Annotated in this window: 106 protein-coding genes and 2 pseudogenes; 84 read left to right on the top strand and 24 right to left on the bottom strand. The window is 59.4% G+C overall.

Annotation, left to right across the window (positions count from 1 at the left end; translation table 11 throughout):
* Positions 1-246 (top strand): hypothetical protein (locus tag FPT12_RS27835; RefSeq protein WP_371922569.1); only part of this gene is annotated, 246 nt, incomplete at its 5' end.
* Between the two features lie 79 nt (positions 247-325).
* Here FPT12_RS27835 and FPT12_RS16745 read toward each other — a convergent pair.
* The 3 genes and pseudogenes from FPT12_RS16745 to FPT12_RS16735 all read right to left on the bottom strand — a co-directional run bounded on the left by FPT12_RS16745 (position 326) and on the right by FPT12_RS16735 (position 2,284).
* Positions 326-517 (bottom strand): type II toxin-antitoxin system RelE/ParE family toxin, encoded by a 192-nt coding sequence (locus FPT12_RS16745; protein WP_371922567.1) that lies wholly within the window; start codon positions 515-517, stop codon positions 326-328.
* Positions 518-546: 29 nt separating this feature from the next.
* Positions 547-714: pseudogene (locus FPT12_RS16740) on the bottom strand (LysR family transcriptional regulator); the annotation flags it as partial.
* A gap of 286 nt (positions 715-1,000) precedes the next feature.
* Entirely contained in the window at positions 1,001-2,284 is a 1,284-nt protein-coding gene (locus FPT12_RS16735) for a glycoside hydrolase family 68 protein (protein WP_145017590.1), read from the bottom strand.
* Positions 2,285-2,675: 391 nt separating this feature from the next.
* On the opposite strand from FPT12_RS16735, the gene FPT12_RS16730 reads away from it, so the two are divergent.
* The 13 genes from FPT12_RS16730 (at position 2,676) to FPT12_RS16665 (ending at position 17,484) form a co-directional block, all read left to right on the top strand.
* Positions 2,676-4,298, top strand: a complete 1,623-nt coding sequence (locus FPT12_RS16730; RefSeq protein WP_145017588.1) for a methyl-accepting chemotaxis protein — start codon at positions 2,676-2,678, stop codon at positions 4,296-4,298.
* Positions 4,298-4,834 (top strand): chemotaxis protein CheW, encoded by a 537-nt coding sequence (locus tag FPT12_RS16725; protein ID WP_145017586.1) that lies wholly within the window; start codon positions 4,298-4,300, stop codon positions 4,832-4,834. Before FPT12_RS16730 ends, FPT12_RS16725 begins: the two co-directional genes overlap by 1 nt.
* Positions 4,831-6,108 carry a protein-glutamate O-methyltransferase CheR gene (locus FPT12_RS16720; RefSeq protein ID WP_145017585.1) on the top strand — a complete coding sequence of 426 codons (1,278 nt, stop codon included), beginning with the start codon at positions 4,831-4,833 and terminating at the stop codon, positions 6,106-6,108. The genes FPT12_RS16725 and FPT12_RS16720 overlap by 4 nt, the downstream gene beginning before the upstream one ends.
* Positions 6,105-6,788, top strand: coding sequence for a chemotaxis protein CheW (locus FPT12_RS16715; RefSeq protein WP_145017583.1), 684 nt, complete (start codon positions 6,105-6,107; stop codon positions 6,786-6,788). Before FPT12_RS16720 ends, FPT12_RS16715 begins: the two co-directional genes overlap by 4 nt.
* Complete coding sequence (locus tag FPT12_RS16710) at positions 6,785-9,076, top strand: hybrid sensor histidine kinase/response regulator (RefSeq protein WP_145017581.1); 2,292 nt, start codon at positions 6,785-6,787, stop codon at positions 9,074-9,076. Before FPT12_RS16715 ends, FPT12_RS16710 begins: the two co-directional genes overlap by 4 nt.
* Positions 9,073-10,083: a chemotaxis response regulator protein-glutamate methylesterase gene (locus tag FPT12_RS16705; RefSeq protein ID WP_145017578.1), complete on the top strand. Its 1,011-nt coding sequence runs from the start codon at positions 9,073-9,075 to the stop codon at positions 10,081-10,083. The genes FPT12_RS16710 and FPT12_RS16705 overlap by 4 nt, the downstream gene beginning before the upstream one ends.
* 42 nt (positions 10,084-10,125) lie before the next feature.
* Positions 10,126-11,127 carry a PleD family two-component system response regulator gene (locus FPT12_RS16700; protein WP_145017576.1) on the top strand — a complete coding sequence of 334 codons (1,002 nt, stop codon included), beginning with the start codon at positions 10,126-10,128 and terminating at the stop codon, positions 11,125-11,127.
* Positions 11,128-11,233: 106 nt separating this feature from the next.
* Positions 11,234-12,329 (top strand): peptide chain release factor 2 gene (prfB, locus tag FPT12_RS16695; protein WP_102667242.1). Its coding sequence is split into 2 segments (ribosomal slippage): positions 11,234-11,305 and positions 11,307-12,329, totalling 1,095 coding nucleotides; the frame shifts between segments, so codons are not numbered across the junction.
* 71 nt (positions 12,330-12,400) lie between these two features.
* Positions 12,401-13,903 carry a lysine--tRNA ligase gene (lysS, locus tag FPT12_RS16690; RefSeq protein ID WP_103319564.1) on the top strand — a complete coding sequence of 501 codons (1,503 nt, stop codon included), beginning with the start codon at positions 12,401-12,403 and terminating at the stop codon, positions 13,901-13,903.
* A gap of 114 nt (positions 13,904-14,017) precedes the next feature.
* Positions 14,018-14,722: a TetR/AcrR family transcriptional regulator gene (locus FPT12_RS16685; protein ID WP_103319614.1), complete on the top strand. Its 705-nt coding sequence runs from the start codon at positions 14,018-14,020 to the stop codon at positions 14,720-14,722.
* Positions 14,723-14,895: 173 nt separating this feature from the next.
* Positions 14,896-16,173: a flavohemoglobin expression-modulating QEGLA motif protein gene (locus tag FPT12_RS16675; protein WP_071551673.1), complete on the top strand. Its 1,278-nt coding sequence runs from the start codon at positions 14,896-14,898 to the stop codon at positions 16,171-16,173.
* Between the two features lie 73 nt (positions 16,174-16,246).
* Positions 16,247-17,161 (top strand): alpha/beta hydrolase, encoded by a 915-nt coding sequence (locus FPT12_RS16670; RefSeq protein ID WP_145017602.1) that lies wholly within the window; start codon positions 16,247-16,249, stop codon positions 17,159-17,161.
* Positions 17,158-17,484, top strand: coding sequence for a hypothetical protein (locus FPT12_RS16665; RefSeq protein WP_145017574.1), 327 nt, complete (start codon positions 17,158-17,160; stop codon positions 17,482-17,484). The genes FPT12_RS16670 and FPT12_RS16665 overlap by 4 nt, the downstream gene beginning before the upstream one ends.
* 89 nt (positions 17,485-17,573) lie before the next feature.
* Here FPT12_RS16665 and FPT12_RS16660 read toward each other — a convergent pair whose 3' ends face one another.
* Positions 17,574-17,918, bottom strand: coding sequence for a pilin assembly protein (locus FPT12_RS16660; protein ID WP_145017572.1), 345 nt, complete (start codon positions 17,916-17,918; stop codon positions 17,574-17,576).
* Positions 17,919-18,098: 180 nt separating this feature from the next.
* Between FPT12_RS16660 and ppc the strand changes: the two genes are divergently transcribed.
* From ppc to FPT12_RS16625, 7 genes are all read left to right on the top strand, one after another.
* On the top strand, positions 18,099-20,729 hold the full coding sequence (gene ppc, locus FPT12_RS16655; protein ID WP_145017570.1) for a phosphoenolpyruvate carboxylase: 2,631 nt from the start codon (positions 18,099-18,101) through the stop codon (positions 20,727-20,729).
* A gap of 290 nt (positions 20,730-21,019) precedes the next feature.
* The gene (gene adk, locus FPT12_RS16650) at positions 21,020-21,667 is read left to right on the top strand and encodes an adenylate kinase (protein WP_145017568.1); all 648 of its coding nucleotides are present in this window, start codon (positions 21,020-21,022) and stop codon (positions 21,665-21,667) included.
* Positions 21,668-21,760: 93 nt separating this feature from the next.
* Entirely contained in the window at positions 21,761-22,435 is a 675-nt protein-coding gene (gene tsaB, locus FPT12_RS16645) for a tRNA (adenosine(37)-N6)-threonylcarbamoyltransferase complex dimerization subunit type 1 TsaB (protein WP_145017566.1), read from the top strand.
* A gap of 262 nt (positions 22,436-22,697) precedes the next feature.
* Positions 22,698-23,006 carry a hypothetical protein gene (locus FPT12_RS16640; protein ID WP_145017564.1) on the top strand — a complete coding sequence of 103 codons (309 nt, stop codon included), beginning with the start codon at positions 22,698-22,700 and terminating at the stop codon, positions 23,004-23,006.
* The gene (locus FPT12_RS16635) at positions 23,006-23,866 is read left to right on the top strand and encodes a DUF72 domain-containing protein (protein WP_145017562.1); all 861 of its coding nucleotides are present in this window, start codon (positions 23,006-23,008) and stop codon (positions 23,864-23,866) included. Before FPT12_RS16640 ends, FPT12_RS16635 begins: the two co-directional genes overlap by 1 nt.
* A gap of 32 nt (positions 23,867-23,898) precedes the next feature.
* Entirely contained in the window at positions 23,899-24,720 is an 822-nt protein-coding gene (locus tag FPT12_RS16630; RefSeq protein WP_145017560.1) for an oxaloacetate decarboxylase, read from the top strand.
* 16 nt (positions 24,721-24,736) lie between these two features.
* On the top strand, positions 24,737-25,435 hold the full coding sequence (locus FPT12_RS16625; RefSeq protein ID WP_145017558.1) for an extensin family protein: 699 nt from the start codon (positions 24,737-24,739) through the stop codon (positions 25,433-25,435).
* A gap of 15 nt (positions 25,436-25,450) precedes the next feature.
* Here the strand turns inward: FPT12_RS16625 and FPT12_RS16620 are convergent, their stop codons facing one another.
* Positions 25,451-26,071 (bottom strand): energy transducer TonB, encoded by a 621-nt coding sequence (locus FPT12_RS16620; protein WP_145017556.1) that lies wholly within the window; start codon positions 26,069-26,071, stop codon positions 25,451-25,453.
* A gap of 93 nt (positions 26,072-26,164) precedes the next feature.
* Here FPT12_RS16620 and FPT12_RS16615 point away from each other — a divergent pair, with 93 nt between their 5' ends.
* Positions 26,165-26,947, top strand: coding sequence for a class I SAM-dependent methyltransferase (locus FPT12_RS16615; RefSeq protein ID WP_054595890.1), 783 nt, complete (start codon positions 26,165-26,167; stop codon positions 26,945-26,947).
* A 42-nt stretch (positions 26,948-26,989) separates the two neighbouring features.
* Here the strand turns inward: FPT12_RS16615 and FPT12_RS16610 are convergent, their stop codons facing one another.
* Positions 26,990-27,634 carry a TetR/AcrR family transcriptional regulator gene (locus tag FPT12_RS16610; protein WP_145017554.1) on the bottom strand — a complete coding sequence of 215 codons (645 nt, stop codon included), beginning with the start codon at positions 27,632-27,634 and terminating at the stop codon, positions 26,990-26,992.
* A gap of 93 nt (positions 27,635-27,727) precedes the next feature.
* On the opposite strand from FPT12_RS16610, the gene FPT12_RS16605 reads away from it, so the two are divergent.
* Both FPT12_RS16605 and FPT12_RS16600 read left to right on the top strand, forming a co-directional pair.
* The gene (locus FPT12_RS16605; RefSeq protein WP_145017552.1) at positions 27,728-28,828 is read left to right on the top strand and encodes an efflux RND transporter periplasmic adaptor subunit; all 1,101 of its coding nucleotides are present in this window, start codon (positions 27,728-27,730) and stop codon (positions 28,826-28,828) included.
* Between the two features lie 6 nt (positions 28,829-28,834).
* Positions 28,835-31,900 carry an efflux RND transporter permease subunit gene (locus FPT12_RS16600; RefSeq protein WP_145017549.1) on the top strand — a complete coding sequence of 1,022 codons (3,066 nt, stop codon included), beginning with the start codon at positions 28,835-28,837 and terminating at the stop codon, positions 31,898-31,900.
* Positions 31,901-32,013: 113 nt separating this feature from the next.
* Here FPT12_RS16600 and FPT12_RS16595 read toward each other — a convergent pair whose 3' ends face one another.
* From FPT12_RS16595 to plsB, 3 genes are all read right to left on the bottom strand, one after another.
* Positions 32,014-32,385: a DUF6124 family protein gene (locus tag FPT12_RS16595; RefSeq protein ID WP_145017547.1), complete on the bottom strand. Its 372-nt coding sequence runs from the start codon at positions 32,383-32,385 to the stop codon at positions 32,014-32,016.
* 537 nt (positions 32,386-32,922) lie between these two features.
* Positions 32,923-33,612: a DUF4197 domain-containing protein gene (locus FPT12_RS16590; protein ID WP_145017546.1), complete on the bottom strand. Its 690-nt coding sequence runs from the start codon at positions 33,610-33,612 to the stop codon at positions 32,923-32,925.
* A 56-nt stretch (positions 33,613-33,668) separates the two neighbouring features.
* Positions 33,669-36,173: a glycerol-3-phosphate 1-O-acyltransferase PlsB gene (plsB, locus tag FPT12_RS16585; RefSeq protein WP_145017544.1), complete on the bottom strand. Its 2,505-nt coding sequence runs from the start codon at positions 36,171-36,173 to the stop codon at positions 33,669-33,671.
* 245 nt (positions 36,174-36,418) lie between these two features.
* On the opposite strand from plsB, the gene FPT12_RS16580 reads away from it, so the two are divergent.
* Positions 36,419-36,628: a cold shock domain-containing protein gene (locus FPT12_RS16580; protein ID WP_054595898.1), complete on the top strand. Its 210-nt coding sequence runs from the start codon at positions 36,419-36,421 to the stop codon at positions 36,626-36,628.
* 167 nt (positions 36,629-36,795) lie between these two features.
* On the opposite strand, the gene FPT12_RS16575 is transcribed toward FPT12_RS16580, so the two are convergent.
* The 4 genes from FPT12_RS16575 to FPT12_RS16560 form a co-directional block, all read right to left on the bottom strand.
* Positions 36,796-37,173: a hypothetical protein gene (locus tag FPT12_RS16575; protein WP_145017542.1), complete on the bottom strand. Its 378-nt coding sequence runs from the start codon at positions 37,171-37,173 to the stop codon at positions 36,796-36,798.
* 99 nt (positions 37,174-37,272) lie between these two features.
* Positions 37,273-38,082, bottom strand: a complete 810-nt coding sequence (locus FPT12_RS16570; protein WP_145017540.1) for a putative RNA methyltransferase — start codon at positions 38,080-38,082, stop codon at positions 37,273-37,275.
* Positions 38,082-39,233 carry a succinyl-diaminopimelate desuccinylase gene (gene dapE, locus FPT12_RS16565; protein ID WP_145017538.1) on the bottom strand — a complete coding sequence of 384 codons (1,152 nt, stop codon included), beginning with the start codon at positions 39,231-39,233 and terminating at the stop codon, positions 38,082-38,084. The genes FPT12_RS16570 and dapE overlap by 1 nt, the downstream gene beginning before the upstream one ends.
* Positions 39,234-39,432: 199 nt before the next feature.
* The gene (locus FPT12_RS16560; RefSeq protein WP_145017536.1) at positions 39,433-42,024 is read right to left on the bottom strand and encodes a glycosyltransferase; all 2,592 of its coding nucleotides are present in this window, start codon (positions 42,022-42,024) and stop codon (positions 39,433-39,435) included.
* A 218-nt stretch (positions 42,025-42,242) separates the two neighbouring features.
* Between FPT12_RS16560 and tcdA the strand changes: the two genes are divergently transcribed.
* Positions 42,243-43,055, top strand: coding sequence for a tRNA cyclic N6-threonylcarbamoyladenosine(37) synthase TcdA (gene tcdA / locus FPT12_RS16555; protein WP_178098782.1), 813 nt, complete (start codon positions 42,243-42,245; stop codon positions 43,053-43,055).
* Positions 43,056-43,143: 88 nt separating this feature from the next.
* On the opposite strand, the gene FPT12_RS16550 is transcribed toward tcdA, so the two are convergent.
* From FPT12_RS16550 to FPT12_RS16525, 5 genes are all read right to left on the bottom strand, one after another.
* Positions 43,144-43,548: a SufE family protein gene (locus FPT12_RS16550; protein ID WP_145017532.1), complete on the bottom strand. Its 405-nt coding sequence runs from the start codon at positions 43,546-43,548 to the stop codon at positions 43,144-43,146.
* Complete coding sequence (locus FPT12_RS16545; protein ID WP_145017530.1) at positions 43,545-44,750, bottom strand: aminotransferase class V-fold PLP-dependent enzyme; 1,206 nt, start codon at positions 44,748-44,750, stop codon at positions 43,545-43,547. Before FPT12_RS16545 ends, FPT12_RS16550 begins: the two co-directional genes overlap by 4 nt.
* A 117-nt stretch (positions 44,751-44,867) precedes the next feature.
* The gene (dapD, locus tag FPT12_RS16540) at positions 44,868-45,902 is read right to left on the bottom strand and encodes a 2,3,4,5-tetrahydropyridine-2,6-dicarboxylate N-succinyltransferase (protein ID WP_145017528.1); all 1,035 of its coding nucleotides are present in this window, start codon (positions 45,900-45,902) and stop codon (positions 44,868-44,870) included.
* Positions 45,903-45,935: 33 nt separating this feature from the next.
* A complete protein-coding gene (locus FPT12_RS16535) occupies positions 45,936-46,298 on the bottom strand; it encodes an ArsC family reductase (protein WP_256676783.1) in 363 nt (120 codons plus the stop codon).
* A gap of 447 nt (positions 46,299-46,745) precedes the next feature.
* Positions 46,746-47,258, bottom strand: a complete 513-nt coding sequence (locus tag FPT12_RS16525; RefSeq protein ID WP_145017522.1) for a MarR family winged helix-turn-helix transcriptional regulator — start codon at positions 47,256-47,258, stop codon at positions 46,746-46,748.
* Between the two features lie 80 nt (positions 47,259-47,338).
* On the opposite strand from FPT12_RS16525, the gene FPT12_RS16520 reads away from it, so the two are divergent.
* A complete protein-coding gene (locus FPT12_RS16520) occupies positions 47,339-48,274 on the top strand; it encodes an EamA family transporter (protein WP_145017520.1) in 936 nt (311 codons plus the stop codon).
* Entirely contained in the window at positions 48,271-48,888 is a 618-nt protein-coding gene (locus FPT12_RS16515) for a nitroreductase family protein (RefSeq protein WP_145017518.1), read from the top strand. The genes FPT12_RS16520 and FPT12_RS16515 overlap by 4 nt, the downstream gene beginning before the upstream one ends.
* 310 nt (positions 48,889-49,198) lie before the next feature.
* Here the strand turns inward: FPT12_RS16515 and dapC are convergent, their stop codons facing one another.
* Genes dapC through map form a run of 3 tightly spaced genes read right to left on the bottom strand, consistent with a single transcriptional unit; the run spans position 49,199 to position 53,971 of the window.
* Positions 49,199-50,398 (bottom strand): succinyldiaminopimelate transaminase, encoded by a 1,200-nt coding sequence (dapC, locus tag FPT12_RS16510; RefSeq protein ID WP_145017516.1) that lies wholly within the window; start codon positions 50,396-50,398, stop codon positions 49,199-49,201.
* 44 nt (positions 50,399-50,442) lie between these two features.
* A complete protein-coding gene (locus tag FPT12_RS16505; RefSeq protein ID WP_145017514.1) occupies positions 50,443-53,145 on the bottom strand; it encodes a [protein-PII] uridylyltransferase in 2,703 nt (900 codons plus the stop codon).
* 43 nt (positions 53,146-53,188) lie between these two features.
* A complete protein-coding gene (map, locus tag FPT12_RS16500; RefSeq protein ID WP_145017512.1) occupies positions 53,189-53,971 on the bottom strand; it encodes a type I methionyl aminopeptidase in 783 nt (260 codons plus the stop codon).
* Positions 53,972-54,342: 371 nt separating this feature from the next.
* On the opposite strand from map, the gene rpsB reads away from it, so the two are divergent.
* The 23 genes from rpsB to ispD all read left to right on the top strand — a co-directional run bounded on the left by rpsB (position 54,343) and on the right by ispD (position 80,482).
* Positions 54,343-55,080 (top strand): 30S ribosomal protein S2, encoded by a 738-nt coding sequence (gene rpsB, locus FPT12_RS16495; RefSeq protein WP_003219330.1) that lies wholly within the window; start codon positions 54,343-54,345, stop codon positions 55,078-55,080.
* A 204-nt stretch (positions 55,081-55,284) separates the two neighbouring features.
* The gene (tsf, locus tag FPT12_RS16490; RefSeq protein ID WP_054595910.1) at positions 55,285-56,148 is read left to right on the top strand and encodes a translation elongation factor Ts; all 864 of its coding nucleotides are present in this window, start codon (positions 55,285-55,287) and stop codon (positions 56,146-56,148) included.
* Between the two features lie 210 nt (positions 56,149-56,358).
* Positions 56,359-57,102, top strand: coding sequence for a UMP kinase (gene pyrH, locus FPT12_RS16485; RefSeq protein WP_003172271.1), 744 nt, complete (start codon positions 56,359-56,361; stop codon positions 57,100-57,102).
* Positions 57,099-57,656, top strand: coding sequence for a ribosome recycling factor (gene frr, locus FPT12_RS16480; protein ID WP_019692087.1), 558 nt, complete (start codon positions 57,099-57,101; stop codon positions 57,654-57,656). The genes pyrH and frr overlap by 4 nt, the downstream gene beginning before the upstream one ends.
* 17 nt (positions 57,657-57,673) lie before the next feature.
* A complete protein-coding gene (gene uppS, locus FPT12_RS16475) occupies positions 57,674-58,429 on the top strand; it encodes a polyprenyl diphosphate synthase (protein ID WP_145017510.1) in 756 nt (251 codons plus the stop codon).
* Complete coding sequence (locus tag FPT12_RS16470; protein ID WP_145017508.1) at positions 58,429-59,235, top strand: phosphatidate cytidylyltransferase; 807 nt, start codon at positions 58,429-58,431, stop codon at positions 59,233-59,235. The genes uppS and FPT12_RS16470 overlap by 1 nt, the downstream gene beginning before the upstream one ends.
* On the top strand, positions 59,232-60,422 hold the full coding sequence (gene ispC, locus FPT12_RS16465) for a 1-deoxy-D-xylulose-5-phosphate reductoisomerase (protein WP_145017506.1): 1,191 nt from the start codon (positions 59,232-59,234) through the stop codon (positions 60,420-60,422). The genes FPT12_RS16470 and ispC overlap by 4 nt, the downstream gene beginning before the upstream one ends.
* Before the next feature lie 55 nt (positions 60,423-60,477).
* Positions 60,478-61,830 carry a sigma E protease regulator RseP gene (gene rseP / locus FPT12_RS16460; RefSeq protein ID WP_145017504.1) on the top strand — a complete coding sequence of 451 codons (1,353 nt, stop codon included), beginning with the start codon at positions 60,478-60,480 and terminating at the stop codon, positions 61,828-61,830.
* A 74-nt stretch (positions 61,831-61,904) separates the two neighbouring features.
* Positions 61,905-64,283: an outer membrane protein assembly factor BamA gene (bamA, locus tag FPT12_RS16455; protein WP_145017502.1), complete on the top strand. Its 2,379-nt coding sequence runs from the start codon at positions 61,905-61,907 to the stop codon at positions 64,281-64,283.
* A 45-nt stretch (positions 64,284-64,328) separates the two neighbouring features.
* Positions 64,329-64,832 (top strand): OmpH family outer membrane protein, encoded by a 504-nt coding sequence (locus tag FPT12_RS16450; RefSeq protein WP_019692093.1) that lies wholly within the window; start codon positions 64,329-64,331, stop codon positions 64,830-64,832.
* A 3-nt stretch (positions 64,833-64,835) separates the two neighbouring features.
* Positions 64,836-65,891, top strand: coding sequence for a UDP-3-O-(3-hydroxymyristoyl)glucosamine N-acyltransferase (gene lpxD, locus FPT12_RS16445; RefSeq protein WP_019692094.1), 1,056 nt, complete (start codon positions 64,836-64,838; stop codon positions 65,889-65,891).
* Between the two features lie 109 nt (positions 65,892-66,000).
* Positions 66,001-66,441, top strand: coding sequence for a 3-hydroxyacyl-ACP dehydratase FabZ (gene fabZ, locus FPT12_RS16440; RefSeq protein ID WP_007978374.1), 441 nt, complete (start codon positions 66,001-66,003; stop codon positions 66,439-66,441).
* The gene (lpxA, locus tag FPT12_RS16435; protein WP_123582399.1) at positions 66,438-67,214 is read left to right on the top strand and encodes an acyl-ACP--UDP-N-acetylglucosamine O-acyltransferase; all 777 of its coding nucleotides are present in this window, start codon (positions 66,438-66,440) and stop codon (positions 67,212-67,214) included. Before fabZ ends, lpxA begins: the two co-directional genes overlap by 4 nt.
* Before the next feature lie 2 nt (positions 67,215-67,216).
* On the top strand, positions 67,217-68,350 hold the full coding sequence (gene lpxB / locus FPT12_RS16430) for a lipid-A-disaccharide synthase (RefSeq protein WP_145017500.1): 1,134 nt from the start codon (positions 67,217-67,219) through the stop codon (positions 68,348-68,350).
* Between the two features lie 11 nt (positions 68,351-68,361).
* Positions 68,362-68,988, top strand: a complete 627-nt coding sequence (gene rnhB / locus FPT12_RS16425) for a ribonuclease HII (protein ID WP_256676787.1) — start codon at positions 68,362-68,364, stop codon at positions 68,986-68,988.
* A gap of 76 nt (positions 68,989-69,064) precedes the next feature.
* The gene (gene dnaE / locus FPT12_RS16420) at positions 69,065-72,586 is read left to right on the top strand and encodes a DNA polymerase III subunit alpha (protein WP_145017496.1); all 3,522 of its coding nucleotides are present in this window, start codon (positions 69,065-69,067) and stop codon (positions 72,584-72,586) included.
* Between the two features lie 153 nt (positions 72,587-72,739).
* Positions 72,740-73,687 (top strand): acetyl-CoA carboxylase carboxyltransferase subunit alpha, encoded by a 948-nt coding sequence (locus FPT12_RS16415; RefSeq protein WP_019692099.1) that lies wholly within the window; start codon positions 72,740-72,742, stop codon positions 73,685-73,687.
* Positions 73,688-73,813: 126 nt separating this feature from the next.
* A complete protein-coding gene (tilS, locus tag FPT12_RS16410) occupies positions 73,814-75,127 on the top strand; it encodes a tRNA lysidine(34) synthetase TilS (RefSeq protein ID WP_145017494.1) in 1,314 nt (437 codons plus the stop codon).
* 274 nt (positions 75,128-75,401) lie between these two features.
* Complete coding sequence (locus tag FPT12_RS16405) at positions 75,402-77,033, top strand: CTP synthase (RefSeq protein ID WP_145017491.1); 1,632 nt, start codon at positions 75,402-75,404, stop codon at positions 77,031-77,033.
* Positions 77,034-77,038: 5 nt separating this feature from the next.
* The gene (gene kdsA / locus FPT12_RS16400) at positions 77,039-77,884 is read left to right on the top strand and encodes a 3-deoxy-8-phosphooctulonate synthase (protein WP_145017489.1); all 846 of its coding nucleotides are present in this window, start codon (positions 77,039-77,041) and stop codon (positions 77,882-77,884) included.
* Between the two features lie 156 nt (positions 77,885-78,040).
* Positions 78,041-79,330 (top strand): phosphopyruvate hydratase, encoded by a 1,290-nt coding sequence (gene eno, locus FPT12_RS16395; RefSeq protein WP_123428478.1) that lies wholly within the window; start codon positions 78,041-78,043, stop codon positions 79,328-79,330.
* Positions 79,331-79,499: 169 nt separating this feature from the next.
* Complete coding sequence (ftsB, locus tag FPT12_RS16390) at positions 79,500-79,778, top strand: cell division protein FtsB (protein WP_019692104.1); 279 nt, start codon at positions 79,500-79,502, stop codon at positions 79,776-79,778.
* Positions 79,775-80,482, top strand: coding sequence for a 2-C-methyl-D-erythritol 4-phosphate cytidylyltransferase (ispD, locus tag FPT12_RS16385; protein ID WP_145017487.1), 708 nt, complete (start codon positions 79,775-79,777; stop codon positions 80,480-80,482). Before ftsB ends, ispD begins: the two co-directional genes overlap by 4 nt.
* A 597-nt stretch (positions 80,483-81,079) precedes the next feature.
* Here the strand turns inward: ispD and FPT12_RS16375 are convergent.
* The gene (locus tag FPT12_RS16375) at positions 81,080-81,976 is read right to left on the bottom strand and encodes a LysR substrate-binding domain-containing protein (protein ID WP_145017484.1); all 897 of its coding nucleotides are present in this window, start codon (positions 81,974-81,976) and stop codon (positions 81,080-81,082) included.
* 106 nt (positions 81,977-82,082) lie between these two features.
* Here FPT12_RS16375 and FPT12_RS16370 point away from each other — a divergent pair, with 106 nt between their 5' ends.
* The 8 genes from FPT12_RS16370 (at position 82,083) to rpoS (ending at position 89,213) form a co-directional block, all read left to right on the top strand.
* Positions 82,083-83,195, top strand: coding sequence for an S-(hydroxymethyl)glutathione dehydrogenase/class III alcohol dehydrogenase (locus FPT12_RS16370; protein WP_019692107.1), 1,113 nt, complete (start codon positions 82,083-82,085; stop codon positions 83,193-83,195).
* A gap of 8 nt (positions 83,196-83,203) precedes the next feature.
* Positions 83,204-84,049 (top strand): S-formylglutathione hydrolase, encoded by an 846-nt coding sequence (fghA, locus tag FPT12_RS16365; RefSeq protein WP_145017482.1) that lies wholly within the window; start codon positions 83,204-83,206, stop codon positions 84,047-84,049.
* Between the two features lie 42 nt (positions 84,050-84,091).
* Entirely contained in the window at positions 84,092-84,565 is a 474-nt protein-coding gene (gene ispF / locus FPT12_RS16360) for a 2-C-methyl-D-erythritol 2,4-cyclodiphosphate synthase (RefSeq protein ID WP_145017480.1), read from the top strand.
* Positions 84,562-85,620: a tRNA pseudouridine(13) synthase TruD gene (gene truD / locus FPT12_RS16355; protein WP_145017477.1), complete on the top strand. Its 1,059-nt coding sequence runs from the start codon at positions 84,562-84,564 to the stop codon at positions 85,618-85,620. Before ispF ends, truD begins: the two co-directional genes overlap by 4 nt.
* Entirely contained in the window at positions 85,608-86,357 is a 750-nt protein-coding gene (gene surE, locus FPT12_RS16350) for a 5'/3'-nucleotidase SurE (RefSeq protein ID WP_145017475.1), read from the top strand. The genes truD and surE overlap by 13 nt, the downstream gene beginning before the upstream one ends.
* A gap of 41 nt (positions 86,358-86,398) precedes the next feature.
* Complete coding sequence (locus tag FPT12_RS16345; protein ID WP_178098784.1) at positions 86,399-87,034, top strand: protein-L-isoaspartate(D-aspartate) O-methyltransferase; 636 nt, start codon at positions 86,399-86,401, stop codon at positions 87,032-87,034.
* 211 nt (positions 87,035-87,245) lie between these two features.
* A complete protein-coding gene (locus FPT12_RS16340) occupies positions 87,246-88,103 on the top strand; it encodes a peptidoglycan DD-metalloendopeptidase family protein (protein ID WP_145017600.1) in 858 nt (285 codons plus the stop codon).
* Positions 88,104-88,208: 105 nt separating this feature from the next.
* Positions 88,209-89,213, top strand: a complete 1,005-nt coding sequence (gene rpoS / locus FPT12_RS16335) for an RNA polymerase sigma factor RpoS (protein WP_054595931.1) — start codon at positions 88,209-88,211, stop codon at positions 89,211-89,213.
* A gap of 514 nt (positions 89,214-89,727) precedes the next feature.
* On the opposite strand, the gene fdxA is transcribed toward rpoS, so the two are convergent.
* The gene (gene fdxA / locus FPT12_RS16330; RefSeq protein WP_145017471.1) at positions 89,728-90,051 is read right to left on the bottom strand and encodes a ferredoxin FdxA; all 324 of its coding nucleotides are present in this window, start codon (positions 90,049-90,051) and stop codon (positions 89,728-89,730) included.
* 141 nt (positions 90,052-90,192) lie between these two features.
* Positions 90,193-92,772: a DNA mismatch repair protein MutS gene (mutS, locus tag FPT12_RS16325; RefSeq protein WP_145017455.1), complete on the bottom strand. Its 2,580-nt coding sequence runs from the start codon at positions 92,770-92,772 to the stop codon at positions 90,193-90,195.
* Between the two features lie 198 nt (positions 92,773-92,970).
* Between mutS and FPT12_RS16320 the strand changes: the two genes are divergently transcribed.
* The 25 genes and pseudogenes from FPT12_RS16320 to FPT12_RS28010 form a co-directional block, all read left to right on the top strand.
* Positions 92,971-93,705, top strand: coding sequence for an XRE family transcriptional regulator (locus tag FPT12_RS16320; RefSeq protein ID WP_145017598.1), 735 nt, complete (start codon positions 92,971-92,973; stop codon positions 93,703-93,705).
* Positions 93,706-94,172: 467 nt separating this feature from the next.
* Complete coding sequence (locus tag FPT12_RS16315) at positions 94,173-94,586, top strand: tail fiber assembly protein (protein ID WP_145017453.1); 414 nt, start codon at positions 94,173-94,175, stop codon at positions 94,584-94,586.
* 165 nt (positions 94,587-94,751) lie between these two features.
* Complete coding sequence (locus FPT12_RS16310; RefSeq protein WP_145017451.1) at positions 94,752-95,099, top strand: phage holin family protein; 348 nt, start codon at positions 94,752-94,754, stop codon at positions 95,097-95,099.
* Positions 95,100-95,275: 176 nt separating this feature from the next.
* Entirely contained in the window at positions 95,276-95,857 is a 582-nt protein-coding gene (locus tag FPT12_RS16305) for a DUF642 domain-containing protein (RefSeq protein WP_145017596.1), read from the top strand.
* Positions 95,858-95,993: 136 nt separating this feature from the next.
* A complete protein-coding gene (locus FPT12_RS16300; RefSeq protein ID WP_145017449.1) occupies positions 95,994-96,518 on the top strand; it encodes a hypothetical protein in 525 nt (174 codons plus the stop codon).
* Between the two features lie 20 nt (positions 96,519-96,538).
* Positions 96,539-97,150 (top strand): phage baseplate assembly protein V, encoded by a 612-nt coding sequence (locus FPT12_RS16295; protein ID WP_054595936.1) that lies wholly within the window; start codon positions 96,539-96,541, stop codon positions 97,148-97,150.
* A 9-nt stretch (positions 97,151-97,159) separates the two neighbouring features.
* Positions 97,160-97,492 (top strand): phage baseplate protein, encoded by a 333-nt coding sequence (locus FPT12_RS16290; protein WP_145017447.1) that lies wholly within the window; start codon positions 97,160-97,162, stop codon positions 97,490-97,492.
* Positions 97,489-98,484 (top strand): baseplate J/gp47 family protein, encoded by a 996-nt coding sequence (locus FPT12_RS16285; protein WP_145017445.1) that lies wholly within the window; start codon positions 97,489-97,491, stop codon positions 98,482-98,484. Before FPT12_RS16290 ends, FPT12_RS16285 begins: the two co-directional genes overlap by 4 nt.
* Complete coding sequence (locus tag FPT12_RS16280; RefSeq protein ID WP_145017443.1) at positions 98,481-99,116, top strand: phage tail protein I; 636 nt, start codon at positions 98,481-98,483, stop codon at positions 99,114-99,116. The genes FPT12_RS16285 and FPT12_RS16280 overlap by 4 nt, the downstream gene beginning before the upstream one ends.
* Positions 99,117-101,015 carry a phage tail protein gene (locus tag FPT12_RS16275; protein ID WP_145017441.1) on the top strand — a complete coding sequence of 633 codons (1,899 nt, stop codon included), beginning with the start codon at positions 99,117-99,119 and terminating at the stop codon, positions 101,013-101,015.
* 2 nt (positions 101,016-101,017) lie between these two features.
* The gene (locus FPT12_RS16270) at positions 101,018-101,458 is read left to right on the top strand and encodes a phage tail assembly chaperone (RefSeq protein ID WP_145017439.1); all 441 of its coding nucleotides are present in this window, start codon (positions 101,018-101,020) and stop codon (positions 101,456-101,458) included.
* Between the two features lie 102 nt (positions 101,459-101,560).
* Complete coding sequence (locus tag FPT12_RS16265) at positions 101,561-101,767, top strand: hypothetical protein (RefSeq protein ID WP_145017437.1); 207 nt, start codon at positions 101,561-101,563, stop codon at positions 101,765-101,767.
* A gap of 2 nt (positions 101,768-101,769) precedes the next feature.
* On the top strand, positions 101,770-102,936 hold the full coding sequence (locus FPT12_RS16260) for a phage tail protein (protein WP_145017435.1): 1,167 nt from the start codon (positions 101,770-101,772) through the stop codon (positions 102,934-102,936).
* Entirely contained in the window at positions 102,936-103,442 is a 507-nt protein-coding gene (locus tag FPT12_RS16255; protein ID WP_145017433.1) for a phage major tail tube protein, read from the top strand. The genes FPT12_RS16260 and FPT12_RS16255 overlap by 1 nt, the downstream gene beginning before the upstream one ends.
* Positions 103,443-103,535: 93 nt before the next feature.
* Positions 103,536-104,123 carry a phage tail assembly protein gene (locus FPT12_RS16250; RefSeq protein ID WP_145017431.1) on the top strand — a complete coding sequence of 196 codons (588 nt, stop codon included), beginning with the start codon at positions 103,536-103,538 and terminating at the stop codon, positions 104,121-104,123.
* Between the two features lie 128 nt (positions 104,124-104,251).
* Positions 104,252-106,453, top strand: coding sequence for a phage tail tape measure protein (locus tag FPT12_RS16245; protein ID WP_145017429.1), 2,202 nt, complete (start codon positions 104,252-104,254; stop codon positions 106,451-106,453).
* Positions 106,453-106,836 carry a phage tail protein gene (locus FPT12_RS16240; RefSeq protein WP_054595947.1) on the top strand — a complete coding sequence of 128 codons (384 nt, stop codon included), beginning with the start codon at positions 106,453-106,455 and terminating at the stop codon, positions 106,834-106,836. The genes FPT12_RS16245 and FPT12_RS16240 overlap by 1 nt, the downstream gene beginning before the upstream one ends.
* Complete coding sequence (locus FPT12_RS16235; protein ID WP_054595948.1) at positions 106,829-107,041, top strand: tail protein X; 213 nt, start codon at positions 106,829-106,831, stop codon at positions 107,039-107,041. The genes FPT12_RS16240 and FPT12_RS16235 overlap by 8 nt, the downstream gene beginning before the upstream one ends.
* 9 nt (positions 107,042-107,050) lie before the next feature.
* Complete coding sequence (locus FPT12_RS16230) at positions 107,051-108,079, top strand: phage late control D family protein (RefSeq protein ID WP_145017427.1); 1,029 nt, start codon at positions 107,051-107,053, stop codon at positions 108,077-108,079.
* A gap of 156 nt (positions 108,080-108,235) precedes the next feature.
* Positions 108,236-108,820 (top strand): hypothetical protein, encoded by a 585-nt coding sequence (locus FPT12_RS16225; RefSeq protein WP_145017425.1) that lies wholly within the window; start codon positions 108,236-108,238, stop codon positions 108,818-108,820.
* Positions 108,817-108,999, top strand: coding sequence for a DUF2635 domain-containing protein (locus tag FPT12_RS16220; protein ID WP_145017423.1), 183 nt, complete (start codon positions 108,817-108,819; stop codon positions 108,997-108,999). The genes FPT12_RS16225 and FPT12_RS16220 overlap by 4 nt, the downstream gene beginning before the upstream one ends.
* Positions 108,999-110,495: a phage tail sheath subtilisin-like domain-containing protein gene (locus FPT12_RS16215; protein WP_145017421.1), complete on the top strand. Its 1,497-nt coding sequence runs from the start codon at positions 108,999-109,001 to the stop codon at positions 110,493-110,495. The genes FPT12_RS16220 and FPT12_RS16215 overlap by 1 nt, the downstream gene beginning before the upstream one ends.
* Before the next feature lie 66 nt (positions 110,496-110,561).
* Positions 110,562-110,909, top strand: coding sequence for a phage tail tube protein (locus FPT12_RS16210; RefSeq protein WP_123428419.1), 348 nt, complete (start codon positions 110,562-110,564; stop codon positions 110,907-110,909).
* Positions 110,906-111,202, top strand: a complete 297-nt coding sequence (locus FPT12_RS16205) for a phage tail assembly protein (protein ID WP_054595954.1) — start codon at positions 110,906-110,908, stop codon at positions 111,200-111,202. The genes FPT12_RS16210 and FPT12_RS16205 overlap by 4 nt, the downstream gene beginning before the upstream one ends.
* A gap of 130 nt (positions 111,203-111,332) precedes the next feature.
* Positions 111,333-112,747, top strand: a pseudogene (locus FPT12_RS28010) (phage tail protein); the annotation flags it as partial.

Raw genomic sequence — 112,747 nt, 5'->3', positions numbered from 1 at the left:
CTATCCCTTATCGTAAGGGGGAAACGGTGTCCTGTCTTTCATGGGGCTCGTTCATCGTCCATGGCAAAAGCGCAAGGCATCATCGGGTTGCTAGGGGTTTTCTCAGGCTTGAGCATCTCGCGAAGGTCGCGCCGACTCAGCTCGGAGGAGGTGAAACTCGTCGAGCAGTATCGAGCGTTATCGGAGAACGACCGCATTGCAATGCGCTATCTGGCGGATGCGATGCACCGTGTTTCGCAGTTTTGAGGCGGCTTGACGGTCTCTCCCATGTTCGCTTATGGGAGGGGCTGTTTGTTTTATGCATCAGCCCGGATCGCATTGAGTGTTAGCACTCCTGATTACGTTCGGTTCGTTGATGCAATATTCGCAATATCTGCACTTGGCCAAGTACTAGCCGATAAGGCGCAATAAATGGAAGCTGATTCAGGACAAACTCACGTAAATCGGGTACCAGTGACGGAAGCCCTGAGCCGGGGAACAGTTCAAGCTGGCTAAAAGTATTGAGGATGCTTGTCACAATATCGTTGGCAGCGGATGCGCCAATCAGCCCGCAATAGTGTTATTGAACAGGCTGACGCCAATTTCCTGCTCAAGCTGCTGGATGGCCAGGGTCAAGGTGGACTGGGAAATGTACACCGCTTGCGCGGCAGACGAGATCGAACCGGTCTCGGCCACGGCGATGAAGTGATGACGGATCTGACGCAAGGTCATCATGGGGGAATTACCCGGTGGGCGGTTTTTATGGATTTGCCCGAGTGTCTATCTTTTTAATCGATGCCCAGGCATGAGCTTAGTTGGGGAGAGGGAGATAGGAGGAGGGGGGGAGCCCCGTTACTGGCTGCATCCTTGCAGCCAGTTCCGAAGGGTCGATGTTACGCATTGTTCAATGCGGCTCCCGATCAAGTCGCAATGAGTCAGGCGCGGATATCTCGATCATATCCACAACGAGTTTGTTATCGAGTTCAAACCCGGTGCCTGAAGGCCCTATATTGCTTCGATACTATTTCTTCAGCGTTACATCAATCATCGGGGGAATGTAACCATAGTCATATTCGGCCACCACGAAAGTCTGCTGCCCTTTCACCTTGATGCCCACTGTCGGCGCTTCAGTGCCGCCGACCCGGAACTTCATTCCGGTGTCGCTTTCCTTTGTGGGTATGGTGTCGATGAACGAAGTCACCAGGCCGTTAGGCATCACGTAATGTGAATAGGTTTGAAATGGCTGGGAAGAGGGGTTGCCCAGCACCAGACCGGAACCGTTCAGTGGCACGTAAGGGCCGAAGAGCGAATCCGCCACGAAACCGTACACCCCGTCCGGACCGGTCACACCGTCGGCATAAGTGAATTTATGGCTGATGGTGAACAAATAGTATTTACCGTCCTGAAACAGGAAGTGTGGACGTTCGGTCTGGTCATTGACGCCTACTGCAGTCAGCAGTGGCGGCAACATTTCCCAGTCGTCGCCATCTTCGTCATGCGCTACGGCGATACCGACACAGGCGGTTTGGAAGCGCGAGTTACCGACATCTTCATAGCCCGGCGGTACGTCGCCGATTTCAGCTTCGCCGACCTTGTGCGAACCACGCTCACCGGCCACGTTGCCCTCAAACAGCATGTACAACTTGCCGTCTTTCGGATCGCGGAACGGCCATGGATCACGGAAGCCCCAGTACGGATTCTGCGCTTCGGTCTGATACATCTCGCCGTCAGCTTCAAACAGCGACGTAACCTTTTTGAAGCCCACCATGCTGACGCCATGTTCAGTCGTCACCACGCGGCCACGCACCTTGACGATCGTGGCGCCCGGCGTGACGGCGGTGTAATACAAATCCACATCGCCCTGGTCGTTCAACAGAATTGGGGAGCCGGCCCATTCACGGGCGGTTGGCGAAACCCCTTGCGCCATCACGCGACCACCAAACTGCCAGTCTTTACCGGTGCGGGAAAACCAGTAGTACATCTTTGCCCGACCGTGGCGATCGTTCCAGTCGCGGTCGATGTCGTAGTTACCGTTTTTATCGATGTATTGCGGGTCGTTCGGATGACGATCTGCGGTCAAGGTGAAAATGACCGACCAGCCGTCAACAGAAGCCACGTTACCGTCCATATCGCGCAGCGGCATGGTGTCCCAGATGAACACCTCGTTGCTCAATACCGGGAAATCCGCACTGACCAGCGGCTGGGTAGTGGTCGGATCATCCGCATGAACTTTCAGCGCGTCAGCGCGGGTCCACAGGCTGGGTTGACGGGGAAGCTGACCAAGTTTTTCAGTGTTGCTTTTCATAGGGAGTACCTCATCCATGAATGTATTTAAATGAATCTTCGTTAGTGACTGTATATCCATACAGTGATTTCACTGTAAGTCAGTGAATTTTCAAGATCAAGGAAAAATTCCATTTTTTTTGATTTATGGGTTTTTTGTTGCTAGCTGATACGTTTCATCAGGTGTTTTTTTGCACAAAAAAGGCCTACCTCTCGGTAAGCCTCTGGTCGTCCGCTGTGGGGCATGATGTGATTTTGAAGTGGAAAGTTCTTTTTTGACCGTTACGCAGCCCAATGGAGGGCAAGCTCCTCTCGCCACAGTTGTTTCGTTGCTACTTGCGATGCAGCGCTGATAGAACGCAACGAGCCCTCGGCTATACTCCCCTCCATTTGAACCGCCCCGAGGACTGACTGTGAAGAACTGGACGTTGCGCCAACGCATTTTGGCGAGCTTTGCGGTAATTATCGCCATCATGCTGCTGATGGTCATGGTCTCGTTCTCCAATCTGCTGAAGATTGAGTCCAGCGAGGAAACGGTCCAGTCGGATGCCGTCCCGGGGCTGTATTACAGCTCGATGATTCGCGGTGCCTGGGTTGACAGCTATCTCTTGACCCAACGGATCGTGGGCCTCTCGGAGCATCGCGACATGAGTGCCGCTGACCTGGAGTTGTACAAGGGCGCCGAGGCGCACCTGAAAGACGAGATGGCCAACTATCGGAAAACGATCTTCACCACTGACGACCGGGTCGATTTCGAAGCATTCGAGGCTCGTTATCAAACGTACAACCAAGCGTTGGCTAAAGTCGTCGGTCTGTATCAGCAAAAACAATACGAACAGGCTCGTCTGGCGCTGGAGCAGGAGTTGACGCCCGCGTGGGTCGATGGCCGCAAGCAGTTGAATGTGGTGATTGACAGCAATCGTGATCAGGCCGCTAACGCCACCGAGGCCATCCGCCAGGCGGTCACCGCGGCAAAAGTCAGCATGGGTGTGTCTTTGCTGGTGGCGGTTATCGCTGCCGGTCTCTGCGGCTTGTTGTTGATGCGCGCGATCATGGCGCCGATGAACCGCATCGTGCAGATCCTCGACATCATGCGCACCGGCGATCTCAGCAGCCGTCTGAACCTCGATCGCAAGGATGAGTTCGGCGCGGTGGAAACCGGCTTCAACGACATGATGACCGAGTTGACCTCGCTGGTGTCCCAGGCGCAACGCTCCTCGGTACAGGTCACCACCTCGGTGACCGAAATCGCTGCCACCTCCAAACAGCAGCAGGCGACCGCCACTGAAACGGCGGCCACCACCACTGAAATCGGCGCCACCTCGCGCGAAATCGCCGCCACCTCGCGGGACCTGGTGCGGACCATGACCGAAGTCTCCACCGCCGCCGATCAGGCCTCGGTGCTGGCCGGTTCCGGTCAGCAGGGCCTGGCGCGGATGGAAGAGACCATGCACTCGGTAATGGGCGCGGCTGACCTGGTCAATGCCAAACTGGCGATCCTCAACGAGAAGGCAGGCAACATCAATCAGGTGGTGGTGACCATCGTCAAGGTTGCAGACCAGACCAACCTGCTGTCGCTGAACGCCGCCATCGAAGCGGAAAAGGCCGGGGAGTACGGTCGCGGTTTTGCCGTGGTCGCCACCGAAGTTCGACGTCTGGCAGACCAGACGGCCGTCGCTACCTACGACATCGAGCAGATGGTTCGCGAGATCCAGTCGGCGGTGTCGGCCGGCGTCATGGGCATGGACAAATTCTCTGAAGAAGTACGCCGTGGCATGTCCGAAGTGCAGCAGGTCGGTGAGCAGCTGTCGCAGATCATCCACCAGGTTCAGGCGCTGGCGCCGCGGGTGTTGATGGTCAACGAGGGCATGCAGGCCCAGGCCACGGGCGCCGAACAGATCAACCATGCGCTGGTGCAGTTGGGCGATGCCAGCAGCCAGACGGTCGAGTCCTTGCGTCAGGCCAGTTCCGCCATCGACGAGTTGAGCCAGGTGGCCGTAGGGCTGCGCAGCGGCGTCTCGCGATTCAAAGTCTGATGAACGAACTCGTGGCGAAACGCGGCGCAGGCATGGCGCCCAGGCAGTCATTGTTTCTGGTGTTTCGTATCGGCGACGAGCGCTATGCAGTGCAAGCCATTGAAGTGGCCGAGGTGCTGCCGCGTCTGCCGCTCAAACCGATTGCCGGGACACCGTCATGGGTCGCGGGAGTGTTTGCCTATCGCGGCGCGGTGGTGCCGGTAATCGATGTCGGCGAGCTGGCATTCGGTCAGCCGGCCCAGGCGCGCACCAGCACTCGATTGGTGCTGGTGCATTATCAGCCGGATGACGCCACGCCCGGGCAATTGCTCGGGCTGATTCTCGAGCAGGCTACCGATACCCTGCGTTGCAACCCGGCGGACTTCCAGCCCTATGGCCTGGATAACCGTCAGGCGCCGTATTTGGGGCCGGTGCGTGAAGACGCCCAAGGGTTGCTGCAGTGGGTTCGTGTCGCAGACTTGCTGGATGCCCAAGTGCAGGCGCTGCTGTTCCCGTCGCCGCCGCTGGACCTGGCGATGCTTGAGGAGCGCCCATGAGCAGCGACCAGCGCTTTTTCGACTTCCTCAAAGAACGTATCGGCCTGGACGTGAACTCCGTCGGCCCAGCGATCATCGAGCGGGCCGTGCGCCAGCGCATGACCGCGCAGCAGGTGAAAACGGCTGATGAGTACTGGTTGCGGCTGCAAGTCTCGGCAGACGAACAACAGGCGCTGATCGAAGGCGTGATCGTCCCGGAAACCTGGTTTTTCCGGTACCCGGAATCCTTTGCCACGCTGGCCAGGCTGGCGCTCAAGCGTCTGGCCGAGATCAAGGGCATGCGTGCGTTGCGGATTCTCAGCCTGCCGTGTTCGACCGGCGAAGAGCCGTATTCGATTGCCATGGCGTTATTCGATGGCGGGCTTGTGCCGCATCAATTCAAGGTCGACGGGGTGGACGTCAGCCCGCTGTCGGTCGAGCGGGCCAAGCGTGCGCTGTACGGCAAGAACTCCTTTCGTGGGCAGCGCAGCGATTTCCGCGAGCGCTACTTCAGCACCGAAGACGTCGGCCATCGCGTCAGCGACCGGGTACGCGAACAGGTGCGTTTGCAGGTGGGCAACCTGCTGGACCCGACCTTGCTGGCCAATGAGCCAGCCTATGACTTCGTGTTTTGTCGCAACCTGCTGATCTATTTCGATCAGCCCACCCAGCAACAGGTTCTCCAGATGCTCAAGCGCCTGACCCACGTGGACGGCGTGCTGTTTATCGGCCCGGCCGAAGGCAGTTTGCTGGGCCGCCTGGGGATGCGTTCGATCGGTATCCCACAATCCTTCGCCTTCAGCCGTCACAGCGAGCCCGAACCCGCACCGCCCCCCGTGTTTATTGCACCGCCGTTGCCGGTGAGTTTGCCGCTGCGCAGCGTTTCACCGCCTGCGGTGCGCAGCCGACCTTTTGCCACCGTTGCGCCGGCGCCGCGTGCGAGCCTTGAGAAAACACCGAATACCGATACGGCCGCGCTGCTGGCAAGCATTGCAACCCTGGCCAACGAAGGTAAAAGCCTCGAAGCGCGGGCCGCCTGCGAGGACTACCTGCGCAGTCACGAGCCGGTGGCGCAGGTGTTTTACTGGCTGGGGTTGCTCAGTGATGTCGCCGGCAACGTGCTGGAAGCCCAGGGCTTTTATCGCAAGGCGCTGTATTTGCAACCGCAGCATCCCGAAGCACTGATGCACCTGTCGGTGTTACTGGCGTCCCAGGGGGATGCGTCCGGCGCCCGTCGATTGCAGGAGCGCGCCGCTCGCAATGAGCGCACCGCTGACAGTGAGCGTAAACGATGACCGGTTCTGTTTCGCTGAACGTAACCCATGAAGATGCCCAGGCGATCGACGACTGCTGGAACCGTATCGGTATCCACGGCGATAAATCCTGCCCGCTGCTGATCGAACATATTCACTGTCGCAATTGCGCGGTGTATTCCGCGGCGGCGACGCGTTTGCTGGATCGCTATACCTTGCAACAGGACGACCGCGCTCAAGCATCGATTGCCGTTGAAGCGGACGTGGTCACGCGCTCGCTGTTGATGTTCCGCCTCGGCGAAGAATGGCTCGCCCTGGCCACCCGCAGTTTGGTGGAAGTGGCGCCGATGCAGGCGATTCATTCGCTGCCGCATCAGCGTTCGCGAGCGTTGCTGGGGGTGGCGAATGTGCGTGGTGCGCTGGTGGCGTGCCTGTCGCTGGTGGAATTGCTCGGGCTGGAAGCGACCACAGGTGTCGCCTCGGGCGTGCGGATCATGCCGCGCATGTTGATCATCGCCGCTCACGGCGGTCCGGTGGTAGTACCGGTGGATGAGGTGGACGGGATTCACGCCATTGATGAGCGGATTCTCGACGCCGCGTCCCGGTCAGGCGAGCAGGCCAGTGCCAAGTACACCCGTGGCGTCCTGCAATTCAGGGGGCGCAGCCTGCGCTGGCTGGATGAAGAACAGGTGTTGTCCGCCGTGACCCGGAGCCTGACATGACCCCCGATCAAATGCGCGACGCGTCACTGCTGGAACTCTTCAGTCTTGAAGCCGAGGCCCAGACCCAGGTGCTCAGCGCCGGGTTGCTGGCGCTGGAACGTGACCCGACCCAGGCCGATCAGCTGGAAGCCTGCATGCGCGCCGCGCATTCGCTCAAGGGCGCGGCGCGGATCGTCGGTGTGGATGCCGGGGTCAGCGTTTCTCATGTGATGGAAGACTGCCTGGTCAGCGCGCAGGAGGGTCGACTTTTTCTGCGCCCCGAACACATTGATGCGCTGCTGCAAGGCACGGACTTGCTGATGCGCATCGCCACGCCAGGCAGTGCCAACGTGGGGCCAGACGACATCGAAGCCTACGTGGCGTTGATGGGGTGTTTGCTGGATCCCATGGCGGTCGCAGCACCTGCCGTAGCACAGCCCTCATTGCCGCCCGAGCCAGCGGCACCGCAAGTCGAGCCGCCGGACATGGTGTCAGAACTCGAGTCGTCGCTGGCGGCCTCAGTCGAGGCGTCGCGTAAAGCCAAACGCGTCACCGAAGGCGGCGAGCGGGTGTTGCGAGTGACTGCCGAGCGCTTGAACAGCCTGCTCGATCTGTCGAGCAAGTCGCTGGTGGAAACCCTGCGTCTCAAGCCTTACCTGGCAACAATGCAGCGTCTCAAGCGCACGCAGAGCAACAGTTTGCGTGCCCTGGAAAACCTCAACGTTCACCTCAAAGAGCAAGACCTGAGCCTTGAGGCTCTGGAGGCGCTCGGCGATGCGCGGCGGCTGTTGGCCGAATCCCAGCAGTTGCTGGCAGAGAAAACCGCTGAGCTTGATGAGTTTGCCTGGCAGGCGAGCCAGCGCGCTCAGGTGCTGTATGACACGGCGCTGGCCTGTCGCATGCGGCCGTTTGCCGATGTGCTGACCGGGCAGGCGCGGATGGTTCGCGACTTGGGGCGTAGTCTGGGCAAGCAGGTGCGGTTGGAAATCGAGGGTGAAAAGACCCAGGTCGACCGCGATGTGCTGGAGAAGCTCGAAGCGCCACTGACCCATTTGTTGCGTAATGCCGTGGACCACGGCATCGAAATACCCGAGCAACGGCTGCTGGCCGGCAAGCCTGCCGAAGGGCTGATTCGCTTGCGCGCGTCCAACCAGGCCGGGCAGCTGTTGCTGGAGTTGAGCGACGATGGCCATGGCGTGGACCTGGAGCAAGTGCGCCGCAGCATCGTCGAACGGCAATTGTCACCGGCCGAGACCGCGGCGCAGCTCAGCGAAGAAGAGCTGCTGACGTTCCTCTTCCTGCCGGGCTTCAGCCTGCGCGACACGGTCACCGAGGTGTCCGGTCGTGGCGTAGGCCTGGATGCGGTTCAGCACATGGTTCGCCAGTTACGCGGCGCTGTGGTGCTGGAGCAGAAGGCCGGCGAGGGCAGTCGTTTCCAGCTCGAGGTGCCGTTGACGTTGTCGGTTGTGCGCAGTCTGGTGGTGGAAGTGGGCGAGGAGGCGTATGCCTTTCCACTGGCACACATCGAGCGCATGTGCGATTTGGCATCGGACGAAATCGTCCAGGTGGAAGGTCGTCAGCACTTCTGGCACGAAGGTCGACACGTTGGCCTCGTCGCGGCCAGCCAGTTGCTCAACCGTCCGGCGAGTCAGAACAGCCCGGCGACCCTTAAAGTCGTGGTCATCCGTGACCGCGACACGGTCTACGGCGTGGCCGTCGAGCGGTTTATCGGCGAGCGCACGTTGGTGGTGTTGCCGCTGGATGAGCGGTTGGGCAAGGTTCAGGACATTTCTGCCGGTGCCTTGCTCGATGACGGGTCGGTGGTGTTGATCGTCGACGTCGAAGACCTGCTCCGCTCGGTGGACAAACTGCTCAATACCGGTCGCCTGGAGCGGATCGCCCGGCACAGCCAACAGGCCGCCATCGTTGCGCGCAAACGTATTCTGGTGGTCGATGACTCACTGACGGTGCGTGAATTACAACGCAAGCTGCTGCTCAATCGGGGTTATGACGTGGCCGTTGCGGTTGACGGCATGGACGGCTGGAACGCGCTGCGTGCCGAGGATTTCGATCTGCTGATTACCGACATTGATATGCCGCGCATGGACGGGATCGAGCTGGTTTCGTTGTTGCGACGTGACAATCGGCTGCAATCGCTGCCGGTGATGGTGGTGTCCTATAAGGATCGTGAAGAAGACCGTCGTCGTGGACTGGACGCTGGAGCCGACTACTATCTAGCCAAGGCCAGCTTTCATGACGATGCGCTGCTCGATGCAGTGGTTGAGCTCATAGGAGGAGCGCGGGCATGAAGATCGCTATCGTCAACGATATGCCCATGGCCGTGGAGGCCCTGCGTCGAGCCTTGGCATTCGAGCCGGCGCACGAGGTGGTCTGGGTCGCCCGCAATGGCGCCGAGGCGGTGCAACGTTGCGCCGAGTTCACCCCGGACCTGATCCTGATGGACCTGATCATGCCGGTCATGGATGGCGTCGAGGCAACACGCCGGATCATGGCCGAGACCCCATGCGCTATCGTCATTGTCACGGTGGACCGGCAGCAGAATGTCCATCGGGTGTTCGAAGCCATGGGCCACGGCGCGCTGGATGTGGTCGATACCCCGGCCCTCGGCGTGGGCGATCCAAAAGAAGCCGCGGCACCACTGCTGCGCAAGATCATGAATATCGGCTGGCTGATCGGCGAACGCGGTAACCGGGTGCAATCAGCGCCGACCCATCCTCGCATTTCCGGGCAACGTCAGAGCCTGGTGGCGATCGGTTCTTCCGCCGGTGGGCCGGCGGCGCTGGAAGTCTTGCTCAAGAGCCTGCCCCGCGATTTTACGCCGGCCATCGTGCTGGTTCAGCACGTTGACCAGGTGTTTGCGGCCGGTATGGCTGAATGGCTCAGCAGCGCCAGCGGTCTGGATGTGCGCCTGGCTCAGGAAGGCGAGCCGCCGCAAAGCGGGACGGTGTTGCTGGCGGGCACCAATCACCACATTCGTTTATTGAAGAACGGTACGCTGGCCTACACCGCCGAGCCGGTCAACGAGATCTATCGACCCTCGATCGACGTTTTTTTTGAAAGCGTGGCCACTTACTGGAACGGAGACGCAGTGGGTGTGCTGCTGACCGGCATGGGGCGCGATGGCGCCCAGGGACTTAAATTGATGCGCCAGCAAGGCTACTTGACCATTGCTCAGGATCAGCGCAGCAGTGCGGTATATGGCATGCCGAAAGCGGCCGCCGCGATCAGCGCCGCTGTAGAAATTCACCCGCTGGACAAGATAGCGCCACGATTGCTGGAGATCTTTGCAAAATGACTCATCATTGCAGCTGTACTTGCCTTATTCAGGTGCCCGCACATGGATGATTTACAGCTCGACGCCTTTAAAACCGATGAAAACGCCGCGATGGTGCTGCTGGTCGACGACCAGGCGATGATCGGCGAAGCCGTGCGCCGCGGGCTGGCGAACGAAGAGAACATCGACTTCCATTTCTGCTCCGATCCGCACCAGGCCATCGCCCAGGCGATTCGTATCAAGCCGACGGTGATCCTGCAGGACCTGGTCATGCCCGGTCTGGACGGCCTGTCGCTGGTGCGCGAATACCGCAACCACCCGGCGACCAAGGACATTCCGATCATTGTGCTGTCGACCAAGGAAGATCCGCTGATCAAGAGCGCGGCGTTTGCTGCGGGGGCCAACGATTACCTGGTCAAGCTGCCGGACAACATCGAACTGGTCGCGCGCATTCGTTATCACTCGCGCTCCTACATGACCCTGATCCAGCGTGATGCGGCCTACCGGGCGCTGCGGGTCAGTCAACAACAGCTGCTCGACACCAATCTGGTGCTGCAACGCCTGATGAACTCCGACGGTCTGACCGGTCTGTCGAACCGTCGCCATTTCGACGAATACCTCGAGCTGGAATGGCGTCGGGCCATGCGTGAGCAGGCGCAACTGTCGCTGTTGATGATCGATGTCGACCATTTCAAGCTGTACAACGACAATTTTGGCCACCTGGAAGGCGACGAAGCCCTGCGCAAAGTCGCCACGGCGATCCGCGATGCCAGCAGCCGTCCTTCCGATCTGCCGGCGCGCTATGGCGGTGAAGAGTTCGTTCTGGTCTTGCCCAATACCTCGCCGGGCGGGGCGCGGCTGGTCGCAGAAAAACTCCGGCAGACCGTGGCCGGAATGAACATCCCGCATGTTGTTCCGGCCGAAGGTGCAAGCCTGACCATCAGCATTGGCCTCTCGACCATAACCCCGGAGCCGGGCAGTGATTACCGTCAATTGATCTCGGCAGCGGACAAGGGGTTGTACCTGGCGAAGAACAATGGGCGCAATCAGGTGGGCATCGAATGAACCAACACGTTCATTCGCCGCTAAAGCCGCCAGGCGGGCTGCCGTGACAGCTTGATTACGTTATACTCGCCGGCTTTCAAAAGTTCGCCAACGAGTGCTGCCCGCCATGGAAATCAACCCGATCCTTAACAGCATCAAGGACCTGTCCGAGCGCTCCGAAACTATTCGGGGGTATCTTTGACTACGATCAAAAGCATGAGCGTCTGACCGAAGTCAATCGCGAGCTTGAAGATCCGAATGTCTGGAACAACCCGTCGTACGCTCAGGAACTGGGCCGCGAGCGGTCTTTGCTGGCGCAGATCGTCGAAACCCTCGACCAGATGCACAGCGGCCTTGCCGACGCCAAAGACCTGCTGCTGATGTCCGCCGAGGAAGAAGACCAGGCTGCCGTCGATGACGTCGCTGCCGAAGTCGAGCGTCTGCGCGAGGCCCTGGAAAAACTCGAATTCCGTCGCATGTTCAGCGGTGAGATGGACGCCAACAACGCCTACCTGGACATCCAGGCCGGCTCCGGCGGTACCGAGGCCCAGGACTGGGCCAACATCCTGCTGCGCATGTACCTGCGTTGGGCGGACAAACGCGGTTTCGACGCGACCATCATGGAACTCTCCGCCGGTGAAGTCGCCGGGATCAAGGGCGCAACCGTGCACATCAAGGGTGAATACGCCTTTGGCTGGCTGCGGACCGAGATCGGCGTGCACCGTCTGGTGCGCAAGAGCCCGTACGACTCCGGTAACCGTCGTCACACCTCGTTCTCGGCCGTGTTCGTGTCGCCGGAAATCGATGACAACATCGAAATCGACATCAACCCGTCGGACCTGCGCATCGACACCTACCGCTCCTCGGGCGCCGGTGGTCAGCACGTAAACACCACCGACTCGGCCGTACGTATCACCCACGTACCGACCAACACCGTGGTCAGCTGCCAGAACGAACGTTCCCAGCACGCCAACAAAGACACCGCGATGAAAATGTTGCGGGCGCGCTTGTACGAGCAGGAAGTGCAGAAACGCAACGCTGCGTCCCAAGCCCTGGAAGACACCAAGTCGGACATCGGCTGGGGTCACCAGATTCGCTCGTATGTGCTCGACCAGTCGCGAATCAAGGATTTGCGTACTAACGTCGAACGCAGCGACTGCGACAAGGTGCTCGACGGCGACATCGACGAATACCTGGTGGCGAGCCTGAAACAAGGTTTGTAAACCGCCAGTCAAGACCTGAAGTCCCCTGCCACCGGTGGGGGCAACGAACCTGTGATGGAAAATTTAAAGACATGAGCGACCTAGAACTCGATCCGCAAGCCCTGCAACAGGAAGAAAACTCCCTGATCGCCCTGCGCAAGGAAAAGCTTGCTGCCGAGCGCGCCAAGGGCCAGGCCTTCCCGAATGACTTCCGCCGCGACGCCTACTGCGAAGACTTGCAGAAACAGTACGCGGACAAGACCAAGGAAGAGTTGGCAGAGGCTGCGATCCCGGTCAAGGTTGCCGGTCGTCTCATGCTCAACCGTGGCTCGTTCATGGTGATCCAGGACATGTCCGGGCGCATTCAGGTTTACGTCAACCGTAAAACCCTGTCTGAAGAAACCCTGGCTGCGGTGAAAACCTGGGACCTGGGCGACATCATCGCCGCCGAAGGCACCCTGGCCCGTTCCGGCAAGGGCGACCTGTACGTTGAAATGACCAACGTGCGTCTGCTGACCAAATCCCTGCGCCCGTTGCCAGACAAGCACCACGGCCTGTCCGACACCGAGCAGCGCTATCGCCAGCGTTATGTTGACCTGATCGTCAACGAAGACGTGCGCCAGACCTTCCGCGTGCGTTCGCAAGTGATTGCGCACATTCGCAGCTTCCTGATGAAGCGCGACTTCCTGGAAGTCGAAACGCCGATGCTGCAAACCATCCCGGGCGGTGCGGCAGCCAAGCCGTTCGAAACTCACCACAATGCGCTGGATATGCAGATGTTTTTGCGTATCGCGCCGGAGCTGTACCTCAAGCGTCTGGTGGTAGGTGGTTTCGAGAAAGTGTTCGAGATCAACCGCAACTTCCGTAACGAAGGTGTTTCGACTCGTCACAACCCTGAATTCACCATGTTGGAGTTCTACCAGGCCCACGCCGACTACGAAGACAACATGGACCTGACCGAAGAACTGTTCCGTGAACTGGCGCAGCTGGTTCTGGGCAGCACCGACGTGCCTTACGGCGACAAGGTGTTCCACTTCGGCGAACCGTTCGTGCGTCTGTCGGTGTTCGATTCGATCCTCAAGTACAACCCGGAGCTGACCGCTGACGACCTGACTGACATCGACAAGGCCCGCGCCATCGCCAAGAAGGCCGGCGCCAAAGTGCTCGGCTTCGAAGGTCTGGGCAAGCTGCAGGTAATGATTTTCGAAGAGTTGGTCGAGCACAAGCTGGAGCAGCCGCACTTCATCACCCAGTACCCGTTCGAAGTGTCGCCGCTGGCCCGCCGCAACGACGAGAACCCGAACGTCACCGACCGCTTCGAGCTGTTCATCGGTGGCCGCGAAATCGCCAACGCCTACTCCGAGTTGAACGACGCGGAAGACCAGGCCGAGCGCTTCATGGCTCAGGTGGCCGACAAGGACGCCGGTGACGACGAAGCCATGCACTACGACGCTGACTTCGTTCGCGCGCTGGAATACGGCATGCCGCCGACCGCCGGTGAAGGGATCGGTATCGACCGTCTGGTGATGCTGTTGACCAATTCACCGTCGATTCGCGATGTGATCCTGTTCCCGCACATGCGGCCGCAAGCGTAAATGTTTCAATTAAAAAGCCGCCTATAACAGGCGGCTTTTTATTGCCTGTCTGGTACAAACGTATCAATTTGTTACTTTTGACGTTAGAGAGGAATACCGGTCGTGAATCGTGCAATTGCTCAAGAAGGAGCAGCTGGCATCGCCACTGCGGTCGCTGAAAGTGTTCAGTATCAGGGTCGCAAAGCCAGCCGACAGGGAAGCGAGCAGCGTCGACAAGAGATTCTCGATGCGGCAATGCGCATCGTCGTACGCGACGGTGTCCGCGCGGTACGTCACCGTGCAGTGGCCGCCGAAGCCGGTGTGCCGCTGTCGGCGACCACTTACTATTTCAAGGATATCGATGACCTGCTCACCGATACCTTCGCTCAGTACGTCGAACGCAGTGCAGCCTACATGGCCAGGCTGTGGGCCAACAACGAAGGCCTGTTGCGCGAGATGGTCATCAGCGGCGACGGCAGCCCCGAGTGCCGCTCACAGTTGGCTGACGATATTGCACGGCTGATGGCGGACTATGTTCACCGGCAATTGATCAACCGCCGCGAGCACCTGATGGCCGAGCAGGCCTTCCGCCAGGAAGCGTTGCTCAACCCGCGCCTGGCACTGCTGGTGCGCTCGCATCAGCAAATTCTCTTGCAGGGCACCTGCCAGCTTTTCCAGGTATTGGGTTCGCGAGAGCCGCAGCAGGATGCCAAAGTGTTGACGGCGATTATCGGCCGGATGGAATATCAGGGCCTGCTCAACGATGCAGAGCCCGAGGCCGAACAAGAGATGCTCGGCATTCTGACGCGATATATGCACCTGGTGCTGGCATCGGTGTAACACAACCCTGTCGATCGTTCCCACGCTCTGCGTGGGAATGCCGCTATGGACGCTCCGCGTCCGCTTTGGCTGTGACGCAGAGCGTCACGGGATGCATTCCCACGCGGAGCGTGGGAACGATCAAAGGCGCTCTAATAAACGCAACACGTAACGGTTATCAAAGGGAGTACCGGGTGGACGAATACCAGCAGACGATACGCACCTTGTCCGATCGCATAGTGCTGGCGCAGACGCCGATTCGGGTACTCGATGCGGTCAAGTGGGACGACAACATCCGCAAGGGTTTCCTCAAGGCCAAAGGCAAGGAAATGCCGGCGGTGGACCGCGATTACTACCTCAATCGGCCACTGTCCTTCGACTCCAGCAAAGTGAAGCTGGAATTCCAGAACATTGAGCGCGACATCACCCGTCAGCTCGGTCAGTTCAACCCCGTCGGGCAGATCATGCGTCGCATGTGCAAGGAATACCGCATGGTGGTGCGGATGCTCGAAGCGCGTGGCACCGAAGATTTCGGGTTGATCTCACAAGAGCTTTACGGCGCAGCCTCCGATGCGTTCCACGCCGGTGACCCGACTCTGGCCGACCTTGGCCTGATGATGTCCGACTACCTGAACAACATCGATGGCCGGGGCGACCTCAAGGACGAGCCGAAGATTCTCACCGCCAAAGAAGCCGTGCACTTGCTGCAAACCCGCTTGAACAAGGTCTTTGGCGAAGCCGAGGAAACCATTCGGGTGTTCGAGTCCGACGGTATTGTCGCGGATGCGGCGGCCGGTGCCGACTACATCAAGATCCGCGCTGACGCGATGTTCAACGAACGTGACGTACGTGCTTTGGAAGTCCATGAAGGGCTGGTGCATGTTGGCACCACCCTCAACGGTCTGAACCAGCCGATCTGCACCTTTCTGTCCAAGGGGCCACCGTCGTCGACCGTGACCCAGGAAGGTCTGGCGATCCTGATGGAAATCATCACCTTTGCTTCCTACCCGAGTCGCCTGCGCAAACTGACCAATCGTACCCGTGCGATTCATATGGTCGAGGAGGGCGCGGACTTCTTGCAGGTCTTCGAGTTCTTCCGCGCGCAAGGCTTCGAGATGGCTGAAAGTTATAGCAATACCAGCCGGGTTTTCCGTGGTTCGGTGCCAAATGGTCTGCCATTTACCAAAGACTTGTCCTACCTCAAGGGCTTTATCATGGTTTACAACTACATTCAGTTGGCCGTGCGTAAAGGCAAGCTTGAGCAGATCCCTTTGCTGTTTTGCGGCAAAACCACCCTGGAAGACATGCGAACCCTGCGTCAGTTGGTGGATGAAGGCCTGGTGGAACCACCCAAGTACCTGCCGGACCAGTTTCGTGACATGAACGCCCTGTCGGCCTGGATGTGTTTCTCCAACTTCCTCAACCACCTGAGCCTGGACCGGATCGAAGCGGATTACTCAAATATTCTGTAACTACGCTGATCGTTCCCACGCAGAGCGTGGGAACGATCAGTTGACTCAAACCTACACCGCGGGGCTTCAACGGATGAGAATCCTCGGCGTCCTTTGCCTTCTCCTGAGCCTTGGCGGTTGCAGCTCCTTGCTGTTCTATCCCGATCCCGGTCTGCCGTTTACCCCGCAAAAAGCCGGGCTTGAATACCGTGACGTCACCCTGACCACCGCCGATGGCGTGAAACTCAACGGTTGGTGGCTACCGGCCAAAAAAGGCGTGGGGGTCAAGGGCACGGTGCTGCACTTGCATGGCAATGGCGGGAATCTCGCCGGGCATCTGGGGGCCAGTTGGTGGCTACCAAAGCAGGGTTATCAGGTGTTGCTGGTGGACTATCGCGGGTATGGCTTGTCGCAGGGTAAACCCGGCTTGCCAGCGATCTATCAGGACATCGACGCTGCATTCAAATGGCTCGACCAGGCACCCGAGGTTCAGGGCAAACCGTTGATCGTCCTGGGCCAGAGCCTTGGCGGTGCGCTGGTGGTGCATTATCTGGTCGAACATCCCGAGCGCCAGCGTCAACTCAAGGCGCTGATCCTCGACGATGTGCCGGCCAGTTACCGTGATGTCGGACAATACGCCCTGAGCACCTCGTGGATAACATGGCCGTTCCAGGTGCCATTGTCCTGGTTGGTACCAGACGCGGACAGTGCGATCAATGCGATGCCAAAACTGACCGGTGTGCCAAAACTGCTCTACCAGAGCATCGACGATCCGCTTGTGCCTCTTTCCAATGGCATCCGACTGTATCAAGCTGCGCCCCCGCCGAGGGTCCTGCAATTGGTCCGTGGCGGCCATGTGCAGACGTTTGCCGACCCGGTCTGGCGCACCGTCATGCTGCGCTATCTCGATGACCCGCAACATTTCAACGGCTTGCGCCGGCTGGGAGAAATCCCCAATTACCCGGCACCCCCGAATTCAGAAGTTGAACCTCCAGAGAGTCCGCAATGAGTGAAGAACGTAACGCTATCCCGCTGATCATCACCGGTATCTGCAGCATCCTCGGCACCGTCGCGTGCCTGTGGTACTACGGCTACCTGCACTTCGCCAAACCGGAAGACGCGTTGCTGCTGAACGACTTCACCATGCTCAAGACCGTGCCGGGCGAAAACTACAAAGTCTCCCTGGAGCCGGCCGCGGAAGTGGCCCAGTGCATCGATGGCGTGCTGGTGCTGTTCGACACCGAACAGAAAGGCCTGACCGGTGTGCTGGTCAACAACAAGAAAAAAGCCGTGCGTTGCATGGGGCAGGAAACGCCGCAGCTCGAACAATAAGTACTGTCGAAGACTGCGATCCGTTGATTTTCAAACAACAAAAGCCTCGTCTGATCAGATCAGGCGGGGCTTTTGCGTTACTGGCTGTCTCAGTGTTTTTGCTTGCCGCCCTGAGCCGATAAATCGTGCAAATGGCGCCGCGACAATTCGAGAAAACGCGGTGTCGGGCCGACGTCTTCGTAGAGCGGGTCGCCTTCTTCATCAGTTGCGACCACGTGCTGACCCTTGACGTAAGGGAAGCTCGCTTCGAGCTCTTCCAGCGCTGCGCCGATCAGTTCGCCCAGCAGTTCTTCGGGGTGGCGTTTGGGGTACATCTCGGTAATCGCCGCCAACCGCGCCGCGGCTTCGACGTCCAGGTGAATGGTGTAGCCGGTCTTGGTCAAACGGCCTTTGGCGGTTTCTTCCCAATGTTGGGCTAGCTCACGGATTTTCATAATGACCTCAATTAGCACCTGCCTATAGCAGGGGAGATGAGTATCCGGCCGTGGCCGGTAGCAAGCCTTGGTACGGCTTACCCTTGAGACTAGCTTTAAAGTCGATTCGTCGCCCGGCTTGTAAGAACCCGCTGCGGACGGCACTCTTGGAGTCGACCGCCATTCGCTGGAGAACTGCTGATGACTGATATCGATGCACGCTTGCGCGAGGATGTTCACCTGCTGGGTGAGTTGTTGGGCAACACCATTCGTGAGCAGTACGGGGATGGCTTTCTCGACAAGATCGAGCTGATCCGCAAGGGTGCCAAGGCGGACCGTCGTGGTTCGACGGACGCCGAACTGCGCGCCAGCCTCAACCAGTTGACTGAAGATGAACTGCTGCCAGTGGCGCGAGCGTTCAACCAGTTCCTGAACCTTGCAAACATCGCCGAGCAATATCAGCTGATACATCGCCGCGAAGAGTCCCAGCCGGCACCGTTCGAAGCGCGGGTGCTGCCCGAACTGCTCGCCCGCCTGCGTGCCGAAGGGCATGGCAGCGACGCGCTGGCGCGGCAATTGGGACGGTTGGAGATCGAGCTGGTACTGACGGCGCACCCGACTGAAGTCGCCCGCCGGACCTTGATCCAGAAATACGATGCCATCGCCGCGCAACTGGCGGCGCAGGATCATCGCGACCTGACCGGTGCCGAGCGCGAGCAGATCAAGTCGACCTTGCAGCGCCTGATCGCCGAAGCCTGGCACACCGAAGAGATTCGCCGCACCCGGCCAACCCCGGTCGATGAAGCCAAGTGGGGCTTTGCGGTGATCGAGCATTCGCTGTGGCAGGCGATTCCCAACTATTTGCGCAAGGCCGATAAAGCCCTGCATGACGCCACTGGCCTGCATCTGCCGCTGGAGTCCGCGCCGATTCGCTTTGCTTCGTGGATGGGTGGCGACCGTGATGGCAACCCGAACGTCACGGCTGCGGTGACCCGTGAAGTGCTGCTGTTGGCGCGCTGGATGGCGGCCGACCTTTACCTGCGTGATGTCGATCATCTGGCCGCCGATTTGTCGATGCAGCAGGCCAGCACCGCATTGCGGGCCAAGGTCGGGGACAGCGCCGAACCTTACCGTGCAGTGCTCAAACAGCTGCGTGAGCGCCTGCGCGCGACCCGTAACTGGGCGCAGGCATCCCTGACCGCGAGCATCCCGGCACCGGCCGATGTGCTGCAAAACAACCGCGAACTGCTGGATCCGCTGGAGCTGTGCTATCAATCGCTGCATGACTGCGGCATGGGCGTGATCGCCGACGGTCCGTTGCTCGATTGCCTGCGTCGGGCGGTGACGTTCGGCCTGTTCCTGGTGCGACTCGACGTGCGCCAGGACTCGTCGCGGCATTCGTCGGCGATGACCGAAATCACCGACTACCTTGGGCTCGGTCGCTATGAAGACTGGGACGAGGAAGCGCGGATTCGCTTCCTGATGGGTGAGCTGAACAATCGTCGGCCACTCCTGCCGGCGTATTTCAAACCTTCGGCCGACACCGCCGAAGTCCTGGCGACGTGTCGTGAAGTCGCGGCGGCACCGGCGGCGTCGCTGGGCTCTTATGTGATCTCCATGGCGGGCGCCGCGTCGGACGTGCTCGCCGTGCAACTGCTGCTTAAAGAGTCCGGCGTGCTGCGGCCGATGCGTGTAGTGCCGCTGTTCGAAACCCTTGCCGACCTCGACAACGCCGGTCCGGTGATCGAGAAACTGTTGCTGTTGCCGGGTTACCGCTCGCGGTTGCAGGGCCCGCAGGAAGTGATGATCGGCTATTCCGACTCAGCCAAGGACGCCGGCACCACGGCGGCGGCCTGGGCTCAGTACCGGGCGCAAGAGCGCTTGGTGGATATCTGCCGCGAACAGCAAGTCGAGCTGTTGTTGTTCCACGGTCGCGGCGGCACCGTGGGCCGTGGCGGTGGCCCGGCGCACGCAGCCATTCTGTCGCAGCCGCCGGGGTCGGTGGCCGGTCGTTTCCGTACCACCGAGCAAGGGGAAATGATTCGGTTCAAGTTCGGCCTGCCGGACATCGCCGAGCAAAACCTCAACCTGTACCTGGCCGCAGTGCTGGAAGCCACGCTGTTGCCGCCTCCACCGCCGGAACCGGCGTGGCGCGGCCTGATGGACGAATTGGCGGCCGATGGCGTCAGCGCGTATCGCGCTGTGGTACGGGAGAATCCGCAGTTCGTCGAGTATTTCCGTCAATCCACGCCCGAGCAGGAGCTGGGACGTCTGCCGCTCGGCAGTCGTCCGGCCAAGCGTCGTGCCGGCGGGATCGAAAGTCTGCGGGCGATTCCGTGGATCTTCGGCTGGACCCAGACCCGCCTGATGCTGCCGGCCTGGCTCGGTTGGGAAGCGGCATTGAGCAACGCCTTGGCGCGCGGTGAGGGCGAGTTGCTGGCGCAGATGCGTGAGCAGTGGCCGTTCTTCCGCACGCGCATCGACATGCTGGAGATGGTGCTGGCCAAGGCTGACGCGGACATTGCCCAGTCCTACGACGAGCGATTGGTTGAGCCCGATTTGTTACCTTTGGGTGTGCATTTACGCGACCTATTGTCGCAGGCTTGCTCCGTGGTCCTTGGCCTGACCGGTCAGTCGCAGCTGCTGGCGCATAGCCCTGACACCCTGGAGTTCATCCGTTTGCGCAACACCTACCTCGACCCGCTACATCTATTGCAGGCCGAACTGTTGGCGCGTTCGCGGCAGCCGGAAGTGGTGCAGGGCAGCCCGGTGGAGCAGGCGTTGCTGGTGTCTGTGGCCGGGATTGCAGCCGGTTTACGCAATACCGGCTAAGGTCTTTTGCGGGATGTTGCAGGTGGTTTTACTGCGACAAGCGACCGGTCCGCGGGGGGCGGTCGCGCCTGTCAGGCGACACTTTGTTATGGGGTTGCGACTTGGATCGCCTCGTCGCCAGGGTGTAACAGACACGGGTTGCTCCGACTTTCGGCGGCTTGTGTGGGCAGGGCCTGCTGTGTATCTTGATCAGCCTTTGGCCGTTTGGGCGGCCCACGACCCTATTTTTGAGATTGGCCCCACGCGGCAAATCCGATCGTTATCTAAATAAGAAATTGAGGAGCACATCGATGCGCGTCATTCTGCTGGGAGCTCCCGGGGCCGGTAAAGGTACTCAGGCTAAGTTCATCACTGAAAAATTCGCTATTCCACAGATCTCCACCGGCGACATGCTGCGTGCTGCCGTCAAGGCCGGCACCGAGCTGGGCATTAAAGCCAAGAGCATCATGGACGCGGGCGGCCTGGTCTCCGATGACCTGATCATTGCATTGGTCAAGGATCGTATCGCTCAGTCCGATTGCGCCAATGGCTTCCTGTTCGACGGTTTCCCGCGCACCATTCCTCAGGCTGAAGCCCTGGTCGATGCCGGTGTAGAACTGGATCACGTGGTTGAAATCGCCGTTGATGACGAAGAAATCGTCCAGCGTATAGCCGGTCGTCGTGTACACGAAGCCAGCGGCCGCGTTTACCACACCGTCTACAACCCGCCAAAAGTCGCGGGCAAGGACGACGTCACCGGCGAAGCGCTGGTGCAGCGTAAAGACGACACTGAAGAAACCGTGCGTCATCGCCTGTCGGTCTACCACTCCCAGACCAAGCCACTGGTGAATTTCTACCAGCAACTGTCGGCGGCTCAAGGCAAGCCGAAGTACAGCCACATCGCAGGCGTCGGTTCGGTTGAAGCGATCACCGGCAAGGTGCTTGAAGCGCTGAGCTGAGAAAGCTGATTTGCTTTACCTACAACGGCCCGCTTGCGGGCCGTTGTTGTTTATACTGGCGGACTTTTTCCAACTCTCTTTACGGAAACATCGATGAGTACCTTGCTGGCCCTGGACACCGCGACTGAAGCTTGCTCCGTTGCCTTGCTGCATGACGGCAAGGTCACGAGTCATTACGAGGTGATCCCGCGCCTGCATGCGCAGAAGTTGCTGCCGATGATCCAGCAGTTGCTGGCTGATGCAGGCACCACCTTGCAAGCGGTCGATGCGATTGCCTTTGGTCGCGGCCCGGGTGCGTTCACTGGCGTGCGAATCGCCATTGGCGTGGTTCAGGGCCTGGCATTTGCGCTGGATCGTCCGGTGTTGCCGGTGTCCAACCTGGCGGTACTGGCGCAGCGCGCATTGCGTGAGCACGGTGCACGGCAGGTCGCGGCGGCCATCGATGCACGGATGGACGAAGTCTATTGGGGCTGCTACCGCGAAACCGCCGGCGAAATGCGTCTGGTAGGGGCTGAAGCGGTGTTGCCGCCAGAAGTCGCCGCATTGCCGGCAGATGCTTCGGGCGACTGGTTCGGTGCGGGCACCGGTTGGGGTTATGGCGAGCGCATCGCGGTCAACCTGATCGGTCAGGATGCCGGCATGCTGCCTCACGCCGAAGACTTGCTGACCCTGGCCCGTTTCGCCTGGGAACGTGGCGAAGGCATTCCGGCGGACGACGCGCAGCCGGTTTACCTGCGCGACAAAGTGGCGACCCCCAAAGCCAAGTGAATCTGAGTGCTTTTGTGGCGAGGGAGCTTGCTCCCGCAGATCAACCGACGCGATATAGCTGACGAAATGAGGTTGTAGATTTTGGGGACGCTCCGCGTCCCCGCGGGAGCAAGCTCCCTCGCCACAGGGGAACTGCCAATCGTCAGTTTCTACCGCGCGCTTTTAAACCTTTTCCGGTTTCTGTGCTCTAGTTATCACTTGGGAGTTTGCGCACACCGGTAAGTGCCGCTAAATTGCCATCATCGATAGCGAGTTTGTACCTATGCGCATAGACGGTTTTTCCTCTCAGTCGTACCCCATCAAGCGCAAGCCACGCAAAGGCAATGTGTCGGTGGACGAGTCCGTCGAGGATATCGATGGCGAGCAGGAGTTCCCTTCTGAAGAGCAACTGGCCGCCCGCGCCGCCAAGGCCTCTGCGCAACGCTTGAGCAATCTCCCCGCCCGTCAGCAGGACATGATCTACCACCGTGCCATGAGCAAAAGCGTGGCGATGGCCCTGGCCAGCTACCTGAGTACCGCGGCGTTCGTCGATTGGGATATGGAAGTGCTGGGTCTCGACCTGCACATCTGATGCGGTTGCCTTATTACCTCGGTTGCCCGTCCTGGAGCGAAAACGCCTGGCGTGAGTACCTGTATCCGCAAAATGCCCGCCCCAATGAATTTCTCGGCCTGTACTCACAGGTGTTCAACGCCGTTGAAGGCAATACTACGTTCTACGCACGCCCTGCACCGGCGACGGTAGAGCGTTGGGCGCAGACGATGCCGGAACATTTTCGCTTCACCGCCAAATTCCCCGGCGACATCAGCCATGGCGGCGACCTGCGCGAGCAACTGAGCGCCGCCGAAACCTTTGTGCAATTGCTCAGCCCGCTTGGTGAACGGGTTTCACCGCTCTGGTTGCAGTTGTCGAGCGCGTTTACCCCGCAACGGCTGGCCGAACTGGCCGGGTTCATCGATGGGATGCAGCGGCCCTTGGCCGTTGAAGTGCGGCATCGGGATTTCTTCGCCAAAGGCGACGCCGAGCGCAGGCTCAATCGGCTGTTGCTGGAGCGTGGCGTGGAGCGCATTTGCCTCGATCCACGGGCGCTGTTCAGTTGCACGTCGACTGAACCTGCGGTACTTCACGCGCAATCGAAAAAGCCCAAGGTGCCACCGCGTCCGGCGGCATTCACCCAGTTCCCGCAGGTGCGTTTCATCGGTCATCCGCTGCTTGAAGCCAACGATTCGTTCCTGACGCCGTGGGTCGAGAAAATCGCCCAATGGATCGAAGAGGGCCGCACGCCGTACATCTTCCTGCACACCGCCGACAACCTGCTGGCCGCCGCTTTGGCGCAACGCTTTCATACTCGATTGATGGCGCGTTTGCCTGGCTTGCCGGCGCTGTCTGAGCTATACAGAGAACCCGCCGCCGAGCAGCTAGGGTTGCTCTGACGACGGGTTTTCCCTTCAGCAGGAGTGAGCCAATGGATGCGCAAACCCTTAAAGCTCAGGCCTTCAAGGCCTTACACGAAAGTGCCGGAGCTTTTGTGATCCCCAACCCGTGGGACGCCGGTTCGGCAAAAATGCTTGCCGGCCTGGGTTACCAGGCGCTGGCGACCACCAGTGCCGGTTATGCTTTTTCGCTGGGCCGCCCGGATGGCGCGGTCAAACTCGAAGAGACACTGGCTAACGTTCGGGCGATTGTCGCCGCGAGCGATCTGCCGGTGGCGGTTGACCTGGAAAACGGTTTTGCCGACAGCCCGCAAGAGTCCGCCGAGAGCCTGCTGCGTGCCGCCGCTGCTGGCGCGGTCGGTGGCTCGATCGAAGACGCTACCGGCCGTGAAGACGGGCCAATTTACTGCTTTGAACACGCCGTCGCACGAATCGAAGCGGCGGTCGCGGCAGCCCGCAGTTTGCCGTTCCCGTTCACCCTGACCGCGCGTGCCGAGAATTACCTGCACGGTAATCCGGACCTGGCCGACACCATTCGCCGCTTGCAGGCTTTTGCCGAGGCGGGTGCCGATGTGCTGTATGCGCCGGGCCTGCGCAACGCCGAAGAAATACTGGCGGTGGTCCGTGCAGTGGCGCCGAAACCGGTCAATGTGCTGATGTCCGGCGGTCTCAAATTGAGCGTGGCGCAGCTCAGTGAAATGGGCGTGAAACGGATCAGCGTCGGCTCGGCCATGGCCCGTGCGGCCTACGGTGCGTTCTATCTGGCCGCACAGGAAATTCAGTCGCACGGCACCTTCGACTTCGCCGACCGCGCGCTGCCATTCGGGCAGATCAATCAACTGTTCAAAGGCTGACCCACAGGGAGTTGTCGTGCGGTTTCTGAAAGTGCTTCTGGCGGTGATGCTGGTGATGGGCGGCTTGCTGGTGGGTGTCTGGCGCGGCTGGCTGCCGTTGCCAGCCGCCTGGAACCCTTGGGCGCCGCTGGATGTCCGGGCGACGCCGAACCTGCTGACACGCTTCAAATTGATGAGACTGCGCGATAACCCGGCACTCTGCGACCAGGTGCTCAGCGGTGCGGGGTTGAAGTCCATCCGCCAGGCCGACAGCAACCCCGACGTCGATTGCCCGCTCAACAACACCTTGCGCGTGCAGGGCGGCGAGGTGGCGCTGAGCAGCAGCTTCCTCGCCAGTTGCCCGCTGGCGGTGGCGTTTGTGCTGTTCGAGCGGCATGCCCTGCAACCGGCTGCGCAGGCCACGTATGGGCAGGCGGTGGCGCGGGTCGATCACCTCGGCAGTTTTGCCTGTCGCAATATGTACAACCTCGAAAACGGCTCGCGCAGCCAGCACGCGACGGCCGATGCACTGGATATCGCCGGCTTTCGCCTGGCGGACGGGCGCAGTATCAGCGTGCTGCGGGACTGGCCGAAGGACAATGACGATGCGCGCTTTCTACGCAAGGTTCGCGATGGCGCGTGTGACATGTTCAGCGTGGTATTGAGCCCGGACTACAACGCTGCCCATCGCAACCATTTTCATCTGGATGTCGGGCCGTGGTGGGTGTGTCGCTGAGGCTGAAGTTGAGGCTCAGGCGGCGATGCGCAGGTTTTGCAGGACGATCGGACGAGCCCAGCCGTTATCGAAGTCGAATTGCTTCTGTTGCTCGACCAACTCTTCATGCGGGTAAGGGGTTGCCGGTTTATCCAGCAGGTCGAGTTCGAACTCGGCAATCGGCAGGTGCAACGGACGCGGTTGCGGTGCCGGGCCTGGTGCAGGCAATGACTGGCCGGCGGCCAGGACGATCGGGCGCACCCAAGCGCTTTCGAAGTCTTGTTGCTTCTGTTGCGCGAGGATTTCTTGCGGCGGGAACGGCGGGAACGGTTTGTCGGCCAGGTCCATTTCGAATTCGGCAATCGGCAGGAACAGCGGCTCAGGCGGGCGGACTTCGGTGTCCTTCACGTCGCAGGTGCGCTGCGTGACGATGTGTTCGAGCAGCTCGGCGCCAACGGTCGGTTCGACCGGGCCGTCGATGGCGACAGGGGTGTAACTGCCTGGAACCGGTGCAGCATCGCCCAAATGATCGGACAGCGCCTGGGCAAAAAAATCCTGCCACAGGTGACTGACACCGCTCAGTGCTTGGGAGTTGCGCAGGCCATAATCGCCGTGGGGCGAGATGTAGCCTACTGATGTGCGTTGAATGTCTGACATTTCTCTCGGTCGACGCTCAGCTCTGGCAAAATGCTCGATAGTTTTGTTATCGGCCGTTTTTGCCGATCATTAATTTTTTGAGTGTGTTTTCTGATGAGTGAGCAACCCGCGGCCAGCCGCATCAAAGTCCAGGCTCTGGCCGAAGCGTTTCAGGCACGTGCCGAGCACTGGGCCGAGCGATTGAACTTGCCGTTGCTGCTGGACGATGCCGAGTTTGCGTTGCAAGTGGGTGAGCACGGCTTGCAGTTGCAACAGCTCGGCCCGGATGCGCCGGGCCCGGTGCGGGTGGACTTCGTCGAGGGCGGCGCGGCCCATCGGCGGTTGTACGGTGGCGGCAGCGGCCAGATGATCGCCAAGGCTGTCGGCGTCGCTCAAGGTGTGCGGCCGAAGGTGCTGGATGCCACGGCGGGGCTGGGCAAGGATGGTTTCGTGCTGGCCAGTCTTGGCTGCGAAATGAGCCTGATCGAGCGGCAGCCATTGATTGGCGCGTTGCTGGAAGACGGTTTGGCCCGCGCGGCGGAAGATTTTGAGGTGGCGCCGATTGTCGCGCGGATGACCTTGCTCAAGGGCAACTCGATCGAGTTGATGCGCAATTGGGAAGGTGAGCCGCCGCAGGTGATCTACCTCGACCCGATGTTCCCGCATCGTGAGAAAACCGCGTTGGTGAAGAAGGAAATGCGCCTGTTTCGCCCGTTGGTAGGCGATGACCCGGACGCGCCGGCCCTGCTTCAAGCCGCACTCGCACTGGCCAGCCACCGAGTAGTGGTCAAACGCCCGCGCAAGGCGCCGTGCATCGAAGGACCGAAGCCGAGCCATGCGCTGGACGGCAAGTCCAGCCGTTACGACATCTACCCCAAGAAAGCGCTCAAGCCCTGACGTTGCACTGATCGTTCCCACGCTCTGCGTGGGAATGATTGGTCAGGCCGACACTGGCCGATACGCCCGCATAAACAACCCCACCACTTCCTGTATGTGAGCCTCGGCCGCGTCCCCGGTCAAGGGTTCGCCGCAGCCATAGAGCAAGCGAAAATTCGCTGCGCCTTTGAGCAGGCAGAAGAAGTGCTCGGCGGCATTGAGCGGCTTGTCGATGCTCAAGGCGCCGATCTGGTCGACCTTCGTCAGCAAGCGCTCCATGCCCTGCAACATCCGCTGCGGACCTGCTTCGAAGAAGATCTGCGAGAGTTTCGGGTCCTGGCTTCCCAGCGCGATGATCAGGCGATTCAGGTTCACCGATTCATCGCTGTTGATCAGCAGATGAAAGCCTCGGGCGATGTTCAACAGCACATTCTCGATCGGCATGCCGTCGGGTAGTTCGAAGAACAGCGTGGGCAATTGCTCTTCGCATTTGGCCATCACGGCAGAGGAGAACAGCGTCTCCTTGTCGTTGAAGTGACTGTAAACGGTCAGCTTCGATACTCCGGCTTCTGTCGCCACCGCGTCCATGCTGGTGCTTGCGTAACCATTGCTTAGAAAAAGACGCTTCGCCGCCTCGAGGATCGCCTCGCGCTTGGCGAGATCCTTCGGGCGGCCGGGGCCGTTGGGTGCAGGAAGATTGTTGGACATTTTTCGCTTTAATACTGGACTGGTGAGTTTGCTATTAATAACATACCGGCCAGTATAAATATTCCGCGTACCATTAGCGAAAGGTCGTTCACCATGTTCCGCTATGCCTTGCCCCTCGCCTTGCCGGTCAGTCTGGCGTTTTTATTGTCTGCATGCGGTCACGAAGAGCCGGCGCAAGTCACCGTGCGTCCGGCTATGGTGGTTCAGCCAGAGCCTTCCGCGCAGGCAATGGACAGCTATCCCGGCGAAGTTCGCGCGCGTTACGAGCCAGATCTGGCCTTCCGTATTGGCGGCAAAGTCAGCCGACGACTGGTCGAGGAAGGTGAGCGAGTCAAGGCCAACCAGCCGCTGGCAGAACTCGATCCCCAGGACGTACGCCTGCAACTGGAAGCGACTCGCGCGCAGGTTGCTGCCGCTGAGGCCAACCTGAACCTGGTGCGTGCCGAGCGTGATCGCTACAAGACCCTGATGGACCGTCAGATGGTCAGCCGCTCGCAGTACGACAATTCTGAAAATCTCTACCGCTCCGGCGAAGCGCGACTCAAGCAGATCAAGGCCGAGTTCGACGTGGCCAGCAACCAGGCCAGCTACGCCGTGCTGCGTGCGCCGCATGACGGTGTCGTGGCCAAGCGCGCCGTGGAAGTCGGACAAGTGGTGGCCGCCGGGCAAACCGCCTTCACCCTGGCCACCGACGGCGAGCGTGAAGTGCTGATCAGCCTGCCGGAGCAAAACTTCGGCCGTTTCAAGGTTGGCCAGCCGGTCACCGTTGAACTGTGGACCCAGCAAGGCCAGCGGTTCGCCGGGAGCATTCGTGAACTGTCGCCGGCTGCCGATCCAAAGTCTCGGACCTTTGCCGCGCGCATCACCTTTAGCGCTGGCAAGGTGCCGGCCGAGCTTGGTCAAAGCGCCCGGGTATTCATTCAACTGGCTGACGTGGTGCCGCTGTCGGTGCCGCTCTCGGCGCTCACCGCAGAAAACGGCGCGACATACGTCTGGGTCGTCGGTGCCAACAACACCCTGAAAAAGGCCCCGGTTCATGTCGGCGCCTTCGGTGAGAAAACCGTGCCGGTGCTTGACGGCCTCAACCCCAGCGACTGGGTGGTAGCCGCTGGCGTTCATGTGCTCCATGAGGGCCAGCAAGTGCGGCCGGTGGATCGCTCCAACCGCGTGGTCAATCTGGCGGTCAAGGAGTAATACCCGATGCGTTTCAACCTTTCCGAATGGGCGCTGCATAACCGCCAGATCGTACTGTTCCTGATGATTTTGCTGGCGGTCGTCGGCGCGTTGTCCTACACCAAGCTGGGCCAGAGTGAAGACCCGCCGTTCACCTTCAAGGCCATGGTGATCAAGACCAGTTGGCCGGGTGCGACGGCCCAGGAAGTCTCGCGGCAAGTCACCGAGCGTATTGAAAAGAAGCTGATGGAAACCGGTGAGTACGAGCGGATCACATCGTTCTCCCGCCCCGGCGAATCCCAGGTGACCTTCATGGCCCGGGACTCGATGCATTCGGCGCAGATACCCGACCTCTGGTATCAGGTGCGCAAGAAGATCAGCGACATCCGCCAGACCTTGCCGCCGGGGATCCAGGGGCCGTTCTTCAACGATGAATTCGGCACCACTTTCGGCAATATCTATGCGCTGACCGGTGAGGGTTTCGATTACGCGGTGCTCAAGGATTACGCCGACCGTGTCCAGATCCAGCTGCAACGGGTCAAGGATGTGGGCAAGGTCGACTTGCTCGGGCTACAGGACGAGAAAATCTGGATCGAACTGTCCAACGTCAAACTCGCCACCCTCGGATTGCCGTTGACCACGGTGCAGCAAGCGCTGGAAGAACAGAACGCAATGTCCAACGCCGGGTTCTTTGAAACCTCCAGTGAGCGTTTGCAGCTGCGGGTGACGGGCAATTTCCAGACCGTCGACGAGATCAGGAATTTTCCGATTCGTGTCGGCGACCGGACCTTCCGTATCGCCGATGTGGCGGATGTGCGCCGTGGATTCAACGATCCACCGGCGCCGCGCATGCGCTTCATGGGTGAGGACGCGATCGGCCTGGCCGTGGCGATGAAGGATGGCGGCGACATTCTGGTGCTCGGCAAGGCACTGGAGCTGGAGTTCGAGCGTATCCAGAAGAACCTGCCGGCCGGCATGCAACTGCGCAAGGTCTCCGACCAACCAGCTGCGGTGAAAACCAGCGTCGGCGAGTTCGTCCAGGTGCTGGTAGAAGCGCTGGCGATTGTGTTGCTGGTGAGCTTCTTCTCCCTGGGTGTGCGCACCGGCATGGTGGTCGCCTTGGCCATTCCACTGGTGCTGGCGATGACGTTTGCCTGCATGTATTACCTCGGCATCGGCCTGCACAAAATCTCTCTCGGCGCGTTGGTGCTGGCCTTGGGATTGCTGGTAGACGACGCGATCATCGCCGTGGAAATGATGGCGATCAAAATGGAGCAGGGCTACGACCGGCTCAAGGCTGCCAGCTTTGCCTGGACCAGCACCGCGTTCCCGATGCTCACCGGGACCTTGATCACCGCGGCCGGTTTCCTGCCGATTGCTACCGCGCAATCGGGCACTGGTGAGTACACCCGCTCGATCTTCCAGGTGGTGACCATCGCGTTGTTGGCCTCGTGGGTCGCCGCGGTGATGTTCGTGCCTTATCTCGGTGAAAAGCTCCTGCCGGATCTGGCGAAAATTCACGCAGCCAAACACGGTGCCGGTCAGCCGGACCCTTACGGCACGCCGTTCTATCAACGGGTCCGGCGTCTGGTGGAGTGGTGCGTGCGCCGACGCAAAACCGTCATTGCGCTGACCATCTTGCTGTTCGTGGCCTCGGTGTTGCTATTCCGTTTTGTGCCACAACAGTTCTTCCCGGCCTCTGGGCGGCTGGAACTGATGGTTGATCTGAAACTGGCCGAAGGCGCCTCGTTGAGCAACACCACCGAAGAGGTCAAACGGCTGGAAGCGCTGCTCAAGGACCACGTCGGCATCGATAGCTATGTCGCCTACGTCGGCACCGGTTCGCCGCGTTTTTACCTGCCACTGGACCAGCAGTTGCCGGCGGCGAGCTTCGCGCAATTTGTGGTCCTGGCGAAAACCATCGAGGAACGTGAAAACCTGCGCACCTGGCTGATCGCAACCCTCAATGAACAATTCCCGGCCTTGCGCTCGCGGGTCACACGCCTGGAAAACGGTCCGCCAGTGGGTTATCCGGTGCAGTTCCGGGTCACCGGTGAACAGATTGAAGAGGTCCGCGCCCTGGCACGTAAAGTTGCGGCCAAGGTGCGCGAGAACCCGCATGTGGTCAACGTGCACCTGGACTGGGAAGAGCCGAGCAAGGTGGTCTACCTGAACGTCGATCAGGACCGCGCGCGGGCCTTGGGCGTGAGCACGGCCAACTTGTCGAGGTTCTTGCAAAGCTCGCTGACAGGCGCAAGCGTCAGCCAGTACCGTGAAGACAACGAGTTGATCGAGATCCTCTTGCGCGGCACCTTGCACGAACGCACCGAGCTGTCGCGGCTGTCGAGCCTGGCGGTGCCGACTGACAACGGCAAAAGTGTCGCGCTGTCGCAGGTGGCTACCCTGGAATATGGCTTCGAAGAGGGCGTTATCTGGCACCGCAACCGCTTGCCGAACGTAACGGTTCGCGCCGACATCTATGGCAAGGAGCAACCGGCAAGCCTGGTCCAGCAGATCCTTCCGACACTGGAGCCGATTCGCGCCGAACTGCCTGACGGCTATTTGCTGGACGTCGGCGGCACGGTGGAAGACTCGACCCGTGGCCAGGACTCGGTGAACGCCGGCGTGCCGTTGTTCATCGTCGTCGTGCTGACCTTGCTGATGCTGCAATTGCGCAGCTTTTCACGCACCGCGATGGTATTTCTGACTGCGCCGTTGGGACTGATCGGCGTCACCTTGTTCCTGTTGGTGTTCCGTCAGCCGTTCGGTTTCGTGGCCATGCTCGGGGCTATCGCGCTGTCGGGGATGATCATGCGTAACTCGGTGATCCTGGTGGACCAGATCGAACAGGACATTCGCTCCGGGCTCAAACCCTGGCAAGCGATCATCGAAGCCACGGTGCGGCGTTTCCGGCCTATCGTGCTGACTGCACTGGCCGCCGTGCTGGCGATGATTCCGCTGTCGCGCAGCGTGTTCTTCGGGCCGATGGCGGTGGCGATCATGGGCGGCTTGATCGTCGCGACGGCGCTGACCCTGTTGTTCCTGCCAGCGCTGTATGCGGCGTGGTTCAGGGTCAAGAAAGAACCGGTCTGACCCAGGTAGCGCCTTGTCTCGGTTTTTTGAAAAATTGAGACAAGGCTGCTTCTGTGCCGCACTCCTGACTCAGTTTCATGAGTTTTTGAGACAGCGGATCGGTATTGGTTGGGTTACGGCGGGGTGTCGATGTTATCCAGCGCGCGGTTCACCGCCAGTTCCGCCAGGGCCACCATCTGCTGAATCGCCAGTGCGCTGTTGCGTTTGGGGCCGTCGAGTTCAAACGCCAGGTCGCTGGCCATGACATTGGCCGAGGCCAGGGTTTCGCAGGCGTGGGTCAGCAGGGTTTCGTTGTCGACCTCGGGGGCGATAACGAAGATGCAGCTGGGGCGGCGGTCGGTCAGCATCTTCTTGGTTTCAGGCAATAGCAGGTAATGATCGAGCGCCCGGTGGGCGGCGGCGTGGAGTTCTTTCGAGTCGAGGGACGCGTAGGGGGACACGCTTTCGGCGTCGGCTTCGGGGGGATTGGGTGTGGGCTTGAACATGGTGAAACTCCTTAGTGTACGGAGTCGCAACCTATGGGCTACCAACCAATAGGGTGGCGACTGAACGCAGGTTGGTAGCCCGGCCACCAAGGAAACCGGTGCGCCCGAAGGCGCCCTGCGCACAGCCGCCATAACAAACAGTAGGCCAAAAGAAATCGCCCACCGTGTGGAAATGTCGGCGCTGTGCGCCTTGGAGAACACCGGGCTACCAAACCCGATCGCTGATTTTCAGCGACCCGGAGACGATAGAGCCCGGTGCTCAAGCGCACAAGCCGGCGGATTCTGGCGCAGGTGTAGGGCGCAACGCAAGACGCTGTGGCTTGTGACGAACGCAGTCGCCGCGCAATTAAACACCACCAACCTGATGTGGGAGCGAGCCTGCTCGCGAAGACGGCGGCACATCCAACATCAATGTTGACTGACCCATCGCTATCGCGAGCAGGCTCGCTCCCACATGGATTGCATTTAACTGACAGGCATTGTTGATCGTTCCCACACGGGGAACGATCGAGCCGTTTCGGGGTGTGTTTTCGCGGGTTACAGCAAGCCGAAGACTTTCTTCGCCAAACTGGTAGCCGCTTCCGCCGGGTTGGCGCGGATGCCTTCTTCCTTCTGGGCGATCATCTTGAACAGGCCGTCCAGGGCCTTTTCCGTCACGTAGCCTTCAACGTTGGCACTCTTGGCATCGAGCACGCCGAAGGTTGCCGCCTGCCCGGCGAACGCGTTGTACTGCTGGGCCAGGCCCACCTGGTCGGTGGCCTGTTTGACGATCGGCAGGAACTTGGTGCGGATCTGTTCGCGGCTGGTCTTGTCCAGGTACTGGGTGGCCGAATCCTTGCCGCCGGTGAGGATGCCCTTGGCATCGGTCAGGGTCATCTTTTTCACCGCATCCACCAGCAGGGCCTGGGCCTGCGGCATGGCCGCTTCCGCTGCCTTGTTCATGCTGGTTTCCAGTTGATCGACCTGGGCGCCCATGCCGAACTGTTTCATCTTGCTGGCGACCTTGCCCAGTTTGCCCGGCAGTTCGATCTTCACGTCAGGGTTGTTGCTGAAACCGCCCGGCTTGCCGAGCGTGGTGACGGCTGCGACGGCCCCCTGGGCCAGGGCGTCCTTGAGGCCGCCCGAGGCTTCGCCCTGGGAAAGGCTGCCCAGCGACAGGGCCAGCGCGTTGGCGGAGATCAGCAGGCCGGCGCACAGGCCGGCGAAGCGAAGGGTAGGGCGGAGCATGGCAGTTTCCTTGTTCGATAAAAGCAATTAACGGACCGCGGACGGCTTTAAATCATTTAGTCGGCTTGCAGCGCTGGTGCGGGTTGATCCGCCGCATCTTCGCTGCGGTGCAGCGCCACCTGACGGATCGACAAACGAATTTCCGCCGGCAGCACGCGTTTGGCGGCGCCTTCAGCCAGTTCGCCGAGCAGCTCGTGGTGGCTCAGCTTGCCGGCTTCGTCGCGCTTGAGCACGTCGAGGTTCAGCAGGGTCTGGATGAAGTGGCGGAACAGGCTCTTGTCGAAGAACTCCGGGGCGTTCAGGCCATGCAGGATCGACAGGCGCTGGGCCATGACCGTGCACAGGTCTTCCAGTTCTTCGGCGCTGAGGGTGTTCTGGCCGCTGTTGAGCAGCAGGGAAACCGTCATGTAGAAGCGCTGCAAGGTCTGCGCGATGCTCTTGGACAGCAAGGTCAGCAGCACGAAATGCCGAGAGCTTGGTGCCGGGCGCAAGTACAGGTTGTTCTCGAAACGCAGCAGGCCCTGTTCGACAAAGGCTTCGAGCCATTGATCGATCACCGCATCCAGTTCGTCCAGCGACCAGCGGATGAACAACTCCGATTGCAGGTACGGGTACAGCGCGCGGGTGTAGCGCAGGATTTGTTCGCGGCTCATGCGCGACGCGCTCTGGAAGAAGCTCGCGAGCAACGCCGGCAGGGCGAAGATGTGCAGCACGTTGTTGCGGTAGTAGGTCATCAGGACGGCGTTTTGCTCGTCCAGGTAAAGAATCTTGCCCAACGCATCGCTTTGCTCGGAGAGCAGGTCCATGTCCTTGACGTGTTCGATCAACGCCCGGCCGTCACCTTTCGGCAGTGTGGTGTGTGGCGAGTAAGGCACTTTGCGCAGCAAGGCCAGATACAAATCCAGCACCCGCGCCATGGCGCGATCGTCCAGCGCCAGACGGCTGGTGGAGAGCAGGGCCAGCGCCACCAGGTTCACCGGGTTGATGGCGGCCGCTTCGTTCAAATGCCGCGCCACGCGCTCGCCGAGGCGGTTGGTGGTTTCGTTGAGCCAGGCGGGCTTGAACTGTGGGCCAAGCTCCTGGCTGCGCCAATCCGGTTGTTCGCTGTCGAGGAACTCCGCCAGTTTGATCGGCTCGCCGAAGTTCACCGCCACCTGGCCGAAGCGCTGCTTGAGCGCGCCGATGACTTTGAAAATGTCGAAGATCGATTCTTTCTTCTTGCTCGCGCCACGCAGTTCGCCGAGGTAGGTCCGGCCTTCGAGTACCCGCTCGTAACCGATGTACACCGGGATGAAGACGATCGGCATGCGCGACGAACGCAGGAAGCTGCGCAGGGTGATCGCCAGCATCCCGGTTTTCGGTTGCAGCATGCGTCCGGTGCGCGAACGGCCGCCCTCGACGAAGTACTCCACCGGGAAGCCTTTGGTGAACAGCGTGTGCAGGTATTCATTGAACACCGAGGTGTAGAGCGGATTGCCCTTGAAGGTGCGGCGCATGAAGAACGCCCCGCCACGGCGCAGCAGGCCGCCGATCACCGGCATATTGAGGTTGATCCCGGCGGCGACGTGCGGCGGGGTCAGGCCGTTGCGAAACAGCAGGTAGGAGAGCAGCAGGTAGTCGATGTGGCTGCGATGGCACGGCACGTAGATCACTTCGTGACCTTGAGCGACTTTCTGCACGCCTTCGATGTGGTTGACCTTGACCCCGTCGTAGATCTTGTTCCAGAACCAGCTCAGTACCACTTCCATAAAGCGGATCGCGGTGTAGGTGTAGTCCGAGGCGATTTCATTGCCGTAGCGCAGCGCTTGTGCTTTGGCTTTCTCCGGTGAAATGTTCTCGCGTTCGGCTTCGTCGAGGATCGCCTGTTTGACTTGCGGCTGATTCAGCAGGCCTTTGACCAGGTTGCGACGGTGGGAAATGTCCGGGCCGATGACCGCGGCTTTGAGGTTGCGAAAGTGCACCCGCAAAATGCGTTGGGCCATGCGCACGGTGCGTTCATGGCCCTTGTTGTGCTCGATCAGCTCGCGCAAGTGGATCGGCGCGGAGAATTGCACGCGGGTCTTGCGCCCCAGAATCATGATGCTCAGCAGTCGGCGCAGACGCCCGGTCACTGCCCAGCTATCCGCGAAGAGCAACTTCCACGGGCTCGATTCGCTGTCCGGCGACTGGCCCCAGAACACGCTGACCGGGATGATCTGCGCGTCTTCGGCGGCATTCTGGCTCAGGGCGCTGACCAGCCGGGTCAGGGTAGGCGGTGCGCCACGCTTGTCCTGGCGGCCGAGCCAGTCGGGCTCAGGCGTCAGGTAGAAAAACGCCGCAGGCTCCAGCAGGTTGCCCACCGATGTCGGCAACACCGGGCGTGGCAGCCCGGCCTTGCTGCATTCGGTATCGACCACGGCAAGGTCGGTCAGCGAAGGATTTTGCAGGACGTAGAACACCGGGCGACTGCGGTCGAGGTTGAGGGTGAAGGACGACTGGTTGATCGTCTCCGAGCGAACCCAGAGGTACAACAGTCGGCGCAAGGTGCCAAATACCAGACGGCGGAACGGGGAGCGGGTCATACGGCTTCTGCTTTAGTTGAAAAAACCGAGCAAGTGCTCGGGGCCGGTAGTGTGCCGGATTCGTCGAAAATCGGCAAAAAAGCGCCGAAGTAATCTTGAGTTGAGAGTTTTTACGACTGTCATATACTCGGCCAGTCGTTTGCCACTATCGGTGCTGTTTCTTACAGTAAACCGAGCGCTGGCAAACGTTCTCAAGGCGTGTTCATGAACAGGCCGACCCATAATAAAAATAGGGGGATTGATTGATGGCAACGCGCGAGACCGGCAACGTGAAGTGGTTCAACGACGCCAAGGGCTACGGCTTCATTCAGCGTGAGGACGGTGCAGACGTGTTCGTGCATTACCGCGCGATCCGTGGCGAAGGCCACCGCTCGTTGGCCGAAGGCCAGCAGGTTGAGTACGCAGTGGTGGACGGGCAGAAAGGCTTGCAGGCTGAAGACGTAGTCGGTTTGTAAACCCACACTTCGCCTCATACAAAACCACTGTGGGAGCGAGCTTGCTCGCGATGGCGCCATTCGACGCGATATCTACCGCGCGCCTTACACCGCTATCGCGAGCAAGCTCGCTCCCACATTTGATTTCTGTTGGGCATGCCATTTTGGGCATCCCGCAGATTCAGGTTTTACACGGTTTTCCAGGTGATCTCTTCTTCACCGTCGACGCTGATGCGAATCCAGCGATCGGCCGTTTCTTCACCTTCTTCCTCGACCCAGGTCCCTGGCGCGCAGCGCACTTCGACGTTCAGCGCGGCAAAGGCGGCGCGGGCGCAGGCGATGTCGTCGTCCCACGGCGTCTGGTCGCTTTCCAGGTACAGGCTGTTCCACTTGCCGACGGCTTTTGGCAGCCAGGTCACGGGCACGTTGCCGGCCTTGCACTTGTAGGTCTGACCTTTCTGAACCCAGTCGGTGCAAGGACCCAGCGCCGCGCCGAGCCAGGTGGCGATGGCCTTGTAGTCGACGTCGGCGTCTTTCAGGTAAATCTCGATATCGGGTTGGCGCATGGATGTTCCTCACTGCGGGTTTTGAAAAATCCATTCGCGGATTTAGCCGGCCTCAAGCCACTGCTCAAGGCCAAAAGTTTAAGGGTTGCTTTCAAATAATTACTGCAGAACGAAGTAATCGTAGCGCATCGACACACTGACCTCGAACGGTTCAGCCTGTTCGATGACGGCCGCCCGGCGTTCGGCACTGGCGCGCCAGCCGTGAGGCGTCATGGCCAGCAGGTTGGCACGGTCCTGACCGCTGACCAGGTTCAGCTTGAATTCGAGGATTTCGCTGTGTTGCAGCGTCATGCCTTCCGGCACCAGCGCCAGGTGCTTGTCATCGGTGTATTCGCGCACTTCGTCGTACAGACGCTCACGCAGTTCCATCAGATGGCCGCTGGTCGGCCCGACTTTCATCAAGCCGCCACCCGGACTGAGCAGGCGCTTGGCTTCCTGCCAGTCGAGCGGGCTGAACACGCTGGCAAGGAACTGGCAGCTGGCATCGGCCAATGGCACGCGGGCCATGCTGGCGATCAACCAGGTCAACTGCGGGTTACGTTTGCAGGCGCGTTTGACCGCTTCGCGGGAGATATCCAGCGCGTAACCGTCGGCATTCGGCAGGGCGTCGGCGATTTGCGCGGTGTAGTAACCCTCGCCACAACCGATGTCCAGCCAGCGCTGCGGCGCACGTTCAGTCGCCAGCTCGGCCAGACGCTTGGCCACCGGCGCGTAATGCCCGGCATTCAGGAAGTCGCGACGGGCTTCGACCATGGCCTGGTTGTCGCCAGGGTCACGGCTGTTCTTGTGTTGCACCGGCAGCAGGTTCAGGTAGCCCTGGCGGGCGCGGTCGAAGCGATGCCCGGCCGGGCACGCGACGCCGTTGTCGACCGCATTCAGCGGCGCGCTGCAGATAGGACAGGCGAGCATCAGGCGAGCAACTTGATCAGGGTCTGGTAGTAGATTTCGGTCAGCAGGTCGAGGTCGCTGGCCAGCACGCGCTCGTTGACCTGGTGAATCGTCGCGTTGACCGGGCCAAGCTCGACCACTTGCGTACCCATGGTGGCGATGAAGCGCCCGTCCGAAGTGCCACCGCTGGTGGATGCCTTGGTCTCGCGACCGGTGATGGTCTTGATGCTTGCCGACACCGCATCGAGCAGGGCGCCTGGCTCGGTGAGGAACGGCAGGCCGGACAGCGCCCAGTCGATGTGCCAGTCCAGGCCATGTTTGTCGAGGATATCGGCTACCCGCTGCTGTAGGCCTTCGACGGTCGACTCGGTGGAGAAACGGAAGTTGAACACTGCCACCAGATCACCCGGGATCACATTGGTCGCGCCGGTGCCGGAGTTGACGTTGGAAATCTGGAAACTGGTCGGCGGGAAGAAATCGTTGCCGTGATCCCAGTGCTCGGCGGCCAGTTCGGCCAGGGCCGGGGCGGCGAGGTGGATCGGGTTCTTTGCCAGGTGCGGGTAAGCCACGTGACCTTGCACACCGCGCACGGTGAGCTTGGCGCCAAGGGAGCCGCGACGGCCGTTCTTGACCACGTCTCCGACCAGGGTGGTGCTCGACGGTTCGCCGACGATGCACCAGTCCAGACGCTCTTTGCGCGCCACGAGGCGTTCGATCACCGCCTTGGTGCCGTGATGCGCCGGGCCTTCTTCGTCGCTGGTGATCAGGAAGGCAACCTTGCCCTTGTGGTCCGGGTAGTCGGCGACAAAACGTTCGGCCGCCACGGTCATGGAGGCCAGGCTGCCTTTCATGTCTGCCGCGCCACGGCCGCAGAGCATGCCGTGTTCGTCGATCACCGCGTCGAACGGATCGATCTGCCAGGCCTGTACCGGACCGGTCGGCACCACGTCGGTGTGACCGGCGAAGCACAGCACCGGGCCTTCGTGTTTGCCGTGGGTGGCCCAAAAGTTATCCACATCTTCGATGCACATCGGCTCAAGCGCGAAACCGGCATCGCCCAGGCGCTGCATCATCTGCTTCTGGCAATCGGCGTCGACCGGCGTCACGGACGGACGACGGATCAGGTCGATAGCGAGTTGGAGGGTCGGCGAAAGGTCGGCGTGGGCCGTCATGGGAAGCTCCGGAGACTGTCAATGTGGGAGCGAGCTTGCTCGCGATGAACGATGTCACGGTTTGTATGACAAACCCCATCGCGAGCACGCTCGCTCCCACAGGTATTGGGTCAGGCCTTTGGGGCCAAGCCCTGCAAAATGGCAGATATCTTAAAGCAAAACGGCGGCCAGAGGCCGCCGTTTAGTGGTTTGCGCAGATTTAAGCGGCAGGTGCCGGCTCGGTTTCTGGCGCAGGTTTTGGCAGCGAAGACAGGAAGGCCATGATCAGCGCAGCCAGATACGGCAGCGACTGCACCAGCAACATGGTCACCCAGAAGCGCATGTCGTTGCTCGGGATGCCCTGCACCAGGTAGATCCCCAGCGCTGCGCCCCACAACAGCAGCATGATGAACAGCTCTTCGCGCGCTTCCGAAATCGCCACCCAGAAACCGTGGTTATCGGCATTTTTCGGGGTGCGGAAAAACGGAATGCTGCTGGTGAAGAAGCCGTACAGCACCGCTTTGGCAATGGTGTGCGACAACGCCAGGCCGGCCAATGCCGCGCAGAATGCGTCCTTCATATTGACCCCGACCGCACGGCGGTAGAGGAAAATGATCTTGCCCACCTTGAACACGAACAGCGCCAATGGCGGGATTGCGAAGATCAGCAGCGGTGGATCGACCCGTTGCGGCACGATGATCATCGCCGCCGACCAGAGCAGGGCGCCGACGGTGAAGAAGATGTTCATGCCATCCGCGACCCACGGCAACCAGCCCGCGAGGAAGTGGTAACGCTGGCCACGGGTCAGTTCGGTGTCCTTGCCACGCAACAGGCTGGCGGTGTGCCGCTTGATGATCTGAATCGCTCCGTAGGCCCAGCGGAAACGCTGTTTCTTGAAGTCGATAAAGGTATCGGGCATCAGGCCCTTGCCATAACTGTTGTGGTGGTACGCCGCCGACAGGCCTTTTTCGAACACCCGCAGACCCAGCTCGGCGTCTTCGCAGATGCACCAGTCAGCCCAGCCGAGCTCTTCGAGCACCGAACGGCGGGTCATGGTCATGGTGCCGTGCTGGATGATCGCGTCACGGTCGTTACGGGTGACCATGCCGATGTGGAAGAAGCCTTTGTATTCCGCGTAGCAGAGCTTCTTGAAGGTGCTTTCGTTCTGGTCGCGATAATCCTGCGGCGACTGCACGATGGCGATTTTCGGATCGGCGAAGTGCGGCACCATGTGCTTGAGCCAGTTCGGATCGACGCAGTAGTCGGAGTCGATCACGGCGATGACTTCGGCATCCTTGGCGGTGAGTGGCAGCAGGTAGTTCAGCGCGCCGCCCTTGAAACCGGCCAATGGCGAGACGTGGAAGAACTTGAAGCGCGGGCCGAGGGTTTCGCAATAGGCCTGCACCGGTTCCCAGACGGCCGGGTCCTTGGTGTTGTTGTCGATGATCAGGACTTCGAAGTCCGGATAGTCGAGGTTGGCCAGGGCGTTGAGGGTCTGTTTGACCATCTCCGGCGGTTCGTTGTAGCACGGCACGTGGATCGAGACTTTCGGGCGGTAGTCCGAGTCGCCCACCACCGGCAGGAATTCACGCCGACGTTTGTGGGTCCAGACGGTCTCGGCCAGTTCGTGGGCTTCGGTCAGTAATACAATAAATACCCCGAGCGCACCGAGGGCGAGCAGGAAGCCCACCGTCAGGCTGAACCAGGTGCTGTATTGCTGGCTGTAGTCGTAACCGATCCACACCAGTGCCGAACCGCCGAGGAACGCGGTGAAGGTCAGGAAGGTCCGACCGCGCTGGCGCAGGGCCGAGCCGTCGATCATCAGCAGGGTCAGGGACAGCAACGCCAGGACGCCGGAGCCGACCGCCAGTACCCGCCATTGCGGGATCGCCACGACCGGGCCTTCGAAGTTGAATTTCTGTTCACGCGCGGCGTTGAACACGCCCCAATAGGCGCCGACCGAACCTTCGTCGCTGGCTTTCCAAGGCTGGTCAAACGCTTCGATCACGAAGTAGTTGAAGCCCTGGCGGTTGAGCTTGTTCACCAGCGTGCGCAGGTAAATCGCCTGGTCAGCCGGGGTCGCATCCGCACCACCGCGCATGCGGCCATTGCTCGGCCAGCCCACTTCGGACAGCAGCAACGGCTTTTTCGGGAAGAGTTTTTTCAGGTCGCGGGCACGGTCCAGAACAAACTGGCCGGCCTGGTCCACCGGAATGAATTCCCAGTAAGGCAGGATGTGAGCCGCGATCAGGTCGACGTGCTTGGCCAGCATCGGGTTTTCTTCCCAGACGTGCCATTGCTCGGACGTGGTCACCGGGACCTTTACCGCTGCGCGCACGCGATCGAGGATCACGCTCAATTGCTCGGCGGTGATTTCCTTACGGAAGATCGCTTCGTTACCGACCACCACGCGCACGACGCTGCGCGAGCTGTTGGCCAGCTCGATGGCGCGCTGGATCTCGCGCTCGTTACGCTCAAGGTCCGGGCTGATCCAGATCCCGAGCGTCACGCGCAGGCCGAATTCTTCCGCCAGTTTCGGGATGTCCTCCAGCGTACCGTCGACGGAGTAGGTCCGGATGTTGTCGGTCAGCTTGCTCATGATCTCCAGGTCGCGACGCATTTCATCGTCGGACGGGAACTGGTTTTTCTGTGGGAACTGGCCTTGCTGGAACGGCGAGTAAGAAAAACCGGAGATCTGCTCAGGCCAGTTGGGGGTCGTGACGGGGCGGTTGATCAGCGCCCAGAAACCGGTGAACAGCGCGGCAATCGCCAGCACTACCACCAGATTGAGTCCAAATTTACGCGATGACATAGCTATATCGGGTTCCAAAAGGTGTGGAACGAGGGGACGGTTGGCACACGCCAACGGGCGCGCATCCTACACTGGCCTTCGACTGACCGTACAGCAGACAGAAAAAAGCCGGACATTGGGCAATCTACTTTCACATAAGTTCTTACACTTGTAGCTTGAAGCTTAAAACTTGTCGCTGCGTAGCCCTATAATGCGCGCCGGTTTTTAGGGTAGTGGTCATGAGTACAGAAGATCCGCGGTTTGCTGGCATTGCCCGCTTGTATGGCATCGAAGGCCTTGCGCGTTTGCGCGCTGCCCATGTGGCGATTGTTGGCGTCGGTGGCGTCGGTTCCTGGGCGGCGGAAGCCATGGCTCGTTGCGGTGTCGGCGAAATCTCGCTGTTCGACCTTGATGACGTGTGCGTCAGCAACGTCAATCGTCAGTTGCATGCACTGGACAGCACCGTCGGCAAACCCAAGGTCGAGGTGATGGCCGAGCGCTTGCGCGGGATCAACCCGGAATGCACCGTGCATGCGGTGGCGGATTTCGTTACGCGCGAGACCATGGCCGAATACATCACGCCAAACATCGATTGCGTGATCGACTGCATCGACAGCGTCAACGCCAAGGCTGCGCTGATCGCCTGGTGCAAGCGTCGCAAGATCCAGATCATCACCACGGGCGGTGCGGGCGGGCAGATCGATCCGACGCTGATCCAGGTCTGTGACCTGAACCGTACCTTCAATGATCCGCTGGCCTCGAAAGTGCGCTCCACGTTGCGTCGCGATTATGGTTTCTCGCGCACCGTGACCCGTCACTACAGCGTGCCGTGCGTATTCTCCACCGAGCAACTGCGCTATCCGAAACCCGATGGCAGCATTTGCTTGCAGAAGAGCTTTGTTGGTGACGGCGTGAAGCTCGACTGCGCCGGCGGTTTTGGCGCGGTGATGATGGTGACCGCGACTTTTGGCATGGTCGCCGCGACCAAGGCTGTGGATAAGATCGTGGCGGGTGTGCGGCGTCCGGCAGATAGGGCTAAGCCTGAGGTTTGATTGTTGAGGCTGATGGCCTCATCGCGAGCAGGCTCGCTCCCACAGTGAACGCATTCCAATGTGGGAGCGAGCCTGCTCGCGATGGCGATTAACCCGCCAACTCATTCATCCGCTGCAACACTGCATTCAAGCCATTGCTGCGTGACGGCGACAGTTGTCGGCTCAGGCCAAGCTGATCGAACCATTCCGGCAAATCAACCCGCTGCAATTCTTCAGCGGATAACCCGTTGACCCGCGCCAGCAGCAACGCCACCAACCCGCGAATCAACCGCGCATCGCTGCTGGCAGCAAACTGCCAATGGCCATCTTGCAAGGCACCCACCAGCCACACCTGACTTTCGCAGCCGTGTACGCGATTGGCCTCGGTCTTGTCTGCATCGCTCAACGCCGGAAGCCGTTCGCCCCATTGCATCAGCAAGCGAGCGCGTTGTTCCCAGCCGGCAGCGGCCTGAAAGGTTTCCAGTGCCGTAATGGCATCCGCTGGCAGGCTCATCGCAACAACTCCAACGCCTGATCAAGGGCTTCAAAAAAGCGCTCAAGGTCTTCCGAGTCGTTATACAGCGCCAGCGAAACCCGAATCGCTCCCGCCAGCTCGAAGCTTTTCAGCAACGGCATGGCGCAATGGTGTCCGGCACGTACAGCGATGCCCTGTTCGGTGAGCAGATGCGCCAAATCGGCGTTGTGCACGCCTTCGACGACAAAGCTGGCCAGCGCCAGTTGCGGCTTGCCCAACAGGCGAATGCCATTGCGCGCCTGCAAACCCTTCAACAGGTAATCATGCAGCGCGGCTTCGTGGGCGCACACGGCGTCCTGGTCCAGACCGGCGAGATAGTCGAGGGTCGCCCCCAGGCCAATCACGCTGGCAATCGGTGGCGTGCCGGCTTCAAAGCCCAGCGGGGCGGGGCGGAAACGTGCGTCGTGGTAGTTGGCGTCCAGCACCATCTCGCCGCCGAACTGCCATGGGCGCAGCTGTTGCAAGGCTTCGTTGCGGCCATACAACACGCCAAGACCGTCCGGGCCATAGAGCTTGTGGCTGGAAAAAACGTAAAAGTCGCAACCCAGTGCCTGCACGTCATGGCGGCCATGGACCACGCCTTGAGCGCCATCGACCACGGTCAAGGCGTTCTGTGCCTTGGCCAGCGCCAGCAATGGCGCTAACGGTTGCCAGGCGCCGAGCACGTTGGACAATTGACTGACCGCCAGCAACCGCGTGCGCGGGCCGATCAGTTGGGCGGCGATGTCGAGATCGATCAGGCCGTCTGCGTCCAGTGGCAGCACCACCAGTTTCAGCTCGCGACGGTGCGCCAATTGCTGCCACGGCAACAGGTTGGCGTGGTGTTCCAGGGCGCTGATGACAACTTCATCGCCCGGATTGAATAGGTGTTCCAGGCCATAGGCCAGGAGGTTCAGCGCAGAGGTTGCGCCGTGGGTAAAGATGATTTGCCCGCTGTTGCCAGCATTGAGCCAATGCGCGACTTTGCTGCGGCTGCCTTCGAACGCCTGCGTGGCGTGGGCGCCGGGCAGGTGTTGCGCACGATGGACGTTGGCCGCGCCGTTGGCGTAGTAGTGCGCCAGCGCATCGAGCAGGGCTTGGGGTTTCTGGGTGGTGGCGGCGTTGTCCAGATAGGTCTGGTCTTGGCGTTGCAGAGCGGCGATGGCCGGGAAATCGGCGCGCCAGGGCGAGGGAATCATCATGTTGTTCGGCCTATGCGCATGACCCTGTGGGAGCGAGCTTGCTCGCGATGGCGCCCTTGAGGCCGCCAAAAAGCTTCGCGAGCAGGCTCGCTCCCACAGGTGATCATTTGAGGCTGCTTAGTTGTGAGCGTGCAGCGCTTCGTTCAGTTCGATGGCCGATTTGTGGGTTTTGCATTCCACGGCACCGGTTTCCGAATTGCGGCGGAACAACAGGTCAGGCTGGCCGGCCAGTTCGCGGGCCTTGAGTACTTTGACCAGTGTGTTGTTCTCGTCCAGCAGTGCCACTTTGGTGCCAGCGGTCACGTACAGGCCCGACTCAACAGTGTTGCGGTCGCCCAATGGAATGCCGATACCGGCGTTGGCGCCGATCAGGCAGCCTTCGCCGACCTTGATCACGATGTTGCCGCCGCCGGACAGGGTGCCCATGGTCGAGCAGCCGCCGCCCAGGTCCGAGCCCTTGCCGACGAACACGCCCGCAGAGACGCGACCTTCGATCATGCCCGGGCCTTCGGTGCCGGCGTTGAAGTTGACGAAACCTTCGTGCATCACGGTGGTGCCTTCACCCACGTAGGCGCCCAGACGAATACGTGCCGCGTCAGCGATACGCACGCCAGCCGGCACGACGTAGTCGGTCATTTTCGGGAACTTGTCGACCGAGAACACTTCCAGCAGCTCGCCACGCAGACGGGCTTCGAGTTGATGCTCGGCCAGTTCGTTCAGGTCGATTGCGCCCTGGCTGGTCCAGGCCACGTTCGGCAGCAACGGGAAGATCCCGGCCAGGTTCAGGCCGTGTGGCTTGACCAGGCGATGGGACAGCAGGTGCAGCTTGAGGTAGGCCTCAGGGGTGGAGCTCAGTTGTGCGTCTTCGGCCAGCAGGGTGGCGACCAGCGGCTTGTGGCTTTCTGCCAGGCGGGTCAGCAGCGCCGCTTGTGCAGCATCGACACCTTTCAGGGCTTCAGCCAGTTGCGCGGCCTGGGCGGTGCTGAACGCGATGGCCTGATTGCCTTCGGTGTAGCCCAGAATCGGCGCGACAGCGGCGACGAGCTCAGCCGATGGCTTGAGAACCGGAGCTGCGTAAAACACTTCCAGCCATGCACCTTGACGGTTTTGAGTGCCGACACCAAAGGCCAGGCTGAACAGGGTAGTGGACATGTTTATACCTCTAACAAAATTGAACGGGCTGGCTTACTTGAGCGCTGCCGCGTAAATGTCTGGCTTGAAGCCAATCAGGGTTCGGTCACCGAGATCGAGCACCGGGCGCTTGATCATCGAAGGTTGTGCGAGCATCAGTTCGATTGCTTTCGTCTGGTCGAGATCGGCTTTGCGTTCGTCGTCGAGCTTGCGAAAGGTCGTGCCTGCACGGTTGAGCACCACTTGCCAGCCGTGCTCGTTGCACCACTGGGTCAGGTGTTCACGGTCGATTCCGGCCGTTTTGTAATCATGGAAATCAAAATGGACAGCGTTTTCATCGAGCCAGGTGCGCGCCTTTTTCATGGTGTCGCAGGCTTTGATGCCGAAAAGGTGCAACGTTTTGCTTGAATCGGTCAAGGAATTGCCCCCTTTTGAGGTGCTGAAAATAAAAGGTGAAGGATTATGCCATGACCGCGCGGGTTCGCGTCGGCCGTGGTTGGGTTTGTCCTTTTGCCGGGAGGATCATCGGTTCCGTGCGACATGGGTGCAACGGTCAGTCGCCAGTCTAAGCGACTGATATGGCACTTCAATGCTGTCGATTGCCTGGGCCCCGCGTTTTGTGCAAACCGGCTTAGCCGTCCTGTCCTGCTGATACGGGTTGGCGTTTCGCGGCTGAAGCGGCGTTTGCGACCGAAGGTGCTGCGGACACAGGGCCTTAGAACCTGTTTACGATCTCGCGAGCTAGAGGATAAAAGGCAAAAACAGCCGAAGAAGCGCAGTTTACGGGCTGTAAGTGAGCATTCTGAGGCTGTTTTTAACGCGGTATCGCCGACGCGCAGCAGGTCATAAACAGGTTTTCAGAAATCACTCGGCCGCCGGTTCCAAGACCGCCAACAGCTCCGATAGCCGCTCATCCAACTGCGCCAGCTGTGCCGCCGCCATAGGCGCCAGAATCCGCGCCTCGTTGGCGACATGAGCGGTCACCGCGCGGTCGATCAGCTCCAGCCCGGCCGGGGTCAATTGCACCAGCAGGCTGCGCGCGTCACTGGGGTTGGGCGTGCGACTGACCCAGCCGGCGGCTTCCAACTGCTGCAGCTGCCGGGTCATGGTGCCGGAGGTGATCATCAAGGACGAGAACAGCGCGGTCGGCGCCAGGCAGTGGGGCGCACCGGCGCGACGCAGGGTGGCCAGCACATCGAACTCCCAGGCATTCAGGCCGAACGCGCTGAAGACCTTAGCCAGTTCACGCTGCAGCAGCACCGAGCAGCGCTTGACCCGGCCAATGGTGCCCATGGGGCTGACGTCCAGATCCGGACGCTCGCGGCGCCACTGTCGAAGAATCATGTCGACCGCATCGGCCTGTCGTTCGGTTGTCATGCTCTACTCCTCAAAATTTATCTTGAACTCAAGACAAAATACTACTAACTTCCATTTTATCTTGAATGCGAGGTAAGTGCATGCACAAGTTAAGCACCCGCAGTTCCTGGCTGGACGTCCTGAGCACGGCGCTGGCCCCGGCCATCTGGGGCTCGACCTATATAGTCACCACCGAACTCTTGCCAGCGGATCGGCCCTTTACCGCCGCCTTGCTGCGCGCGTTGCCAGCCGGTCTGTTGCTGGTCCTGTACAGCCGGCATCTGCCCAAACGCGCCGAATGGTTGCGCCTGCTGATACTGGCGGCGCTGAATATCGGCTTCTTCCAGGCTCTGCTGTTTGTCGCCGCCTACCGCTTGCCCGGCGGCCTGGCTGCCGTGGTCGGGGCCATCCAGCCGCTGCTGGTGATGGGCCTGGTATGGACACTGGACCGCCAACGCCCGGCTTATCTGGCGGTCGGCGCCAGCGTGCTGGGGATCGTCGGGATGGCCGCGCTGCTGCTGGCGCCGGGTGCCTCCTGGGACCCGATCGGCATAACCGCGGCCTTTATCGGCACCACCTGCATGGCGGCCGGCACCTATCTGACACGGCGCTGGCAGCTGGCGATACCGCTGCTGGCCTTTACCGGCTGGCAGCTGCTGGTGGGCGGCCTGTTGCTGCTGCCGCTGGCCTGGCTGGTCGATCCGCCGCTGCCGAGCCTGAGCCTCAGCCAGTGGTTGGGTTACGCCTACCTGTCGCTGTTCGGCGCGCTGCTGGCCTATGTGCTGTGGTTTCGCGGGATTGCCCGGTTGAGGCCGGTGGCGGTGTCATCCCTGGGCTTGCTCAGCCCGCTGGTGGCCGTGCTACTGGGTTGGGCGCTGCTGGGACAGAGCATCACCGGTCTGGCGCTGCTGGGGCTGATCACAGTGTTGGGCAGCATCCTGGCGGTGCAATGGGCATCGACCTCAGGCTCGCCGGCCAACCAAAAGCACACTGATTTATCCACTCTAGAAAACCCTGTGCAACGGAGAATGCTATGAACACTGCCATCAAGAACCTTATCGAGTCGCGAGTTTCCACCACCCGTTATCAGGCCGGTCGCGATCTGCCCGAGTCGGTCATCCGCGAGTTGGTGCAGCTAGCCACCCGCGCGCCCTCGGCCTACAACCTGCAGAACTGGAAATTTATCGCGGTGCGCTCGGACGCAGCCAAGGCCCGCCTGCATGCCGTGGCCTACCAGCAGCGCCAGGTGCTGGACGCCCCCGTGACCTTTATCATCTGCGGCACCCTGGCGGCCCACGAGACGCTGCCGCAGATGCTGCAGCCCTCGGTCGACGCCGGCATTCTGCCGCCCGCCACCCTCCAGGGCTGGGCGGCCATGGCCAGCGAATCGCACGCGGGCAATCCGCAGTTGCAACGCGACGAGGCGCTGCGTTCGGCCTCCCTTACCGCCATGACGCTGATGTTGGCGGCGCAAGGCATGGGCCTGGCCAGCGGGGCCATGAGCGGCTTCGATGCCGAGGGCGTGGCGCGGGAGTTCGACCTGGGGGCCAATGAACTGCCGGTCATGCTGGTCACCGCCGGCTACCCGGCTGTCGGCAACTGGCCGCAAAAAGTACGTCGGCCTTTGCATGAGGTGCTGGCATTCGCCTAAGAGCCTTCACCATCCTGTTCGGGCTCACTCCACTGACTGAAATAGCAGGGGCTGGATGTGTTCGAACTGCTTGCGACTTACTGGATTTAAGTGTGGCCAATTTTGGCGTGGTGAAATGAGGGCACTCAATGATCGCGGGTCATTTCGGGTAAATCAGTCGAGCGAAGGCCTTGTCGGCTGTGCTGAGTTGAGTGTTTTCGGCCTGGTTTCCAGTATGTGGTGTGCTCACCGATGGATCTTTTTTTTCGGCTGGATTGCAGTGTATTTAAATGGGCCTGCAGCGTATTGCACGGTGCAGGCCTGGTGTTTGTTAATGGCGGTTAACTATAAAGCTGCGAATGCGCTCTGCTGCTTCAACGCACTCTGCCAGCGGCGCGACCAATGCCAGGCGCACCCGGCCTGCCCCCGGATTGAAACCGTCAACCTCACGGGATAGATAAGAGCCCGGCACCACCGTCACGTGCTCTTCGACAAACAGATCACGGCAGAACGCGGCATCATCGCCTTCAACGTTCGGCCACAGGTAGAAACCGCCGTCCGGACGCTGTACGTCCATCACTGGGCTGAGGATTTCCAGTACTGCATCGTATTTCTCGCGGTACAGCGCACGGTTGGCCCGTACATGCACTTCGTCATTCCACGCGGCAACGCTGGCGAGTTGAGTCTGAACCGGCATGGCGCAGCCGTGATAGGTGCGATACAGCAGGAAGCCTTTGAGAATCTCGGCATCGCCGGCGACGAAACCCGAGCGCAGGCCCGGCAGGTTGGAACGCTTGGACAGGCTGTGGAAGACCACGCAGCGTTTGAAATCCTTGCGGCCCAGTTCCACGCAGGCGCTGAGCAGGCCTGGCGGTGGTGTCTGCTCGTCGAAGTACAGCTCGCTGTAGCACTCGTCGGCGGCGATCACGAAGTCGTGCTCGTCGGCCAGGGCGATCAGTTTTTTCAGGGTTTCGACCGGGATCAGCGCGCCCGTCGGGTTGCCCGGCGAGCACAGGAACAGGATCTGGCAGCGCTTCCAGATATCGTCCGATACGGCGTCGAAGTCCGGGTTGAAGCCGTTTTCATCCAGGCACGGCAGGTAATGCGGCTTGGCGCCAGCGAGGAACGCTGCGCCTTCATAGATCTGGTAGAACGGGTTCGGGCTGACGATCAGTGCATCGTCGCCGCGATTGACCACGGTCTGGGTGAAAGCGAACAGCGCTTCGCGAGTGCCGTTGACCGGCAACACGTTGCGCGCTGGATCGATCCAGCCACTCGGTACCCCAAAGCGCCGCTCGCCCCAGCCTGCAATGGCTTCACGCAGGGCCGGGATGCCAAGCGTGGTCGGGTACACCGCCATCTGATCCAGATTGCTCGCCAGCGCTTCGGCCACAAAGCTTGGCGAACGGTGCTTCGGCTCGCCGATGGACAATGCAATCGGGCGCTTGTCGGGATTTGGCGTCACCGCACCGAGCAGGGCGCGCAGTTTCTCGAACGGGTAAGGCTGGAGCTGGTTCAGGGCGTTGTTCATCGGTGCGGGGTCTCACTCAAAAGCAGTTAAATCATGGCGCGCATTCAGATGCTGATGCGCGACAGTTCGATAGAGGGTTCGGGGCTGACGCTCAGTTGTTCGACGATCGCATCCTGCAAGCGGCTGCACAGCTGCGGGTCGGATAACGGGTGATTGCTCGCGTCGGTGATGAAGAACACGTCTTCGACCCGCTCGCCGAGGGTGGCAATCTTGGCATTCTGCAGCGACAGGTCGAATTCGAGAAAGATCGTGCCGATCCGTGCCAACAGACCCGGACGGTCGGGGGCGCTGAGCTCCAGCACCGTCACCTGACGCTGGGCGTCGTTGTGGATCGTCACTTGTGGTGCGAATGCAAAATGCTTGAGCTGGCGCGGCACCCGACGCTGGATGATGGTCGGGTAGTTGTCCGGGTTGCGCAGGGCCTCGGTCAGGCCGTCGCGGATCTGCTTGACCCGCGCCGGGTTGTCACCAATCGAGTCGCCATCGGTATCGAGCACGATATAGGTGTCGAGGGTGAACTGGCTGGTGGAGGTGATCACCCGGGCGTCGTGAATGTTCAGGTTGAGCTGGTCCATCGCTGCCACGGTCACGGCGAAGAAGTCGTGCTGGTCCGGCGCGTAGATGAAGATCTGCGTGCCGCCCTCGAACTCGCGCTGGGTGGTTTCCTTGATCAGTACCAGTGGCCCGCCGTCGGCTGGCTGCTGGAGGATGGCCTCAGTGTGCCAGGCCACGTCGCCAGCGGTGTGACGCAGGAAATAATCATCGCCCAGTTGCGACCAGAGTTGTTCGACATCGTCCGGGTCGGTGCCGCCGCGTACCAGAATATCCAGGGCGGCGCTTTGGGTCTGGCGGATCTGCTCTTCGCGATCGACCGGGTTTTCCAGGCCGCGGCGCAAGGCCCGCTTGGTTTCGGTGTAGAGCTGGCGCAGCAAACTGGCGCGCCAGGAGTTCCACAGCGTCGGGTTGGTGGCGTTGATGTCGGAAACGGTCAGCACGTACAGGTAATCGAGGCGGGTTTCGTTGCCGACGATCTGCGCGAAGTCGTGGATCACTTGCGGGTCGGACAGATCTTTGCGCTGGGCGGTGGTCGACATCACCAGGTGGTTTTGCACCAGCCAGACAATCAGTCGACTGTCCCACACGGGCAGTTGGTGGCGTTGGCAGAACGCTTCGGCGTCGACCGCCCCGATATCCGAGTGATCACCATGCCGGCCCTTACCGATGTCGTGGTACAGCCCGGCAAGGTAGATCAGCTCCGGCTTGGGCAGCTTGCCCATGAGCTTGCTGGCCAGCGGGAATTTCTCGGACACCTGGGTGTACTGCAATTTGCGCAGGTGTTTGATCAGGTTCAGGGTGTGGGCGTCGACCGTATAAATATGGAACAGGTCGTGCTGCATCTGCCCGACGATAAAACCGAATTCCGGCAGGTAGCGCCCGAGAATGCCGTAACGGTTCATCCGTCGCAGGTTGCGGTGGATGCCGATCTTGCATTTGAACAGTTCGATGAACAGGCTGGTGTTGCGAATATCGTTGCGGAAGTCGTCATCGATCAGGTGCCGGTGTTCCCGCAGCAGACGAATGGTGTCGGCCCGCACGCCCTTGATTTCCGGTTGCTGGGCCATCAGTACGAAAATTTCCAGCATGGCAAACGGCGTGCGTCTGAACACGTTGGTGTTGATCGCCTCGATGTAGCCGTCATGCAGCTGGAAGCGCGAGTTGATCGGTTGCGGCGGCGCTTCATCTTCCGGCGCGAGGATGACTTCCTCGAAATGCTGGATGATCAGGTCGCTGAGCTGGGCAATGCTCATTACCACCCGGTAGTACTGCTGCATGAAGTTTTCGATGGCGTGCTTGGCGTCATCGCCTTCAAAGCCCAGCAGCCCGGCGATCGAGCGCTGGTGATCGAACAGCAGGCGGTCTTCGGCGCGGCCAGCGAGCATGTGCAGGGCGTAGCGAACCTTCCACAAAAACTCCTGGGACGAGGCCAGCAGGACGTTTTCGCTTTCCACCAGGAAGCCTTCGCCCGCCAGTGCGCGCAGGTTCAGCGTGCCGTATTGGCGGCGTGCCACCCACAGAATCGTCTGAATATCCCGTAGGCCGCCGGGCGAGCCTTTGACGTTGGGTTCCAGGTTGTATTCGGTGTCGTTGTATTTGTGGTGACGTGCCTTTTGTTCGGCGCGTTTGGCCAGGAAAAAATCCTTGGCCGGCCACATGTGCTCAGTGCTGGTGACATCGAGCATGCGCTGGCGCAAGTGCTCGGGACCAGCAATGGTGCGGCTCTCCATCAGGTTGGTGATGATGGTCAGGTCGGCGCGGGCTTGTTCGGCACATTCGTCCACCGAGCGTACGCTCTGGCCAACTTCCAGGCCGATGTCCCATAGCAGCGTCAGAAAACGCTCGATGGAGTCGCGGAAAACTTCGTGGTCGGCGTTGTCCAGCAGGATCAGCAAATCGATGTCGGAGTAGGGGTGCAGTTCGCCGCGACCGTAGCCGCCAACTGCGACCAGCGCGATGTCGGCGTCTTCACTCCAATTGAACTGCTCCCAGGCCTGTTGCAGGATGTTGTCGACGAACCAGGCGCGATCCTCGATCAGCCGGCGAATATCCCGTCCGCTGCGAAATCGCGCGTCGAGCACCTCTTGTGCCTGGCGGATGGCCTTCTTGAAGGCCGCGATCGGGCTTGCCTTCAGGGCCAGTTCGGCCTGGAACTGGCCGCGGTCGAAGAGTTCGGGATCCACCTGCGGCATCGATTGGCTTTCCTTCTATAGGCTGGGTGCGGCGCTTGTCGGATCAGGCCGAAACGCGAGGGATGGTGTCATCGCGGCGCAGGGTGAAGATCTCGTAGCCGGTTTCGGTCACCAGCAGGGTGTGTTCCCACTGGGCCGACAGCTTGCGATCCTTGGTGATCGCGGTCCAGCCATCGCCGAGGACCTTGGTGTCGGCACGGCCCTGATTGATCATCGGCTCGATGGTGAAGGTCATGCCGGCTTTCAGTTCCATGCCGGTTCCGGCGCGGCCGTAATGCAGGATTTGCGGTTCTTCGTGGAACACCTTGCCGATGCCGTGACCGCAGAACTCGCGAACCACCGAGAAGCCATTCTTTTCAGCGTGCTTCTGGATGACTTCGCCGATATCGCCGAGGCGGCAGCCGGGCTTGACCAGTTCGATGGCCTTGTACATGCATTCCTGGGTGACTTGCGACAGGCGCTCGGCCCAGACCGGCACGTTGCCGACGTGGAACATGCGGCTGGTGTCGCCGTGATAGCCATCCTTGATCACGGTGACGTCGATGTTCAGCGTGTCGCCATCTTTAAGCGGCTTCTCGTTCGGGATGCCGTGGCAGACCACGTGGTTGATCGAGGTGCAGATGGACTTCGGAAAGCCTTTATAGTTGAGCGGGGCAGGGATGGCTTTCTGCTCGTTGACGATGTAGTCGTGGCAGATGCGGTCGAGCTCTTCGGTCGTGACCCCCGGCTTGACGTATTCGGCAATCATTTCCAGCACATCGGCGGCAAGCTTGCCGGCGATCCGCATTTTTGCGATGTCCTCTGGGGTTTTGAGGGTGACGGTCATACAGGTTCTCTCTACGCTCAGTGGCGCTTTCTATACGGAATAGGCTCTGCGTAATGCTGCTCGCAGCCCTGAAAAACGCGATTCTAACAGACGATCACGGCAAATCCGCGCCTCCGTGCATCGCTTCTCCCTATAGAATGGCGCATTCTTGGGTGATTCCAAGGGCCGGAATAAAAGCACTGATCAGGTTTTAAGAATCCGGGTTTCGTTTTCGCCCTCCTTGTGGTATAAAATGCGCCGCTTTCCGGGTATACCCCGAAAAGCTTAAATCCACACACGTGTCGACACGATGACCTGGGTGCCTTCAGCTGATGCTGCTGGTTGGTCATTGGGATACGTGGAGGCCAAACCCGACTTATTAAGGAACTATCATGTCCCAAGTCAACATGCGCGATATGCTGAAGGCCGGTGTGCACTTCGGTCACCAGACCCGTTACTGGAACCCGAAAATGGGTAAGTACATTTTCGGTGCGCGTAACAAGATCCACATCATCAACCTTGAAAAAACCCTGCCAATGTTCAACGAAGCTCTGACTTTCGTAGAGCGTCTGGCCCAGGGCAAAAACAAGATTCTGTTCGTCGGCACCAAGCGTTCCGCTGGCAAGATCGTTGCTGAAGAAGCAGCGCGTTGCGGTTCGCCGTACGTCGATCACCGCTGGTTGGGCGGCATGCTGACCAACTTCAAAACCATCCGTGCTTCCATCAAGCGTCTGCGTGACCTTGAAGTGCAAGCCGAAGACGGTACTTTCGCCAAGCTGACCAAGAAAGAGGCGCTGATGCGCACTCGCGACCTGGAAAAGCTGGATCGTTCCCTGGGTGGTATCAAGGACATGGGCGGTCTGCCTGACGCACTGTTCGTTATCGACGTTGATCACGAGCGTATCGCGATCACCGAAGCCAACAAGCTGGGTATCCCGGTTATCGGCGTAGTCGATACCAACAGCAGCCCGGAAGGCGTTGACTACATCATCCCAGGCAACGATGACGCAATCCGCGCTATCCAGTTGTACATGGGTTCGATGGCTGACGCTGTAATCCGCGGTCGCAACCACGTTGCTGGCGGCACCGAGCAGTTCGTTGAAGAAGCTCCGGTAGCAGCAGCTGAGTAATTGACGCCTTGGCGTTGACTCAGTAAGCAAAAAGGGGGCTTGGCCCCCTTTTTGCCACCTCGAAAACCATTTGTTGGCGCCTGTTTTCAGGGTGCCGCTACTGCATCTGTAATGTGCAGCAGCTAACAAGGGTGGTTCGGGAAGAATTGAACGCCCGTTCGATCGGGTGGAATGGTTGATAACCTATCCAAGAGGAATTTTGAAATGGCAGAGATTACTGCAGCGTTGGTCAAAGAACTGCGCGAGCGTACTGGCGAAGGCATGATGGACTGCAAGAAAGCCTTGACCAAGGCTGGCGGCGACATCGAGAAAGCCATTGATGACATGCGTGCTTCGGGCGCCATCAAGGCAGCCAAAAAAGCAGGCAACGTTGCTGCTGAAGGCGCGATCGCTCTGAAAGAAGACGGTAAATCCGCAGTCCTGCTGGAAGTGAACTCGCAGACTGACTTCCTGGCTCTGCAGGACGACTTCAAGGTATTTGTTGCTGCTAGCGTTGAAAAAGCGTTCGCCGACAAGATGACTACCGTTGAGCCTCTGATCGAAGCTCAAGAAGCTGCTCGCCTGGTATTGGTCGGCAAGGTTGGCGAAAACGTCAACATCCGTCGCCTGACTCGCGTTGAAGGTGATGTTGTTGGTGGTTACCTGCACGGCAACAAGATCGGTGTAGCTGTTGTTCTGAAGGGCGGCGACGTTGAGCTGGCCAAAGACATCGCTATGCACGTAGCGGCTACCAACCCTGAATTCCTGCTGCCGTCGGAAGTTTCCGCTGAAGCGATCGAGCGCGAGAAAGGCGTGTTCCTGACCCTCAACGCTGACAAGATCGCCGGCAAGCCAGAAAACATCGTTGAAAACATGGTCAAAGGCCGTATCAGCAAGTTCTTGGCTGAAGCAAGTCTGGTTGAGCAGGCGTTCGTTAAGAACCCTGAAATCAAGGTTGGCGAACTGGCCAAGAAAGCCGGTGCTGAAATCGTTTCTTTCACTTACTTCAAGGTAGGCGAAGGCATCGAGAAGCCAGTCGACAACTTCGCTGAAGAAGTTGCTGCTCAGCTGGCTGCTGCCAAGCAGTAAGACGGTTTTTTAACTGTCGCCCTGAAGAGGCTGCCCGCTTACGCGCGCAGCCTCTTTTCAGATGGGGAAGCCAATTTATTTGGTTTTCCGTCGGAACTGGCTTACAAAGCCGTGTTCCGATGGCGCTGTGACAGCGCCACGTTAGAGTGAACGCAGGCTGCAAACAGCCCGCAAAGAATTTTTTAAAATACGCCGCAGGAGAGATTCGCAATGGCTCAGCAGGGCAGTGGTTATCAGGCTCGCTATAAACGCATTCTACTCAAGCTTAGCGGCGAGGCCCTGATGGGGTCCGAAGAGTTCGGGATCGACCCCAAGGTTCTGGATCGCATGGCGCTGGAAGTCGGCCAACTGGTCGGAATCGGTGTTCAGGTCGGTCTGGTGATTGGTGGTGGTAACCTGTTCCGAGGCGCGGCACTGAGTGCGGCCGGTATGGATCGGGTAACTGGCGACCACATGGGCATGCTGGCCACTGTGATGAACGCCTTGGCCATGCGTGATGCGCTGGAACGTGCGAATATCTCGGCCATCGTGATGTCGGCTATTTCCATGGTAGGCGTGACCGATCACTACGATCGCCGCAAAGCCATGCGTCACCTGAACGCCAAGGAAGTGGTCATTTTCGCTGCCGGTACCGGCAACCCGTTTTTCACCACGGATTCGGCAGCCTGCTTGCGTGCGATCGAGATCGATGCCGACGTCGTGTTGAAGGCGACCAAGGTTGATGGTGTGTACACCGCTGACCCATTCAAAGACCCGCATGCCGAGAAGTTCGATCATCTGACCTACGATGAAGTACTGGATCGCAAGCTGGGTGTGATGGATCTGACGGCCATTTGCCTGTGCCGCGACCACAAGATGCCGCTGCGCGTATTTAACATGAACAAGCCCGGCGCCCTGCTGAACATCGTACATGGCGGCGCTGAAGGAACCCTGATCGAGGAAGGCCAACAATGATCAACGAAATCAAGAAAGACGCTCAAGAGCGCATGACCAAGTCCCTGGAATCGCTGGCGCACGCTTTTGGTCAGATTCGTACAGGTAAGGCGCACCCAAGTATCCTGGGCAGCGTGATGGTGCCTTACTACGGTTCGGATACTCCTTTGAGCAGCGTGGCCAACGTCACCGTGAAGGACTCCCGGACCCTGCAAGTCGTGGCATTCGAGCGCAACATGCTCGCAGCGGTCGACAAGGCGATCCAGAGTGCTGGTCTGAACCTCAATCCAACGAACCTGGGTGAGTTGCTGCTGATATCCATGCCGGCCTTGACCGAGGAGACCCGCAAGGGTTTCACCAAGCAAGCGCGCAGTGCTGCCGAAGATGCTCGTGTCGCGGTGCGTAATATTCGCCGTGATGCACTGGGCGACCTGAAGAAGCTGGTCAAGGATAAGGAAATCAGCGAAGACGAAGAGCGTCGCGCGAGTGCCGATATCGACAAGTTGATCAAAGACTTCGAGGCTCAGATCAATAAGCTCACAGAAGACAAAGAAAAGGACCTGATGGCCGTATAAGGGGTCAGGACGCCTTCATGGAAAAGACCAAGCAGCCAGTGCTGTCCTCGGTGCCGCGCCACGTCGCGATCATCATGGACGGTAATAATCGCTGGGCAAAAAAACGTTTCTTGCCCGGTGTTGCCGGGCACAAGGCTGGCGTCGACGCTGTGCGCGCGGTCATTGAGGTGTGCGCTGAGGCCGGGGTTGAAGTACTGACCCTGTTCGCCTTCTCCAGTGAAAACTGGCAGCGTCCGGCCGATGAAGTCAGCGCCTTGATGGATTTGTTTTTCAAGGCGTTGCGTCGCGAGGCCAAACGCCTCAACGACAACAACATCATGTTGCGTATTATCGGCGATCGTTCGCGTTTTCATCCCGAGCTTCAGGCAGCCATGCGTGAGGCGGAGGCAATGACAGTCGGCGCCAATCGTTTTGTCCTGCAGATAGCGGCCAACTATGGCGGCCAATGGGATATCGCCCAGGCTGCGCAACGTCTGGCGCGAGAAGTTCAGGCCGGGCATTTGCGTCCGGACGACATCACTCCCGAGTTGCTGCAGACCTGTCTGGCTACCGGTGATCTGCCGTTGCCGGACTTGTGCATTCGTACCGGTGGCGAGCATCGCATCAGCAACTTCCTGCTGTGGCAATTGGCGTACTCCGAACTGTATTTCTCCGACCTGTTCTGGCCGGACTTCAAACACGAAGCCATGCGTAATGCATTGGCCGATTTCGCTTCTCGCCAGCGTCGCTTCGGTAAAACGAGTGAGCAGGTCGAGGCTGGAGCCCGGGTTTAATGCTTAAACAACGAATCATCACTGCGCTGATCCTGCTGCCGATCGCCCTGTGCGGTTTTTTTCTGCTCGAGGGCTCCGTTTTTGCGCTGTTTATCGGCCTGGTCGTGACTCTGGGTGCCTGGGAATGGGCGCGCCTGGCAGGTTTCACCGCGCAGCCGATCCGTGTCGCTTATGCGGCGGTGGTCGCGGCGATGCTGTTTATCATGCACGTGCTGCCGGGGCTTTCGCCTTGGGTGCTGGGTGCTGCCGTGCTCTGGTGGGCGGTGGCAACCTACCTGGTGCTGACCTATCCCAAGACCAGTGAGCATTGGGCCAGTGCGGCCTGCAAGCTGGTCATCGGCCTGATGATCCTGTTGCCGGCCTGGCAAGGTTTGATCCTGATCAAGCAAGAGCCGCTGGGTAACTGGCTGATCATGGCGGTGATGGTGCTGGTCTGGGGCGCAGACATCGGCGCTTACTTTTCCGGCCGGGCATTCGGCCGGCGCAAGCTTGCTCCGCAGGTCAGTCCTGGCAAAAGCTGGGAAGGCGTGTACGGCGGCTTGCTGCTGAGTCTGGTGATCACCGCCATCGTTGGTCTGGTGCGTGACTGGACGATTGGCGAGATGCTGAAAGGGTTGATCGGTGCGGCGATTATCGTGTTTATCTCGGTGGTCGGCGATTTGACCGAAAGTATGTTCAAGCGCCAGTCGGGCATCAAGGACAGCAGTAACCTGCTGCCGGGTCATGGCGGCATTCTGGATCGTATCGACAGTCTCACCGCGGCGATTCCGGTGTTTGCGGTATTGCTGTGGATGGCCACATCGTGAGCCGCCCGCAACAGATCACAGTCCTGGGGGCGACGGGTTCTATTGGTCTTAGCACCCTTGATGTCATCGCGCGTCATCCCGAGCGCTATCAAGTCTTTGCCTTGAGCGGCTTCTCTCGCCTGAGTGAGCTGCTGGCCTTGTGTATCTGCCATGTGCCGCGTTTTGCTGTTGTGCCGGAGCCCGTGGCTGCCCGGCGTCTGCAAGACGATCTGCGCGCTGCGGGCCTTTCAACGCGCGTGCTGGTGGGGGAGGAGGGCCTGTGTCAGGTGGCCTCCGATGCTGAAGTCGATGCGGTGATGGCGGCGATTGTCGGTGCGGCGGGTTTGCGTCCGACGCTGGCGGCGGTCGAGGCGGGCAAGAAGATTCTGCTGGCCAACAAGGAAGCGCTGGTGATGTCCGGCGCTCTGTTCATGCAGGCCGTGCACAAGAGCGGGTCGGTGCTGCTGCCGATCGACAGCGAGCACAATGCGATCTTTCAGTGCATGCCCGCAGATTTTTCCCGTGGGCTTGGCGCTGTAGGTGTTCGTCGGATTTTACTCACAGCCTCTGGCGGTCCGTTCCGGCAGACATCCATGGCTGAGTTGGCGCATGTTACGCCAGAGCAGGCGTGTGCCCATCCCAACTGGTCGATGGGGCGCAAAATTTCGGTCGATTCGGCCAGCATGATGAACAAAGGCCTGGAGCTGATCGAGGCCTGTTGGCTATTTGATGCAAAACCGTCACAGGTCGAAGTGGTGATTCATCCGCAAAGCGTGATTCATTCGCTGGTCGACTACGTCGATGGTTCGGTATTGGCGCAGTTGGGCAATCCGGATATGCGGACGCCGATTGCCAATGCGCTGGCATGGCCTGAGCGCATCGACTCCGGGGTTGCGCCGCTGGATCTGTTTGCAATCGCGCGTCTGGACTTCCAGGCGCCCGACGAAGAGCGTTTCCCGTGCTTGCGTCTGGCGCGCCAGGCGGCAGAGGCCGGGAACAATGCTCCGGCCATGCTGAACGCGGCGAATGAGGTGGCTGTTGCCGCCTTTCTCGATGGGCGTGTCCGTTACCTGGAGATCGCGAGTATCATCGAAGAGGTGTTAAACCTCGAACCTGTGGTTTCGGTCGATGATCTCGATGCGGTTTTCACTGCGGACGCGAAAGCGCGTGTCCTGGCCGAGCGTTGGTTGAGTCGTCACGGGCGATAGGTGTTGCGGCGGGTTTGCCCGCGGCAGCACTGAATAGGATTGCGGAGAAAAGTAGATGAGCGCGCTCTATATGATTGTCGGCACCCTGGTGGCTTTGGGCGTGCTGGTCACCTTCCATGAATTTGGCCATTTCTGGGTCGCGCGTCGCTGTGGCGTCAAGGTTCTGCGTTTCTCCGTGGGCTTCGGCCTGCCATTGCTGCGCTGGCATGACCGGCGCGGCACCGAGTTCGTGATCGCCGCCATCCCTCTGGGTGGTTACGTGAAGATGCTTGATGAGCGTGAAGGCGAAGTGCCGTCCGATCAGCTTGATCAGGCCTTTAATCGCAAATCCGTTCGTCAGCGCATCGCCATCGTAGCTGCCGGGCCTATCGCCAACTTTTTGTTGGCGCTGGCGTTTTTCTGGGTGCTGGCGATGCTTGGCACCGAGCAAGTGCGTCCTGTCATCGGAGCCGTTGAAGTCGGCAGCATGGCCGCCAAGGCCGGTTTGAGTCCGGGGCAGGAAATCGTCGCCATCGATGGCGAGCCGACTTCGGGTTGGGCAGCGGTGAATCTGCAACTGGTCCGGCGTCTTGGTGAAAGTGGTTCGTTGCAATTGCTGGTGCGCGAACAGGGCTCTACTGCCGATTCGCCGCGCGAGCTGGTCCTGGATCACTGGCTCAAGGGGGCTGATGAGCCGGACCCGATTCGTTCGCTGGGTATTCGCCCTTGGCGTCCGGCATTGCCGCCGGTGTTGGCTGAGCTGGATCCTAAGGGTCCGGCGCAGGCAGCAGGCCTGAAGACCGGTGACCGTCTGCTGGCGCTCGATGGCCAGGCGCTGACCGATTGGCAGCAAGTGGTCGATTGGGTGCGTGTGCGTCCTGATACCAAAATTGTGCTGCATATCGAGCGTGACGGTGCTCAAATCGACGTCCCGGTTACCTTGGCAACTCGCGACAAGGCGAAAGTAGCCAGTGGTTATCTGGGTGCAGGGGTGAAGGCTATCGATTGGCCACCAGAGATGATTCGCGAGGTCAGCTACGGTCCCGTCGCCGCGATTGGCGAAGGTGCTCGACGCACTTGGACCATGAGTGTGCTGACCCTTGATTCACTAAAGAAAATGTTGTTCGGCGAGCTCTCGGTAAAAAACTTGAGTGGACCGATAACCATTGCTAAAGTGGCGGGCGCTTCTGCCCAGTCGGGTGTCGCTGATTTCCTGAATTTCCTGGCTTATCTGAGTATTAGCCTGGGCGTTCTGAATTTGCTGCCCATTCCTGTACTGGATGGGGGGCATCTGTTGTTTTATCTGATCGAGTGGACGCGTGGTCGTCCCTTGTCGGATCGGGTGCAGAGTTGGGGGATACAGATCGGTATCAGTTTGGTGATCGGGGTGATGTTGCTTGCTCTGGTCAACGATCTGGGTCGACTGTAACGCTTCGCTGAATTGCGAATCTGCCGCATTTTGCGGCAGTTTGTTTATTGCCAGTTGGAATAAGAAAGGACTTCATGAAACGTCTGCTGCTAACTGCGGTTCTCACCGTATTGATGATCGCCGAAGTTCACGCCGAGTCCTTCACTATCTCCGATATTCGTATCAATGGCCTCCAGCGGGTATCCGCGGGTAGCGTCTTTGGTGCCTTGCCGTTGAACGTCGGTGAACAGGCGGATGATCGTCGCCTGGTGGAATCCACTCGTGCGCTGTTCAAAACCGGTTTCTTTCAAGATATCCAGCTGGGCCGCGATGGCAATGTCCTGGTCATTACTGTAGTCGAGCGCCCGTCGGTCGCCAGTATCGAGATCGAAGGCAACAAGGCGATCTCCACTGAAGACCTGATGAAAGGCCTTAAACAATCCGGTCTGGCCGAAGGCGAGATCTTCCAGCGTGCGACGCTTGAAGGCGTGCGTAACGAGCTGCAGCGCCAGTACGTTGCTCAAGGCCGCTACTCGGCCACCGTTGACACTGAAGTTGTTCCTCAGCCGCGCAACCGCGTTGGCTTGAAGGTCAATATCAACGAAGGCACTGTCGCGGCTATCCAGCACATCAACGTGGTGGGTAACACGGTTTTCCCTGATGAAGACCTGATCGACCTGTTCGAACTCAAGACCTCCAACTGGTTGTCGTTCTTCAAGAACGATGACAAGTATGCTCGTGAAAAACTTTCCGGTGACCTGGAACGTCTGCGTTCCTACTACCTGGACCGTGGCTATATCAACATGGATATCGCTTCGACCCAGGTTTCGATCACCCCGGACAAAAAACACGTCTATATCACCGTCAACATCAACGAAGGTCAGAAGTACAACGTTCGTGACGTGAAGCTCAGCGGTGACCTGAAGGTCCCTGAAGATCAGGTCAAGGCGCTGCTGCTGGTGCAAAAAGGTCAGGTGTTCTCGCGCAAGCTGATGACCACGACTTCTGAGTTGATCACCCGTCGCCTGGGTAACGAGGGCTACACCTTCGCCAACGTCAACGGCGTACCGACTCCGCATGACGACGATCACACCGTTGATATCACCTTTGTGGTCGATCCGGGCAAGCGTGCTTACGTAAACCGTATCAACTTCCGCGGCAACACCAAGTCGGAAGACGAAGTGCTCCGTCGTGAAATGCGCCAGATGGAAGGTGGCTGGGCTTCGACCTATCTGATCGACCAGTCCAAGACCCGCCTGGAACGTCTGGGCTTCTTCAAGGAAGTCAACGTCGAGACTCCGGCTGTACCGGGTGTCGATGACCAGGTTGACGTGAACTATGCCGTTGAAGAGCAACCTTCCGGTTCGATTACCGCCAGCGTCGGTTTTGCTCAGAGCGCCGGTTTGATCCTGGGTGGTTCGATTACCCAGAACAACTTCCTGGGTACCGGTAACAAGGTCAGCATCGGCTTGACTCGTAGCCAATACCAGAGCCGTTATAACTTCGGTTATGTCGACCCGTACTGGACAGCCGATGGCGTGAGTCTGGGTTACAACGCTTTCTATCGCACCACCGACTACAAAAACCTCGACGTCAACGTAGCCAGCTACGCGGTAGACAGTCTGGGTGCTGGCGTCAACGTCGGTTATCCGATCAGCGAAACTTCGCGTCTGACCTTTGGTCTGACCGCACAGCAAGACAAAATCAAGACCGGTCAGTACACCGTTGACGAGATTTTTGATTTCGTTAACCGTGAAGGCGACCAGTTCCTGAACTTCAAGGCTTCGGCCGGTTGGTCCGAGTCGACACTGAACAAAGGCGTGCTGGCGACTCGTGGTCATTCCCAGAGTTTGACGATGGAAGCGACGACACCGGGTAGCGACCTGTCTTTCTTCAAACTGGATTACCGTGGCCAACTGTTCCAGCCATTGACCGATAACTACACCATGCGTCTGCATACAGAGCTGGGCTATGGTGACGGTTATGGTTCGACCAGTGGCCTGCCGTTCTACGAGAACTACTACGCGGGTGGTTTCAACTCGGTTCGCGGCTTCAAGGACAGCACGCTGGGTCCTCGCAGTACGCCGAGCCGTGGCGTTAACCCGGGAACTTCCGTCGACCCGGACCAGGATCCGCTGCCGTTTGGTGGTAACGTCCTGATCCAGGGTGGTGTAGAGGTTCTGTTCCCTCTGCCGTTCGTGAAGGATCAGCGTTCCTTGCGTACATCGGTATTCTGGGACGTGGGTAACGTGTTCGACTCGAGTTGCACGCAGAGCACTAACGCCGATGGTTCGAAGTCCAAAACACAGTGCAACGAAGTCAGTCTGAGCAATATGGCTAGTTCGGTGGGTGTGGGTGTGACTTGGGTTACCGCCCTTGGTCCGTTGAGCTTTGCCTTGGCAATGCCGGTCAAGAAACCGGACAGCAATGCGGAGACTCAGGTGTTCCAATTCTCCCTCGGTCAGACTTTCTAATAGCCTGATCCAAGATAACGACAATGGATTTTGTAGGAGTGCATCGTGCGTAAGTTGACTCAATTGGTTCTCCTGGCAACTGTCCTGGTAGCAACCCCGGCATTTGCCGAAATGAAAATCGCGGTACTGAACTATCAAATGGCTTTGCTGGAATCTGACGCGGCGAAGAAGTACGCCGTGGATGCCGAGAAGAAGTTCGGGCCGCAGCTGACCAAGCTGAAAACCCTGGAAAGCAGTGCCAAAGGCATTCAGGATCGTCTGGTAAGCGGTGGCGACAAAATGGCCCAGGGCGAGCGTGAGCGTCTTGAGCTCGAATTCAAGCAAAAGGCCCGTGACTTCCAGTTCCAGTCCAAGGAGCTGAACGAAGCCAAAGCCGTTGCTGACCGTGAAATGCTGAAGCAGCTCAAGCCGAAACTGGACAGCGCTGTGGAAGAAGTCATCAAGAAAGGTGCTTTTGACCTGGTCTTCGAGCGTGGCGCAGTGATTGATGTCAAGCCTCAGTACGACATCACTCGCCAGGTTATCGAGCGCATGAATCAGCTGAAGTAATCCATGACAGCGACTATAAAGCTCGGCCAGTTGGCCGAGTTCCTCGGCGCCACTCTTCGTGGTTCCGCAGAGAAAGAAATCACTGGGCTAGCCACCTTGCAGGAGGCTGGCCCAGCTCAGTTGAGCTTTCTGGCAAATCCCCAATACCGTAAATATCTGGCCGACAGCCAGGCTGCAGCCGTGTTGCTGAAGGCCGCTGACGCAGAAGGTTTTGCCGGTGATGCGCTGGTTGTGCCAGATCCGTACCTGGCGTATGCCCGGGTTTCCCATCTGTTCGATCCCAAGCCCAAGGCTGCTGCCGGTATCCATCCGACAGCGGTGGTGGCAGCGGACGCGGTGGTTGATCCGGCTGCGAGCATTGGTGCGTTTGCCGTGATCGAAAGCGCTGCGCGAATCGCCGCAGGCGTGACGGTCGGTGCCCACTGCTTCATCGGTGCGCGCAGCGAAATCGGTGAGGGCGGCTGGTTGGCCCCGCGTGTGACGCTGTACCACGACGTACGCATCGGCAAGCGCGTGGTGATTCAGTCCGGTGCCGTGCTCGGTGGTGAAGGCTTTGGTTTTGCCAACGAAAAAGGCATCTGGCAGAAGATCGCCCAGGTGGGTGGGGTGTTGATCGGTGACGATGTGGAGATTGGCGTGAATACCGCCATCGACCGCGGTGCGCTGGCCGACACTATCATCGGCAATGGCGTGAAGCTCGATAACCAGATTCAGATCGCCCACAACGTGCAAGTCGGTGATCACACCGCCATGGCGGCGTGCGTGGGGATTTCCGGCAGCACCAAAATCGGCAAGCACTGCATGCTGGCGGGTGGTGTGGGGCTGGTCGGACACATTGATATTTGCGACAACGTATTCCTGACCGGAATGACCATGGTGACTCACTCGATTACCGAGCCGGGTTCCTATTCGTCTGGAACGGCCATGCAACCGGCTGCCGAGTGGCGCAAAAGCGCGGCACGTATCCGTCAGCTCGATGACATCGCGCGACGTTTGCGACAGCTGGAAAAGCGTGTTGGGGACGTGACCCCTGACAGCAATGCTTCATCAGATGGCTGATACCATTTCCATATCAAGTGTGCACAGCCGTTAGACTTGCCTCCTTGATTTGCTAGAGGAGTGTGCGTCAGTCGCGCGCTCCCAATCTTTACATAGGCTTCCCCCCGAAATGATGGACATCAACGAGATTCGCGAATACCTGCCTCACCGTTACCCGTTCCTGTTGGTGGACCGGGTAGTGGAGCTGGATGTTGAAGGCAAGCGCATTCGCGCCTACAAGAATGTCAGCATCAACGAACCGTTCTTCAACGGTCATTTCCCTGCGCATCCAATCATGCCGGGCGTACTGATCATTGAAGCGATGGCTCAGGCTGCCGGAATCCTTGGTTTCAAAATGCTCGACGTAAAGCCGGCCGATGGCACGCTTTACTACTTTGTCGGCTCCGACAAGCTGCGTTTCCGCCAACCGGTTCTGCCGGGTGATCAGTTGATTCTTGAAGCCAAGTTCATCAGCTGCAAGCGTCAGATCTGGAAGTTCGAATGCCAGGCTTCGGTCGATGGCAAGCCAGTCTGCTCTGCTGAAATCATCTGTGCGGAACGCAAACTATGAGTTTGATTGACCCTCGCGCAATCATCGATCCGACGGCCATTCTGGCCGACGACGTCGAGGTCGGCCCATGGTCGATCGTCGGCGCTGGTGTGGAAATCGGCGAGGGAACAGTGATTGGCCCGCACGTGATTCTCAAAGGGCCGACGCGTATTGGTAAGCACAACCGCATTTACCAGTTTTCCTCGGTAGGTGAGGACACGCCCGATTTGAAGTACAAGGGTGAAGAAACCCGCCTGGTGATCGGTGACCACAATGTCATCCGTGAAGGCGTGACGATTCACCGTGGCACCGTTCAGGATCGTTCCGAAACGACCCTGGGCGACCACAACCTGATCATGGCCTATGCCCACATTGGTCATGACAGCGTTATCGGCAATAACTGCATCCTGGTCAACAACACCGCGTTGGCCGGTCATGTGCACGTCGATGATTGGGCGATCCTGTCCGGCTTTACCCTGGTTCATCAGTATTGCCATATTGGCGCCCACAGCTTTTCCGGTATGGGCACAGCCATTGGCAAGGATGTTCCAGCCTATGTCACGGTGTTCGGCAACCCTGCCGAAGCCCGCAGCATGAACTTCGAAGGCATGCGTCGCCGTGGTTTCAGTGAAGACGCGATCCACGCATTACGCCGTGCCTACAAAGTGGTTTATCGCCAGGGTTTGACAGTCGAACAAGCGCTTGCCGAGTTGGCCGAGCCGTCGGAAGAGTTCCCGGAAGTCGCGATATTCCGTGACTCCATTCAGTCTTCGACTCGCGGCATCACCCGTTAATCATGGCCAATCTGCGTATTGCACTGGTGGCGGGCGAAGCCTCCGGCGATATTCTGGGGGCGGGTCTGATGCGTGCGCTCAAGGCACAGCATCCTGCGATTGAGTTCATCGGTGTCGGCGGTCCGCTGATGCAGGCTGAAGGCCTGACGTCTTACTTCCCGATGGAGCGTCTGGCGGTCATGGGCCTGGTCGAGGTGCTTGGCCGTTTGCGTGAGCTGTTGGCTCGCCGCAAAAAGCTGATCGCGACCCTCATAGTCGAAAAGCCGGATGTTTTCATCGGCATCGACGCCCCGGATTTCACCCTTAACATCGAACTCAAACTGCGTCAGGCCGGGATCAAGACCGTGCATTACGTCAGCCCATCGGTTTGGGCGTGGCGTCAAAAGCGTGTGCTGAAGATTCGCGAAGGCTGCGATCTGATGCTCACGCTGTTCCCGTTTGAAGCCAAATTCTACGAAGAGAAAGGTGTACCGGTGAGGTTTGTCGGTCACTCCCTGGCCGATGCGATCCCGCTTGAGGCTGACCGCTTGGCTGCGCGCGCCGAACTGGGATTGCCAGAAGACGACCCGTTGGTTGCGCTGATGCCGGGCAGTCGGGGTGGGGAGGTTGGGCGCCTGGGTGCCTTGTTCCTCGACACCGCCGAGCGTTTGCGGGCCATGCGGCCCGGCGTGCGGTTCGTCATGCCGTGCGCCAGCCCCGAGCGTCGTGTGCAGCTCGAAGAGCTGTTGGCCGGCCGCGATTTGCCGGTGACCTTGCTCGATGGCCGTTCCCATCAGGCGCTGGCCGCTTGCGACGCGGTGCTGATCGCTTCGGGAACCGCAACGCTGGAAGCGCTGTTGTACAAGCGGCCGATGGTCGTGGCTTACCGCTTGGCGCCGCTGACGTTCTGGATCCTCAAGCGCATGGTGAAAAGCCCTTACATCTCCTTGCCGAATTTGCTGGCTCAGCGTCTGTTGGTGCCCGAGTTGCTGCAAGACGATGCGACCCCGGAGGCCTTGGCGCTGACGCTGTCGCCGTTGATCGATGGCGGTGAAGAGCAAACCACCGGTTTTGACCAGATTCACCGGACCTTGCGTCGTGACGCCTCGAATCAGGCCGCAGATGCCGTCCTCAATCTGATCGGCAAACCTCAATGAGTAACGTAAAGATGCAAATGGGCCTGGATTTTACCCTCGTCGCAGATGCTGAAGACCTGGTTGCCGGTGTCGATGAGGTGGGTCGTGGCCCGCTCTGCGGTGCCGTGGTGACGGCGGCGGTGATCCTCGATCCGAACCGGCCGATCCTCGGGCTCAATGACTCGAAGAAGCTCACCGAAGCACGCCGTGAAAAGCTCTACGACGAAATCTGCGAGAAAGCCCTTAGCTGGTGCATTGCACGTGCCGAAGTCGAAGAAATCGACGAACTGAATATTCTGCACGCCACCATGCTGGCCATGCAGCGTGCTGTCGAAGGCCTGCACATCACGCCGAAACTGGCGATGATCGACGGCAACCGCTGCCCGAAGCTGGCCATGCCGGCTGAAGCGGTGGTTAAAGGCGATAGCAAGGTCCCGGCCATTGCAGCGGCATCGATTCTGGCGAAAGTCAGCCGTGATCGCGAAATGGCGGCATTCGAATTGATTTACCCGGGTTATGGCATCGGCGGCCACAAAGGCTACCCGACGCCCGTTCATCTGGAAGCCTTGGCCCGACTGGGGCCGACACCGATTCACCGGCGTTCGTTCGCGCCGGTGCGCCTTGCTTATGAGGCCCGCGAGGGTTTGATCGAGAGCTAGTCACAAGGCTGATGTTTTTGCCAAGGCCCGGTACAATCCGGGCCTTGTTGTCTTCACGTTTTCAGACAGGATCACTATGCCGGCTTCATTCGTTCACCTACGCCTGCACACTGAATACTCCCTGGTCGACGGTCTGGTGCGGATCAAACCGCTGGTCAAGACCCTGGTCGGCATGAATATGCCCGCCGTAGCGGTCACCGACCAGAACAACATGTGTTCCCTGGTCAAGTTCTACAAAAACGCCATGGGCGCCGGGATCAAGCCGATCTGTGGCGCCGACCTGTGGCTGTCGAACAAGGATCCTGATAATCCGCTGAGCCGGATCAGCTTCCTGGCGATGAACGCCGTTGGCTACCGCAACCTCACCGAGTTGATTTCGCGTGGCTTTATCGACGGTCAGCGCAATGGCCAGATCATCATCGAGCGTGAGTGGGTGGCCGAGGCCAACGAAGGCTTGATCATGTTGTCGGCTGCGAAGGAGGGCGAGATTGGTATCGCCTTGCTCGGTGGCAATCCTGATGAGGCCGAGACTCTGGCCCGTGAGTGGATGACAGTATTCCCGGATCGCTTCTATCTGGAAATCCAGCGCACCAATCGCCCCAACGACGAAGAACAGCTGCACGCCGCCGTGGCCCTGGCTGACAAGATCGGCGCACCGCTGGTGGCGACCAACGATGTGCGCTTCATCAAGCAGGAAGACTTCGCGGCTCACGAAACCCGTGTGTGCATCGGCGAAGGGCGGGCGCTCGACGATCCGCGCCGTTCGAAGAACTACAGTGATCAGCAGTACCTGAAAAGCGCCGAGGAAATGGCCGAGTTGTTCAGCGACTTGCCCGAAGCGCTGGAAAACACCGTCGAGATCGCCAAGCGCTGCAATATCGATGTGAAGCTCGGCAAACACTTCCTGCCCAACTTCCCGATTCCCGATGGCATGACCATCGACGAGTATTTCCGCAAGGTCTCCTTCGACGGCCTGGAAGAGCGTTTGAGTGTTCTGCTGCCCAAGGACACCACCGAAGATTACGAGGCCAAGCGTCAGGTCTATGTCGACCGGTTGAATTTCGAGCTGGATATCATCATCCAGATGGGCTTCCCCGGTTACTTCCTGATCGTTATGGACTTTATCCAGTGGGCCAAGAACAACGGCGTACCGGTAGGTCCTGGTCGTGGGTCGGGTGCCGGGTCGCTGGTGGCCTATGTGCAGAAGATCACCGACCTTGACCCACTGGAATATGACCTGCTGTTCGAACGTTTCCTGAACCCGGAACGGGTTTCCATGCCCGACTTCGACGTCGACTTCTGCATGGACGGTCGTGACCGGGTGATCGACTACGTGGCCGAGAAATACGGCCGTAATGCGGTAAGCCAGATCATCACGTTCGGTTCCATGGCCGCCAAGGCGGTGGTCCGTGACGTGGCGCGGGTGCAGGGCAAGTCCTACGGTTTGGCGGATCGTCTGTCGAAGATGATCCCCTTCGAAGTCGGCATGACCCTGGAAAAAGCCTACGAGCAGGAAGAAATCCTTCGCGACTTCATCAAGGTCGATGAAGAGGCCGCAGAAATCTGGGAGATGGCGCGCAAGCTTGAGGGCGTTGTGCGTAACGTCGGCAAGCACGCCGGTGGTGTGGTGATCGCGCCGACCAAGCTGACCGACTTCTCGCCGATCTATTGCGACGAAGAAGGTGGCGGCCTGGTAACCCAGTTCGATAAGGACGACGTCGAGGCGGCCGGTCTGGTGAAGTTCGACTTCCTGGGTCTGCGAACCCTGACCATCATCGACTGGGCGCTGAAAACCATCAACCGCGATCGCGCCAAGGTCGATCAGCCGCCGCTGGACATCGCGTTCATCCCGCTGGATGACAAGCCGACGTACCAGTTGCTGCAAAAAGCTGAAACCACCGCGGTGTTCCAGCTCGAGTCGCGCGGCATGAAAGAGCTGATCAAAAAGCTCAAGCCCGACTGCCTGGAAGACTTGATCGCACTCGTGGCATTGTTCCGTCCGGGTCCGCTGCAATCGGGCATGGTGGATGACTTCATCAACCGTAAGCACGGTCGTGCCGAACTGGCGTACCCGCACTCGGATTACCAGTACGAAGGCCTCAAGCCGGTATTGGCGCCGACCTACGGCATCATCCTGTATCAGGAACAGGTGATGCAGATCGCTCAGGTCATGGCCGGCTACACCCTCGGTGGTGCGGACATGCTGCGTCGGGCCATGGGTAAGAAAAAACCCGAAGAAATGGCCAAGCAGCGCGGCGGTTTCATTGAAGGGTGCGCGACCAATAATATCGATGCGGACCTTGCCGGTAACATTTTCGACCTGGTGGAAAAATTCGCCGGTTATGGCTTCAACAAATCTCACTCTGCCGCCTACGGCCTGGTGTCGTACCAGACCGCTTGGCTGAAAGCCCACTACCCGGCGCCGTTCATGGCGGCGGTACTCTCGGCGGATATGCACAACACCGACAAGGTCGTGACCTTGATCGAAGAAGTGCGGACCATGAAGCTGCGTCTCGACGCGCCGGACGTGAACACCTCGGAGTTCAAGTTCACGGTGAACGACGAAGGCCGGATCATTTACGGTCTGGGGGCGATCAAGGGGGTTGGCGAAGGGCCGGTTGAAGCGATTACTGAAGCGCGTCAGGAAGGGCCATTCAAGGATCTGTTCGATTTTTGCGCCCGGGTCGACCTCAAGCGCATCAACAAACGGACTCTCGACGGCTTGATCCGCAGCGGTGCGCTGGACCGACTCGGCCCGTATTTTCACGATGAGCCTAAAGCCTATCAGGCCAATATCGACCGCAATCGGGCGGTCTTGCTGACGGCCATGGAAGAAGCGATCAAGGCGGCCGAGCAGACTGCGCGGACCCACGACAGTGGTCACGCCGACCTGTTTGGTGGCCTGTTTGTCGAAGCAGACGCCGACGTTTACGCCAATCACCGCAAAGCCAAGGAGCTGACGCTCAAGGAGCGCCTGAAGGGGGAAAAAGATACCCTGGGGCTGTACCTGACCGGTCACCCGATCGACGAATACGAAGGTGAAATCCGCCGCTTTGCCCGTCAGCGCATCATCGATTTGAAACCGGCGCGTGATACACAGACGGTTGCGGGCATGATCATCGCCTTGCGGGTGATGAAGAACAAAAAGGGCGACAAGATGGGTTTCATCACCCTCGACGACCGTTCGGGCCGGATCGAAGCGTCGCTGTTTGCCGAGGCGTTCCATTCCGCGCAGTCGCTGTTGCAGACCGACGCGATGGTGGTGGTCGAAGGCGAAGTCAGCAATGACGACTTCTCCGGTGGCCTGCGCTTGCGGGTCAAGCGGGTGATGAGCATGGAAGATGCGCGCACCAACCTGGCCGAAAGCCTGCGCCTGAAGGTCCAGACCCAAGACCTCAAAGGCGATCAGCTACGCTGGCTGGGCGAGTTGTTCAAGCGTCATCGCGGCGCGTGTCCGATTACCATGGAGTACACCAGTCCTGATGCCAAGGCCTTGTTGCAGTTCGGCGAGACCTGGCGAATCGATCCGGCGGATGCCTTGATTCAAGCCCTGCGTGACCAGTTCGGGCGAGACAACGTCTTCCTCCAATACCGTTGACGGTCAGATGCCAGTCTTTACCTTTGAAAGCTTGGCCTTGACCTTGACCCAATTTTTAATCTCGACCTGAACGCGCCTGTCCCTTAAGGTAGGGCGCGAATAGACAACCGGCCGGCCCAAGCTCCTTTGGACGTCGACCCAAGACGGACGCCTATGAACCCGAATTTTCTTGATTTCGAACAGCCGATCGCCGACCTGCAAGCCAAGATCGAAGAGTTGCGCTTGGTCGGTAATGACAATTCGCTGAATATCGGCGATGAAATCTCCCGCCTGCAAGACAAGAGCAGCACGCTCACCGAAGACATCTTCGGCAAGTTGACCAGCTGGCAGATCGCGCGTCTGGCGCGTCACCCTCGTCGCCCGTACACCCTGGACTACATCGAACACATCTTCACCGAGTTCGATGAATTGCACGGTGACCGTCACTTCTCCGACGACGCTGCGATTGTCGGCGGTGTTGCCCGTCTGGACGACCAGCCGGTGATGATCATCGGTCACCAGAAAGGCCGTGAAGTGCGCGAGAAGGTTCGCCGCAACTTTGGTATGCCGCGTCCTGAGGGCTACCGCAAGGCCTGCCGTCTGATGGAAATGGCCGAGCGTTTCAAAATGCCGATCCTGACCTTCATCGACACCCCGGGTGCATACCCTGGCATCGACGCTGAAGAGCGCAACCAGAGCGAAGCGATTGCCTGGAACCTGCGTGTCATGGCCCGCCTGAAAACCCCAATCATCGCCACCGTGATCGGTGAGGGTGGTTCCGGCGGTGCACTGGCGATCGGCGTTTGCGACCAGTTGAACATGCTGCAGTACTCGACCTATGCGGTGATCTCGCCGGAAGGTTGCGCTTCGATTCTGTGGAAAACCGCCGAGAAGGCACCGGATGCCGCTGAAGCGATGGGCATCACCGCCGAGCGCCTGAAAGGCCTGGGTATCGTTGATAAAGTGATCAGTGAGCCACTGGGTGGCGCGCACCGTGATCCGGCCGCTGCTGCTGCCTCGATCCGTGCCGAGCTGAGCTCGCAACTGGCGATGCTGAAGAAGTTCGACAACGACGCGCTGCTGGCCCGCCGTTACGAGCGTCTGATGAGCTACGGTCTCTGATCGAGCACAGCTCCTTCTCCTTGTAGGAGCAAGGCTTGCCCGCGATGCAAGCGCCTCGGTCTATCAGGCCGATCGCGTTATCGTTCATCGCGAGCAAGCTTTGCTCCTACAGGTTTGGGGATGTTCATGAGTCTTTCAGCTGCAGTTCTCAAACGCCTGGTTCCCTGGCGCACCGCGCCGACCTGGCGTGTCGCTTTCTCCGGTGGTCTCGACTCCACTGTTCTGCTGCACCTTCTTGCGCAACTCGCAAAAAAACATTCCCTGCCAGAACTCAAAGCCATTCACATCCATCACGGCCTCCAGGCTGCGGCTGATGCGTGGCCGGAGCATTGTCAGCGGGTGTGTGATGCACTGGGTGTGCCGTTGGAGGTTATTCAGGTTCAGGTCCAGCCTGGGGCGAGCCTGGAACGTGCGGCGCGTGAGGCGCGGTACGGCGCCTTTGTCGAGGCGACCCAAACCAATGAGCTGCTACTGACGGCGCAGCACCGGAACGATCAGGCAGAAACTCTTTTGTTCCGCCTACTACGCGGGGCAGGGGTGAGAGGCTTGTCGGCGATCCCGTCGCAGCGTCCATTGGGGCATGGTTTTTTGCTGCGGCCGTTGCTGGATGTGTCGCGGGCTGAACTCGAAGCCTATGTCGTCGACCATCAGTTGAGCTGGATCGAAGATCCGTCGAACGCCGATCAACAGTTTTCTCGCAATTACCTTCGCCAGCAGATTTTTCCAGCGCTGACTCAGCGTTGGCCGCAGGCTGTGACCACCATTGCCCGCAGTGCTGCGCATTTGAGTGAAGCGCAGGGTCTGCTCGATGATTTGGCCGAGATAGATCTGGCGCCCGCCGCAACTGTCAGCGAATTCGATTGGCTGGGTGTGCCGTCTCTGGAAATGGCTGCGCTTGAAAAGCTTTCCGCCGCTCGCCAGCGCAATGCCCTCAGCCACTGGCTGGCGCCGTTGACGCGGATGCCGGACAGTGACCATTGGTCGGGTTGGGAAAATTTGCGCGATGCAGCGACAGATGCGCGGCCGATCTGGCGCCTGGCAGACGGTGAATTGCATCGTGCGAACGGACGAATCTGGTGGTTGTCCGGCCATTGGCTGAGCCTCCCCGAGCCCGCTCCGCTGTGGCCTGATCTGTCGGCGGTACTGCTGCTGCCGAATAACGGACGGTTGACCTTCAGTGGGGCCGTTCCTGCCGGCGTATTAAGCGTGCGCTACCGGCAGGGCGGTGAAATCATGCAGTTGCCGGGGCGGGGGCATCGGGATCTCAAGCGTTTGCTCAATGAAAGCGGCCTGCCGCTGTTCGCCCGTGGCAGATTGCCGCTGCTCTACTGCAATGAACAATTGCTCGCTGTGGCAAACCTGCGCGGGCTCGACGGTAGCTCGGGGGGAAACGGCCTTTTGCGGTGGCAGCCAGCGATCAACGATCAAGGTTTGAGCTGAAAGGGGCTTTCCGGTAGACTACGCTCCCTTCTTGATACAACTTCTGTGGATTCAACTGAATTGCAGGAGTTGCCGATTACCAAGCAGTCTTTGCTGGGCGATTCCAAAAAATGTGTAGCGAGCAACGTACCGGTGATTCTTCTTCCGGTCTGTCCCAACGCGGCGGTTTTTTTGAAAGATGCACTGTAATTAATGCAGGTGATCGGGGGCTTCGGCCTTCCTTCGCTTTCCCCGGCGGCTCGGACCGCTTTAACGCAGACTTCTAGGGTTTTTCATGACGCGCTACATATTCGTCACGGGCGGTGTTGTTTCTTCATTGGGGAAAGGCATTGCATCGGCTTCATTGGCGGCCATCCTGGAGGCGCGGGGACTTAAGGTCACCATGCTCAAGCTGGACCCGTACATCAACGTTGACCCGGGCACCATGAGCCCGTTCCAGCACGGTGAAGTGTTCGTCACTCACGACGGCGCCGAGACCGACCTGGACCTGGGCCACTACGAGCGGTTCATCCGCACGACCATGACCCAGAACAACAACTTCACCACCGGCCGTGTCTACGAGCACGTCCTGCGCAAAGAGCGCCGTGGTGATTACCTGGGCGCAACCATCCAGGTGATTCCGCACATCACCGACGAAATCAAGCGCCGCATCATCAAGGGGGCTGGCGATGCCGACGTGGCCATGGTCGAGATCGGTGGCACCGTAGGTGACATCGAATCCCAGCCGTTCCTCGAAGCCATCCGTCAATTGCGTTTCGAAGTCGGCGCCAAGCGCGCGATGCTGATGCACCTGACACTGGTGCCGTACATCGCCACTGCCGGCGAAACCAAAACCAAGCCAACTCAGCACTCGGTCAAGGAACTGCGTTCCATCGGCCTGCAACCAGACGTGCTGGTGTGCCGTTCCGACCACCCGATCGATATCTCTTCGCGTCGCAAGATCGCGCAGTTCACCAACGTTGAAGAGCGTGCGGTCATCGCGCTGGAAGACGCCGACACCATCTACAAGATCCCGGGCATCCTGCATTCCCAGGGCCTGGATGATTTCGTCGTCGAGCGTTTCGGTCTGCAATGCGGCGGCGCCGATCTGTCCGAGTGGGAAGCTGTGGTCGATGCCAAGCTCAACCCGGAGCACGAAGTCACCATCGCCATGGTCGGCAAGTACATGGAACTGCTGGACGCCTACAAGTCGCTGATCGAAGCGATGAGTCATGCCGGCATCAGCAACCGTACCAAGGTCAACCTGCGTTACATCGATTCCGAAGACATCGAGAACCAGGGCACCGCGCTGCTGGAAGGCGTTGACGCGATTCTGGTACCAGGCGGCTTCGGTCTGCGTGGCGTGGAAGGCAAGATCACCGCCGTTCAATACGCTCGCGAAAACAAGGTTCCGTACCTGGGTATCTGCCTGGGCATGCAAGTCGCGGTGATCGAGTTCGCCCGTAACGTGCTGGGCTGGAAAGACGCCAACTCCACCGAATTCGATCGCACCAGCGGTCACCCGGTCGTGGGTCTGATCACCGAGTGGGAAGATGCCACCGGCGCCGTTGAAACCCGTTCCGAATCGTCCGATCTTGGCGGCACCATGCGTCTGGGGGCTCAGGATTGCCTGCTGGAAGCTGGCTCCCTGGTCCACGATTGCTACGCCAAGGACGTGATCGTCGAGCGTCATCGTCATCGCTACGAAGTGAACAACAAACTGCTGCCACAACTGATCGAAGCCGGTCTGAAAATTTCCGGTCGTTCCGGTGACGGTGCGCTGGTTGAAGTGGTTGAAGCGCCGAACCACCCATGGTTCGTTGCTTGCCAGTTCCACCCGGAATTCACCTCGACTCCACGCGACGGTCACCCGTTGTTCAGCGGTTTCGTCAAAGCAGCTTTGGCTCAACACCAGAAGAAGGCTTGAACCTGATGGCTCAAAAGATCATCCGCGTAGGCAACATCGAAATCGCCAACGACAAACCGATGGTGTTGTTCGGTGGCATGAACGTGCTGGAAAGCCGTGACATGGCGATGCAGGTCTGTGAAGAGTACGTAAAGGTCACCGAGAAACTCGGTATCCCTTACGTGTTCAAGGCCAGCTTCGACAAGGCCAACCGCTCGTCGGTAACTTCCTATCGGGGCCCCGGCCTCGAGGAAGGCATGCGGATTTTCCAGGACATCAAGCAAGCCTTCGGCGTGCCGATCATCACCGATGTCCACGAGCCTGAGCAGGCTGCGGTGGTCGCTGAAGTCTGCGACATCATCCAGTTGCCGGCCTTCCTGTCGCGCCAGACCGATCTGGTCGTCGCGATGGCCAAGACCGGCGCGGTGATCAACATCAAGAAAGCCCAGTTCCTCGCCCCTCAGGAAATGAAACACATCCTGAGTAAATGCGAAGAGGCCGGTAACGATCAGTTGATCCTCTGTGAGCGTGGTTCGAGCTTCGGCTACAACAACCTGGTCGTGGACATGCTCGGCTTCGGCATCATGAAACAGTTCGAATACCCGGTGTTCTTCGACGTGACCCACGCGCTGCAAATGCCCGGTGGTCGCGCGGATTCTGCCGGCGGACGCCGCGCCCAGGTCACCGACCTGGCCAAGGCTGGCATGAGCCAGTCGCTGGCCGGCCTGTTCCTGGAAGCGCATCCGGATCCGGACAACGCCAAATGCGACGGCCCTTGCGCCTTGCGTCTGGACAAGCTGGAACCATTCCTGGCTCAGCTCAAGGCTCTGGATGAACTGGTGAAGAGTTTTCCGACGGTAGAAACCGCGTAACCCTCAATTCTCCGGTAAAGTACCGCACGATATAACGCTCAGGCCCTCGGGCTTGAGCCTTATCGTCCGCAAGTCTGCCCGCTGCTTATCACTTGCCGACGGTAAAAAATTTCCTACAGCTGCGTCGTTTTCGTCAACTTTGGAGTGTTTACAACAATGGCAAAAATCGTCGACATCAAAGGTCGTGAAGTTCTCGACTCCCGTGGCAATCCCACCGTCGAAGCGGACGTGCTTCTCGATAACGGCATCATCGGCAGCGCTTGCGCGCCGTCCGGTGCTTCCACCGGTTCGCGCGAAGCGCTCGAGCTGCGTGATGGCGACAAGAGCCGTTACCTGGGCAAGGGTGTACTGAAAGCTGTAGCCAACATCAATGGCCCGATTCGCACCGCGCTGCTGGGTAAAGACCCGGTTGACCAGAAAGCCCTCGACCGCATCATGATCGAGCTGGACGGTACCGAGAACAAAGGCAGCCTGGGCGCCAACGCAATCCTCGCCGTGTCCCTGGCGGCTGCCAAGGCTGCTGCCCACGACCAGGACCTGCCGCTGTACGCACACATCGCCAACCTGAACGGTACTCCGGGTGTTTACTCGATGCCGGTTCCGATGATGAACATCATCAACGGTGGCGAGCACGCCGATAACAACGTCGACATCCAGGAATTCATGGTTCAGCCAGTGGGCGCCAAGACCTTCTCGGAAGGCCTGCGCATGGGCACCGAGATTTTCCATCACCTCAAAGCTGTGCTGAAGGCTCGTGGCCTGAGCACTGCGGTGGGTGACGAAGGTGGTTTCGCACCGAACCTGGCGTCCAACGAAGATGCACTGAAAGTGATCTCTGAAGCCGTGGCCAACGCTGGCTACAAACTGGGCACCGATGTGACCCTGGCTCTGGACTGCGCGGCCAGCGAATTCTACGAAGATGGCAAGTACAACCTGTCCGGTGAAGGCCAGGTGTTCACCGCCGAAGGTTTTGCCGACTACCTCAAAGGCCTGACCGAACGTTACCCGATCATCTCCATTGAAGATGGCCTGGACGAGTCCGACTGGGCTGGCTGGAAAATCCTCACTGACAAAATCGGCGAAAAAACCCAGCTGGTGGGCGACGACCTGTTCGTGACCAACACCAAGATCCTGAAAGAAGGGATCGACAAGAAGATCGCCAACTCGATCCTGATCAAGTTCAACCAGATCGGCACCCTGACCGAAACCCTGGAAGCGATCCAGATGGCCAAGGCCGCTGGTTACACTGCCGTGATCTCGCACCGCTCCGGCGAAACCGAAGATTCGACCATTGCCGACCTGGCTGTGGGCACTTCGGCTGGCCAGATCAAAACCGGTTCGCTGTGCCGTTCCGACCGCGTTTCCAAGTACAACCAACTGCTGCGTATCGAAGAGCAATTGGGTGGCAAAGCCAAGTACAACGGTCGCAGCGAGTTCCGCGGCTAAGCTTGGGCTGGTAAAAAGACACCGGATTGTGTCGGGAAAATCGCTACAGCGACGTTTTTGCCACTAATCTGATGCCTTATAAGTACGAGCCTGGTTCTTCCAGGCTTCGTGCTGTCAGAAGCTTCAAAGTTGGCATGGCTGTCTTTTTTCACTGGATACCTGATATTCGATGCGCAGTCCTTACTGGTTGTTTCTTGTCTTGCTCTTGCTGCTGGCTGGTCTGCAATATCGCCTATGGGTAGGTAATGGCAGTCTGGCGCAAGTGGCCGAGTTGACTCAGCAAATTGCCGATCAGCATGCTGAGAACGAGTCGTTGCTGGAGCGCAATCGGGTGATGGACGCCGAGGTCAGTGAGTTGAAAAAAGGCATGGAGACCGTTGAAGAGCGGGCTCGCCATGAGTTGGGCATGGTCAAGGACGGTGAAACCCTTTACCAGTTGGCTCAATGATGAATACGTTACCGGCCTTCTGGGCCGTGATTCCTGCCGCGGGCGTCGGTGCCCGTATGGCCGCGGACCGTCCCAAGCAATATCTGCAACTGGGCGGGCGCACTATTCTCGAACACAGCCTTGGCTGTTTCCTCGATCATCCAGCCTTGAAAGGCCTGGTGGTCAGTCTGGCAGTTGATGATCCTTATTGGCCGACCCTGGCGTGTGCCACCGACCCGCGTATTCAACGGGTGGACGGTGGTGAAGAGCGCTCGGGTTCGGTGCTGAACGCATTGCTGCATTTGCACACGCAAGGCGCTGCCGATGACGACTGGGTGTTGGTCCACGACGCGGCACGACCGAACCTGGCTCGCGACGATCTCGACAAGTTGCTGACGGAACTGGCTGACGATCCTGTCGGCGGGTTACTTGCAGTGCCTGCGCGTGACACCCTCAAGCGTGTGGACAAGCATGGTCGGGTTCTTGAAACCGTTGATCGCAGTTTGATCTGGCAGGCGTATACGCCGCAGATGTTCCGTCTTGGAGCTTTGCATCGGGCGTTGGCGGACAGTTTGGTAGCTGATGTCACTGTTACCGATGAGGCTTCTGCGATGGAGTGGGCGGGGCAGGCGCCACGCTTGATCGAGGGGCGTGCGGATAATCTCAAGGTTACCCGGCCTGAAGACCTTGAATGGTTGCGACAGCGTTGGGCGAATCGCCGCTGATACCCGTGTGGGAGCTGGCTTGCCTGCGAAGGCGGCCTGACAGCCGACCAATCTCTTACAGATGTACATCAATCAAAACTGTAGGAGCCGAGCTTGCTCGCGAAGGCGGCCTGACAGCCGACCCATCTCTTGCGGATGTACACCAATCAAAACTGTGGGAGCCGAGCTTGCCCGCGATGGCGGCCTGATAGCCGACCAATCTCTTACAGGTGTACATATCCATTCCTGCGGTAACGGCCGCTTAGGGTTTCGCCTGACGGCGACTCACTTTTTTTACAAGCGCCTAAAAAAAGTAAGCAAAAAAACGCTCGCCCCAAGCGTACGGCACCTCGCCTAAGCTCGGCGTCCCCTCGCTCCGGTGTCCATCAGGGGGCATCGCCTACGGTCTGCTGCGCGACGACCTCCTCTCGATGTGTCCGGCTGCGCCGTACGGCGCTGCGCGCCCACCCCCTGATGAACACCTCCACTCGGCCTCCCGAAGGGGCGGGTGGATCAAGATCAACAGCGGCAGGCGAGCTAACGCTCGGCCTGTTGAGTGGTTGGGGCGCCGCTGGTGATCTTCGAGCTGCCGCAGGCTGCGATCTTTTGATCTTCTGATCAAACTTGGTATTCAGGCCGCTTGGCCAACCCTTCCTTCAGATAATCCACCAACTTGCGCACCTTCGGCGACAGATGCCGTTGTTGCGGATACAGCGCCCACACGGCGGTGTTCGGTGGTTGATGAGCATCCAGCAACGACACCAGCGTGCCACTGTTCAGGTGCTCCAGCACGTAATAGTCCGGCAACTGACACAACCCAACACCTTGTAGCGCCGCGTCCAGCACCGCTTGCCCGCTGTTACAACGCCAGTTGCCCTGTACTCGTTGGGAAAACTCTCGACCGTCCTGCTCCAGTTGCCAGATGTCCGAACTGCCGATCAGGCAGTTGTGCCGACTCAGCTCGGACAAACTGTGCGGTCGGCCATAACGTTCCAGGTAGGACGGCGAGGCGCACAAGTACATGCGTCGTGGCGCCAGGCGCGTGGCCACCAGTCGTGAGTCTTGCAGGCGGCCGAGCCGGATTGCCAGGTCCAGGCCCTCGTGCACCAGGTCGAGCGGGCGGTTGCTCAGCTCGATATCGACCCGCAATTGTGGATAAAGCCCCATGAAGCTGGTCACCAGCGGCACGATGAAGCGCTCGCCGTACGCCACTGCACAGGTCATGCGCAGCATGCCTTTGGGTTCGCTGGTCAGGTCGCCGACGGCGCGCAAGGCTTCTTCGCGACCGTCTTGTAGGCGCTGGCAGTGTTGCAGGAAAGTCTGCCCGGCTTCGGTCAGCGTCACCCGACGGGTGCTGCGGTAGAGCAGGCGGGTTTGCAGGCGTTCTTCAAGACGTACGATTTGTCGACTGATGTGCGAAGACGAAACCCCTAGGCGTTCGGCGGCAGCCGTGAACTGGTTGCATTCGGCGACGGCGACGAACTCATCGATGCCTTCCCAGCGGTTCTCGGACATGAGGATTATCCCTGTGTGGCAATAATGTTTTGCTTTCGGCTGGATTATTAATCGTCTGGCGGTGTTTTACACTCGCTGTCTCGTTTTTATTCGCTGGAGAGACAGGATGATCAAGTCGCGCGCCGCCGTTGCCTTCGAGGCCAAGAAACCCCTTGAGATCGTTGAAGTCGATGTCGCCATGCCCAAGGCGGGTGAAGTCCTGTTGCGTGTGGTCGCCTCCGGCGTTTGCCATACCGACGCCTACACCCTGTCGGGCGCTGACCCGGAAGGCATCTTCCCGTCGATCCTCGGCCACGAAGGTGGCGCGATTGTCGAGGCTATCGGTGAAGGCGTGACCTCGGTTGCGGTCGGCGATCACGTGATTCCGCTGTACACCCCGGAATGCGGGCAGTGCAAATTCTGCAAGTCGGGCAAGACCAATCTCTGCCAGGCTATTCGTGCGACCCAGGGCAAAGGCCTGATGCCAGACGGCACCACGCGTTTCTCCTACAAAGGTCAGCCGATTTTTCACTACATGGGCACGTCGACCTTTTCTGAATACACCGTGTTGCCGGAAATCTCCGTCGCGAAGATTCCTAAAGAAGCGCCACTGGAAAAAGTCTGCCTGTTGGGTTGCGGCGTCACCACCGGTATCGGCGCGGTCATCAACACTGCCAAGGTCAAGCCGGGCGACACCGTGGCCATTTTCGGCCTGGGCGGCATTGGTCTGTCAGCGGTCATCGGCGCGGTCAAAGCCAAGGCCGGGCGAATTATTGCCATCGACATCAACCCGGCCAAGTTCGAAATCGCCAAGCAGCTGGGCGCTACCGATTGTGTGAACCCGAAAGACTTCGACCGTCCGATTCAGGACGTGATCGTCGACATGACTGACGGCGGCGTCGACTTTTCCTTCGAGTGCATCGGCAATGTGCAACTGATGCGTGCGGCGCTGGAGTGCTGCCACAAGGGTTGGGGTGAGTCGGTGATCATCGGCGTTGCCGGTGCTGGCCAGGAAATCTCCACCCGTCCGTTCCAGTTGGTGACCGGTCGCGTCTGGCGCGGTTCGGCATTCGGCGGCGTGCGCGGTCGCACCGAGCTGCCAAGCTACGTGGAAATGGCCCAGACCGGCGAAATCCCGTTGGACACTTTCATTACCCACACCATGGGTCTGGAAGACATCAACAAGGCATTCGATCTGATGCATGAAGGCAAAAGCATCCGCTCTGTCATCCATTTCTGAGGTCGGTCATGAGTCTGGAAAATCTCTCATGCCAGAAAAGCTTCGGTGGCTGGCATAAACGCTACAAGCATCATTCCGAGGTGCTGGGCTGCGACATGGTGTTTGCCGTGTACCTGCCGCCGCAAGCGGAGCAGGGCGGTAAGCTGCCGGTGTTGTACTGGTTGTCGGGATTGACCTGCACCGACGAAAACTTCATGCACAAGGCCGGCGCCTTGCGCATGGCGGCCGAGCTGGGACTGATCATTGTCGCGCCGGACACTAGTCCGCGAGGTGCCGATGTTCCGGGCGACCCGGATGGCGCATGGGATTTCGGCCTGGGGGCCGGGTTCTATCTGAATGCCACACAGGAGCCTTGGGCCAGGCACTATCGGATGCATGACTACGTGGTGCAGGAATTGCCTGCGTTGGTCGAAGCGCATTTTCCGGCCTCGGACAAACGCGGCGTCAGCGGCCACTCCATGGGCGGGCACGGCGCGCTGGTCTGTGCCTTGCGCAACCCTGGGCGGTATCAGTCGGTGTCGGCCTTCGCGCCTATCAACAATCCGATGGATTGCCCGTGGGGTCAGAAGGCGTTTTCGCGCTATCTGGGCGAAGAGCGTTCGAAGTGGCGTGAATGGGATGCCTGCGTGCTGATCAGCGAGGCCGACGAAAAGCTGCCGTTGCTGGTGGATCAGGGTGATCGGGATGACTTCCTCACCACTCAGCTCAAGCCCGAAGCGTTGCAGCAGGCGGCGAAACTGGCCGGCCATCCGCTGACCTTGCGTCTGCAACCGGGCTACGACCACAGCTATTTCTTTATCGCCAGCTTTATTGATGAACACTTGCGACATCACGCACACGCTCTAGGCGCCTAAAGCAGGTAGAATCACGCCCTGACTAAATCGGGGCGTTTTTTTATGCGTATTGGCCACGGCTATGATGTGCACCGTTTCGCTGAAGGCGATTTCATCACTCTGGGCGGTGTGCGAATTGCACACAGCTTCGGGCTGCTCGCCCATTCCGACGGCGACGTCTTGCTGCATTCGTTGAGCGATGCCTTGCTCGGTGCAGCGGCGCTGGGTGATATCGGTAAACACTTTCCAGACACCGACCCGCAATTCAAAGGTGCTGACAGCCGCGTGCTGTTGCGTCACGTTGTCGCACTGATCCACGCCAAGGGCTGGAAGGTCGGCAATGTCGATAACACCATCGTTGCCCAAACGCCGAAAATGGCCCCGCATATCGAATCGATGCGTGCGCTGATCGCCGCGGATCTTCAAGTTGAGTTGGATCAAGTGAACGTGAAAGCTACCACCACCGAAAAGCTCGGCTTTGTCGGTCGCGAAGAAGGCATCGCCGTGCACTCCGTTGCCTTGTTGCTGCGCGCATGAATGAACTGCAACTGCTTGGCCCGCGTGCCTACGGTGAACCCCTTGGTAGCGCTGTACTGAAAGCCATCGCGGAAGATTTCCAGGTCGATGAAGTTCTCGACATTCCGCTGACCGGTGAAGGCGAACACCTGTGGATCTGGGTGGAAAAACGCGGCCTGAACACTGAAGAGGCGGCCCGGCGGATTGCCAAGGCTGCCGGCGTGCCGTTGCGCACCGTCAGTTATGCCGGCTTGAAAGATCGCCAGGCACTGACCCGCCAGTGGTTCAGCGTGCAATTGCCGGGCAAGGCCGATCCTGACTTGTCCGCGGCAGAAAACGACACACTGAAAATCCTCAAGACCGCACGGCATAAACGCAAGTTGCAGCGCGGTGCGCATTCGGCCAATGGCTTTACCTTGCGCTTGACCCAGTTTGCTGGCGACAAGGACGCGATTGACGCGCGTCTGCAACTGATCGCCAAACAAGGCATTCCCAACTACTTCGGCGCGCAGCGTTTCGGCCACAACGGCGGCAACGTGGTGGATGCACGTGACTGGGCGGCACGTAAAGCCTTGCCGGAGCAGCGCAACGTGCGTTCACGCCTGCTCTCTGCCGCACGCAGCTTCCTGTTCAATCAGGTGTTGGCGGCGCGAGTTGCCGACGGCAGTTGGCAGCGCGCCCAGGTGGGTGATCTGCTGGCCTTCACCGACAGCCGCAGCTTCTTCCCGGCAGGTGAGGCCGAATGCAGCGACCCGCGCCTGGCGATCCTCGACCTGCACCCGACCGGGCCGCAGTGGGGCGAGGGCGAGTCACCCGCGACCGGTGCGACTCATGAACTGGAGCAACAGGTCGCGGCAGGCGAAGCGGATCTGCGCGATTGGTTGATAAACGCTGGAATGAGCCATGAACGTCGCATCCTGCGGCTGCCCATTGGCGGGTTGACGTGGCATTATCCCTCGCTGGACATTCTGCAACTGGAATTCGTCCTTCCGGCCGGATGCTTCGCCACCGTATTGGTGCGTGAACTCGTCGATCTGGTGCCGGTGGGGCAGACGGATAGCTCATGCGTATTCTGATTTCTAACGACGATGGGGTAACAGCACCCGGTCTCGCCGCGCTTCATGCTGCGCTGGCGGATTACACCGAGTGCGTGGTTATCGCGCCTGACCAGGACAAAAGCGGCGCCAGCAGTTCGTTGACGCTCGACCGTCCGTTGCACCCGCTAACCCTGGCCAATGGCTTTATCAGCCTTAATGGTACGCCGACCGATTGCGTGCACCTGGGCCTCAACGGTTTGCTGGAGCGTGAGCCGGATATGGTGGTTTCCGGGATTAACCTGGGGGCCAACCTGGGCGACGATGTGCTGTATTCCGGCACGGTTGCGGCGGCGCTCGAAGGGCGTTTCCTCACGCTGCCGTCGTTTGCCTTTTCGCTGGTATCGCGGCAAGTGGAAAACCTGCCGACGGCGGCCTACTTTGCGCGCAAGCTGGTGGAGGCTTATGCCGACCTTGATTTGCCACCGCGCACGGTGCTGAACGTGAACATTCCGAATCTGCCTCTGGAACACATTCGAGGTATCCAGCTGACTCGCCTGGGTCACCGTGCCCGCGCCGCCGCGCCGATTCAAGTGGTCGATCCGCGTGGTAAATCCGGCTACTGGATTGCCGCGGCCGGTGATGCGGAAGATGGTGGGCCGGGCACGGATTTCCATGCGGTGATGCAGGGTTATGTCTCGATCACACCGCTGCAACTCGATCGCACCTTCAATGACGCCTTTGAAAGTCTTGATGGCTGGCTGGAGGGGCTGCGCTGATGGCTCGTGAACAAGACGATATCCTGCGCCGTGGTATCGGGATGACCTCCCAGCGCACGCGCGAACGGCTGATCCAGCGGCTGTATGAGGAAGGTCTGTCCAACGCCCAGGTGTTGGAGGTCATTCGGCGTACACCGCGTCATCTGTTTGTCGATGAAGCCCTGGCGCACCGTGCCTACGAAGACACGGCATTGCCGATTGGCCATAACCAGACCATTTCTCAGCCTTATATGGTGGCTCGCATGAGCGAACTGCTGCTGGAGGCCGGTCCTCTGGATAAAGTGCTGGAGATCGGCACCGGGTCCGGTTACCAGACGGCGGTGTTGTCGCAATTGGTCGAGCGGGTGTTTTCCGTCGAGCGCATCAAGGTCCTGCAGGATCGTGCCAAGGAGCGCCTGGTCGAGTTGAACACGCGCAACGTGGTATTTCGCTGGGGCGACGGTTGGGAAGGCTGGCCAGCGCTGGCACCGTACAACGGCATTATCGTCACTGCGGTGGCGACCGATGTACCTCAGGCGTTGCTCGATCAATTAGCGCCGGGTGGGCGGCTGGTGATTCCGGTTGGTTCAGGGGAGGTTCAGCAATTGATGTTGATCATCCGTGAAGAACAAGGCTTTTCCAGACGTGTTTTGGGGGCGGTGCGCTTTGTGCCATTGCTCCATGGGCCACTGGCTTAAGCATTTATTTAAAGACGCTGAATTCCATTTGATTACCTTGGTCTTACAGCGGCATTGATCGGTTAAACGCGATTGAACAGCGATCAGCAAACGTGTGTGCGTGTCGATATTGTTTTGCCGACGGTAAAGCCCGAACGGCCAGTTATACTTGCGACATTTCATGCCTGAATACGGCGATTTTTATCTTCAACCACCACAAAGGGAGCGGCGGGTGAGTCTCACAGTCATTGCGCAGCGTATCGGTACAACAAGCTTTCAGCGCCTGGTGACTGGCCTTGTCTTGAGTTCCTTGTTGGTCGGTTGCTCCAGCACGCGTTCAAGCGATGTGCGAGTGGTCGATCGTAATAACGCGGCGGCCCAACGCCCCGCAGTAACCACCGGCCAATACGTGGTCCGTCGCGGCGATACCCTGTTCTCGATCGCCTTTCGCTACGGCTGGGACTACAAGGCCCTGGCGGCACGCAACGACATTCCTACGCCTTACACAATCCATCCAGGTCAGACGATTCGCTTCGATGGGCGTTCCGGTTCAACGCCGACAGAGGTGGTGACCCCGTCTGGAACAACCGCTTCTTCTTCGAGCAAATTTACCGTTACCCGGCGTCCGGCATCGGGTGCGAGCCCGGCCAAAGAGACGGCTGCACCGTCCGTCGCAAACAAGACAGCGCCTGCGCCACTACCTCCCGCAGGGCCTGCGCCGACAGGCTGGGGATGGCCATCCAACGGCATTTTGATTGGGAAATTCTCTTCAAACGGTAGTTTGAATAAAGGAATTGATATCGCCGGGGATTTGGGACAGCCTGTTTTAGCTGCGTCTGATGGGACTGTGGTTTATGCCGGGAGTGGCTTGCGGGGCTACGGCGAATTGGTCATCATCAAACACAGCGATACCTACGTCAGTGCCTACGGTCACAACCGCAGGCTGTTGGTTCGGGAGGGGCAGCAGGTCAAAGTCGGACAGACAATTGCCGAAATGGGGTCCACGGGTACAGACCGGGTGAAACTGCATTTTGAGATTCGCCGACAAGGTAAACCTGTAGATCCGCTGCAATTCCTGCCACGTCGTTGATTTGTTACCAGCCTGTTCCGTCACGTAGAGGGAACAGGCTCCAGCGTTGCCAAGGATAAAGGCGTCGCTTGAGCTTGAGGTCGAACTCACCAAAGGACTATAACAATGGCTCTCAGTAAAGAAGTGCCGGAGTTTGACATCGACGATGAGGTTCTCCTGATGGAGACCGACGTCGCATCGGATGAGATGTCGAATGAAGGATCAGCTACGCCTTCAGTTCGCTCCAAATCCAGACACTCCGCAACACTCAAGCAGCATAAGTACATCGACTACACCCGAGCACTCGATGCTACTCAGCTGTACCTCAACGAAATCGGCTTTTCCCCCTTGTTGTCACCGGAAGAAGAAGTTCATTTTGCGCGCCTGTCGCAAAGTGGCGATCCGGCTGGGCGCAAACGCATGATTGAAAGCAACCTGCGACTGGTGGTGAAAATCGCCCGACGCTACGTCAATCGTGGATTGTCGCTGCTCGACCTGATCGAAGAGGGCAACCTCGGCCTGATCCGGGCGGTGGAGAAGTTCGATCCGGAGCGCGGCTTCCGCTTTTCGACCTACGCTACCTGGTGGATCCGTCAGACCATCGAGCGTGCAATCATGAATCAGACCCGGACCATCCGGCTGCCGATTCATGTGGTCAAAGAGCTCAACGTCTATCTTCGGGCGGCACGGGAGCTGACACAAAAGCTCGATCATGAACCCTCACCCGAAGAAATCGCCAACCTGCTGGAAAAACCGGTAGGAGAGGTCAAGCGCATGCTGGGCTTGAACGAGCGGGTTTCTTCGGTCGACGTCTCGCTGGGTCCGGATTCGGATAAAACCCTGCTGGACACCCTTACCGATGACCGCCCTACTGATCCTTGTGAGCTGCTTCAGGATGATGACCTGTCGCAGAGCATCGATCAGTGGCTCTCGGAGCTGACGGACAAACAGCGCGAAGTGGTGATCCGCCGCTTCGGCCTGCGCGGCCACGAGAGCAGTACGCTGGAAGACGTAGGCCTGGAGATTGGCCTGACCCGTGAGCGGGTCAGACAGATTCAGGTTGAAGGTCTGAAACGCCTGCGTGAAATCCTTGAGAAGAATGGCCTGTCGAGCGAGTCGCTGTTCCAGTAGCAGGAGCGCGTTCGCCTGATAACAATAAGCCCCGTCTGTTTCGGGGCTTTTTGTTATTCGCCGATTGATAGGCTGTTTAAGCTTCGTAAGAGCTATTCGGACGCTTTCGCAGGTTAACGTAAGCCATGGCTTACTCTTTCGTAAGTGTTCGGTTTTTCTACCGGGTGGTGGTCGTCTATTTTTGTTGGCTTAATTATGTAAATTGTTGATTTATAATGATATTTTTTATAGATAAACATGTCGTTTCATTCGGGTTTACCCGTGGCAGGTGATTGCTCTTGCCGGGGAACTCTTTAATATCAGCCCTGTGTCGACGGATAGACACAGCCATTAAGGATGATGGTCAAGGAACATCGCAAGGACGTGATTCATCAGGACGATGAAAAGGAACACAAGGAATAGGGAAAAAATGTGGGCGGGTCATACCGCCCCTTTTTTTTGCCTGTAGAAAAGGATCGCAACCCCTGAAACGCAAAAAGGCCCGCAAGGGGCCTTTTCAAGAGCGCAACAATGATCAGCGAGCGAGGTCTTTGATCTTGCCTTTAACGCCATCAAACTCCGCCGCATCTGGCAGCGGATCTTTCTTTTCAGTGATGTTGGGCCAGATCTCGGCCAGATCAACGTTCAGCTGAATGAACTCTTGCATCTCACTCGGGACTTCGTCTTCGGAAAAGATGGCCACAGCAGGGCATTCTGGTTCGCACAGGGCGCAGTCGATGCACTCATCCGGGTGAATCACCAGGAAGTTCGGGCCTTCGTAAAAGCAGTCCACCGGACACACTTCTACGCAGTCGGTGTACTTGCACTTGATGCAGTTGTCGGTGACGACGAAGGTCATTCTAATTCTCTCCTCAGGCGGCGGCGTGCTGCGCCCCTTCACGGTGGGGTCGCCAGGTTTGGGAGCGATATCTGCAGACCAGGCTATTTGCCTGCGGCATCCCAAACCGCGCGAGATTCTAACAGCTTGCAGGCCAGTGCGTTAGATCCGTGTCTTTAATGTATAGAGCATTTCCAGCGCCTTACGCGGGGTCATGTCATCCAGATTAAGCTTGGCAAGTTCATCGAGCACTGGATGCGGCAGGCTGGCGAACATATCGCTCTGCTGCGGGGCGGCCGGTTTGCCTTTGCTTGGTTGCGCCGTTTCGTGAGGCAGCGCCGTGGCTTCCAGTCGACCCAGATGCTCGCGAGCCCGCACAATCACCTCGGTGGGGACGCCGGCCAGTTGCGCAACCGCCAATCCGTAGCTCTGGCTGGCAGGGCCAGGCAATACGTGGTGGAGGAATACGATGCGCTCGTTGTGCTCGGTGGCATTGAGGTGGACGTTGGCCACCAGCGGCTGGCTTTCCGGCAGTACCGTCAGCTCGAAGTAGTGGGTGGCGAACAGCGTATAAGCGCGCAGCTGAGCCAGACGCTCGGCCGCAGCCCAAGCCAGCGAAAGGCCGTCGAAGGTGCTGGTGCCGCGGCCGACTTCGTCCATCAGCACCAGGCTGCGTTCGGTGGCGTTGTGCAGGATGTTCGCGGTTTCGCTCATCTCGACCATGAAGGTCGAACGACCACCGGCCAGGTCATCACTGGAGCCGATCCGGGTGAAAATCCGGTCCACCAGCGACAATTCGCAGCTGGCGGCGGGCACGAAGCTACCGATATGCGCCAGCAGCACGATCAGCGCGGTTTGCCGCATGTAAGTGGATTTACCGCCCATGTTCGGGCCAGTAATCACCAGCATCCGCGTGCTGTCGTCCAGGCTCAGGTCGTTGGCCACGAACGGCGTGGTCAATACTTGTTCAACCACCGGGTGACGGCCCTGGCTGATGCGCATGCACGGCTCGCTGACGAACCGAGGGCAGTTCAGGTCCAGGTTCAGCGCACGCTCTGCCAGGTTGCTCAAGACGTCCAGCTCGGCCAGTGCCGCGGCAGTGTCCTGCAGAGGTGGCAGTTGGCTGATCAGGTCTTCGAGCAGGGCTTCGTAAAGCATCTTCTCGCGGGCCAGCGCGCGGCTCTTGGCCGACAGGGCCTTGTCTTCGAAGGCTTTGAGTTCTGGCGTGATGAAACGCTCGGCACCCTTGAGGGTCTGGCGCCGGATGTAATCGGCCGGCGCCTGCTCGGCTTGCTTGCTTGGCAACTCGATGAAGTAGCCGTGAATCCGGTTGTAGCCGACTTTCAGGTTGGCCAGGCCGGTACGCGCCTTCTCGCGGGCTTCGAGGTCGATCAGGAATTGTCCGGCGTTTTCGCTCAGCGATTGCAGCTCGTCGAGCTCGGCGTCGTAACCGGTTTTCAACACGCCACCGTCACGGATCACCGCAGGCGGGTTGTCGATGATGGCTTTTTCCAGGAGGGCGGCCAGCTCGGGATAGGTGCTGGTGGTCACGGCCAGTTGGTGTAGGTGTGGCGCCTCAAGCTCGGTCATCGCCACTTGCAGTTCTGGCAGGGCACCGAGGGCGTCGCGCAGGCGAGCCAGGTCACGAGGGCGAGCGTTACGCAGGCCGATACGCGCCAGAATCCGCTCGATGTCCCCGATCTCTTTCAACTGCGGTTGGAGTTTCTCGAAGCGGTAACCGTCGAGCAGGCAGGTGATCGAGGTCTGGCGTGCCAGCAGCACGTTCAAGTCGCGCAGCGGACGATTCAACCAACGGGTCAGCAAGCGGCTGCCCATGGCGGTCTGGCAACGGTCGACCACCGATTGCAGGGTGTTTTCACGGCCACCGGCAAGGTTGGTGTCCAGCTCCAGGTTGCGACGGCTCGCACCGTCCAGCACCACGGTATCGTCCAGACGCTCATGACGCAGGCTGCGCAAATGCGGCAGGGCGGTGCGCTGGGTTTCCTTGGCGTAGCTCAGCAGGCAACCGGCGGCACCGATGGCCAGGGTCAGGTTCTCGCAGCCAAAACCTTTGAGGTCCTGGGTGGAAAATTGCTGGCAAAGACTTTTCAGCGCCGAATCACGCTCGAAATCCCACGGTGCACGACGACGAACGCCACGACGCTTCTCGGCCGGCAGGTCTTTTGGCCAGTCATCCGGAATCATCAGCTCGACCGGATTGACCCGCTCCAGCTCCGCCAGCAGGTTCTCCCAGCCTTTGATCTCCAGCACGCTGAAGTTGCCGCTGGTGATGTCCAGCACGGCCAGGCCGAACAGGCGCTCGTCACCCAGCACGGCGGCGATCAGGTTGTCGCGGCGCTCGTCCAGCAGTGCTTCATCGCTGACGGTGCCAGGGGTGATGATCCGTACCACCTGACGATCTACCGGACCTTTGCTGGTCGCCGGGTCGCCGACCTGTTCACAGATCACCACCGACTCACCGAGCTTGACCAGTTTCGCCAGGTAACCTTCCGCAGCGTGGTAAGGAATCCCGCACATCGGAATCGCCTGCCCGGCCGATTGCCCACGGGCAGTCAGGGTGATGTCCAGCAACTTGGCGGCCTTCTTCGCGTCTTCATAGAAGATCTCGTAGAAGTCACCCATGCGGTAGAACATCAACTGGTCAGGGTGCTGGTTCTTCAGACGCCAGTACTGCTGCATCATCGGGGTGTGGGAAGACAGATCGGAGAGTGCTTTATTCATCAGGTAATCAGGCGAATTCGTTGAAAGGGGGGGCAAAAGAGGGACGTTGGCCCGGCTTTTCCGCGATGGGCGCAAGGTTACCATGGGCAGTCCGACCTACGCAGGGATGAAAGGCCCACTGCGCATTTCAGCGGTTTATGCACTGATTATGCAAAACAGCATTTGTCATCTTCGAAAAGAACAAGCACTATGCACGCTATGCAAAAACGCAATGTTTCTACCGTCTTAAGAGCGCTGCTCGATCAGCACGGAATCTCCCCCACGGAGCTTCACCGTCGCACCGGCGTGCCTCAATCTACCCTCTCGCGGATTCTCAGCGGGAAGATTGTCGATCCTTCGGATAAACACATCTCGAAGATCGCCGAGTACTTCCGTGTGAGCACTGACCTGTTGCGTGGCCGCGCCGATGTAGCGCCGGCCAATGCGCCTGCACGCGAAGAGTCGCATTCGGAACTCAAGGACATAAGCCTGTGGGATGACGATACCCCCGTCGATGACGACGAGGTCTCGGTCCCCTTTCTTCGCGAGGTTGAATTGGCTGCTGGATCAGGAAGATTCGTCATCGAAGAAAGCGAGCGCTCAAGCTTGCGCTTCGGCAAGCGCAGCTTGCGGCATAACGGTGTGCAGTTCGACCAGGCCAAATGCGTGACCGTGCGCGGCAACAGCATGTTGCCGGTGCTGCGCGATGGCGCGACGGTCGGGGTCAACGCCGGAAAGTCCGGGATTGGCGACATCGTTGATGGTGATCTGTATGCCATCAACCATAACGGTCAACTGCGGGTGAAGCAGCTCTATCGTCTGCCAACCGGTATTCGTCTGCGTAGCTTCAATCGCGATGAACACCCGGATGAGGACTACACCTTCCAGGAAATCCAGGAAGAGCAGATTGTCATCCTCGGCCATGTCTTCTGGTGGGGCATGTACGCCCGCTAACCCTTAGCTGTCAGATAAAACCCGCTATCAGGCGGGTTTTTTTTCGCCTGAAGAAAACCACCCCACCCTTTGTTTACGGGGCTTTCATGCGTCCGTGCATTTTCAACGCATAAATAATTGCGTTTATGCATTGACTGCGTATGCATCAATGCATATTATTTGTCCCGAGCCGCTCAACAACGGCTCGCCACGAAGCTCTTTAGTTCCACAGCAAAGGCAGCGATGAACCGGCCTCAACGGTTCAGAGGGTTGGCAACTGACCCGGGTGTGCAGCGTAAAGCACCAGAAGCAGTTATCCGGCGGACAGGGTCGCGGTCGGAGGAACAATTTGAATGGATCTGTACCGCGCCAGTAGCGCCGAAAGATCAGATAGCAGGACCGCATTACTGAAAAGCCCGGCAGACGCCGGGCTTTTTGGAATGCCTACCTGATGTAGGCAGTTCTGGAAAATCGATAAGGAAATGAACATGAAAAAATACGTACGCATTGCCCAAGGCAAAGTCGACAACATTTACGAAACCAATAACCCCATCACCGAAGAGTTTCCAGCGGACCAATTGTGGGTCGAAGTTACCGCTAATACTCAGGTCGACTACTCCTGGAATGCGGTCAACACAGATGGTGTGTGGGCATTCAGTTTTGACTTTCCATGGCAGCCATCTCCGCTCTCGGAACAACTTCGATATGAAAAGACCAAGCGTCTGGACAAAGCCAACGCTCGTCTGACGGCTACAGCTTTGCCATTCAAAATCGAGTTGGGCATCGCCACTCCGGCGGATGAAGCCTATCTGTTGGCGCACAAGCAGTTCTGCATCGCACTGAGCAACGTCAATAAACAACCTGGCTTTCCTGTGACCATCAATTGGCCAGAGCTTGCGTAAGTAAGCTGAGGCGACCGTATTCACGGAAAGTGCGAAGGACCGCATTACTGAAAAGCCCGGGTGACCTGGCTTTTTGGAATGCCTACCTACCGTCAGGCACATCAAGAGACAACGTTTGAACAATACACAAACCCATCACCTATTTATCAACGCAGGAGGCGTGACATGACAAACGAGCAGCAAGCGTTAGCGGACATGCCTATCTGGCTGGTCATCGCTCTGGCGGTGGTCGGCGGGGTGTCCGGCGAAATGTGGCGCGCCGACAAGGAGGGCGCTCGCGGCTGGCCATTGTTGCGGCGCCTGGTGCTGCGCTCCGGGGCCTGCATGGTCTGCGGGGTCTCGACCATCATGCTGCTGTATGCCGCCGGCGTGTCGATCTGGACCGCCGGTGCTTTCGGTTGCCTCACCGCGATGGCCGGTGCCGACGTCACTATCGGCTTGTATGAGCGCTGGGCGGCCAAGCGGATTGGCATCGATGAAGTGGCATCGCGTGATTCCAGCCAGGACCGTTAATGGTATTGGCAGCAACGAGGATCATCGCAGAACAAGTCCAATGGACTGGCTGACGGGGGGCGTAGACAACGACCCCGACCTGCAAGGATGCGGGTCATCGGCGGTAACTTCCCTTAACGAAAAATGAATGCGGTAAGCACCGCATGACTCAATCATTCAACTCAATGGGTAACTACATGAACGTTCTCAATAAAATAATTGCTCCACTTGCATTGTCCGCAGCATTGATAGGCGTTGGCAGCAATGCTTATGCCGCCAACCTTCTGATCAATGGCAGTTTTGAACAGCCAGGTTGCAGCAGTAGCTGTGTTCTGGATACGCCGGCGAAAACCAACTTTATCCCTGGCTGGACGACCTTTCTGTCTGGTGCGGAATACTTCAACATGCCGGCGTCGATCCCGAGCTCCGTAGCGGCAGACGGTGTAGCGATCGTTGACCTCGCCAACTACGCCTATCTGAACGGTGGCGGGATTCAGCAAAATTTTGAAACCGTTATCGGTGCAAAATATCGGCTGACGTTTAGTGCCGGTAACTCCAAGTATGGCGGCCGTTCCGGCGACGGTATTATTCAAGTAAAAGTGGCGGGGCAAACGACCAGTTTCAATACACCAACCGCGTCAGGAGTGGCAACGGTATGGAACACCATTACGTATGACTTCACCGCAACAACCGCTCACACCACACTCAGCTTCTCGAATGAGCAGAACCCAAACTATAACTTTGCCTTTATCGATAAGGTTGTCGTCGAGCGCTTGTAATTAGTTCGCCTCGGCCCATGAAATATAGAGACAACGTTCTCGTTAATATTCTGGGCTTTTCAGGTGCATCAGACGGCGGGGGAGACCGCCGTCCGGTGGTGATTTGACGCAGTAATACTCGAACAGGAAGCCGCTTATGTCTCCAAGCGTTATCAATAAACCCTCGGAGCTGATTATCGCTATCGGTGAGGCACTTCGGCCGATTTATCCAGGCCTGAAGGTCGGGGGATATCAGGACTTCGATGGTGTTGTCGATGATGCCTGGGTCCTGATCGCGATTCAGCGCGATGCCGCAGGCACCCGCGCCAACGATGGGCGTATCGCTCATGTCCTGACGATCTCGCTGCAAGGTGTGGTCGCCGGGAAGAGTGGGCATTCAGGGTTTGAGGCCTGCAATCTCGCCAGCGCACTGAAGGATATCGTCACGGATAACCGTTGGGACGTATCGGGAGGGCAATGCGACCTGCCGATGAGCATCGAGGCTGTGCCGTCGACGTTCACCAGCGGTGAGCAGGTGTACGACGCATGGACGGTTTCGTTTTCCCAGACGCTGTATTTCGGCCCGCCGTTGCTCGATGAGCCAACGGGCACACCGAAGTTCGCGTTCACCTCGCAAGTCTCGAACATCGACGATCCGGATCAATACACAGCGCTTGCGTAACAAGCACTCAGGGGTAGCCCATGTTTGACGCTCTTCTACGTATGCAGCTCGGCCCGATCATTGAGCGTTTGGCCGAAATGGAGACCGAGTTCGAAGACCTGCACCGGCGTGCCGACAGCTTCTGTCGCATCGGCGTGTGTGTAGAGGTCGATGCCGCCAGCAACACCTGCAAGGTCAGCCATGGGGATTTGCTGACGCCAGCGATCAGGTTCTTCAACCCGAGTGCTGGCGAACAGAGTGAATCGCGCATTCCTTCCGAGGGTGAGCAGTGCTTGCTGCTGAACTATGGCGGCGGCGATGGCGCTGGGCAATCGGTCGCCTTGTTCGGCCTGAACAGCAACCGGTTCCCACCGGTTTCGACCGTGGCCACGCTGACACGTCGTCGACACAAGGACGGCACCGAAAGCAGCTACGACGATGCAAGCCATGTCCTGAGCTGGACCAATGGACAGACGACATTCAAGGGCTCGCGTGAGTCGGTCGAGTTGACCGTCGGCCCGGCCCGGCTGGCGCTGACCCCTGAGGCCATCGAGCTGAAACTGGGCGCGGTTGGCGTATTGCTCGACGCCTCTGGCGTTCACTTCCTCGGCCCTTTGGTGGATCACCAGGGGCGAGTCATCAGTACTGCATAAGGGATTCCCATGATTGGAGTCGATAGAAACACCGGGGCAGCGGTCGACGACTGGCTTCAGTTTGTGCAGCGCGCAACCCGCGCACTGACCACCCCGCTGGGCACTCGGCAAAAGCGCCCACTGTATGGATCGCTGGTCCCTGACTTGCTGGGGCAGAACGTCGGCGACGACGTGTTGATCCTTGCGCAGAGCCATGCGGCACAGGCGTTTTACAACAAGGAGAACGGTATCGATGATTTTTCCCCAGAGGTCATTGTCGCCAGTCGTCAAGGTGCGGGGCTGCTGTTGCGTTTCGCCGGCACCTGGAAAAACCGCAAACAGACATTCGAGGTCGTGACATGAGCATGCTGATACCCGGTCAAAACCAGTTGGCTGAGCCGGCGATTGTCACGGTCGAAGCGTTCGAGGCGCTGCTCGCAGAGTTCAAGGCGTTTGTCGTCGACTACGTGGCCGCCCGTTCACCGGAAACTGCCGCCAGGCTGCAAGTCAGCCTCGACAACGAAAGCGAGCTGCTGACCCTGGCCCTTGAGGCCTTTTGTGTGCGGCTGCAAACCCACGAACGCAAATACAACGCTCGCATCAAGCAGATGCTCGCGTGGTGGGCGACCGGCAGCAACCTCGATGCCCGCCTCGCGGACATGGGCCTTGAACGTCAGTTGCTGGACCCGGGAGACCTGGCGGCATTCCCGCCGATCCAACCGACCTACGAAAGCGACGACGACGCCCGGCTGCGTTACTACCTGGCGCCGCATGCGCCAGCAGCGGGTTCGCGGATGCAGTATCGCCGCGAGGTGTTCACCTTGGGCGAACGGCCCGCAGTGAAGGTCGAAACCACGGCCCCGGGTGTGGTGACGGTGACCTACAGCTTTGATCCGGATGGCTACGCGGCGCAGGTCAAGGATGGCAACGGGCGCCGAACAGCGCCTGGCGAGGTGAGGGTCACCGTGTTGTCGCGAGAAGCTGACGGCACGCCGTCTGCGGACCTGCTGGACGGGGTTCGCCGGCACTTTGCCCGCCCTGACGTGAGGCCCGAAACGGATCTCGTCACGGTGCAGGCCGCCGAAATCAAACGCTACAAGATCCGGGTGGTCGCGAAGATTAACGCCGGGCCGGACTCGGGTTTGACCAAGGTAGCCGCTGAGCAGCAGTTGCAGGCGTATGCCGATGCGTGCCACCGGCTGGAGGGGCGGGTCGATCCGAGCTGGATCGATTACACGATACATACCGCCGGTGCGGTACAGCTGGAGATCCTCGAGCCAGTGGAGCCCATCGTGACCACGGCCTTCCAGGCACCGTACTGCACGGGCGTCGAGGTTGAGGTGCTGACGCTATGAGTGATCAAGCTTCTCGTCCGAGCCTGTTGCCGGCGAACAGCTCGCCGCTGGAAAAAGCGCTTGATCTCGGTTTCGGTCAATTGCTCGATCGCATCGCTCTGCCGTTCCCCGAGCTCATGGACCCGGTCAACACGCCGTTGGCGTTCTTGCCGTATCTCGCGGCCGATCGAGGGGTTGCTGAATGGAGCTCCGAGGCTCCCGAGGCAGAAAAGCGTTTAACAGTAGAACTCGCGTGGTCAACCGCTCGGCAAGCCGGTACGCGAAAGGCCCTGGAGAACGCCGCCAAGGGTTTGCAATTAGTGCCCGAGATTCGCGCATGGTACGAGCAGACCCCGCCAGGCCAGCCCTATAGCTTTTCCGTGAGGGCCTTTACCCAGCAGCCCTACAGCGAAGAAATCGACGCGCGTCTCGATCGACGTCTGGCGGACGCAAAGAGTGAGCGCGACACCTTGTCGGTGTCCGTGGGCTTGAGCGCGTTTGGCAACCACGTCATCGGCGCAGCCACCGTGTGCGGTGAGCTGACCACGGTGTATCCGATTGTGATCGAAGGGCTTGAAGCATCGGGTCAGGCCTTTATGGCCGCCGGGCTCTACGCCGTCGAAACATCCACTATTTATCCTCAGGGGTCCTAAATGGCCGACTATTACACCCTGCTCACGAATGCGGGGATCGCCTACGAAACTGCCTGTAAGGCGGCGGGCGTACCGATCAAGCTGTCGCAGATTTCGGTCGGTGACGGCGGTGGCGAGGTTTACAACCCGGCGGCGACCGCTACTGCACTCAAACGTGAAGTGTGGCGCGGGCCGCTCAACGCACTGTTCCAGGACGAGAAAAACCCCAGCTGGTTACTGGCCGAAGTCACCATCCCGCCCGAAGTCGGCGGCTGGTATGTGCGTGAAGCCGGGCTCTGGACCGATACCGGCATTCTGTACGCGATCGTCAAATACCCGGAGTCGTTCAAGCCGGTACTGGCGACGTCGGGATCGGGGAAAGAGTTTTATATTCGTTCGATTTTCGAGACCAGTAATGCCTCGTTGGTGACGTTGCTGATTGACGATACGGTCGTCAGGGCGACGCGGGCCTGGGTGATGGGCTATCTCGCTGACGAGCTGGCCAAGCTCGATGGCAAGCAATCGGTTCGCGTGGTCGCCACGGAAAACATCGTGTTGAGCGGTGCTCAGCAGGTCGATGGCGTCGCCATGGTATCCGGCCAGCGGGTGCTAGTCGCGGGTCAAGCGGCGGCGAAGGACAACGGCATTTATGTGGCGGGCAATGGCGCCTGGGTGCGTGCCGTTGATGCGAACAGTAGCGCGAAGGTAACGCCGGGCCTGACGGTGATGGTCGAGGAGGGCTCTGCGAACGGTGGCTCTCTGTGGCGCCTAGTCACGAGCGGCCCAATAACGCTGGACACTACGGCGCTGAGCTTTGAAATGCTTGCCGGTAGAACGGGCATTCAGGCTGGCTCTTACAAGAGCTTGACGGTCGACAAGTACGGCCGCGTTGTTGGCGGCACAAACCCGGACACGCTCGCCGGGATGGGCATCAAGGACAGCTACACCAAGGCCGAAATCGAGTCGATGATTGCCCAGGCCTCGGCGCTACCGGTCGGCACTATGGTGGCGTTTCCGGTGAACAAGGTTCCGCCCGGGTTTCTGGAGATCGATGGCAGCGTAAAGAGCATTGCGGTCTATCCCGATCTGGCGACGTTCCTGGGCACCTCATCCAACAAAGGCGATGAGGGCGCCGGTAACTTCCGCCTGCCGGAGTCGCGCGGCGAGTACCTGCGTGGCTGGGATCATGGGCGCGGTATTGATGCAGGACGTGGTATCGGCACCTATCAGGGCGCTTCCTACCTCTATGACACATTGGGCCAACTATCTATGCCTAATCGGTTGGCGTCTTCAGTTCAGGACGAGGATCTGGCCGGGCGGATCACTCGAGATCTGACGGTCTGTCAGCCGAGCGTCACGACGAATACTGCGTCCTACGTTGACACCGGCAGGGCCGTACGCACGCGTAACCTCTCGGTGATGTGGTGCATCAAGGCCTGGAACGCACCAATCAATCAGGGAAATATTGATATAGCTGCCCTTGTTGCTTTGGCAGCTCTTGCAACTGAAACCAATCAAGGTACGGCAAAAGTCGCGACTCAGACTCAGGTTAACGAAGGCACAGATGATGCCACGATAGTGACCCCTAAAAAGCTTCGACGAGGGTTTGCAATCAACCTGGCTACTAATGGTTACGTGGCATTGCCGACATGGCTTGGCGGCTTGATTATCCAGTGGGGCAACGTCAACGGGGTTACTTACAACACCGCCAATGGGTTTCTTCAGACACCGGTCACTTGGCCTATTGCATTCCCGACTGCGGTGCTTGCTACGTCCACTAGCATTGTGACCGGGATCGCAGGTAACGCATTTGTGAACACTTCTCTTGAGTTAAGAACCAAAGTGGGTGGCAGCTGGATCTACTCGAGCGGTGTGGTAGGCAATACGCCGATACTTTCATACATCGCAATAGGATATTAACCATGGGCAAGTACCTGTATTCAGCCTCGGCGGGCGGAGTCTACCTGAAGGGGTTCCACGGCGAAATTCCTGCAGATGCATTGCCGATTTCGGATCACGTGTATCTGAGTCTTTTTGCGGAGCCGCTTCAGGCCGGTAAGGTCATAGTGCCCGGCGAGGACGGCTTGCCGCTCGTTGTTGATAGCCCAGGGTTATCGAATGAAGCACTGGCCGCGGCTGAGCGAGCATGGCGCGATGGCCAACTATCGCAAACCGATAGTTTGGTGGCACGGCATCGAGATGAGCAGGAGGATGGGGGTGGAGCAACAACTCTTTCCGCCGAGCAATACACCGAGCTGCAAGCGTTCCGTAGGTCGCTTCGAAACTGGCCAGAAGGTGACGAGTTTCCGCTTGTTGATCACCGTCCTGCGGCCCCGCCTTGGACGACTGCCCAGACCCAATAAACGCCCCGCACTGACGGGGCGTTTTCTTTTCCGCTGCCTATGACGCGGCACATTCCTAACAGCCCCGCTCATGCGGGGCTTTTCGCTTTTGGAGATCCTGAAATGGCAGAACGCCAAACGTACACCGTGCTCCTCCCATTCCCCACCGGTGGTGGCCATTGGTCGAGTGTCGGCCAACAGCTTGAGCTACTCGATGTGGAGGCCAACGCGTTGCGCAGCGCTGGCCGTCTGGAGCTGACCAGCGTCCTCGAGGCCGATGCCACCCCAAACAACCCGGCCCAAACGGCCACCATCAAGAAGGCTGAATAACCATGGCTGAGGTTTTGAACTTCGAGCACAACGGCATCACCGTCAATGCCACCGAATCCCCCGAGGCCATGGGTGGCCTGGGTGACAACGTCATCGGTCTGGTCGGCACGGCGCCGAACGCCAATCCGCTGATCCCGAAAAATACCCCGTTCCGCATCAACAGCTTCACCACCCACGCGCAGCTCGATCCGACCGGCGCCGAGGCGGGCACGCTGTATCAGGCGGTTTACCAGATCCTGAAAGTGGTCAAGGTGCCGGTGTATGTGGTCATCGTCGAAGAGGGCGCGACCCCGGCCGACACCCTGAACAATGTGATCGGTGGCAACGAAGCGCTGACCGGTCGCAAGTTGGGCCTTGCCGCGCTGAGCGGTGTGCCTGAAGACCTGACCATCATCGGTGCTCCGGGCTTTACCGGCACCAAAGCGGTGGCCAGCGAGTTCGCCTCGTTCGGCAAGCGCATCAAGGCCCGTGTGGTGCTCGATGGCAAGGATACTTCGGTCGCCGATCAGGTGACTTACAGCGGCGAACTGGGCGGTGCGGACCTCGGTTTCGACCGTTGCCTCGTCGTACACAACATGCCTGCGGTGTACTCCAAGGCTGCGAAGAAAAACGTGTTCCTGGCGCCGTCGAGCCTGGCCATCGCGGCACTCGCCAAGGTCAAGCAATGGGAAAGCCCGGGCAACCAGGTGACCTACGCCGAGGACGTTTCGCGGACCGTGGAATACAACATCCTCGACACCTCCACCGAGGGCGATCTGCTCAACCGCTACGGCATCAGCTACTACGCACGGACCGTCCTCGGCGGCTTCTCGCTGCTGGGTAACCGCTCGATCACCGGCAAGTTCATCAGCTACGTCGGCCTGGAAGATGCGATCAGCCGCAAGCTGGTCAAGGCCGGCCAGAAGGCCATGGCCAAGAACCTGACCAAGTCGTTCATGGATCAGGAGGTCAAGCGCATCAACGACTGGCTGCAAACCCTGGTCGCCGACGAAACCATCCCCGGCGGCAGCGTGTACCTGCACCCGGAGTTGAACAGCGTCGAGAAGTACAAAAACGGCACTTGGTTCATCGTCATCGACTACGGCCGCTACGCGCCGAACGAACACATGGTTTACCAACTCAACGCCCGCGATGAAATCATCGAGCAGTTCCTGGAGGATGTTCTCTAATGTTTACCAACCGCGTAAGACAGGCCATCGCGGCCACCCTGCAAGGCCTGCCGTTGTCGGCGACCGTGGAGGATTTCACTCCGCCGAAGATCGATTTCGACATGGAGCCTATGACCGGTGGGCGCTTTATCGCCGAGGAAATGGCCAAGAGCGGCAAAGCGCTCAACGCTACGTTGAACCTGCAAGGTACTGGCCCGGAAATCATGTTGGCGCTCGGTGTAAAACTGGGTGAAGACATCCTGTTGAATGTCCGCGAAGCCGGTCAGGATCAGGACGGCAACACCTGGTTCACCTATCACACCGTGGGCGGCAAGCTGAAATCCCTGGGCGAGGCCAAGTTGAAGATGGGCGAAAAATCCATCACAACGCTGGAGCTGTCCTGCCGCACCTACAACCGTCTGGAGAATGGCGTCCCGGTGATCGACATCGACGTGCGCACCCAGAAATTCGTGCTCAATGGCGTCGACATTCTTGGCGATGCCCGCCGCGCCGTGTTGCTGCCTTAAGCGACCGCAACACCTTCCTGTATCGCCGTCTTCACCTGCTGGTTTTCCGGCTTGCTGCGGGCGGCTTTTTTGTATGAGCAAGGAATTCATTTCATGTCCTGGATGCAGCCTAAACATGTCCTGTTGTCGCCGATTACCGGTGACGATCAGTCGCAGATCGAGCAGATCCAACTCAAGCCTCTGTACTACGCCGCGCAGAAAGAGGCGCTGGCTCGCGCCGGTGAGGATGAGGACGATCAGTTCTTCGAACTGGCCAAATTGGCCACCGGCCTGTCAGTCAAGGAACTGGATCAGCTCAAACGCCCGGACTACGTAAGCATTGCGCAGTACGTGCACGAAATGTCGACCCGCCCGGCGTCGTACTTTCTACAGCAGGCTACCGAGGCTGACTCAGCGTCGGATGACGATCCCGATCAGGTACAACTGCTGCAACCGCTCAATGTGGCGGGCCGCAGCATGACTTCGCTGACCCTGGAAATGCCGGTGCTGCGCGCCACCAAAGCGATGAAAAAACTGAAGACGGCCAAAGAACGCGCCGAGTTCATCACCGCTCACTGTACCGGCCTGATGCTTCCCGACCTGGCCTCGCTGACCGTGCCCGACTGGACCCAGTTGCAGGTGCGTATCGACGATTTTTTAAACAAACCGGCGGACTTCTTTCGGAACGCGACATCGAAGTAATCCTCGATGTGGTGCCGCTCATTTACCCGGTAAGTGAGGCGGAAATTCTGGAGTGGAACGCTGGCAAGGCATTGCGCCGCTACGACATCGCGATCACTCGCCTTGGCGTGAAACAGGAGTAGAGCGGGATGGCGGACGATAGATATTCGCTCAAATACGCGGCCCTCGACGACAGTGGGTTGGCGTTCGGTAATACCAGCCTGACTACGGCAGTCACCAGCGTTGCGTCAGCACAAGGTACGGGCACGTCCGCCAGGGATCAGATGTCTGGCCTCGGTCTGGCGCTGGAAAACGTCGGGCTCAAGCTCGGTCTGCTGACGACGGCTATCGAGTCGTTGACCTTGAAACTTTCGTCGCAGCGATTGTTGTCCCAAACGATGGGAGCCGGTGCCAAGAGCGAGCCGGCCAGCGAGCAAAAGAGTGCGGGCAAGCCAGGTAGCAGTATCGAACCGCCGGACCTGCTCAAACCCGCGATAGCGATGGATTCGGCCATGGCCGATCTGAAGCAGGCAGCCCAATTTACCCCGCGCCAGAGCGAAGAGATGGTGCAGTCAACCCAGCACATCGCCAGCGCTCCGCTGGTGGCAGCCGGGGGGACCAAGGCAGTTGATTTGGTGAAGATTGAAAGTCTGGCTGCCAGGGCAGGAATCGTTAGCGATCTGCCCAATGCGTCGGACCGGCAGTTAGAGCTGCAGCGCTTCGCCAGTGACGCCGGCGTCGCCGCGTCGGCGTTCAAAATGCCGGCCATGGATGTCGCCGAGATGATGGTCGGCTGGCGCACCTCCATGAAGCTCAACGGTGCTGAAACCTTTGACTTGGCGGATGCAACCAACCATCTGGGCAAGATACCCAATGGTGCGAAAGCGGCTGATATCGGTGCCGTCTTGCAGCGTGACGGCGCTGCGGCTACGGCGGCAGGCCTGGCCCCTGCGCAGGCCGCAGCGTTGACGGCGGCATTGCTCAATACCGGTACGCAAAAGGCTGAGGCCGGCGTAGCGCTAAAAAGCATCACCACGGTCATGGGCAAGGGTGATCAGGCCTCGGCAACCGAGCAAGCGGCCTGGAAGCAGCTGGGTCTGGAGCCGAAAGCGGTCGCGAGCGGCTTGCGTGACAAGGACGCAGCGCCTGGCACGGTGATGTCGGTGCTTGCCGCCTTGAACGCGCAACCTGCCGAGAACCGCGCGACGCTTGCGTCCACACTATTTGGCGATGGTGATAAGGCAGCGCTGAACATGGCGCAAAACCTTACCGATGTGAATGGCGCCTTCTGGCAGGTAAAAGACAAAGCCCAGTACGCCACGTCGGAGCTGGGTGACAAGGGCTCGGTGAGGCAAGACGCACTTGCACTGTCAAAAACCCGGCAAGGCCAGTGGAACGTCTTGAGTGCAAGCAATGATCGTCTGTCGGTGGCCACGGGTAATGCTCTGGCGCCCGTGACGGATAGTTCGCTCCACTCGCTTGGTTCGCTGGTGGACGGCTTGAGTGAATTGGCTGAAGCCTCCCCGAAAACCACCGCTGCCATTGTGCTGGTTGCAGCGGCGATCAAACCGCTGGTGGGGGCACTGTTCAAAGCCATAACGGATGAGCTGACCAATCGGATGGCCAAGCGAGTCTTGGGTGGGGTGGCCGCACGGCTCCCTGATCGATTGGGTGAGGCGATTTCCGACGATTTCAGAAACAAAGGCCGGACGGACAAACCGAATGCCAGCGAGACAAACAGGAGTCCAGAACCCAGAAATGGTCCGTCTGTACGTGTGAGTTCGCGAGGCTCGCGTGCGAGCACTCCTCGCTGGGGCGGGTTGACTGCCTCAATGCGTTCGATACCCCGCAAGCTTCCCGGTCCATTGAAAGGAGTCGGCGCCGTCGCTGATGTGGCCGAGGGTCTGCTTGTCGGCAACACCCGGATGGTGGGAGCAGGCCTGGGGGCTGCAGGTGGTGGCTGGGCGGGAGCTTCGGCCGGTGCGGCCGCGGGTGCCGCCTTGGGCAGTGTCGTTCCGCTGCTGGGTACCGCCATCGGTGGACTTCTTGGCGGGCTGGTAGGCGGCTGGATGGGCAGTGAGTCAGGTGCCTGGCTGGGTGAAAAACTCGCAGCGCCTGTCGACAAACTCGCCGCTCCGGACCAGGTCAGTAAAGACCTGAGCAACACCCAGACCACCAGTCAGCAAAATGCACTGACCGCGAACATTTATATCAATGGTCAGGATCAAGCCAGCGCCACTCAACTGGCAAACCTGGTGGTGCAGCATATTTCCGGGCAATTCGGACTGATGACAACGACTAATCAACTCGCCGTGCGACGTGACACGGCCCTGACTGACGGGGTGGCTTGATGAGGCAGCAAATGGCACTCGGAAGCTTCATTTTCGGCTTGTCACGCAACTTCGCCTACAGCGGTCTGGTGCGCAAGTCGGACGGCGGCTGGGTGAAGGTGGATATCCTGACCAGCAAGCCCAAGTCCAGCCAGACCGGTCAAGGCCTGCAAAGCCTGACGATAACCGGCAAGGCGATGTACGCGGTGGCCATGGACCGGCTCGATGAATTGCGCGCCTTGCAAGCAATGAGAGTACCGCTGCCGTTGGTCGATGGCATTGGCCGCAACTGGGGTTTATGGCGGATCAATGATGTGACGGAAACCCAAAGCGATGTGATTGATGACGGCACGGCGATGTTGATCAATTGGTCGATTACGTTGGAGGAGTTCGTCAATGCGTAAGGTACGAACGGTAGCCGGTGACTCGGTGAATCTGTTGCTCTACCGCGAGCTTGAACGTTGTGATGATTTGGCCGAAGAGGCGCTGTGGCGCCTCAACCCGACGCTGGCCGAGCAAGCTCCGGTACTGCCAGCAGGCATCTGGGTGGTGCTGCCGGAACTTGAATCCAGACCCGTAGCGACCACGCCGGTAACCGCGTGGGATTAAGGAGGTTACATGGCTCTGGGGTTCACGCCAGCGATAGAAATTTACGGGGCCAACGCGGCCCTGATCAATCAGCGCCTGATCAGTTGGGAACACATCGATGCCGCCGGTATCGAGTCAGATCAACTGACCTTGGTGCTCGATCTGGAGGGCCTTGAAGGACTGCCGAGCCTGGGCGGGAAAGTCGGCTTGCTGGTGGGTTATCTGGAATCCGGACTGGTGGATAAAGGCCAGTTTCTGGTAACCCGACGCACGCCGACTCTGTTCCCGTTTCGCGTGTCTTTGGTGGCTACCGCCGCGCCGTTCAGTGCGGCGGACGAGAGCGGATTTCAGCAGCGCCGCTCGGCCAGTCATGGCCCGACTACCCTCGGCGCATTGTTTCGCGAGCTGACAGCCAGGCACGGCTTTTCGCCGAGGGTGGACCCGGCATTGGCGCTGAAAAAGGTCGAGCACATCGACCAGTCGAATGAAACCGACATGGGTTTCGTCACGCGCTTGGCGACCAAGTACGGCGCCATCGCCAAACCGGTCAATGAGCTGTATGTGCTGGCTCGGCCAGGCCAGGTCAAATCGTTGTCGGGCAAAGTATTGCCGGACGTGAAACTGTCGGTCACCCACAACAATCGTCCCGGCGATCATGCGTTTATCACCGCCACCCTCGATGACTCCGCCCGGGGCAAAAGCCAGGGCTGCAAGATCAGTTGGTGGGACGCCGCAGCCGGTTTGCTACGGGTGGTTGAAACCGGGCTCGCGCCGTTCAAGACCGTGCGCCAGCGCTGCCAAAGTGCGGAAGAAGCGCAGGCGGTCGGCGAAGCCGAAGTGCGCAAAATGGGCCGTGAAAAGCTCAAGGTAAAAATCAGCTGTCCGGGTAATCCTGACTTTTCGGCTGAAGGGCTGGTAGTGCTGGACGACACGTGGCCGGGCTTTATGCGTGGGCGCTGGTCGATCGATAAAGTCACCGCCAGCGGCGATCGCACCAATAGCTATCGCTGCATGATCGAGGCGACTTGCCTTGATCCGAATGCTGACGCCATCGCCTGATCCAGGTTCCCTCCCAAAGGTGTAACCAAGGCGCAGAACCTTGTGAGCGAGTCAGTTCGCGATAGCGACGGCACCTTCATGACCCACCGCCCTCGCCAGCAGTCTCGCTTCCACAGTTCCTGACAGACACCTTTCATAAAACGCTGGAGCGCCCTCATGAAGATCTCTCCGATCCTCACGCAGTTGCGTGAGCAATGCCCAACCCTGGCCAATCGCGTGGCCGCCGGCATCGACCTTGCCACGCTGCAAACCAACACACCGCTGCAAACCCCTTGCGCCTACATCACACCGCTCGCCGATATGGCGAGCAAAAGCGTGGCGCAAAACCTGATGCTGCAACCGATCCGCGACCGTTTCGAAGTGACCCTGGTGCTCGACACCACGGACGCTACAAAAGCGCTGGATCTGTTGCACGACCTGCGCGCCGAACTCTGGCGCGCACTGGTGGGTTTCAAGCCCGGTAGCGGTTACGACGTCATCGCCTACGACGGCGGCGAACTGGTTTCCATCAATGGCAGCCGCGTGCTGTATCGCTTGCGCTTTTTTACCGATTTTCAGCTTGGCCGCAATCTGCCAGGTCAGCCTGCGGAGAGCTGGCACGAGCGTGAACTGGACGGCTTGTCGTCCTTTACCGGGGTGACCGTGCGGGTCGATGCGATCGACCCGGCGGACCCCAACCTGAAACGTCCGGGGCCTGACGGGCGCCTGGAACTGACTTTCTCTGGAGACGTAAAGCAATGAGCAAACGCATCACTGTGCTGCCGGCCGAAGGCCGTGCCGTGCCCGACCCGGAAGCGGGCGATCTGTTGCCTCTCGAAGGCCGTGAAGTGCCGGACAACGCCTGGTGGCGTCGACGTCTGGCCGATGGCGATATCACTACCAAAGCCGTGGAAACGGCACAACCACAGGGAGCCCAATAATGGCGATCGGATTCAGCAACATTCCTGCGGACATTCGTGTTCCGCTGTTCTACGCCGAGATGGACAATTCGGCAGCCAATAGCGCGTCGTCGGCCATGCGTCGGTTAATCGTCGCTCAGGTCAACGACAACGTTGCCAGCGCCGAGGTCGGCAAACTGGTGTTGGTGTCCAGCGTGGCGCTGGCCAAAAGCATCGGCGGCCAAGGCTCGATGCTGGCCTCGATGTATGAAACCTGGCGCAAGACCGACCCGGTCGGCGAAATCTGGTGCCTGCCGGTGCACAACACCGTGGGCAGCATTGCCAAGGGCGTGCTGACCCTGACCGGCACCGCAACGGAAAGCGGTGTGCTCAACCTGTACGTCGGCGGCGTGCGTGTTCAAGCGTCCGTGGTCAACGCTGCAACCGCAGCTCAGGCCGCGACGGCACTGGCCTTGAAAATCAACGCCAGCGCCGATCTGCCGGTTACCGCCGCTGCGGTTGAAGGCGTGATTACCTTGGCCGCCAAATGGACCGGCGATAGCGCCAACGACATCAGCCTGCAGTTCAATCGCCTGGGCAAGAGCAACGGCGAAGACACGCCGGCAGGTCTGACCACCGCCATCACCCCAATGGCCGGTGGTGCTGGCGTGCCGGATCAGGTGGCGGCAGTCGCTGCGCTCGGCGATGAGCCGTTCGAATTCATCTGCATGCCGTGGACTGACACCGCGACCCTCAATACCTGGCAAGCCGTCATGGATGACAGCGTCGGTCGTTGGTCGTGGGCCAAGCAATTGTTCGGTCACGTCTACACCGCCAAACGCGGCACCGTTGGCACCCTGGTCGCCGCCGGTCAAACCCGTAACGACCAGCACATGACCATTCAGGCGCTGGAGTTGGGTGTCCCTCAACCGTTCTGGGTTCAGGCTGCCGCACTGGCTGCGCGCACTTCGGTGTTCATCTCTGCCGACGCCAGTCGTCCGACCCAAAGCGGCAGCCTGCCGGGCGTCGAACCGGCTCCGGCCAGTGAGCGTTTCACCCTGACCGAGCGCCAATCGCTGCTCAACTACGGCATCGCTACCGCGTACTACGAAGGCGGCTACGTGCGCATTCAGCGGGCGATCACCACCTATCAGAAAAACGCTTACGGCCAGGCAGACAACTCCTACCTGGACAGCGAAACCATGCACCAGTCGGCGTTCATCGTGCGTCGTCTGCAAAGCGTGATCACCAGCAAGTATGGCCGTCACAAACTGGCCGCCGACGGTACCCGTTTCGGTGCCGGCCAGCCGATCGTGACCCCGAGCACCATTCGCGGCGAATTGATCGCCCAGTACGCCAAGCTCGAACTGGAAGGCCACGTGGAGAACGCCGAGCTGTTCGCCGAGCACCTGATCGTCGAGCGCGACAGCCAGGACCCGAGCCGGGTCAACGTGCTGTTCCCGCCGGATTACATCAACGGCCTGCGTGTGTTCGCACTGCTCAACCAATTCCGTCTGCAGTACGACAACGCCGCTTGAATGCCGCGTTTCGCTGTATGAGTTCAGCCCACCTCGCGTGGGCTTTTTATTGAAGGGAGAAACACCATGGGTCAACTGATTGCGGGCACCTGCTACGTCAAAGTGGACGGCGCTCAACTGACCATCAACGGTGGCTGCGAAGCGCCGCTGATGTCCACCAAACGCGAAACACTGGTGCCGGGTTTCTACAAGGAAACCGACATCACTCCATCGTTCAAGGTCACGGCGCTGCACACCCCGGACTTCCCGCTCAAGCAGCTGATTGCCGGCACCGACATGACCGTCACCTGCGAATTCAGCAACGGCAAAGTCTTCGTGCTGGCCGGGGCCTACCTGATCGATGCGCCGATTTCCAAGGGCGATGACGCGTCTATCGCGTTGGTCTTCGAGGGTGTGAAGGGGACTTGGCAATGACTCAAGCCGTGAAGCTGCAAGTGGCCATTGAGGCCCACGGCGAACCGCTGACCGAACTGACCCTGCGCCGTCCGACGGTGCAGGAAGTGCGGGCGATCAAGGCGCTGCCGTACAAGATCGACAAGAGCGAAGAAGTCAGCCTGGACATGGACGTCGCGGCCAAATACATCGCGGTCTGCGCCGGCATCCCGCCGTCGTCGGTCAACCAGTTGGACCTGGCTGACCTCAACGCGCTGAGCTGGGCTGTCGCGAGTTTTTTCATGAGTGCGGCATCGGCGCCATCACCGACCTGATCGCTGTCGCCTATGACCTGGCCTGGTTCTGGAAGGTTGACCCCGAACAGATGATGGCCAGGCCACTGGACGTGCTCCGCGAATCTCTGGAGCACGCGCAACGGATCAATGCGATGCAGCAGGTGCAGTGATGGCAGAGACAGAAAAGATTGAGAAAAAAGCGGTCTTGCTGACAGGCATCGATGAACTGTCACCCAAGCTCAAGGACCTTCGGGCGAAAGTCGACGGCTTCAAAACCAACCTTGAGCAGGCCGGCATGGGCAAGCTGGACATCAGCGGGTTGTTCAAGGGCGGTAGCGTGGTCACGCCCTTCGTCGAAGGCATCAAGTCGGCGGCAGCGTTCCAGGGCAAATTGGCAGAAGTCAGTGAGTCGGCAAAAGGCGTTGATGTACCGAGCGTACCCGAAAGCGCTGCGCAAAACCTGAACGTTTTCAGCACTTCGATGGATAAGGTGTCAGTCGCGGTTGATGCGGCATTGCTGCCGGCAGTCAGCGCGGTGGTGGTCGGTCTTGAACCGTTGCTCAATGGCGTCGGGACCTTGCTCAACGACAACCCGGAGCTGGTCCAGGGCATTGCCGCGGGCGCTATTGCGTTCTCGGCGATTCAAACCGCGGTCACCGCCACCACGCAAGCGCTTGACCTGATGAGCACGGTGCTCAAGACCAGTCCGCTGATGCTGATAGCCATGGGCATTGCGTTGGTGGCCGGGGTGATCGTTGCAAACTGGAAACCGATCTCGGCGTTTTTCGCCGGGCTCTGGCAAGAGATTGCGCCGGTTGTCATGCCGATGGTCGAGTTCTTCAAGACGATGTTCGCCTTCACGCCGCTGGGGATGATCATCAACCACTGGGGGCCGATCAGTCAGGTATTCGCCGCGCTCTGGGACGTGATCAAAGCGGCGGCTTCGCTGCTGTTCGACGCGTTCAAGGTGATCTTCAGCTGGACGCCATTGGGGATGATCATCGCCAACTGGCGTCCGGTCAGCAGCTTCTTCAGTTCGCTTTGGCAAGGGGTCAAAGCCGTTGCTGTGCCGGTTATCGACTTCTTCAAGACGCTGTTTTCCTGGACTCCGTTGGGGATGATCGTCAGCAACTGGCAACCGCTGGTTGGATTGTTTTCAGCGATCTGGGATTTGCTTCGGGCACTGTCCGTGCCCGTGGCGAGCTTCCTTAAAAGCCTGTTCGACTGGTCGCCGATGGCGCTGGTCAGCGCAGTCTGGGACCCGTTGAGCAATTACTTCTCGGGGTTGTGGCAAACCCTGGAGGTGATGGCACAACCGGTGGCGGACTTCTTTAAAAGCCTGTTCGACTGGTCGCCGATGGCGCAGCTCCGCGCAGTCTGGGACCCGTTGAGCAATTACTTCTCGGGGTTGTGGCAAACCCTGGAGGTGATGGCACAACCGGTGGCGGACTTCTTTAAAAGCCTGTTCGACTGGTCGCCGATGGCGCAGCTCCGCGCAGTCTGGGACCCGTTGAGCAATTACTTCTCGGGGTTGTGGCAAACCCTGGAGGTGATGGCACAACCGGTGGCGGACTTCTTTAAAAG

The sequence above is a fragment of the Pseudomonas sp. H3(2019) genome (assembly GCF_007713465.1).
Taxonomy (GTDB): Bacteria; Pseudomonadota; Gammaproteobacteria; order Pseudomonadales; family Pseudomonadaceae; genus Aquipseudomonas.
This window is presented reverse-complemented; position numbering and strand designations above follow the sequence as displayed.

Bases quoted from the DNA above. Each gene is read 5' to 3' on its own strand.
- FPT12_RS16525 (WP_145017522.1), bottom strand. From the start codon at position 47,258: ATGACAACCGAACGACAGGCCGATGCGGTCGACATGATTCTTCGACAG.
- truD (WP_145017477.1), top strand. From the start codon at position 84,562: ATGAATGAACTGCAACTGCTTGGCCCGCGTGCCTACGGTGAACCCCTT.
- fabZ (WP_007978374.1), top strand. From the start codon at position 66,001: ATGATGGACATCAACGAGATTCGCGAATACCTGCCTCACCGTTACCCG.
- FPT12_RS16370 (WP_019692107.1), top strand. From the start codon at position 82,083: ATGATCAAGTCGCGCGCCGCCGTTGCCTTCGAGGCCAAGAAACCCCTT.
- lpxD (WP_019692094.1), top strand. From the start codon at position 64,836: ATGACAGCGACTATAAAGCTCGGCCAGTTGGCCGAGTTCCTCGGCGCC.
- FPT12_RS16260 (WP_145017435.1), top strand. From the start codon at position 101,770: ATGGCTGAGGTTTTGAACTTCGAGCACAACGGCATCACCGTCAATGCC.
- FPT12_RS16505 (WP_145017514.1), bottom strand. From the start codon at position 53,145: ATGCCGCAGGTGGATCCCGAACTCTTCGACCGCGGCCAGTTCCAGGCC.
- dapC (WP_145017516.1), bottom strand. From the start codon at position 50,398: ATGAACAACGCCCTGAACCAGCTCCAGCCTTACCCGTTCGAGAAACTG.
- FPT12_RS16255 (WP_145017433.1), top strand. From the start codon at position 102,936: ATGTTTACCAACCGCGTAAGACAGGCCATCGCGGCCACCCTGCAAGGC.
- FPT12_RS16595 (WP_145017547.1), bottom strand. From the start codon at position 32,385: ATGTTCAAGCCCACACCCAATCCCCCCGAAGCCGACGCCGAAAGCGTG.
- FPT12_RS16235 (WP_054595948.1), top strand. From the start codon at position 106,829: ATGCGTAAGGTACGAACGGTAGCCGGTGACTCGGTGAATCTGTTGCTC.
- FPT12_RS16610 (WP_145017554.1), bottom strand. From the start codon at position 27,634: ATGTCCAACAATCTTCCTGCACCCAACGGCCCCGGCCGCCCGAAGGAT.
- pyrH (WP_003172271.1), top strand. From the start codon at position 56,359: ATGGCTCAGCAGGGCAGTGGTTATCAGGCTCGCTATAAACGCATTCTA.
- FPT12_RS16635 (WP_145017562.1), top strand. From the start codon at position 23,006: ATGCGGTTGCCTTATTACCTCGGTTGCCCGTCCTGGAGCGAAAACGCC.
- FPT12_RS16725 (WP_145017586.1), top strand. From the start codon at position 4,298: ATGAACGAACTCGTGGCGAAACGCGGCGCAGGCATGGCGCCCAGGCAG.
- tcdA (WP_178098782.1), top strand. From the start codon at position 42,243: ATGAGTACAGAAGATCCGCGGTTTGCTGGCATTGCCCGCTTGTATGGC.
- FPT12_RS16640 (WP_145017564.1), top strand. From the start codon at position 22,698: ATGCGCATAGACGGTTTTTCCTCTCAGTCGTACCCCATCAAGCGCAAG.
- FPT12_RS16575 (WP_145017542.1), bottom strand. From the start codon at position 37,173: ATGCGCCAACCCGATATCGAGATTTACCTGAAAGACGCCGACGTCGAC.
- FPT12_RS16515 (WP_145017518.1), top strand. From the start codon at position 48,271: ATGAACACTGCCATCAAGAACCTTATCGAGTCGCGAGTTTCCACCACC.
- FPT12_RS16615 (WP_054595890.1), top strand. From the start codon at position 26,165: ATGAGTGAGCAACCCGCGGCCAGCCGCATCAAAGTCCAGGCTCTGGCC.
- map (WP_145017512.1), bottom strand. From the start codon at position 53,971: ATGACCGTCACCCTCAAAACCCCAGAGGACATCGCAAAAATGCGGATC.
- fdxA (WP_145017471.1), bottom strand. From the start codon at position 90,051: ATGACCTTCGTCGTCACCGACAACTGCATCAAGTGCAAGTACACCGAC.
- FPT12_RS16570 (WP_145017540.1), bottom strand. From the start codon at position 38,082: ATGCTCGCCTGTCCTATCTGCAGCGCGCCGCTGAATGCGGTCGACAAC.
- uppS (WP_145017510.1), top strand. From the start codon at position 57,674: ATGGAAAAGACCAAGCAGCCAGTGCTGTCCTCGGTGCCGCGCCACGTC.
- frr (WP_019692087.1), top strand. From the start codon at position 57,099: ATGATCAACGAAATCAAGAAAGACGCTCAAGAGCGCATGACCAAGTCC.
- FPT12_RS16210 (WP_123428419.1), top strand. From the start codon at position 110,562: ATGGGTCAACTGATTGCGGGCACCTGCTACGTCAAAGTGGACGGCGCT.
- FPT12_RS16670 (WP_145017602.1), top strand. From the start codon at position 16,247: ATGAGAATCCTCGGCGTCCTTTGCCTTCTCCTGAGCCTTGGCGGTTGC.
- FPT12_RS16310 (WP_145017451.1), top strand. From the start codon at position 94,752: ATGACAAACGAGCAGCAAGCGTTAGCGGACATGCCTATCTGGCTGGTC.
- FPT12_RS16375 (WP_145017484.1), bottom strand. From the start codon at position 81,976: ATGTCCGAGAACCGCTGGGAAGGCATCGATGAGTTCGTCGCCGTCGCC.
- FPT12_RS16580 (WP_054595898.1), top strand. From the start codon at position 36,419: ATGGCAACGCGCGAGACCGGCAACGTGAAGTGGTTCAACGACGCCAAG.
- dapE (WP_145017538.1), bottom strand. From the start codon at position 39,233: ATGACGGCCCACGCCGACCTTTCGCCGACCCTCCAACTCGCTATCGAC.
- FPT12_RS16720 (WP_145017585.1), top strand. From the start codon at position 4,831: ATGAGCAGCGACCAGCGCTTTTTCGACTTCCTCAAAGAACGTATCGGC.
- dapD (WP_145017528.1), bottom strand. From the start codon at position 45,902: ATGTCCACTACCCTGTTCAGCCTGGCCTTTGGTGTCGGCACTCAAAAC.
- adk (WP_145017568.1), top strand. From the start codon at position 21,020: ATGCGCGTCATTCTGCTGGGAGCTCCCGGGGCCGGTAAAGGTACTCAG.
- kdsA (WP_145017489.1), top strand. From the start codon at position 77,039: ATGGCTCAAAAGATCATCCGCGTAGGCAACATCGAAATCGCCAACGAC.
- FPT12_RS16215 (WP_145017421.1), top strand. From the start codon at position 108,999: ATGGCGATCGGATTCAGCAACATTCCTGCGGACATTCGTGTTCCGCTG.
- FPT12_RS16605 (WP_145017552.1), top strand. From the start codon at position 27,728: ATGTTCCGCTATGCCTTGCCCCTCGCCTTGCCGGTCAGTCTGGCGTTT.
- FPT12_RS16285 (WP_145017445.1), top strand. From the start codon at position 97,489: ATGAGCATGCTGATACCCGGTCAAAACCAGTTGGCTGAGCCGGCGATT.
- FPT12_RS16290 (WP_145017447.1), top strand. From the start codon at position 97,160: ATGATTGGAGTCGATAGAAACACCGGGGCAGCGGTCGACGACTGGCTT.
- FPT12_RS16250 (WP_145017431.1), top strand. From the start codon at position 103,536: ATGTCCTGGATGCAGCCTAAACATGTCCTGTTGTCGCCGATTACCGGT.
- FPT12_RS16665 (WP_145017574.1), top strand. From the start codon at position 17,158: ATGAGTGAAGAACGTAACGCTATCCCGCTGATCATCACCGGTATCTGC.
- FPT12_RS16520 (WP_145017520.1), top strand. From the start codon at position 47,339: ATGCACAAGTTAAGCACCCGCAGTTCCTGGCTGGACGTCCTGAGCACG.
- FPT12_RS16240 (WP_054595947.1), top strand. From the start codon at position 106,453: ATGAGGCAGCAAATGGCACTCGGAAGCTTCATTTTCGGCTTGTCACGC.
- rseP (WP_145017504.1), top strand. From the start codon at position 60,478: ATGAGCGCGCTCTATATGATTGTCGGCACCCTGGTGGCTTTGGGCGTG.
- rpoS (WP_054595931.1), top strand. From the start codon at position 88,209: ATGGCTCTCAGTAAAGAAGTGCCGGAGTTTGACATCGACGATGAGGTT.
- dnaE (WP_145017496.1), top strand. From the start codon at position 69,065: ATGCCGGCTTCATTCGTTCACCTACGCCTGCACACTGAATACTCCCTG.
- mutS (WP_145017455.1), bottom strand. From the start codon at position 92,772: ATGAATAAAGCACTCTCCGATCTGTCTTCCCACACCCCGATGATGCAG.
- lpxA (WP_123582399.1), top strand. From the start codon at position 66,438: ATGAGTTTGATTGACCCTCGCGCAATCATCGATCCGACGGCCATTCTG.
- FPT12_RS16230 (WP_145017427.1), top strand. From the start codon at position 107,051: ATGGCTCTGGGGTTCACGCCAGCGATAGAAATTTACGGGGCCAACGCG.
- rnhB (WP_256676787.1), top strand. From the start codon at position 68,362: ATGCAAATGGGCCTGGATTTTACCCTCGTCGCAGATGCTGAAGACCTG.
- lpxB (WP_145017500.1), top strand. From the start codon at position 67,217: ATGGCCAATCTGCGTATTGCACTGGTGGCGGGCGAAGCCTCCGGCGAT.
- eno (WP_123428478.1), top strand. From the start codon at position 78,041: ATGGCAAAAATCGTCGACATCAAAGGTCGTGAAGTTCTCGACTCCCGT.
- tsaB (WP_145017566.1), top strand. From the start codon at position 21,761: ATGAGTACCTTGCTGGCCCTGGACACCGCGACTGAAGCTTGCTCCGTT.
- fghA (WP_145017482.1), top strand. From the start codon at position 83,204: ATGAGTCTGGAAAATCTCTCATGCCAGAAAAGCTTCGGTGGCTGGCAT.
- FPT12_RS16735 (WP_145017590.1), bottom strand. From the start codon at position 2,284: ATGAAAAGCAACACTGAAAAACTTGGTCAGCTTCCCCGTCAACCCAGC.
- plsB (WP_145017544.1), bottom strand. From the start codon at position 36,173: ATGACCCGCTCCCCGTTCCGCCGTCTGGTATTTGGCACCTTGCGCCGA.
- ispD (WP_145017487.1), top strand. From the start codon at position 79,775: ATGATGAATACGTTACCGGCCTTCTGGGCCGTGATTCCTGCCGCGGGC.
- FPT12_RS16300 (WP_145017449.1), top strand. From the start codon at position 95,994: ATGTCTCCAAGCGTTATCAATAAACCCTCGGAGCTGATTATCGCTATC.
- FPT12_RS16415 (WP_019692099.1), top strand. From the start codon at position 72,740: ATGAACCCGAATTTTCTTGATTTCGAACAGCCGATCGCCGACCTGCAA.
- FPT12_RS16345 (WP_178098784.1), top strand. From the start codon at position 86,399: ATGACCTCCCAGCGCACGCGCGAACGGCTGATCCAGCGGCTGTATGAG.
- FPT12_RS16705 (WP_145017578.1), top strand. From the start codon at position 9,073: ATGAAGATCGCTATCGTCAACGATATGCCCATGGCCGTGGAGGCCCTG.
- FPT12_RS16225 (WP_145017425.1), top strand. From the start codon at position 108,236: ATGAAGATCTCTCCGATCCTCACGCAGTTGCGTGAGCAATGCCCAACC.
- FPT12_RS16280 (WP_145017443.1), top strand. From the start codon at position 98,481: ATGAGTGATCAAGCTTCTCGTCCGAGCCTGTTGCCGGCGAACAGCTCG.
- FPT12_RS16715 (WP_145017583.1), top strand. From the start codon at position 6,105: ATGACCGGTTCTGTTTCGCTGAACGTAACCCATGAAGATGCCCAGGCG.
- FPT12_RS16710 (WP_145017581.1), top strand. From the start codon at position 6,785: ATGACCCCCGATCAAATGCGCGACGCGTCACTGCTGGAACTCTTCAGT.
- FPT12_RS16405 (WP_145017491.1), top strand. From the start codon at position 75,402: ATGACGCGCTACATATTCGTCACGGGCGGTGTTGTTTCTTCATTGGGG.
- FPT12_RS16550 (WP_145017532.1), bottom strand. From the start codon at position 43,548: ATGAGCCTGCCAGCGGATGCCATTACGGCACTGGAAACCTTTCAGGCC.
- FPT12_RS16270 (WP_145017439.1), top strand. From the start codon at position 101,018: ATGGGCAAGTACCTGTATTCAGCCTCGGCGGGCGGAGTCTACCTGAAG.
- tilS (WP_145017494.1), top strand. From the start codon at position 73,814: ATGAGTCTTTCAGCTGCAGTTCTCAAACGCCTGGTTCCCTGGCGCACC.
- lysS (WP_103319564.1), top strand. From the start codon at position 12,401: ATGAGCGACCTAGAACTCGATCCGCAAGCCCTGCAACAGGAAGAAAAC.
- surE (WP_145017475.1), top strand. From the start codon at position 85,608: ATGCGTATTCTGATTTCTAACGACGATGGGGTAACAGCACCCGGTCTC.
- FPT12_RS16320 (WP_145017598.1), top strand. From the start codon at position 92,971: ATGCAAAAACGCAATGTTTCTACCGTCTTAAGAGCGCTGCTCGATCAG.
- FPT12_RS16295 (WP_054595936.1), top strand. From the start codon at position 96,539: ATGTTTGACGCTCTTCTACGTATGCAGCTCGGCCCGATCATTGAGCGT.
- ispF (WP_145017480.1), top strand. From the start codon at position 84,092: ATGCGTATTGGCCACGGCTATGATGTGCACCGTTTCGCTGAAGGCGAT.
- bamA (WP_145017502.1), top strand. From the start codon at position 61,905: ATGAAACGTCTGCTGCTAACTGCGGTTCTCACCGTATTGATGATCGCC.
- ftsB (WP_019692104.1), top strand. From the start codon at position 79,500: ATGCGCAGTCCTTACTGGTTGTTTCTTGTCTTGCTCTTGCTGCTGGCT.
- FPT12_RS16275 (WP_145017441.1), top strand. From the start codon at position 99,117: ATGGCCGACTATTACACCCTGCTCACGAATGCGGGGATCGCCTACGAA.
- FPT12_RS16245 (WP_145017429.1), top strand. From the start codon at position 104,252: ATGGCGGACGATAGATATTCGCTCAAATACGCGGCCCTCGACGACAGT.
- FPT12_RS16305 (WP_145017596.1), top strand. From the start codon at position 95,276: ATGAACGTTCTCAATAAAATAATTGCTCCACTTGCATTGTCCGCAGCA.
- tsf (WP_054595910.1), top strand. From the start codon at position 55,285: ATGGCAGAGATTACTGCAGCGTTGGTCAAAGAACTGCGCGAGCGTACT.
- FPT12_RS16470 (WP_145017508.1), top strand. From the start codon at position 58,429: ATGCTTAAACAACGAATCATCACTGCGCTGATCCTGCTGCCGATCGCC.
- FPT12_RS16315 (WP_145017453.1), top strand. From the start codon at position 94,173: ATGAAAAAATACGTACGCATTGCCCAAGGCAAAGTCGACAACATTTAC.
- FPT12_RS16630 (WP_145017560.1), top strand. From the start codon at position 23,899: ATGGATGCGCAAACCCTTAAAGCTCAGGCCTTCAAGGCCTTACACGAA.
- FPT12_RS16600 (WP_145017549.1), top strand. From the start codon at position 28,835: ATGCGTTTCAACCTTTCCGAATGGGCGCTGCATAACCGCCAGATCGTA.
- FPT12_RS16220 (WP_145017423.1), top strand. From the start codon at position 108,817: ATGAGCAAACGCATCACTGTGCTGCCGGCCGAAGGCCGTGCCGTGCCC.
- FPT12_RS16205 (WP_054595954.1), top strand. From the start codon at position 110,906: ATGACTCAAGCCGTGAAGCTGCAAGTGGCCATTGAGGCCCACGGCGAA.
- ppc (WP_145017570.1), top strand. From the start codon at position 18,099: ATGACTGATATCGATGCACGCTTGCGCGAGGATGTTCACCTGCTGGGT.
- FPT12_RS16545 (WP_145017530.1), bottom strand. From the start codon at position 44,750: ATGATGATTCCCTCGCCCTGGCGCGCCGATTTCCCGGCCATCGCCGCT.
- FPT12_RS16620 (WP_145017556.1), bottom strand. From the start codon at position 26,071: ATGTCAGACATTCAACGCACATCAGTAGGCTACATCTCGCCCCACGGC.
- FPT12_RS16660 (WP_145017572.1), bottom strand. From the start codon at position 17,918: ATGAAAATCCGTGAGCTAGCCCAACATTGGGAAGAAACCGCCAAAGGC.
- rpsB (WP_003219330.1), top strand. From the start codon at position 54,343: ATGTCCCAAGTCAACATGCGCGATATGCTGAAGGCCGGTGTGCACTTC.
- FPT12_RS16560 (WP_145017536.1), bottom strand. From the start codon at position 42,024: ATGTCATCGCGTAAATTTGGACTCAATCTGGTGGTAGTGCTGGCGATT.
- FPT12_RS16590 (WP_145017546.1), bottom strand. From the start codon at position 33,612: ATGCTCCGCCCTACCCTTCGCTTCGCCGGCCTGTGCGCCGGCCTGCTG.
- FPT12_RS16700 (WP_145017576.1), top strand. From the start codon at position 10,126: ATGGATGATTTACAGCTCGACGCCTTTAAAACCGATGAAAACGCCGCG.
- FPT12_RS16265 (WP_145017437.1), top strand. From the start codon at position 101,561: ATGGCAGAACGCCAAACGTACACCGTGCTCCTCCCATTCCCCACCGGT.